Here is a 115,343-nt window from a genome sequence, read left to right on the forward strand (position 1 = left end):
GTATAACAATTGGTATCGCTAATAAAACCACCATAAGGGTGTGGTCAATAAGCAAATGTGGATTTGAAACTAGCGTAATTAAATACCCTCCTATAGCACCGCCAAAATGAGCCGTATGCCCTATGTTGTCATTCTTTGCTCTCATACCATAAATAGAATACAATAAATATAAGATCCCAAAAAGATAGGCAGGCATTGGAATAATAAAAAATATTCCAAGCATCATATCCGGTTGTAATAAAATTGCCGAGTACAAAACTCCCGTAACAGCACCAGATGCGCCTACGGCCCTGTAATTATAATCATTCTTGTGAAAAACTATCGTCAACAAACTACCAAAAACTAAACTACCAAAATAGATTATCAGAAACGATAAACTACCCAAAAAACCTATAACAACAGGTGCAAAAAAATACAGCGTAATCATATTAAAAATTAAATGTCCCATATCAGCGTGAAGAAAACCTGAAGACAGTAATCTAACTTGCTCACCTGAGCGAATGCTTCCCATATGGAATTCATATTTTCTAAAAAAAGTAAAATCATTAAACCCTTTGTAACTAAATAAGATATTGGCAACGATTATTGCAATCAAAATGGTGTTCATAAATATAAAATTTAAATATAATATGATGTAAATCTAACCAATATTTATGGTTATAAAATGAATCATTTGAAAACAAACAAGGGTTCGAATAATAATATTTGATTTATATTTGTCAAAATATTATAAAGTAATGCGTTTTATCATTTACCTGATTGTTTATCCTTTTTTGTGGAGTATTTCTATACTTCCTTTCCCTATTTTGTACCTTTTATCTGATTTCATCTATTTTGTATTGTATTATATTATAGGCTACAGGAAAGAAATCGTTAGAGAAAATCTAGCAGTGGCACTACCTCATCTTTCAGACAACGAACGACTAATTATCGAAAAAAAATCCTTTCGCCATTTGTGTGATATGTTTCTTGAAATGATAAAATCCATGAACATTTCTAAAAAAGAGATGGACAAGCGTTTTGAATTCACTAATCTTGACGTTTATCTGGAATTGGAAGAAAAACACAAAAGCATCGCTTTAATGATGGCCCATTATGCCAGTTATGAATGGAGTATGTCCCTAAACGATAAAATAAAATTTGAAAGTTATGCAATATACAAAAGACTAAACAATCCTTATTTTGATAAACTGGTTCGTAAAATCAGATCTAAATTCAAAGTTAACCTAATTACGACTAAAGAAACGATTCCTTATATTATTGAAAATCACAAAAACAAAAAACTTGGTCTTTATGGCTTTGCCAGCGATCAATCCCCAAAAGTGGACTCGGCATTCCACTGGAATCAATTTATGGGAATTAATGTGCCTATCCATACAGGTGCTGAAATGCTGGCCAAAAGATATGATATGAATATGATATTCTTAAAGGTTAAAAAAGTAAAAAGAGGTTATTACAAAGCCAGCTTCGTAGTGCTTTCTGAAAATACAAATGGGATTCCAAATTATGAAATTACGGATCGATTTTTAAAATTAGTGGAAGAACAAATCCTTGAAGCGCCAGAATATTATCTTTGGACACACAAACGCTGGAAACACAGACGCTAATTCACAAAAACCATATAAGTTTTAATTAACATTTGTTCTCAAAATAATTGATTAATTTTGATACTAACTACCCAATAAAAATGAACTTAAAAATCAATAACAGGTTTAGTACAGAATTACCCGCAGATCCTGACGAAACAAATGTTACCCGTCAAGTAAAAAATGCTTGTTTCTCCTATGTCACTCCCAAGATTCCTTCTAAACCTCAACTAATCCATTTCTCGGAAGAAGTTATTGAATTACTTGGTATTTCAAAAGAAGAAGCGCGATCCACTGAATTCACCAATGTCTTTTCGGGGAAAGAATTACTTCCAGAATCCCGTCCCTATTCAATGAGCTATGCAGGACATCAGTTTGGGAATTGGGCAGGACAACTAGGTGATGGTAGAGCTATTATCCTAGCCGAAATTGAAAATCAGCAACAAGTTTACACTTTGCAACTTAAGGGAGCCGGAATGACACCTTATTCTCGTAGTGCTGACGGATTAGCCGTTTTTCGCTCTTCCATTAGAGAACATTTATGTAGTGAAGCTATGTTTCATTTAGGCGTTCCCACTACTCGATCTCTATCTTTAATTCTTACTGGTGACCAAGTATTGCGTGACGTGATGTATGATGGCCATCCTGATTATGAAAAAGGAGCCGTTGTATGTAGAGTTGCGGAATCCTTTATTCGTTTTGGTAATTTCGAACTTTTCTCCTCCCAAAATGATATAAAAACATTAAAATCAATTACTGATTTCACCATCAAATATTATTTCCCTGAAATCAAAGGAACAACTAAAGACAGTTACATCCAGTTTTTTCAAGAGGTTGCTACTAAAACCCGTGATATGGTTGTTCACTGGCAACGTGTGGGTTTTGTTCACGGCGTAATGAATACTGATAATATGTCCATACTAGGTCTTACTATAGATTATGGACCTTACGGCTGGCTCGAAGATTACAATCCTAATTGGACGCCTAACACTACCGATAGAGAAAACCGAAGGTATCGTTTTGGGAACCAACCCCAAATCGCACTTTGGAATTTGTACCAATTAGCCAATGCTTTGTTTCCTTTAATCGAAGAAGCAACTCCGCTTGAAACTATTTTAAATGATTTCCAATCGCAATACGAAATTGATTATCTAAATATGATGCGTAGCAAATTAGGTTTGTTTACCAATGAAGAAAATGACAATCAGCTTATTCATATTCTAACTGAAAACCTTCAGCTAATCGAAACGGATATGACTATCTTTTTTAGAAAATTAAGTCAAATACAAAAAGAAGATGCTGTTGAAAAAGCAATGGAAATAATTCAGGAATCTTTTTATAAAACAGCGGAAGTAACAGATAAAGTAAAAGATTCATGGTTGTATTGGTTCACCCAATATTTAAGCAGATTACAACAGGAAGAAACAACTGATGAAGCCAGAAAAATAGCTATGGACAGAGTCAATCCAAAATATGTGTTTAGAAATTATATGGCACAATTAGCAATTGAAGCAGCTGAAAAAGAAGATTATACTTTAATAGAAGAATTACATCTTTTATTAAAAAAACCGTATCAGGAACAATTACAATCTGAAAAATGGTTTACCAAAAGACCCGATTGGGCTAGAGAAAAAATAGGAAGTTCTATGTTGTCTTGTAGTTCTTAGAAGACAACATAAAACATTTCAATTATTCGAATTATAAATTATATCGAAAACCAGTTTTTAACTAATACATCTTCAAGTGGCTTTGCCTCTTTGTGTAAAAACTCGTTTGTTTCCTTATTGTATTGGTAATCTAAAGCCCACGTTTTATGGTTTTCAGCCATCGCTTTGATACTGTTGCAAACCAACTCAATTTCGGCAGTAGTGGTTGTAGGGTGAATTGACATTCTAATCCAACCTGGTTTTCTAATCAAGTCTCCAAGTGTTATTTCGTCAATCAATTTATGAGAGGTTTCCTGGTCTACATGCAATAAAAAGTGACCGTAAGTACCCGCACAACTGCAACCACCACGAGTTTGAATTCCAAATTTATCATTTAACATTTTCACGCCAAGATTAAAATGCAAGTCATCTATATAAAACGAAATCACTCCTAAACGATCTTGATGTTGACCCGCTAGAATTTTTATATTGGAGACATCCCCTAATTGAGAGAATATATAATCTACAATTTCGTGTTCTCGTTTCAGGATATTCTCAATCCCCATTTTTTCTTTCAGCTGAATGGCTAGAGCGGTTTTTATCACCTGTAAGAAACCCGGTGTTCCACCATCTTCCCTATCTTCAATATTGTCAATAAACTTATGTTCGCCCCAAGGATTAGTCCAAGAAACGGTTCCTCCTCCAGGATTATCAGGAACTAAGTTTTGATATAGTTTTTTATTAAAAATTAAAACACCAGAAGTTCCAGGTCCTCCTAAGAATTTATGAGGAGAAAAGAAAATCGCGTCCAAATAACTTTCGGCATCTTCGGGATGCATATCCATAGTTACATAAGGCCCTGAACAAGCAAAATCAACGAAACAAAGGCCGTTGTTTTGATGCATTAATTTAGCTACATCGTGATATGGAGTTCTAATCCCAGTAACATTCGAACAAGAAGTAATCGAAGCAATTTTAAAACTTCTTTCTTTATATTCTTCTAATAAAATTTCTAGATTTTCAATACTGAATAAACCTTCATCATCAGAAGGGATAACGACAACATCAGCAATCGTTTCTAACCAGGTAGTCTGATTTGAATGATGCTCCATGTGTGAAATAAAAACAATAGGTTTTTTCTCAGCAGGAATTACGATGAAATCTTTTAAGTTTTCAGGTACTTTCAAACCTAAAATACGTTGGAATTTATTAACAACTCCAGTCATTCCTGATCCATCAGTAATAAGAACATCATCACTATTTGCATTTACATGATGTTTGATGATGTGACGTGCATGATGGTATGCTTTTGTCATTGCAGTTCCTGAAACAGTAGTTTCAGTATGTGTATTGGCAACAAAAGGACCAAACTCATTCATCAATTTTTCCTCAATAGGACGATACAAACGACCACTGGCAGTCCAATCTGTATAGATAATTTGTTTTTGTCCGAAAGGAGATTCAAAATCCTGATCGATTCCAATAATATTCTTGCGAAACTGTTGGAAATATAATTCTAATTGAGTTGGAGCTTCAGTAATAGTCATTTTATTCATAATTTGTATCAAAGATATAGATTTTTGTGAACTATACAATTATTGAAAAGCCACTATCCCCTTGTAACGGTTAAAATATAAGAAATTACAAACAGCCTAGTAAATTAATACCGCTGATCTTTATAAATTAGCCCGATTGTCAGTTCGAGCGCAGTCGAGAACCATTGCCGCATCTCGACTGTACTCGATGTCAATTTCATTAAGTTAAGGATTCGTCAGTTCGAGTTGAGTAATAATTTGCGATAGAAAATTATCACGAGGTATCGAGCACAGTCGAGAACCATTGCCGAATCTCGACTGTGCTCGATGTCAATTTCATTAAGTTAAGGATTCGTCAGTTCGAGTTGAGTAATAATTTGCGATAGAAAATTATCACGAGGTATCGAGAACCCTTTTGTTTTAGAGGCTTCTCGATACAATTTCAGACATTAAAGCTATCGCATTAATGTTTAAAATCACTCGAAGTGACGGGTGAATCAGCATAACTTAATGACATTGCGCTCAATATGACAAAAAGACTTTGGACTAAAATATATTGAAAAATGCTATAACAACCCTACTTAATAAAAACAAATAACCCTTTCAAAGAATTTACTTTGAAAGGGTTACCCATTAATAAACCATTATAAAATCTATAAATCAAATCCAACTGAAAAATGCCAAACACGATTATTAGCTTTATTATTTTCATATAAATCTCCTAAACCCAAGTGATAACGAACACCAAAGCTTATTCCAGAATCCGTTTTAAAACCTCCTCCAAAATTCATTCCCCAATCAAAATTGTTTGGATCTCTTTCTGTTGTACTACTAACAAACCCTTTATATTCTTCCTTATGTGAAATAGCTAATCCTACTTGTGGACCTGCTTCCAAAAAGAAGTTCTTTGAAGGATATGCTTTTAGCATTACCGGTAAATTGATGTAATCTAATTTTTGGGTAAATGTCGCCCCATTTGCATATTTTTCTTCAAACCCTTGTTGAGAATACATTAATTCTGGTTGGATTGAGAAAGATTCGCTTATAAAAGACTCCCCATAAACTCCTACGTGAAATCCATGACGTTGTCCTGTTTCTCCTTCCCCATCATAATTGACAGCGGCTAAATTATATCCTCCTTTGATTCCCGCATGAGATTTAGAAGTTGAATTGTTCTGTGCATTTATTGTTGATAGTACACCAAAAAATAAAGCGAGTGTTAAATAGGTATTTTTCATTTTGTTTGTTTTTAATTATTTATTTCAATTAGTATTCAAATTTTTCTTTCTTACTTTCCTCCGTTTGCTTTTAAATCGGCTAAGCATTGTGCATCTAGTTTTGGGGCTGAACCACCAGAAACCATATTAGAAATTCCGCTTCCTGTTTCTGCTGACCAATACATTAAACAACTTTCCACATTACAATGTTTTGCATGAGATCCATCTTCATGGTTGCTTTGTAGCTTTGCGCCTAAATTGGTGAGGCCAAGTATATGACCAAACTCATGTGTTATCACCGTAGTTTCAACTAAGCTTCTACTTGGCTTTAAAGGACTATCGCTTAAACTTTGAATTGTTTTTTCGTAAATAACAAATGATGTATTTCTATAAGCTGTTCCTAGTACTGATCCTGAACTGGTGTTGCTTGCTGATTCTCCATCTACAAAAAGAACCCAAACCGCAATTTGATTTGAAGTATTGTATTTCGTTCTATTGGCATCTTCAATTGCTATAATTTCTTCATTGGTAAAAGTGGCTTTTCCAGATGATGGTATAGCTCTTTTTAAAATACTTATACCTTGTGATTTATTAACTCTTTCATTAAGAAAGCTGACAAAATTATTAATTGCAGCTGTGCTTGGTTCGTATCCCTGAACATACACTACTTCAACAACCATACTTTTAAAAGTATCATCTGACAATAAATCATAGGACGAACTTCCAGTTGCTTTTTTATTATTAGAAACTAAATTTCCGCCTACAGTAGCTCCATTTGAACTGTCTTCTTGAGAGCAAGACACTATAAACAAACATATTATTGTAAAAGCCGCTATTATTTTTTTCATCTTTTTCTTTTAAAATTCATTATTTTAAATTTAAACAACAGTTATAAAAAGAGATAACTGTTGTTTAAATTTTATAAAATCAATACTTACTTATATTTGTTTCAACACTACTGTTATAGCAGCGTTAGTTGTGCTTTGTAATGAAACTGATGTAGCATTAAAGCTTGTTACTTTCCAAGTGTTATTTAATAAACTGAAAGAAGTATTTCCTGTAAAATTCAGTTTTAAAAACACATCCAGTTGTGAACTAACAGCATACGTTCCATTTACAGTATTGTTTAATGAATTTACAGCTTTAACAGTTAGATTATTTGCAAAATCTACAGTATACCCTTGATAATCTGTTGCTGTTTGTACTCCAGCCGTTAAAAATGAATCAACCTTAAACATACCATTAACAATAATAGTCTCTAATTTTTTCGTGTTTTGAGCTGCTGTATCTATTGTTGCTTTTGTTTTAAGAGAAGCAGTAATAGCAGCTTGAAATTCAGCATCACCAGATACAGTTATTTTTGAACCATCAATAAGTGTCACACTCATAGGATATTTAACTGAAAACAACTCTGCACTACTTACATTAGACATATACGCATATAATTCTTGTTTAGATTTGATAACTACACTTCCAGTTTGTTCTAATTTAATGTTATATGTTAAAATAGTAATTGGAAAAGTAATGCTTACAGATGAAATGGCATCTTGACCAGAAGATTGTGCAGTTGTACAAGCGTTTACAATGGCATTATATTCCGTTTGGTTATTTACACTAACCTCTGTATAGTTACTTGTTTTTACTTTTAAAGGAAATTGTAACACTACAGTATCTTGATCATTATTAAACTGACCTAGAATCGAAATCACCTGAGCATAATCCAATTGACTAAAAAGAGTAACTCTTGTTCCATTTACTATTGCAGTTGCAGGCAATACAATTGATGAACATGAAGCACCATCTAAAAAATCATCAGATGAACCATCATACATCCCAGTACGTTTATAGTTGTTAGCAGTAGTTGAGTTAGCAGCGTTTGTATTTGGGTTTTGACCTTGTACATCGTCTACTTCACTTTGACATGATGTAAATCCTAATATTGACATCAATGCAATTCCGGTAATGATTCTTAACTTTTTCATAATTTATCTTTTTAAATTTTATAGGCGATGTTTTTTAATGCCTTTCTGTTAGTAAGACAACCAACACTTATTTTACCCTACCCTCATTTTAAAATAAATTTTATTTTTTTTTAATTCGAAATCAAATCTCTTTTAAAAAAAAACAAAAATAAATATTTATAGCCATTCCTACATTATACAATTACCCCTTTTTATTATAAAATTCACATTTAAAGAATTAATAAACTTAATAAAAACTATATTCCCTTATACAATTCTAATAGTACTTTTTAAATACACAACTTTATCTTAATCCAAAAAATATTTTACTTTTACAATCTACTAAAAATGAATTTGCATTCAATGAGCGACGAAAAAACGAACCTTTGTGAGGAATCTCACTTCAATCACTTTTACATCAAGAATGTGCAATCGGCCACGAATTTTGCTTATTATAAATGTGGGGATAGAGATGCCGCATTAGATTTAGTACAAGATGCATTTACTAAAATATGGGAAAATTGTTCTCAAATTGATTTTACTAAAGTAAAGACCTATTTACTTACCACAGTAAACAATCTATTTCTAAATACCATAAAACATAAAAAAGTGGTTCTGGCTTTCGCCAAAGAGTCTCCCAATCTGGATATCACCAATCAAAGTCCAGAATATTTATTAGAAGAAGAAGAATTCAAAGAAAAACTGCAAAATGCGATTGCCTCTTTGACAGAAGCGCAGCGCGAAGTTTTTTTAATGAACCGTATTGACGGTAAGAAATACCGCGAAATTGCCGAGTTACTTGATATATCACAAAAAGCAGTCGAAAAAAGAATGTCGGGAGCACTGAAAATATTAAAAGCACAGATCGAAAACATATAATTAATTGATTTGTAGTAGGGTAAATTCAAATTGAGTTGTCTTACTATTATAGAGGTTCAAAAATGAAAAACGAAAAAGAAATACTAAAATGGCTCAATGGGGAACTCTCCAATCAAGAAATTGAAGATTTAAAAAAATCTGAAGGATCAGACACGCTGGAGAAAATCGCTCATTACTCATCACTATTGGAAACACCAAAAGTAGATGCGCAAAAAGCATTAGACCAATTTAAAGCCAGAGACAAATCTAAAAAGGAAACCAAAGTTAGAACGCTAAACTTTAAACCCTATTATAGAATAGCTGCAGCATTAGTAGTACTGTTAACGAGCGCCTATTTCTTGTTTTACAACACCACAACAGAATTTGAAACACAAATTGCCCAAACTAAAACATTCCACCTTCCGGATGATTCTGAAGTATTGTTAAATGCGGCTTCAAAAATAACCTTCAAGGAAAAAGAATGGAAGGACAAACGTAATTTAACCCTAGAAGGTGAAGCCTATTTTCAGGTTAAAAAAGGGCAAACCTTTAGTGTCAGCACTGCTGATGGTGTGGTTCAAGTTCTTGGAACACATTTTAACGTAAAGCAACGCAAAAATTATTTTGAAGTGAGTTGTTTCGAAGGATTGGTTAGCGTAACCCACAATAACGAAACCGTTAAGCTACCACCAGGGAAAACATTTAGATTAATCAATAACACTATTGAAGATGTTCCCGATTTTAATGCTCAAAATCCTTCTTGGATGCAAAAAGAATCGAGCTTTGACCGAATTCCTCTAGATCAAGTTATAGCCGAATTAGAGCGTCAATATGATATTAAAATTAAGATTGAAGGAGTAGATACTTCTAAATTGTTTACTGGAAGTTTCACCCATTCGAATAAAAAAATAGCGCTGGAAGCTATTACTATTCCGCTTAAATTGAGTTACAAACTAGAAGGTAAAACCGTTATATTTTACAACTATGGAGTTCAATAAATGGGTGCTATATTTTTTATTACTCTTAGGAAGTATCAGTTATGCCCAAAAAGCAACTGATAAAATTCCGCTTACAGGAATTATGGCTACCATTGAAAAACAGTTTAATGTAAAGTTTTCCTATGCCGTAGAAGATGTCTCCGGTATTTCAATTGAAAAACCGGCAACTACACTTTCGTTACAACAAACAATTGATTACTTGAACGCTAAAGTGCTACTGAATTTTAAAGCGCTGGACGACCGCTATGTTACTGTTTCAGTACTTAATAAAAGAATTTCTATTGCTGGTGTAATACTGTCAGATGATTCTAAAACACCTTTAAATGGAGCAACAATAACCGCTGATAATCAAGTTGCAATTTCGAATAAAAAAGGAGCTTTTAGCTTATCAAATATTCCCGTAACCGCTATAATTACTATTTCATATATAGGTTATGAGCCAAGAGAATTTAGAGCGAATGAATTGTTTTCGAACCAAACCAAACCCAAAGAAATACTATTAAAACCAAGTAATGAAGAGCTGAACCAAGTTTTAATCAATGTATACTTGACTCCCGGGTTACAAAAATACTTAGACGGAAGCACCGTTTTAAACACTAAGAAATTCGGAATCTTACCCGGATTAATTGAACCAGACGTATTGCAATCTGTTCAGGCATTACCAGGAGTGGAAAGCACTAATGAAAGTATTGCCAATATTAATGTGCGTGGCGGTACAAATGACCAAAATCTAATGATTTGGGATAATATAAAAATGTATCATTCGGGGCATTTCTTCGGACTCATATCAGCCTATAATCCCAATCTTACTAATAAAGTAATCGTTACAAAAAACGGAACCAGTGCAGAATACAGCGATGGAGTTTCCAGTACGATTAATATGTTTACTAACGATGAAGTGAGCAATGCCTTTTCGGGCGGTGCGGGAATTAATCTAATCAATGCCGATGCTTTTTTGGCCATTCCCATAGCTAAAAACTTGGAAATTGACATCTCAGGCAGGCGTTCAATTACGGATATTTCTAATACGCCTACCTTTACCAATTATTACAAACGAAGTTTTCAGGATAGCGAAATCAATGCCGAAAGTAATCAAAACAACACCAATTCTGATTTTTACTTTTATGATTATACCGCTAAAATACTTTTTGATCTTAATGAAAAACATCAGTTTAGAGCAAATCTTATCGGTATCAATAATGCATTAGATTATACCGAATACAATGCGGACAAAAACAATTCAGAAACCAAAGCCAGTACGCTTTCGCAAAAGAATATTGGATACGGAGGAAACTGGAAAGCACAATGGAATTCTAAATTCAGCACTTACCTTATCAGCTATTTTTCGAAATACAATATCGATGCTACAGATTATAGAATAGAAACAGACCAAAGGTTAACGGTTGCTAATGAGGTTCTAGAAACGGGAGTAAAACTAAATACCAACTATAAAGCGACACCAAATTTCAACCTACTCGCAGGATACGAATTTAACGAAACGGGAATGCTCAACCAGACTACCGTAAGTGCTCCATCCTACTCTAGTACTAAGAAAGATGTACTGCACAATCACGGATTATTTGCACAAGGAGAATATAATAAAAACAATACCTATTTAAGAATTGGTGTCCGTTTGAATTATTTTCAAAAGTTTGAAAAATTACTGGTAGAACCTAGAATTAACATCAGACAACAATTATCCAATCAATTTGCGCTAAAACTAGAAGGAGAATTTAAAAACCAAACCGCCACCCAAATTGTCGATTTTGAGGATGATTTTCTAGGTGTCGAAAAAAGGCGTTGGGTATTAGTCAATAATGAAAGTATTCCTATTGCCACAAGTAAGCAAGGCTCTTTTGGTGTAGAATTTAACGCTAACAAACTCAATATTGACCTTACGGGATTTTACAAAATTGTAGATGGCATTACAGCATCCAATCAGGGTTTTTATAATAATTTTCAATATGAAATTGCCCACGGGAGTTATACCGCAAAAGGAATTGAATTTTTGGCTAATAAAACGGCAGGGAAATACAGCACTTGGTTGAGCTATACCTTCAGTATAAACAATTATGAATTTGATAGCTTCACGCCTCCCACATTCCCTAATAATGTGGATATTCGTCATTCCGTTTCTCTAGGTTTTAATTATGATGTTTTCAAGAACTTCAAACTCTCTGTAGGCGGAATTTGGAGAAATGGGCAGCCATATACCGTTCCCCTTGAAGGAAAGGAAACCGTGCAAAATGGCAATACGACTATGGTAAATTACGATTCCCCAAACAGCAAAAACCTGGATGACTTTATGCGCCTAGACGCTTCCTGTAGTTACCAGTTTAATTTTGCAACCGGCATCAAAGGAATCCTTCGTGCAGGTGTTATCAATACTACTAATGAAGACAATGTTATCAATCGCTATTACAAAGTTGACCCTAACAACTCCAGTAAAACGATAAAAGTTGACAACAAATCACTTGGAATGACTCCTAATGTGAGTTTTAGAGTGAATTTTTAGTTAATAGTGAATTCTATAAGAATAGTACTAAATAAAACTGCTGTTAGTTGAATTAATAGCTATATATTTGATGCTAAATACGTTAAATAATAGCGAGAATATACAAGCTACCTGTAAGCGTTCCGTAACACAACACATAGACAAAATTATGCTAACAAGACTTGAAATTTTTATGATAACAAACTCTTACATTGGAGTAAGTGGTGGCTATCTTGGAGACTTTTCATATAGAACACACGAAGAATTTTATCCATATTTCTGCGACATAAATATTCCGCCAACAGCCTATGAAGGAACAACAAGGCAAAAATTTTTAACAATCCTTGAAAATTCAGACTCACCAACACAAGTCAAAATACTTAAAGGCGTACTTAAAAAGTATCCAGTTGACTTTTTTTCAGAAGAAATTAGACAAACGAAACAAAGAATGGCTGATGAAATTGGAGAATTAATTAGACGACTTGAAAGCGGTCAAGCTGTTGCTTCTGAACTATTAATTATTACAAACGAAACTGTTGAAAGAGCAATCCAAGACACAAAGGTTTTACTAGAAACAAATGGTGCGACAAGTAGTGTGGACAGAATTCATACTACTTTACACGGTTATCTAAAAGAAGTTTGTAAACAAGAAGGAATTACTTTGGCAGACGATGAAAACTTAACACAGGTATTTAAAAAATTAAAAGCAAATCATCCAAAATTACAATTAGGAGGACCAAGACAAAATGATATTGACCAAATCATTAGTTCTTTTAGTAATACACTTGACAAACTAAATCCAATTAGAAATAAAGCAAGTTTATCACATCCAAACGAAGAATTATTAGAAGAAGATGAAGCAATGTTTGTTGTGAATTCTGCGCAGACAGTTTTAAACTATCTAAACAGGAAATTTAAAAATTAACAAACGACAATATACGCCAGCAGGTAGCAGCTATTTTGAGCTAGCTGGAATTTAGAGGAATTACCGTTTCGCATCAAGTTTTCGTTAAGCCGAAAACTGAGCGTTTAAGAACTTCCAGCCATCTCAAAGTGGCATAACGTTGGGTGATATTATAAAAAAAACTGAATGAAAAACGACTTTTATTGTTTAGATGTAAAAATTAAAAATAAAGATATTTGTGAAGAAAAACTTCATTCACATTTATACATTTCGAACTCTAGCATTGAAATTAAAATTTACATTGATTCAACTAATGATATTGATAGAAAATTTATGGTTTGGAGTAGTTCAAATCAATTGTCTGATTTTGTAAATGAGCAAATAGAAGCTGAAATATCTCACCACGAAACTGTTTTACAAAAAATTGACTTATCGAATTCTAGAATTAAATCTATTAGATCTAAAGAATATGAAAATGATAAAGAATATTTTACAATTTATTTAGACAAAATATTAGTTTACAAAAAACTTAATTTTAACGAAAATGTAGGAACTGCCAAAGTTTTTTTAAACGAAGATGGTTTTGAATTAGTTAAAAAATTTTATTCGATTTTTACAATTAATGCTAAAGAAGGAAACTTTGGTATTTCTAGAATGAATGGAATGAATTCTTTTTATAAAATCGGTGAAGTAAAATTTAGACCCGAATTTGAATATAATTATTCTGATTCAAAAGATAATAAAGATTTTAAAATTGAAAAAATTCCTATAATAAAATTTATTTTCCCTGAAACCATTGAAGACAAAAAGTTGATTGAACAAATTAGTATTGTTTGCAATATTACATCTTTCTATCTAGGAAATTTAATTGATTATTACAGAATTACAGCATTTAAGCCAAATAGTCTTTTATCAATAACAAAAATAATTAAAGGAGGTTCAGGGTTAAAAGTAAATAGTATAAATTTTTTCTTAAACATAAATGATATAGATAATTTTCTTAAAACAAATTGGTCAAAAAATTACTTAATTAATTCAAAAAAGATTGATAAAGCAATTGAAAATTATATACACTCTAGGTTTGTTGACATAAACTCTCGATTTTTAATGCTTTATAATATTATTGAAATTTTGATGGCTAATAAATCTAATTCAAATGATAAGTTTGAGCTTATTGTTGATGATCTAGAAAAAGACAAAATATATAAAAGAGCATTAACTGAATTAAAAAAAACGATTGCCAAAAAAGATTATATAGATTTTGAAAATAAATGGGACATTTTGCAAAATAAAATAGCTTTTAAACCTATGAAAAGTCCATTAGTCGAGTTTTTAAAAGAAAACAATATTGAAAACAAAGATTTAAAAATTGACATCGATAAAATCAAGGAAATAAGAGATAAAATTACACACGGTAGTGTGAAAAGTTTAAAGTTTAGTAATATCGAAGATGCTAACTATGATTTATACAGAATATCTATAAAATTAATATTAAATCAATTGGGACTTAATACATTTTGGGCAATAAAATAACATCACCCAACAGCCATTTTGATATAGCTGGAGTTTAGTGGAATTATCGTTTTTAATAACGTTTACGTTCAGCCGAAAGTACTCGTTATTCAAACTTTGCAAAACGGCTAGTGATTCCGAAAAGTTGTATCTACTACCTTTTTTAATTATAAAGAGGAGTCAAAATAAAATGAAATAAAGAAGAAGTGAAAAAGGTAGAAAATACAGAAGCAAGCTGGACTTTTTGTCCCGAATGTCAGGGACGCGGCAAAAAAAGTCGGGGGCTCAGCAAGAAAGCCCGTGATCGCTACCTGATGGAAATCGACCAATTCAAAAAATCAAATGGCGAAGGTATTGAACCTGTTCGCCCTAAGGGACACCTCTACTCCTGCTTGAACTGTAACGGATCCGGCTTGATTCCTGCAGCTAGTCCACCTGTTGCGGATAAAGAAAACTACCCACACCTTGCTATTATTGGTGGCGGTATAGGAGGAGTCGCTCTAGCTGTGGCTTGTTTACACCGCGGAATCCCTTTTACCCTTTATGAACGTGATAATAACTTTGATGCTCGATCTCAAGGCTATGGACTTACATTACAACAAGCCAGTAAAGCCATTGAGGGATTTGGTATTTTCTCGTTAAAAGAAGGGGTGATTTCAACAAAACATCTGGTACATACTACGGATGGAAAAGTGATTGGGGAATGGGGAATCAGAAAGTGGATGAAATCAGAGGAGAAATCCTCTCCCAAACGTACCAATATACATATCGCTCGGCAATCTTTGCGTTTAGCGCTGTTGGAGCAACTCGGTGGACACAATGCAGTTCAGTGGGGACACCAGTTAGTTGATTTTGCAGCAACAGAAAGTGAAGGTGTTAACCTGACCTTTGAGGTGAACGGAGAGATTCAAACCGCCAAGGCGGATCTCGTTGTTGGAGCCGATGGTATTCGCAGTACAGTACGGAAGATGCTGATAGGTGAAGAAATTACCCCATTACGTTACCTAGATTGTATTGTGATATTAGGTATTTGTCCTTTGGACGCTCTCAAAGGACTAAAAAGTTCTTTGTTAGACTCGGCCACGGTATTCCAAACTGCCAATGGCATGGAACGAATCTACATTATGCCATATACAGCTGACTCGGTGATGTGGCAATTGAGCTTCCCAATGCCAGAAATTGAGGCTAAAGCGTTAGGTGCTCTTGGGCCTCAAGCGCTCAAGGAAGAAGCCTGTCGTAGAACCCAATGGCACGATCCCATTCCTCAAATAGTAGCGGCGACCCAGGAAGCCCAGATTTCCGGCTATCCCGTCTATGACCGAGAATTACTAAAACCCGAATTGTTGGAAAAAGCAGGTCAAGTGACGCTTATAGGAGATGCGGCTCACCCAATGAGTCCGTTCAAAGGTCAGGGAGCAAATCAAGCGCTGCTGGATGCGCTTATTCTGGCTCGGGGGATATCAATGGGATGTAGACCTTTATCGCAATGGAGAAAAGCTGGACTGAGAGAAAGTGTATTAACGGAGTTTGAATCAGAAATGTTAGATCGCAGTGCTACGAAAGTGAAAGATTCAGCCGAGGCTGCACAGTTCTTACATTCCGATATTGTGCTCCATGAGGGTGATGAGCCAAGAGGCCGTCGTCAAAAGAAAAAAGATAGTTAAAGTCAACCTAAATAGTTAGTTATGTTTTGTACAAGAACAATTTTAAAATTAAAAAACATTGTAAAAATTACATTTTGTTTTACATTTATTCAGTTCTCTTTTGGACAAAATAAAAAAATTACAATCGTTGATAAATCAACTAATTTACCAATAGAAAATGTAAATCTGACTTATTTAGAACTAAACGAAGGTACTTTTACAAATTCGAATGGGATAGCTTCATTAGATTTGAAGAAAAATGATTTAAAAATATCAATGATTGGCTATGAAGAGATTAGCTTAACTTTTGAAAAAGCAAATAAAATTGACACTCTCGTTTTATCTCCAAGTTTTATTCAACTGGAAGAGGTTATACCAAACGAAAATATAATATATACCAATTTTGATAATTGGTTTTTTTATGTTATATTTGGACTATATTATAAAAGTAATCATGGCGCATGCAAAAATTTTGGTAATTAAGGAAACCGAAAAAGAAATAAAAAATCTGCTCAAACAATCTATTCCGTTTATTGGTCAACGTTTGAGAGTTCTGCTGATTTTGAAGCAAAACGAAAAAGTAGGGATTTCTAAACGTGAGGTTGCTAAATTAGCTGTGGTTGACCCTAATAGCGTTCAGAATTGGAGGACATTATACCTTAATTCTGGAATTGAGGGTTTGATGAAGCATCAAAAAACAGGTTTTAAGCCGTCGGCTTTTAATGCTATTGAACACAATATGTTGGAAACAAAACTCAACGACCCTCAAAATGGACTTCAAGGCTATGTTGAGCTTAAAGATTGGATTGAAAAAGAATCAGGGAAGACTTTCAATTACAATACGTTGCTTTATTATTGCATCAGGAATTTTAAATCAAGTGTAAAAGTAGCCCGCAAAAGTCGCCAAAAAGACGAAGATCAGGAATCTCTTTTAAAAGACTTCGGACGAATCTGTCAAGAAATAGCACTAAATACGGTGGGTGATTTTGACTCTGTAAACTTGTATTTTCAAGATGAATCGCGTTTTGGTTTGTTCACTCGAAACGGAAAATCAGTTACTGCTATTAGTGTTAAGCCGATTTGTGCTTTCCAACAAGTTTTTAAATCAACTTGGCTTTCTGGAGCTTTTTCGCCCATAACTGGAGACCATTTTCAATTAATACTCCCACATTGCAACGCTGATAATTTTCAAGTTTTTTTAGATAATTTCTCAAAGGAAAATCCGAAAGAACTCAAAATAATGGTGCTGGATAATGGAAGGTTTCATAAGGCAAAAAAATTAATCATTCCTGAAAATATTGTTTTGGTTTTTCTACCACCATATAGTCCAGAACTTAATCCCGCTGAAAAAATGTGGGCAAAATACAAACGAGAATTTTCTAATAAATTTTATAATTCATTGGAAGATGTAGAAGATTTCATTACTAATGTCGTAAAAGCTACAAGCAAAAAAGAGGTAATGAGTATCTGTGGATATAGCTATGTATTTTTAGATAAAATTTGGGCCATATAATACATGTGTTTGGTATTACTATAAATTCATTTAAATTAAAAGAAGCCATCAATTACGTTTTAGCTAATTATAGTAAATTATATGTTAATGTCCCATTTGAAAAAGAGTGTAATTTTAAAGAAACTGTACTAGTTGATAATAATTTGAAAAGATTAATTTTAACTAAAGTAAATTGGTGGGATATAAGTTATGAAAGAAGAAAAACAGAAGTTAAATTACGTTTAGGTTCAATTGAATGCAATAAAAATCAACCTTTAGATATTTTTGTTGATGTACCAAGGCTTAATGATGCTTTAATAAGCGGGTATATCGAACCTAATTCTATAATAAACACTATTTATTTAAATGTTTTTTTGAAATCATTTTTAAATTTCACAGACGATATGACTAGTTATGTTGAGAAAACAACTGATGAAATAATAGATGTCCATTTTGAATCGGAATGGAAAAAAGTTGGAATATCGTCGTATCAGCATATTGGCACAATAACATTTGATAAAAAATCAAAAGCAATAATAAATATTTCATTTGATACAAATCAAAAAGACAATATTCAAAAGGGTGTAATCAAAGAAAATAATAAGGAATCAATAAGTGAAACGGTGAAAAATTCAATGCAGATTAATTTTTCGAAATCATTAGATAATAAATTATCTCTTAAATCGTATGAAACCGAAGTGAATTTAGATATAACATATGATAATAAAACCTATAAAATCATTTTTGAAAACAAAGTATATGTTTTAAAAGAAACTGCTGTAAAAAAAGTTAACAATGATGGATTAATTGATTTAACCAAACCCGTTTTTCAAAGTATACCCTCAAAAACCATTTCAAATATTAATTCAATTCTATTAACTGAAAAGGAAAAGAAATTTATATTTGAAACCAAATAAAATGAAAATATGATGAAGTCAAATTTGTTTTTTATTGTTCTTATATGTCTCTTTTTTGTGAGCTGCTCTCAAGATGATGAAAACTTATTATCGGTGGGTATTCAGACAAGAGTTACAGGTAAAATTACAGATTCCTATAATTCACCCATTCCAAATGTCAAATTAAAAATTAGCGAATATAAATTAAAGCCAAATAACTCTATTTTTTTTGGAAATTTACCCAATTTTATTCAACACTTAGAATCAAGCCAAACAAATTCAAATGGTGAGTACAATTTTACATTCAAAACTAGTGGGCAAGGAAATTTTTATTCATTAGAAATAGAACCTTCACCAATTTCAGAACAAAAATATTGGAATTGTTGTGTAGGTCTTGTACCTATAAAAAATATCGGTGAAAATTTTATATTTAATACGTATCAACTAGTAAATCTATATCCTTGTGATGTAACATTTAATTTGAATAACATATCCAATTTACCGCTTCAAATAATACACGAAACAACTAGATTTGATAATAACACAGCTGAAATTAACTCAAATTCACAAGTTGTAAAAAGAATTTATCTTATAAAATATAATATGCAAACAATCAAAATATTTAGAACTAAAAATGGAATAACACAAAAAGCGTCATATACATTTCCTGCTTCTAATGTAGAAACTTTGACAACGCAAAATATAACAATTTATGAAACCGATTTTACAAACATATAAAAACTGAAATGTTTAAATTCAAATTATTATGTTACAACAATTAATTGAAAGAAGTAATCAAGAAGAATTTTATCAGAACAGTTGGTTCATTTTAAAAAATGTAAACTTCAAAACCGGAAAATCAAATTTATGTGAAATAAATTTATTTTTGGATGATAGAGATTTTAGAGAAAACACAATAATTAAACAAGAATGGAAAATAATGGCAAGTAATTCATACGAAATAAACAATTTTCGGAATGAAAACTTACTTCCATTCATTAAGCTGGAAATATTAAAAGAACATCCACTACTTTGGAAGTATAAATATTCTACAATACAATGTGAAATTTCAGAATTGCCAATTGATATCAATCCATTTATTGGAGAATTGTATTTTGAATTAGAGAAAATTACTGGAAATTGGATTTCTTTTCAGGATATTATTTTTGGTATTCAAAATTTCCATAAAGGTAATAACAGAGTTAAAATTTCAATTCCGAAACCTTTGAAACAAACTTTTCAAGAAGTAACTGAAAAATTTAAAATGAAGTTTATAGTTATTGAAGAAAATGAAATTTCAGAAACTAGTACAGATGAAATCAAAATTTTATTTTTTGGAAATAAAGATGTTTCTCCAAATACTTATAATTTTAATCAACCCTACGTGATAGCTAAGGAATTTACTGGAATAGCAACTGAAATGGGTTAAACAATAAAACGTCCCACAACAATTCCAAAATTCTTTTTTGGAATTTGATAACATTGGTTTTAATGTGTTTTACTTCACAAGTACCTACCAACTCCCAAAACTTTCTTTTGTATGCACTATTTTTTTGGCTACAGCCAAAATTCCAATCAAGTGATTTGAGCATTTAATTCCTTTATTAAAAGAACTTTTTTTAATAAAGTACCGACTCTTACTGATTAACAATCCTTTAGTCCTATTTTATTTATTTATAAAATTCAGGATGTTAAAAAACACCCACTTATTTACAATTCAACACTTTACGTTTTAAAATATTTGTAATTTTACTTTATTCATTTGCTGAAATTAAAAAAAGAGTTTCCTACAATACTCTAATAAGTCCTATAATCTGTTTTCAAATTAATAATTATCTACTTCATAAAATGAAATATTATTTAATAAAAAGTGGAGACCAGAAACCATTTTAAAAACGGGGCGGTATCGAAAAGCCAAACGAGTAGAAAATAAAACAACTACAAAATGGAAAACAAGGAAAAAGTAATGGTTCAATTTGACTTTCCTGGAATGACAGTAAAGGAATATGATCAAATATGGAATGATCTTCGCGCAGCTGGATATCAAAACCCAAAAGGTTTAATTCATCACGCTGGTGCCCCAACGGATAAAGGAGTGAAAGTAGTAGATGTATGGGAAAATGCGGCTAAGTTCAATGAATTTGGACAAACGCTAATGCCAATTCTTAACAAACATGGTGTCCAAGAACCTAAAGCAGTTATTTTGCCGCTACATTTTGAATATAATGATAAGTCAGTGATAAAATAATCCAAACCAAAAGTGTTTAAAATCCAAACCCTTTCAAAACAAGCATTTGTGAGGGTTTGGATTTTTATATAATTTTCACTGACTTCAGTGGTATATTAAGAATTCATTTGCTGAAAATATTTCGAAAATATATTGACTTTCTATCAGTTGAAATTTAGGTCTAATTAGGCTTTTTCTACTGCTAAAAGTATCAGTAATGAAGTATTTAATATGTCATTTCAAGTAAAACCCATTTATAGAATTCTAAGTACTTTTTTTAAAAAACTACCCAAATTGTAGTTTAATTCCTTTATATTTACAATATAACACCGTATAATGACTAAAATACGTGCTTCATTTTGTTTTAAATTGAATATCCATTCTACGTATTTAGTCCAATATTCATTAAAACCAATATTTATGAAAACAATGACTTGTAAACAACTAGGTGGTGCTTGTGATACAGAATTTCACGCTAACACTTTTGAGGAAATGGCTGAATTAAGCAAAAAACACGCTATGGAAATGATTCAAAATGGTGATGATCCACACAGCAAAGCAATGAGAGAAATGCAAGAACTAATGCACTTTCCAGAAGGAATGAATGCATGGTATGAAAACAAAAGAAAAACTTTCGACTCTGTGCCTACTGATGGCGTTTAATAAAAAATAAAAAACCTTTCAAAATTAAATTTGAAAGGGTTTTATATATTTAGAAAACTGAGGTTTTTAAATACCTGCAATTACTTTTATTTCGTCAATAATTCGAAAAGCTAATTTATCAGCTTGTTCTTGTGTTGCCGCTTCTGTATAGATACGAATAATAGGTTCTGTATTTGATTTTCTTAAATGTACCCATTCATTGGCAAAATCAATTTTCACTCCGTCAATAGTAGTGATATCTTCATTTTTATATTTCTCAGTCATAGCAACAAGAATCGCATCGACATCAATTTGTGGTGTCAACTCAATCTTGTTTTTGCTCATATAGTATTGAGGATATGAAGCTCGCAAAGCAGAAACAGTCATTTTTTTGTTGGCCAAATGCGTTAAAAACAAAGCCACACCCACTAAACTATCACGACCATAATGCGACTCCGGATAAATGATTCCGCCATTTCCTTCACCACCTATGATGGCATTGTTTTTTTTCATCAAGTCAACCACATTCACTTCTCCTACTGCTGATGCTTCATAAGTTCCGTTGTGTTTGTTTGTCACATCACGCAAAGCACGAGAAGAAGACATATTAGAAACCGTATTCCCTGGGGTTTTACTCAATACATAATCAGCACAAGCCACTAATGTATATTCTTCCCCAAACATTTCTCCGTCTTCGCAAATGAAAGCCAAACGATCCACATCAGGATCTACAACAACTCCTAAATCAGCTTTTTCTTTAACAACCAATTCAGAGATATCCGTTAAATGTTCTTTTAAAGGTTCTGGATTATGAGGGAAATGACCGTTAGGTTCACAGTATAATTTTACTACTTCCACTCCCATTAATTCCAATAATTTTGGAATAATAATACCTCCAGACGAATTCACTCCATCAACAACCACTTTAAATTTGGCTGCTTTTACTGCTTCAACATCAACTAAAGGAAGGTTTAACACTTCATCAATATGAATGTCCATATAAGCATCATTCTCCGTAATTTCCCCTAAATTATCCACATCCGAGAAATCGAAAGCTTCTTCTTCAGCAATGACAAGAATTTTTTCTCCTTCAACACCGTTTAAGAATTCCCCTTTTTCATTCAATAGCTTTAAAGCGTTCCATTGTTTTGGGTTGTGAGAAGCGGTAAGGATAATTCCACCATCAGCTTTTTCAAGAGGAACAGCCACTTCTACTGTAGGTGTAGTAGACAACCCTAAATCAATTACATCAATTCCTAAACCTATTAAGGTATTTACAACCAAATTATGAATCATAGGTCCCGAAATACGAGCATCACGTCCTACTACAACTGTTAATTTCTCTTTTCCTGAATAATTTTTCAACCAAGTTCCGTATGCCGATGCAAATTTTACAGCGTCAAGAGGAGTAAGATTATCTCCTACCTTACCTCCTATTGTTCCACGAATTCCTGATATTGATTTTATTAATGTCATTCTAATCTTTTTTAGTATTGAACTATTTATTTTATATTTCCCACAAATATAACAATTGACACTTTAAAAAAGTCATTTAGAATTCATAATTTAGGCGAATGAACTTTCTAGCACACATCTATCTTTCGGGGGACAATGATTTAATCAAAATTGGGAATTTTATGGCCGATGGGATTCACGGAAAGAATTTTGACCATTTTCCATCTGACATCCAAAAAGGTATCGTCTTACACAGAGCAATTGATACCTACACAGATGCTCACCCAACTTTTAGATTAAGTACTAAAAAGTTACATAAAAATTACCATCATTATGCTGGAGTAATAGTTGATATATTCTACGACCATTTTTTAGCAAAAAACTGGAGTGTTTATTCGAATGAAAATCTAGACCTTTACATTCAGCGCTTCTATCAATCACTTGAAATCAACAAGGAATTTCTAACCGATAGAACTAAAGGTTTAATGCCTTATATGCTGGCTCAAAACTGGTTATTAAGCTATCAAACAATCGAAGGAATAAAGCAAATATTGACACAGATGGACGGCAGGACTAAGAATAAATCCAATATGCGCTTTGCTACAAATGAGTTAACTGAATATTACTCGGAATTCGAAGAAGATTTCACCTCTTTTTTCGAAGATTTAAAAGAACACGCTAACAAAATAATAAACGAATTATAAAACCTAATTATTTTATATTATGAAAAAAATAATCATCCTTCTTTCTTTGGCTATTTTAAGCTGTAAATCGAATGAAAAACTAATAAACCCAACTGGTCTTGTCACAAGCAAAGCTATGGTCGTTTCGGCTAGAGAGGAAGCTTCACAAATAGGGTCTGACATTATGAAAAAAGGCGGAAATGCCTTTGACGCTATGGTTGCAACTGAACTGGCACTAGCAGTTTCTTACCCTCAAGCTGGAAATATAGGCGGTGGAGGTTTTATGGTTTTTAGAAAAGCAAATGGCGAAACCGGAACTATCGATTATAGAGAAAAAGCGCCTTTAGCAGCTTCTAAAGATATGTTTCTTGACAAAGAAGGGAATGTAATTAAAGGAAAAAGCACTGCTACGGCGTTAGCCTCAGGAATTCCGGGAACAATTGCAGGAATCTTTGAAGTACATAAAAAATACGGTTCCTTACCAATGTCCGAAATTCTTGCCCCTGTAATCGCATTAGCCGAAAGAGGAGTTGTCATTACGGAACATCAAGCAAAAAGTTTAGATAGTTACAGAGAAACTTTTATTAAAACCAATGGCCCAAACAGTTTATTTTCGAAAGTATATAAAGTAAACGACACTATTAAATATCCAGCATTAGCAGCTACTTTAAAAAGAATTGCATTAAACGGTCGTGATGAATTTTACAGTGGTGAAACAGCACAAAAACTAGTTGCTTTTTTAGGTTCGAAAGAAGGAAATATGTCTCTTGAAGATTTAAAGAAATATGAAGCTAAATGGAGAGCACCCATTACATTTGAATATAAAGATTTAAAAATAACTTCGATGTCTCCTCCTAGTAGCGGTGGTATTTGCTTGAATCAAATAATGGAAATGATTGAACCATACAACATTTCAGAAATGGGACACAACAGTCAAAAAGCCATTCAACTAATTACCGAAGCAGAAAGAAGAGCGTATGCCGACAGGAATTTTTTCTTAGGTGATCCTGATTTTGTAAAACTACCAGTAAAAGAATTACTTGATCCTGAATATCTAAAAAACAGGATGAGTGACTTTTCATTCGATAAAGCCACAAAGTCATCTGATATAGCCGAAGGTAAAATTCAAGGTTATGAAAGTACTGAGACAACCCACTACTCTATTGTGGATGCAGCTGGGAATGCAGTTTCAGCAACTACCACTTTAAATGACAATTATGGATCTAAAATCTATTGTGATGAATTGGGTTTCTTCTTGAATAATCAAATGGATGATTTTAGTGCTAAGCCTGGAGTTCCTAATTTATATGGTCTTACAGGAACTGAAGCGAACAGTATTGCTCCAGGAAAAAGGATGTTGAGTTCTATGACGCCTACAATTGTAGAGAAAAAAGGAAAGTTATTGATGGTTGTAGGTACTCCTGGAGGATCCACTATTATAACCTCAGTATTACAAACGATATTGAATGTTTATGAATTTAATATGAGTATGCAAGAAGCGGTTGATGCTCCTCGTTTTCATCACCAATGGTTACCGGATGTTATTACATTCGAACCAAATTCTTTTACAGCAGATATCTTAAAAAACCTAAAAGAAAAAGGATATAAAATCAGTGAGAAAGACAAAGAAATCATTGGGAAAGTTGATGCTGTTCTTGTTTTACCAAATGGTAAATTAGAAGGTGGTGCTGACAAAAGAGGAGATAATATGGCAGTTGGATTTTAATCCTTTTCACTATGCCTTTTATATCCTCTTTAGAACAAGCCTTTGAAGAAAATTACAATGCTGAAAACGCAATGGCAATGGCTAAATATTTAAAAAATAATTTTGTCTTATATGGTTTAAAAACAGAAGAGCGAAGGCTTATTCTAAAAAAAATATGGAATAAAAATCAAGATGAAGTCACTAATAATGTTAGAGAAATAGCCTTAGAATTATTCGAAAAAAAACATCGGGATTTTCACTATTCAGCCATCGAGATTGTAACAAAAGAGCTCAGAAAAAAATTCCAATTAGAAGATATTGATCTAATAGAGAAAATGATTATTACACATTCTTGGTGGGACAGTGTGGATAGTATTGCAAAAAACATTCTCGGTGTCTATTTAACGACTTTCCCCGATGAAATTGACAACACCATAAATCGTTTTTCTAATTCGAATACTATGTGGCTCAATAGAAGTGCCCTCCTTTTCCAATTAGGATACAAAGAAAAAACAGATTTTAATCTTCTGAAAAGATTATGTGAAAAGCACAAACATTCAAATGAGTTTTTTATTAGAAAAGCAATTGGATGGGCTTTAAGAGATTATGCCAGAACAAATCCTGATGCCGTTTTTGATTATGTAGATAGCACAAACCTGAAGCCTTTAAGCACAAAAGAAGCATTAAAACATAGGGTCATTCTTTAAAATAATAGTAGTTTTGTCATTTCACAAAATAAAATTAAATGTTCAAAAAATATATTTCTAAATTAGAAAGTATAATTGCTTGGTCACAAACAATATTAACAGAAAAACAATTTATATTCTTATCGAGTGTATTAGTTGGAATTTCTTCAGCATTTGCTGTGATTGTTTTAAAGACTTTTGCGCATTGGGTTTTTTCTTTTGCAACTTACATCAACGGAATTGTAAAAATTAGTTATATCAATAGTATTCTGCCTATAATAGGTATTTTACTTACCGTTTTTGTAGTCAAAAAAGTACTGGGAGGAACAATTGAAAAAGGAACTTCACAAATTTTATATGCTGTTGCTAAAAAAGCAAGTATCATTCCTAAAAAACAAATGTATGCCCAGATTATTACCAGTTCCCTGACCGTAGGTTTAGGAGGTTCAGCTGGTTTAGAGAGCCCTATTGTGGTTACCGGAGCTGCTTTTGGATCTAATTATGCACAAAAATACAAACTGAGTTATAAAGACAGAACCCTTCTTATAGGTTGTGGTGTGGCTGCAGGTATTGCCGCTGCCTTTAACGCGCCTATTGCCGGAGTTTTATTTGCCATTGAAGTATTATTGGTTGATGTGAGTATCTCCGCATTTACCCCTATTATGATTGCTGCCGCAACTGGAGCATTAGTATCTGTAATTGCTTTAGACGAAAACATTTTATTGAATTTCAAACAGCAACAAATATTCGATTACCACAAAATTCCTTTTTATGTGCTTCTAGGAATCCTAACCGGATTTATATCTATTTATTACACTCGGAATTTTCAAAGAACGGAGCATTACTTTGCCCGTCTTAAGATTTCCCCTTATAAAAAAGCACTTATTGGATCACTGATTCTAGCGCTTCTTATTTTCATTTCTCCAACATTATTTGGTGAAGGATATGAAAGCATCAAGATATTATCCGAAAAAGATCCAGGACAATTGCTCGATCATACATTATTCAGCAGCTTTAGAAATAACAGCTATGTTCTTCTTGCATTTGTTGGTTTAACTGTGATGTTAAAAGTTTTTGCAACCGGAATTACGCTGGGATCTGGAGGAAATGGTGGTAACTTTGCCCCTTCTCTATTTATGGGATCATACGTGGGTTATTTCTTTTCGAAATCGATTAATCTAACTGGATTAACGGAGTTGCCTATTAGCAATTTTACGATGGTAGGAATGGCAGGAATATTAAGCGGTTTGTTTCACGCTCCTTTAACGGCCATATTCTTAATTGCTGAGATTACAGGTGGATATAGCTTAATGATTCCGCTTATGATTGTCGCTTCTATCAGTTTTGCCATTTCTAAAAGATTTGAAAAACATTCGATGGATGTTAAAGATTTAGCCAAAAAAGGACACGCTTTTACCAGCAATAAAGATTCTAATGTACTTTCCACTTTAGATACAAATTCAATCATTCAAACTGATTATCTAACTCTTTCCCCTGATGAAACTCTAGAGAAATTAGTTGATTTAATTTCGCATTCTAATCAGGTTATTTTTGCTGTAGTGGATAAAGAAAAACACTTATTGGGTATTGTTCATTTCAATAGTATCCGAGAAATAATTTTCAATCCTTACCGTGTAAAATACACTTTGATTAAAGAAATAATGCTGCCAACCATTGATGTTATTTATCCTTTTAACAGTATGGAAACAGTAATGAATAAATTCGAAAAATCTAAAGTTTCCTTTCTTCCAGTTATAAAAGACGAAAAATACTTTGGATTCATCTCTAAGTCCATTGCACTTGAGTCTTATAGGACCAAGCTAAAATCGATGACAATTGAATAAATCTTAATATCGGATAGAGTCCATTTTATAACTATCCGATATTAATGCGTATATTTGTTTCATTATGTGGAACATAGACTTAAAATACAGAACTGAATTTCAATCTACCTTTGAAAGATTGTACAAAAAAAAGAATGATTTGCAAGCCAGCAGACCATTGCCTAACATCGCTTTACATAAAATAAGAGAAAGTTTATCGATAGAATGGACTTATAATTCCAATAGCATTGAAGGGAATACAATGAGTCTTCGAGAAACTCAAATGGTGTTACAGGAGGGAATAACTATAAAAGGAAAATCACTACGAGAGCATTTTGAAACTTACAATCACGACAAAGCCATTGATTACTTATACTCAGTTGTAGATGATAAATACCAACTTAGAAGTATCGATATACTCTCCCTACACGGATTAGTTTTGCGTTCCATAGAAGAAGATTTTGCCGGTCGTATCCGAAATGGTGGTGTTCGAATTTCAGGCACTAATTTTATGCCTCCAAATGCCAATAAAGTTTCAGACTATTTAGATCAACTAATCGATTTTATAAACGCAAACCCTTTACAGCTCAACGATATTGAGCTCGCAACTGTTTTTCACCATAAATTAGCCTGGATACATCCCTTTTTTGATGGAAACGGTCGTACGGTGCGTTTAAGTATGAATTTATTATTGATGCGCTGTGGTTTTCCGCCAGCAATCATTCTAAAAAATGACAGTAAAAAATATTATGAAGCACTCAATCAAGCTAATAATGGCAATTATCAAAAATTAATGTTGTTGATGTGCCAAGCCTTAGAACGAACACTTAACATTTATTTGAATGCAATGCCCGGTAACGACAACGACTATCAAAAAATATCTGATATCGTTAGCGAGCCCAATTCTCCTTACGGTCAGGAATACGTAAGTTTATTGGCCAGAACAGGAAAAATTGATGCTTATAAAGAAGGTCGGAACTGGTACACTACCAAAGAAGCCATCAATGATTATATTTCAACCCGAAAAAGAAAACGCTAATCACCATTAGCGTTTTTTTATGTCCCATTTTAACATAAACTTCCAAATTGTTCTATGGAAAGAATCAATCAAAAGATTAACTTTGCTTTTTGCTCAAAATTATGTTAGATAAAAATAATACCATTGAAGTTCAAGGTGCACGCGTTCACAACCTTAAAAACATAGATATTTCCATTCCAAGAGAAAAACTAGTTGTTATTACTGGGCTTTCGGGTTCTGGAAAATCATCCTTAGCTTTTGATACCATTTATGCCGAAGGGCAAAGACGTTATGTCGAGACTTTCTCTGCTTATGCCAGACAGTTTCTTGGAGGCCTAGAACGTCCTGATGTGGATAAAATTGATGGATTATCGCCTGTTATTGCTATCGAACAAAAAACAACCAGCAAAAGTCCGCGTTCTACCGTGGGAACTATTACGGAGATTTATGATTTCCTGCGTTTGCTTTATGCCCGTGCGGCAGATGCTTACAGTTACAATACAGGTGAAAAAATGGTCAGCTACTCTGATGAGCAAATCAAAGAGTTAATTATACAAGATTTCACCAATAAACGCATCAATATACTCGCGCCAGTAATTAGAGCCAGAAAAGGACATTATGGAGAATTATTCCAGCAAATTGCCAAACAAGGTTTCCTAAAAGTACGTGTCAACGGAGAAATTCTGGATATTACAAGCGGAATGAAATTAGATCGTTACAAAACACACGACATTGAGATAGTTATAGACCGTCTCGAGGTTACTCCCCCTTCGGGGGCTGGGGGGCTTGATAATGATAAACGCTTAAGTGAAAGCATTAATACGGCAATGCATCACGGGGAGAATGTATTGATGGTTTTAGACCAAGATTCTAATGAAATTCGTTATTTCAGCAGGAACTTAATGTGTCCCACTACCGGTATATCGTATCAAAATCCGGAACCGAATTTATTTTCATTCAATTCCCCAAAAGGAGCCTGCGATCATTGTAATGGTCTAGGAACTGTAAACGAAATCAACCCTAAAAAGATTATCCCGAATCCGAAATTATCCATAAAAGCAGGTGGGTTTGCTCCTTTGGGAGAATACAAATCGTCTTGGATTTTTAAGCAGCTGGAAATTATAGGAGAAAAACACGGATTCAAAATTACTGATGCTATCGAAACAATTTCTGAGGAAGCTATAGAAATGATTTTACACGGTGGTAAGGAAAAATTTTCTATAGAATCTAAAACTTTAGGGGTAACTAAGGAATACAAAATTGACTTTGAGGGAATTTCCCATTTTATAAAAAACCAACACGACGAAAGCGGTTCCACGACTATTAAAAGATGGGCAAAGGAATTTATGGACGAGAAAAAATGTCCCGTTTGTGAAGGTTCCCGTCTTAAGAAAGAAGCGATGTTTTTCAAAATCAACGAAAAAAACATCTCCGAATTATGTGATATGGACATTTCTGATGTGACGGCGTGGTTTCATAATTTAGACAGCCATCTATCTGATAAACAAAAACGTATCGCTACTGAGGTGATCAAGGAGATTAAGGACAGGCTGAACTTTTTGATGAATGTAGGTTTGGATTATTTGGCTTTAAGCCGAAGTTCAAAATCACTTTCAGGAGGAGAAGCACAACGCATCCGACTGGCAACTCAAATAGGTTCGCAGTTAGTAGGTGTTTTATATATTCTGGATGAACCAAGCATTGGTTTACACCAAAGAGACAACGAAAAATTAATCCATTCATTAGAACAATTACGTGATCTTGGGAATTCAGTTATTGTGGTAGAGCACGATAAAGATATGATAGAACGCGCTGATTATGTGATTGACATAGGTCCAAAAGCGGGTAAATACGGTGGAGAGATTATCAGTATAGGTACTCCTGCAGAAACTCTTGCCTCAGACACAATTACCGCGCAGTATTTGAACGGAAAAATGAAATTTGAAATCCCTTCAACACGCAGGGAAGGAAATGGAAAATTCCTTAAACTGACTGGAGCAACAGGGAACAACCTGAAAAATGTTTCTATCGAACTGCCATTGGGTAAAATGATATGTGTGACTGGAGTTTCAGGAAGCGGAAAATCGACTTTGATTAATGAAACGCTCTACCCTATCTTGAATGCTTTTTATTTCAATGGAGTAAAGAAACCCAAACCTTATAAAAAGATTGAAGGACTTGAACATATCGATAAAGTAATTGATATTGACCAAAGCCCCATAGGAAGAACTCCGCGTTCTAATCCTGCCACTTACACCGAAGTATTTACAGAAATCAGGGCTTTATTTACAAAAACCTCCGAAAGTATGATTAGGGGCTATAAAGCAGGACGTTTTAGCTTTAATGTAAAAGGCGGACGCTGTGAAACCTGTCAAGGTTCTGGTGTTCGAACGATTGAAATGAACTTTTTACCTGATGTATATGTGGAATGCGAAACCTGTCAAGGGAAGCGTTTCAATAGAGAAACATTGGAAATTAGGTTCAAAGGAAAATCAATTTCGGATGTATTGAATATGACTGTGGATGAAGCAGTTCCTTTCTTTGAAATGATTCCGAAGATTTATCGAAAAGTGAAAACAATCCAAGATGTTGGTTTAGGCTATATTACTCTAGGTCAACAAAGCACAACCCTTTCTGGCGGGGAAGCGCAACGCATTAAATTAGCCGGTGAATTATCCAAGAAAGATACCGGAAATACGATTTATATCTTGGACGAACCTACCACAGGATTGCATTTTGAAGATATTCGAGTATTGATGACAGTAATCAATAAATTAGTCGACAAAGGAAATACGATTTTGATTATCGAACACAATATGGATGTCATAAAACTAGCCGATTACATCATTGACATAGGCCCAGAAGGTGGAAAAGGTGGCGGACAAGTAGTTGCCAAAGGAACTCCTGAAGAAGTTGCAAAAAATAAAAAAAGTTATACTGCGCAATTTTTGAAAAAAGAGTTGATGTAAGGTACAAAGGTTCAAAGAAACAAAGTCAAAACAGCTTAGTTTCTTTGCTGATAATTCAATCCATAAAATCAATTTTATCAAATTAGTTTAAATGTTATTTTCACGAACTGTATTACTGTATAGATTCGTGTAAATTCGTTTTCGAATTTTACCTTTAGTAATTGAGTCAAAAAGTGAAGTAGTACATCAGTTACAGAAAACAGAATCTATCTTTAAAAAAATCTCTTATATTTACAAATCACTTTTAGACTTAAAAGAACAATTATGATTGTAAAGAAAAGAATAGTCATCATTACGCTCATTACAGTAACTCTATTGCTTGTGCCACTAATAGCAATGCAGTTCACAGAGGAAGTAAAATGGACACTGATGGATTTTGTAGTTGCGGGTGTACTTTTATTTGGTACAGGTTTTTTATGCGAAATTGCAATTAGGAAGACTAAAAATGTCAAATATCGTATCGCTATCTGTTTAGCAATTTTAATAGTGTTACTGTTAATTTGGGCTGAACTTGCAGTGGGTATCTTTGGGACACCATTCAGCGGATCATAGACAACCAACTATGAATTATAAAAGCATCTGAATAACAATAACCTTTTAAGAAATAATAACAATGGAAGATCAAAAAATAAGTGTGCCAAAATGGTATTGGGCAGCAGCAATATTTTTTTTATTGTGGAATTTAATGGGAGTTGGCTCCTTTTTTCAATTCACCTTTATAACTGATGAAGCCTTGCAAGCCTTACCTGCTGCTGAACGATCGCTTTACACTAGTTATCCGCTTTGGACAAAAATAGCCTTTGCAATTGCCGTATTTGGAGGTGTAATGGGTACTTTTGGTTTGATTCTAAAGAAAAAATGGGCTAAATCAGCATTTATTATTTCTCTTTGCGCCATTATTCCACAAATGACTTTTGATCTTTTTTTTACAAAATCAAGAGAAGTTTATGGTCCTGGAACGGAGATAATGCCAATATTAATAATTGTAATAGGTGTTTTTCTAGTTTGGTTTTCCGGATTTGGAATTAAGAAAAACTGGTTGAAATAGATATGTTTTTTGGTATTTGGTTCGAACGTTCTATTGAAACTTAAAAATTCAAATAAAACTTATTTTGTTTTAAACATTTGGACACAATTAAATAAAGTAAAACATTAGATAGTTTCTTCTATTTATAAAAAAAAAATTAAAATAAAAAAAGCTATACTGCCTCGTTTTTTGAAAAAAGAGTTACTTTAGTATTCTAGAGTCATAGCCCAGATTACTTCACTTCCCTATTATTTCAATAGAAATTCCGTGAATTAAAAATATAATGACATTTCAAGCCTTTATGGGCGTGGATATAGCGAAAAAGTGGATTTAGATCCAAAAAAGAATAGTTATAAAAATTAGAAAAAAAATGAGATTAGAAGATTTTGACAATGACGAGGATAAAATAATTCAGGATAAACTGAAACGTAAAACCTGGAACGAGATAAGAACCAATGACAGTTGGGCTATATTTAAAATTATGGCCGAATTTGTGAATGGATACGAAACTATGGGACGTATTGGACCCTGCGTATCTATTTTTGGATCGGCTAGAACAAAGCCAGATGACAAATATTATTTACTTGCTGAAAGTATAGCATTCAAAATCAGTAAAGCGGGTTATGGTGTGATTACAGGCGGTGGACCAGGAATTATGGAAGCCGGAAATAAGGGAGCTCATCTAGGTGGAGGAACTTCTGTAGGTTTGAATATTGTGTTGCCATTCGAACAACATTATAATCCATATATAGACGGAGACAAGAATTTAAATTTTGATTATTTCTTTGTTCGAAAAGTAATGTTTGTAAAATACTCTCAAGGTTTCGTTGTGATGCCAGGAGGTTTTGGAACAATGGACGAATTGTTTGAAGCGATTACTTTGATACAGACCAAAAAAATTGCAAAATTCCCTATTATCCTTATTGGAACAAGTTTTTGGTCTGGATTAATGGACTGGGTAAAAACAGTTTTAATTGAAAAAGAACATACTGTAAGTCCTGAGGATATGAATTTAATCAAGATTGTAGATACCGAAGACGAAGTGGTAGCAGTTTTGGATAATTTCTATAAGAAATACAACTTGAAACCTAATTTTTAAAAATTAAGGATTTTATATAATGTTTTAAATGCTGGAGTGTAGGTTGTAAAACCCCTATACTCCTTTTTTTTATTAAAAAAAATCATTCTAAATGTTATTCAAAATAACGTATATTGGGCAATAATTACATTTATACTAAATAGATTGAAAGCATTCTTTAAAATTACGTTTTGCTTATTTGTTTTAATTACTCCAGTAAAGAATTTTGCTCAACATCATTCCCAAATGTTTGTTGAAGTAAATACCGAATCCAAGTCACTTAATATCAAACAAATACTTACTTTTTCTAACGATTCAGAAGATGTATTGACCTCTTTCATTTTAAATGATTGGAATAATGCTTTTTCGAATGTAAATACACCTTTAGCTAAACGTTTTTCGGATGAATTTTATCGTGGATTTCATTTAGCAAATGACGAAGAACGAGGCAGTACAAACAATTTAACAATAATTGACCCTAACAATCTATTCCTTTCCTGGGAAAGATTAAAAAACAATCCCGATTTAATTATTGTCAAGCTAAGAGAAAAATTAGCTCCTCATAAAAAAATAGTTTTACAACTTAGTTATACCGTAAAGATTCCAAGTGATAAATTCACAAAATATGGTTATGATGAGTTAGGTGGTTTTAATCTAAACAACTGGTTTCTTACTCCTGCTAGATACGAAAACTTTGAATTTACAAATTACAGTAATGTTAATTTAGACGATATCGCAAATGGACTTTCTAATTACGATGTTGACATTAAAACGACTAAAGGATTTGTAGTAACCTCTGATTTAGATACTGTAGAAACTGTTTCCGATGAAAACAATACAATTTATAAATTGTCTGGAAAAAACAGAAACAATTTTAATCTTTTTATAGAACCTAAACTTACCTTTTACAACTACAAAAACAGTACTCTTGAGGTACTCTCTAATTTAAAAGAGAAAAAAGTCAGTTCCATACAACAAGCCATTATTGTTGACCGTATCATTAATTATACTTCTAATTCCATAGGTGATTATCCTTATAAAAAAATCATAGTCTCACAAACTGATTATGATCGAAATCCGTTTTATGGATTAAATCAACTTCCTTCCTTTATAAGTCCGTTTTCGGATGAATTTGTATTCGAAATAAAATTTCTAAAAACGTATTTAAATGCTTTTCTTAAAAACAGTATTCAGTTAGACAAAAGAAAAGACGGTTGGATTTATGACGGGATTCAAGTTTATGTAATGATGAAATATATTGATGAATACCATCCTAATGAAAAAATGTTAGGAAATGCTTCAACATTTAAATTATTAAAAAGCTTCAATTTGACAAATTTAGATTTCAATGAGCAATACAGTTATTTTTATATGCTGATGGCTCGAAAAAATCTAGATCAACCCCTTGGAGATCCAAAAAATTCCCTAATTAAATTTAACGAACAAATAGCCAGTAAATATAGAGCTGGACTGAGTCTTCGGTTTTTAGATGATTTTCTTGAAAATAATTCTGTAACTACAAGTATCCATCAATTTTACGCAAATAATAAAGAAAAACAAGCCAGCAGTAAAGATTTTGAATCGACTATAAAATCGAATACAACTAAAAACATCAACTGGTTTTTTAACACCGTAATTAATACACGTGAAATCATTGATTATAAATTTTCTGATGTTTCTAAAACTAACGACAGTATTTACTTTTCCATAAAAAACAAAACCGGGGTAATTGTTCCTGTTCCAGTTTATGGAATTAAACATGGCGAAATAGTATTTAAAAAATGGATCGAGCCAAAATCAAATGATAGTATTTTTAAATTCGAAAGAAAAAATGCCGATAAAATCGTTTTGAATTTTAAAAATGAGGTTCCTGAATATAATTTAAGAAACAATTGGAAATCCCTAAAAAGTTTTTTCCCGAATAATCGTCCCTTAAAATTTGTTTTTATGAAGGATTTAGAAGATCCTTATTACAATCAAGTATTGTACGTACCAACACTTACCTACAATTTTTATGACGGTTTATCGCCAGGTTTGCGTTTACACAATAAAACGATTTTAGACAAACCTTTTACATTTGATGTAAATCCAGCCTATTCAACTAAAGCAAATACGGTATCTGGATCCGCTTCATTTGCTGTAAATCAAAACTACAGAAACAGTGCTTTATATAACGTAAGGTATTCCCTTTCGGGCTCTTATTTCCATTATGCGCCTGATGCAACTTATTTAAGAATAAACCCTACGGTACAGCTACGAATAAGAGAAGATGACTTTAGAGACAATCATAAACAGTTGATTCTTTTTAGACAAATTTTAGTCAATAGAGAAAAAAGCAACATTGTGATTAATAATACGGCTGAAAACTATTCCGTTTTTAATGCTAAATACATTAACAATAAAACGGAAGTTACTAATCACTTTAATTTAATCAACGATTTACAATTATCAGGGAAATTTGGAAAAATAAGTGCTGAATTAGCATACCGTAAACTGTTTGAAAATAACCGCCAAATTAACCTTCGATTGTATGCTGGAAGTTTTCTTTACAATACATCTAATACTGATTATTTTAGTTTTGCTTTGGACAGACCCACAGACTATCTTTTTGACTATAATTATTATGGAAGATCAGAAGATAGTGGTTTTTACAGCCAACAATTAATAATGGCTGAAGGTGGATTTAAATCAAAATTAGATAACCAATTTGCAAACCAATGGATTAGCACTTTTAATGCAGGCTATACCATTTGGAATTTTGTTGAGGTCTATGGTGATGTTGGATTTATGAAAAACCGAACGCAAAACATTAAATTTGTTTACGATAATGGTATTAAATTGAATTTAGTACCAGACTATTTTGAAGTGTATTTTCCCGTTTATTCGAATAATGGTTGGGAAATTTCGCAAAATAAATACAAAGAGAAAGTACGATTTGTATTTACCTTATCCCCTAGCGTAATTATCAATTTATTTAAAAGAAAATGGCTTTAATTTAATGGAATTAAATACTTCTACTGAATTATATTTATTTTTTTCGCTATTTTAATGATTTTAATGCAAAAATAGACAAATTTACTAGGCTTTAATTGTTAATAATTAAATTATATTTTTATTACTGTATTATGAAAATAGCTAGTTTTTAAGTAAATTTGCAACACTAAGTTATACTTTTCAATTATGATAAAAGAAAAAAACAATACTACTTTGACTTTAGATGATTTCAAGACCGAAGTTTTAAATGACTATAAAATTGCCATAACAAGCAGAGAATGTAGCCTTTTAGGACGTAGGGAAGTATTGACTGGAAAGGCAAAATTCGGGATATTTGGTGACGGAAAAGAAGTCCCACAATTAGCTATGGCAAAAGCCTTCAAAAATGGAGATTTTCGTTCTGGTTACTATCGCGATCAAACTTTCATGATGGCAATAGGTGAATTGACTATACAGCAATTTTTTGCTGGTCTTTATGGTCATACCGATATAAAACACGATCCCATGTCTGCCGGAAGACAAATGGGTGGGCATTTTGCAACACATAGTTTAAACGAAGACGGTTCTTGGAAGAACTTGACAAAACAAAAAAATTCAAGTGCTGATATTTCTCCAACAGCAGGGCAAATGCCGCGTCTACTAGGACTGGCACAAGCTTCTAAAATATACCGACACGTTAAAGGAATTACTATCAAAGATAATTTTTCCGTAAATGGTAATGAAATTGCATGGGGAACAATAGGTAATGCAAGCTCCTCAGAAGGTTTGTTTTTTGAAACTATAAATGCAGCCGGAGTACTTCAAGTACCAATGGTTATCAGTGTTTGGGATGATGAATATGGTATTTCCGTTCACGCAAGACACCAAACAACCAAAGAAAACATTTCGGAAATTCTAAAAGGTTTTCAACGTGATGAAGACAATAAAGGGTACGAAATTCTAAGAGTTAAAGGTTGGGATTATTCTGATTTGATTGCAACTTATGAAAAAGCGGCAATTATTGCACGTGAGCAACACGTTCCTGTATTAATTCACGTCAACCAATTAACACAGCCACAAGGACACTCTACTTCAGGTTCTCATGAAAGATACAAAGACGCTGATCGTTTAGCTTGGGAAAAAGACTTTGATTGCGTCAGACAGATGAAATTATGGATGATCGCAATTAATATTGCGTCAGAAGAAGAGATTAACGCTATAGATCAAAATGCAAAAAAAGAAGTTTTAGAAGGTAAAAAAGCAGCTTGGAACGCATTTATAGAACCAGTTGTTGAAGATCAAAAAGAACTTGTTTCTTTATTGGAAAAAACAGCTTTAAGCAGTAACCATAAAGAGTCTATTCAAAATATAGTCTCGGATTTAAAAAGCATAAAAACTCCTTTAAGAAAAGAGTTACTTATCGCAGCACGTAAAACTTTACGTATTGTTATTAGTGAAAACGGGAAAAATGAATTATCAAACTGGATTACTAATTACATAAACTTAAACCAACCAAGGTTTAGCAGTAATTTACATTCTACTACTGATAAAAATGTGTATTCAGTAAATAAAGTAGATCCGCAGTATGCTGAAAACGCAAAAATAGACACAGATGGCCGAATGATTATCCGTGATAATTTTGACGCTATATTTACAAAATACCCTGAAGTATTAATTTTTGGGGAAGATTCTGGAAACATTGGTGATGTTAACCAAGGTCTAGAAGGAATGCAAGAGAAATACGGGGAACTTCGCGTTGCCGATGTTGGAATTCGTGAAGCCACTATCCTGGGTCAAGGTATTGGTATGGCTTTAAGAGGCTTACGCCCTATCGCAGAGATACAATATTTAGATTATTTATTGTATGCCATCCAGATTATGAGTGATGACTTAGCAACTCTACAATACAGAACAGTAGGAAAGCAAAAAGCGCCGCTTATTATACGTACCAGAGGGCATAGATTAGAAGGGATTTGGCATTCTGGATCTCCTATGGGAATGATCATAAATGCAATTAGAGGTATCCATGTTTTAGTCCCAAGAAATATGGTTCAGGCCGCTGGATTTTACAATTCATTATTAGAATGTGACGAACCCGCTTTGGTTATCGAATGTTTGAATGGATACCGATTAAAAGAAAAAGCACCAATGAATTATGGTGAATTCAAAACACCTATTGGAGTTATTGAAACATTAAAAGAAGGGAATGACATAACACTTGTTTCTTACGGATCTACATTAAGATTAGTGGAACAAGCTGCAAAAGAACTTCTTGATTTTGGTATCGATTGTGAAATCATTGATTTACAATCATTACTTCCGTTTGACATCAACCAAGATATCGTTAAAAGTATTGCTAAAACAAACCGTCTTTTGGTTATCGATGAAGATTTACCAGGAGGAGCTTCGGCTTATATTTTACAACAAATTGTGGAGCAACAAGATGCTTACACTCATTTAGACAGTAAACCCCAAACCTTGACCGCAAAAGCTCACAGACCGGCTTACGGAACGGATGGTGATTATTTCTCTAAACCTTCAGCTGAGGATATATTCGAAAAAGTATATGCTATGATGAATGAGGTAAATCCTGCGAAGTTTCCAAATTTGTATTAGAAATAATTTCAAATAAATATAAATCCCAAGCTTATAGTTTGGGATTTTTTTTATATTAATAAAAATAGTATCTTGTGAATCACTTAATTAGTTAAAATTAAAACAAAATGAAGAAAACAACACTGTTCATAGGAATGCTTTCAATGATTGCTTTTATTTCCTGTAAAAATAAAGAAGAAACTCCTCAACCTACCGAAACAACTATTGAAGTAAATGAACCAGCAATTGAAGAGAGTAAAGATAGTACTTCAATAAGTATCGGAACCGATGGTGTAAATATTAGTACAAAAAAAGGAGCAAATGAAACTAATGTAAAAATTGGTGGAGATGATGCAAAAGTTGAAATTAAGAAATAATTTCAACTTTCTTAATTAAAAATTATAAAGCCAACATCTAATTTAATGTTGGCTTTATATTATTATAGATTTAATAAAAAAAAAAAACGTCTAATGACTACTTTAGAAATACTATTAAAAAACACACAAGACGTTAAAGTAATAGACGCTTCGATTGATTACAAAAACTACACTCCTTTAGATTTATCATCTTCTAATACTGATTTATCGAAGTTAGATCTTGGAAATGCGATCGCATTTGAAGATTATATTGAAAATCACTTGTCTTTAAACCATGCTAAAGTAGCTTATGGAGGATATATAGAAGAACGCAATCTGTATAAGAGAAGTGCTAATTTTAATGATGCAAATGTTGATGAACGCAATATCCATATTGGTTTGGATTTATGGATAAAAGCTGGAACACCAGTTTTAGCAGCATTGGACGGAAAAGTACATAGTTTTAATAATAATTCGGATATAGGCGATTACGGTCCAACTATCATTTTGGAACACAACATTAATGAACATACTTTTTACACCTTATACGGCCATTTATCATTAGAAAGCATCGAGAATATCAAAATTGGAGATTCTTATAAAAAAGGGCAGCTTCTGGCTACTTTAGGAGACGCTAGCGTTAATGGTGACTATTCACCACATCTTCATTTTCAAATTATAAAAAACATAGGTGAGAAATCTGGTGATTATCCGGGAGTTTGCAGTAAAAAAGAGCTGGATTATTATTTAGATAATTGCCCCGACCCTAATTTTTTAGTAAAAATAGAATAAACAACAACCCATTGTCCATAAAAAAGCAATGGGTTTTTTATTAGTTTCAATCGGCCTTATTTTAAATTTATTTTAAGTAAATTTACATAGAATTCCACTTACCTACAATTCACTTACCAACTGTATATCAAAAAGTTGCAAGAATTCAAAATCCCCATTTTTTTTTAATCAAACTAAATCCATTCCAAGTTTTAGGGTGGCCAATTAGTTATAAATAAAAAAACTATGCAATCACTTAACGTCACTCAAAAATTAATCAAAAGTCATCTATTGGAAGGCGAAATGATTCCAGGAACAGAAATAGGATTAAAAATTGACCAAGCCTTGCTTCAAGATGCTACAGGGACTTTGGTCCAACTGGAACTAGAAGCTATGGGGCTTAAAAAGGCCAAAACAGAAGTTGCCGTACAATATGTGGACCACAACCTTTTACAAACCGATTTTAAAAATGCCGATGATCATTTGTTCTTGTTTTCGGCTGCCCAAAAATACGGACTTTGGTATAGTCGCCCAGGAAATGGAGTAAGCCACCCGGTTCATATGGAACGTTTTGGGGTACCCGGGAAAACGCTTATAGGGTCGGACAGCCATTCTTGTGCCGCCGGTTCACTAGGAATGCTAGCCATTGGAACGGGAGGACTAGATGTCGCTGCTGCTATTGCTGGCCAGCCTTATTTTGTAAAAATGCCAAAAGTAATGGGTGTAAAACTCATTGGCAAATTACCTGATTGGGTAAGTGCCAAGGATGTGATACTTGAAATGCTTCGCAGACATAGTGTTAAAGGTGGCGTTGGGAAAATTATTGAGTACTACGGTGAAGGATTAAAGCATCTAAACGCGATGGATCGTCACGTCATAGCCAATATGGGAGCCGAATTAGGCGCGACAACTACCGTGTTCCCTAGCGATGAAGAAACTAAACGCTTCTTGATTTCACAAAATCGAGAAGCCGATTGGATTGAAATAATTGCTGATAAAGACAGTACTTACGACGAATATGAAGAAATTATTTTAGATCAATTGGTGCCTTTGATTGCACTACCTACCAGTCCTGGTAATGTGGTTCCAGTGAGTGAAGTGGCAGGAAAATCAATTAGTCAAGTCGTTATTGGGTCTTCAGCAAATCCCGGATTGAGAGATTTTTGGATTGCAGGAGCTATTGTGAAAGACAAAACCATAAATAGCAATGTCTCGTTTGATGTCAATCCCACTTCCAGACAAATCATTCAAAATATGCTCAAGAACTATACTTTTGCAAATCTAATCACAGCTGGAGCCCGTTTCCACCAGTCGGGATGTATGGGATGCATTGGTATGGGACAAGCTCCTGCTACGGGAACCATAAGTTTAAGAACGATGCCGCGGAATTTTCCAGGAAGGTCAGGAACGGAAGACGACCAGATCTATTTATGCAGCCCTGAAACTGCCGCTGCTTCTGCCCTAACAGGAAAAATTACTGACCCACGGTCATTGGAAGAAATTTACGGAATGAAATACCCTAAGTATGAACATCCTGTACTGGAGATTATAAATACAGATATGCTGGTCGCTCCTTTAAAAGACGGATCAGATATTGAACTCATAAAAGGCCCAAACATAAAATCGATTCCTGAAATCTCACCTCTAAAACAGGATTATCAAGTTTCCGTTTTATTAAAGATGGGAAGCAATGTTTCAACAGATGAAATTCTAAAAGCAGGCGCTGAGGTATTGCCTTTGCGAAGCAATCTGCCTGAAATCAGTAAATATTCTTTTAGTGCTATTGATGATACCTATTATGAAAGAGCATTAAAATCTAAAAAAGAGAATGGAGGACATATTGTCGTTGCTAAAGAAAATTACGCCCAGGGATCCAGTCGAGAACACGCAGCATTAGCTCCAAAATACTTGGGTCAAATAGCTGTAATCGCCCAAAGTTATGCCCGAATAGGCTGGCAGAATCTTGTGAATTTCGGAATTGTTCCTTTAGAATTTATTAGTATTTCTGATTACGATAAAATTGAACAAGGAGACATCGTAACTTTTAAAAATTTAAGAGAGGATGTTATCAATCGAAAAAATATAAAGCTATTGGTAAAAAAAATAAATGGAAAAAATATTGAGTTTGATACCAAACACAGTCTTAGTGACCGCCAAATTAATATTCTTATAAAAGGAGGTATTATTAATGATTTTAAAGATGGAATGTAATTTTGTTTTGCTCAAATAAACCAAAAACCATAAAATGACTTTAATTCCCACGAAAACCAGCTGATTTTATTTAATTATAAAATAATTAACATTTTAAACAAAGAAAACATACTAAAACATATCATATCAGCGTTTTAATTACCCGCAATTCCTTAACATACAATCCTAAAACACGATAAAATGAATAAAATAAGTACTATTATTTCAATTTTTATTCTTGGATTTATGTTGAATTCTTGTAATAACGATGATACAAATGAAGGTTATCCATATGCAATACGAATGACTGATGCACCAGCGCTATATGATGCTGTCTTTGTAGATATAAAAGACATTGAAATTATTGGAGACGGGAAAAGAGTGTATTTGAATGTAAATAAAGGGATTTATAATCTTCTTGATCTTTCTAACGGAAAAAGTACCTTAATTGCAATAGACACATTAGATATAGCTGTAGTTGAACAAATAAGGCTAATTCTTGGGCCTAACAACTCCGTTTTAATAAAAAACACTAAATATCCTCTAAGCACACCTATTGACCAACAATCTGGTTTAAAACTTCAAGTAAATCAAAAGCTACAGCAAGGGTTATTAAATAATGTATTGTTGGATTTTGACGCAAATAAATCAATTGTAACTACTGGAAATGGTGAATTTATATTAAAGCCTGTTATTCGAACAATTGAACCCAAAATAAGTGGTGTTATAAAAGGAAAAATCTCACCTTTAGGTACTCAATCTATAATAGAAGTCAAAGTAAATGGGAATTCTTACTCTACTATAGTAAACGCTCAAGGGAATTTTTTAATTATGGGTCTTCCAGAAGGTAGTTATGAAGTTAGTTTTACACCAAGAATGGATTTTAAGCAGACAATTCTAAACAATATTATAGTTACAAAAGGAAAAACAACTGATATAGGAACAACTAGTTTATGATATTGGTATGTAATCAGTAAGAAATATCTGTTTTTCGAAAAAATTTTGAATACTACATAATAGTTAGAGAGAATTACTTATTTTTACTATTAAAATTTTTATTCAATGACAACTAACGAAAACACTATTAAAAAATTCTATACTGCTTTTGCCAATTTGGAAGCCAATAAAATGGAAGAATGTTACTCCCCAGAAATTAAATTCCGAGATCCAGTATTTGGTTTACTTCAAGGTAATGACGTTTTTGATATGTGGAAAATGTTAGTAAAAAACAGTAATGGCAACTTGAAAATTGAAATTGAAGATATCAAAGCTTATGAATACATCGGGTCAGCTAAATGGACTGCAACCTATTATTTCAGTAAAACCAATAGGAAAGTCACAAACGTAATTCAAGCAAATTTTCATTTTAAGGATGGATTAATTATAAAGCATACCGATCATTTTGATCTTTGGAAATGGACAAGACAAGCATTTGGGTTGTCAGGATTATTATTTGGTTGGACTGGTTTTATGCAGCAAAAAATACAGGATAAAGCATTACTTTCTCTTAAAAAGTATCAAGATTCTAAATTATGATAACTGAAACTTTAAAAAAACTTTTTAACCGGGATCTTATTCAATTAAAATTGGAGATAGAATCCTATCAAAATGAAAGCTTAATTTGGCATTACGAAAAACAAATATCAAATTCAGCAGGTAATTTATGTTTACATCTTGTAGGTAATTTAAATACGTTTATTGGTGCTGTATATGGTAAAACTGGTTATGTTAGAAACCGTGAACTCGAATTCAGTTTAAAAAACCTTCCTAAATCAGAATTGACCAGTAAAATTGAAGATGTCATAATTGTAGTTAACAATGCTTTGAATACTATTTCGGAAGAAGAAATGCAAAAAGAATATCCCCTTACCGTTTTTGAATCCAAAACTTCTACTGAGTTTATGTTGATCCATCTTACCACTCACCTAGCCTATCATCTTGGTCAAATAAATTATCACAGACGTTTATTGGATATAAAATAATTTCAACAATACTTTTATCAACTCCCAATAAATAACATCCGAATAAATTAAAATTCCATCTCTTTTAAACGCTCATTTATTAATGAAAAGGAATAGGCTGTCTTATTTGGCTATTTACCACAAATGATTATCTTGCGACTCCATTTAGAGACATAAAAACTGACCTAAACAAAAAATAATGAAAAAAGTATTACATAAAAAATTAAATGAATTACAAGCAACTGCTATATGTGGAAATGATATTAGTTCATCCTGTCTATATGTATCTGCACTTACAATTATGTATGCTGGCCAGTACGCTTGGATTTCTCTTCTATTAGTTGCAGTGGTACTGTTTTTATTTCGAAAAATATATGGTGAGGTTGTTGGAGCTATTCCGCTTAACGGTGGTGCTTATAACGTATTATTAAATACTTCATCTAAAAGAATGGCATCTCTTGCAGCAACATTAACAGTGTTGTCTTATATGGCCACAGCAGTAATCTCTGCTTCAGAAGGAATGCACTATTTACATGGTATTGCCCCAGCAATTAACATAACCATAGCTACAGTAGTTGTTTTACTTGCTTTTACAGGACTGGCTATTTTAGGAATTGGAGAATCAGCTATTGTTGCTGTTGTAATTTTTATAATTCATTTAACAACATTAAGTGTTTTAGTATTAGCTTCCTCTTGGTTTATTTTTACTAACGGATTAGAAACATTCAATATCAACTGGAGTCTTCCTGTGACTTCTGGCGGAATTATAAATGCATTATTCTTAGGTTTTTCCGCAGCGATGTTAGGAATTTCAGGTTTTGAGAGTTCTGCTAACTTCGTTGAAGAACAAGAAAATGGTGTTTTCCCAAAAACACTACGTAATATGTGGGCCATTGTTAGTTTTTTTAACCCTGTTATTGCTTTATTATTAATTTGTATCATTCCGCTTACTGAAGTTGGAGAACATCAAGAATCACTATTAGCTTATTTAGGACATACAACTGGAGGTTCTTGGTTAGCTTACCTAATTTCTATCGATGCCGTATTAGTATTATGTGGTGCTGTATTAACTTCATTTGTTGGGGTGTCTGGATTATTAAATCGTATGACATTAGACCGTATTTTACCTAACTATTTCTTGAAACAAAACAAGCGTGGGTCTAATTATAGAATTATCATTAGTTTCCTTATATTATGTGTATCTGTTTTATTCGTTACAGCTGGTAATCTAATTGCATTAGCTGGAGTTTACACTTTCTCATTCCTAGCCGTAATGGGGTTATTTGGAATTGGAAATCTATTATTAAAATTCAAACGTAAAAAATTACCAAGGCCTGAAAAAGCTAGAGGAATAGCAGTCGTTTTTGCAGTTTCACTTATCGTTGCAGCCTTTATAGGAAACATTCAATTGAATGTGGACTCATTCTACACCTTTATTAAATACTTAGTTCCGTCTTTACTTTTTATAGCAATTATGCTTAATAGATCATTTCTTATAAAAGTATTGATTGATGCTTTAGAATACTTTTACAAACCTTTACGAAGAATGGTGATTTTTAGCAATCGTTATTTATTGAAAATGAATTTAAAAATCAATTCACAAGAGCTTGTTTTTTTCACTAAAGGAGATGATGTTGCCATTATTAATAAAGTAATGCAATATGTTCAAAATAATGAAACCACTAAGAAATTAAAAATAGTAAACGTAAAACGTGAAGACGAAAACAATGAACTGTTAATAATTGATCTTAAAGTATTAGATCGTGCTTATCCAGAAATTGACATTGAATTTATTGAATTAGAAGGTGTTTTTGGACCTGAAATCATTAATGAATTATCTGAGAAATGGAATATCCCAAAAAACTTTATGTTCATAGGATCTCCTGGTAATCGCTTCTCCTATAGAGTTTCGGAACTAGGTGGTGTCCGATTAATTATGTAACTTTATTTCTTTGCTTTTTTTAAGTATAAAACTAGTTGATATAAAAACTATATATGAAAGAATTATTAAACTATACTTTTTTTCAAGATGGTGACTTTAATATTAAAGTAATTAGCATTTTAAAGCTAATTATCTTTCTTATTGGGACAGGTCTTCTTTTGAAAATCATAAAAAAAACAATTTATAAAATTGATAAAATTGATGCTGCAAAAAAACACTCTATCTATAACTTAGTTAGGTATTTAGTTATTGTAATTTCAATTATCATAGGCTTACAACTATTTGGTTTTAATTTATCAGTACTTGTAGCCGGTTCTGCTGCATTATTAGTTGGTATTGGTTTAGGTCTACAAAATCTTTTTAGTGATTTTGTTTCTGGAATTATACTTTTGGTAGATTCTTCTGTTAAGGTAAATGATGTTATTGAAGCTGATGGACTTATTTGTATTGTAAAAGAAATCAACCTAAGAACAACAACGGTTTTAACTCGTGAGGATAAATACATTATTCTTCCTAATTCTAGCCTAACAACACATCAATTAATAAACTGGACACACAATGACCTTTCTTCAAGGTTTGAGGTTAACGTAGGCGTGGATTATTCATCGGATGTAAACCAAGTGATGCAAGTATTGAAAGAAGCCGTTGACAAGCAAAACGGAGTTCTTAAAGAACCAAATCCTTTTATTCGTTTTACTGACTTTGGTGATTCGTCATTGAATTTCTCAGTTATTTTCTGGTCTGAAGATGTCTTTAGAGTCGAAAATATAAAAAGCGAAATGAGGATTAAAATATTTCAATTGTTCAAAGAAAACAATATTACGATACCATTTCCACAAAGAGTAGTTCACCTTAACAAGTAGAAAAATGGAAGAGCAAATTCAAGAATACCTATACAATCCAACCGTTGGTAAAATTGTTACTTTTCTTGTTGGAGTTGCCATAATTTGGATGGTTATACAAGCTGTTCAAAAAAAACTGTTTTCAAAAATCAAAGACAGTGACAATCGGTATAAGGCCAAAAAGGTCAGCACCTTTGTTGGTTATTTGATTACTGTTATTTTTTTAACAGTTATTTTTAGTGATAAACTAGGAGGTTTTACTGTTGCTTTAGGTGTTGCTGGTGCAGGAATTGCATTTGCTTTACAAGAAGTTATTGCTTCTTTTGCAGGTTGGTTAGCAATTATGTTTGGAGGGTTTTACAATACTGGAGATCGCGTACAATTAGGCGGAATAAAAGGAGATGTAATGGATATTGGGGTTTTAAGGACAACAATTATGGAAACAGGACAATGGGTTGACGGAGATTTATACAATGGAAGAATTGTATTGATTGCTAATAGCTATGTTTTTAAAGAGCCTGTTTTTAATTATTCTGGTGATTTTCCTTTTTTATGGGACGAAATAAAAATCCCAATCCAATATGGTAGTAACTACGATAAAGCCAAAGAAATAATATTGAATGCAGGTATTGAAGTTGCAGGTGATTTAACCGTAAGGTCAAAAGAAAAATGGAAAATCCTTCAAAACAAATACAGACTAGAAGACGCACAAACCGAACCAATGGTTTCCCTAGTTGCCAATGATAATTGGGCCGAATATACACTTCGTTATGTGGTAGGTTATAAAAAAAGAAGGCTAACAAAAACGGCATTATTCTCAAAAATTTTAACGGAAATTGAAACAACAAATGGAGAAGTCAAAATGGCTTCGGCAACATTTCACTTGGTTCAAGCACCTGATTTTAACATTAACATCAATAAACAATAATGGATTTATTTCATCTTTTTTCAATACTGATCGTATTATCGGCAGGATTTGCCTACATCAATTTCAGAATATTAAAACTACCCAATGCCATTGGCTTAATGCTGGTGTCATTAATTTTTTCCTTTTTTATTCTACTGGCAGGTTATTACTTCCCTTCCTTTAAAGAAAACATCGCCTTAAAAATGGACAGCATCAACTTCAGCGAGTTACTTCTTGAGGGAATGTTAAGCTTTATGCTTTTTGCAGGAGCGATTCATATTAAATTCCATGATTTAAACAAAGAAAAACTAAGCATACTACTCTTTTCTACATTTAGTGTCCTTATAAGTACATTTATTATAGGTTTTGCCACTTTTTACCTATTGAATTTTATGGGTATTCAAGTAGAACTTATTCACGCAATGTTATTTGGTGCTTTAATATCTCCAACCGATCCAATTGCCGTTTTAAGCATCTTGAAAAGTGCTGGAGTATCTAAATCATTAGAAACTAAAATCGCAGGAGAATCACTATTTAATGACGGTGTGGCCGTAGTTGTATTCATTACTATCTTAAAATTAGCCAAACCAGGTGCCAATTTAAATATTGGAAGTATTCTAATGTTGTTTGGACAAGAAGCAATAGGAGGTTTAGTTTTAGGTATTATATTGGGCTACATAGGATATAAACTGATTGCTAGTATCGATAATTACCAAGTTGAGGTCTTAATTACTCTAGCTGTTGTTATGGGTGGTTATACATTGGCTCATTATACTCACGTTTCTGGACCATTAGCGATGGTTGCTGCAGGTCTTATAACAGGGAACCACGGAAAAACCCTTGGAATGTCTGATATAACAGCCGAATATGTAGATAAATTCTGGGAACTGATAGACGAAATCTTAAATGCCCTCCTATTTGTATTAATCGGATTGGAATTATTAATTATTCAAACCAATCAAAAAATACTTTTTGCAGCAATTATCATACTCTTTATAACTCTTATTACTAGATACATTTCGGTTTACATTCCGTCGATAGCAGTACGATTAAAAGAGAAAATTACACAAAAAACGATTTTGATTTTAACTTGGGGTGGTCTTAGAGGCGGAATTTCTATTGCACTTGCATTATCCATTAATCCCGAATACAACAAAGATATCTGGGTTACCATTACCTACGTAATTGTTTGCTTTTCTATTTTAGTTCAAGGAATGACAATAGGGAAATTTGCTAAAAAAATGCAATAACAAGAAGAAATCAAACGATAAAATTAGAATCAGAATTACTAAAAAACGGTTTAACAAAACACCTCTTCGTGTTTGTCAAACCGTTTTTATTTGGTCGAAATCAAAGTCCCAAACGGTTTCTTTTTCATACCACAATTGTCCTTGAGAAACCACTAATGGACAGTCAAAATTATTAGTATAAAGAGCACCAGTTCCAAGTCCTTGCGGCATTAAATTTTGTTGCAAAAAGGTCCACTGAGCAATGGCACTCAAGCCAATATTACTTTCCAAAGCAGAGGTAATCCACCATCCTATTTTGTGCTTTTCAGCAAGATCAATCCACTCTTTCGTCCCTTTAAAACCGCCTATAAAACTTGGTTTTAAAATGATGTATTGAGGCATTATTTTCAGTAATAAATTCTCTTTTTCTTCGAATAAAAACACTCCAATCAGCTCTTCGTCCAAAGCAATAGGCAAAGGAGTGATTTTACACAGTTCTGACATCCTGTCAGTATTGTTTTTTTGAATAGGTTGCTCGATACTATGTAGCTTGAATTCAGATAGTTGTGTCATTTTATATAAAGCTTCATTGGAATAGAAAGCGCCATTAGCATCAACCCTTATTTCGACTTGTTCCTCAGTGAAATGTTGTCTAATAAAGGCTAGTAATTGCAATTCTTTATCGAAATCAATAGCGCCAATCTTGAGTTTTATACAATTAAAGCCTTGCGCTAATTTCTCCTCGATTTGTTGCTTCATAAAAGCGGCCTCACCCATCCAGACGAGTCCGTTAATTTGGATTGATTTCTCCCCTTCTGTAAACTCCGAAGGAAACAATAAAAAAGGGTTCTCACTTACCAATGATTGGAAAGCCATTTCGACTCCAAACTGTATCGAAGGGAACTCAATTAAGCCTTCCCAAAGTTGGTCTACACCAAGATGAATATTCTCGCAAGTCCATCGCAATTTCGCTTCATAATCCGGACGATCATCAATACTCAAACCACGAAGAATTCCGCACTCGCCTATTCCTTTTTTACCGTCTTTTTCAAGTACGATAAACCAAGTTTCTTTTTGAGTCATTACACCTCTAGAAGTTCCGGAAGGACGTTTAAAATCAAGAATGTATTTGTGGTAGGTTGCTTTCATTTTTGGCGTCACATTAAAAATTTTTCAACATATAAGTCATAAAAGAAAATTTAAGTTCTGTAGTTTATGATAGGCTATGGCAATTTCGGATAACATTAAAGTTTTAAGAACAAATAAGTCTTTTTTTTACCATATAAGACATATAAGAAAATATAAGTTTTATAGTTTATGATAGATTATTCTCTAAAGATTATGCTTTATAAATATTAGAATCAAATCTAAAATAATCGGTTAAACCTGGATTAACAACTATTAATTGAGGGAGTAATTACTTTTTATTTAGCAAATCAATATACTGATCTCTTAAATACTTATTATAATCTTGAATAAGTATTTCACCACTTTTTAAGTAAAAATATACTGAATCGCTACCTTTTTTTTTGAATACAGTATCTCCAATAGCAATCTTATAATATATTTCGTTACTTACTCTTTCTTCATAATAATCATCAAAGCCAATAAATCTTCCTGCTCTAGGAAAATCGCCTTCTTCTCTCTTTTTAATCACTATCCCATTGAATTCTTTATTACTACTTTCTAAATATTTTTTTTTATTGTACTCTAATGAATTTGACTGATAATACCCTATTACAAAAACTATAATTACAATAGGAATAATTACTAAAAGTAAATTTTTCCTGATTTCAGAATCCTGCTTTTCTAACTCCTTTTCAGTGTTCATACTAAATTTTATAAAATAAATAATTCAAGTTGTATAGTCTGTAAGAAAATTTCAAGACTAACTTCAAATAAAAACTTATATGACTTATATGTTAAAAACTAAGCTAACTACTTCCCTAACAACTTCAAGACTCGGTCAAAATCTCCCGAAGGCAAGCCAGCTTTTTGAAAAATGGCAAAATCTTGTTTGATCTTTTGAGTCCAACTCAGGCTGTCATTGACATTTTGGGATTGGTATTCCTTATATATCAATTTAGCGTTTCTGAATTCATCATTCATTAAATAGGCGTGCGCCAAATTCAATTTTATTAATAACTCCGTATCGTCCAGCTTCTCGCCATCTTTTAGGAATTTAATTGCCTTGCCATACTGTTTAGTTAAGATATAATTATAACCAATGGCATTATAATCGAAAATATTTACCTTTCCTTCATTGATAATTCTTGTATATTGAGTGATAGCACTGCCGTAATCACCCTTTTTTGTAAAATTTGACGCTAGTGTACGATAATCCTCTAAAACACCTTTAGAAACGCCTGTTTCGTCAATACAGCTGTTTCCAAAATCCTTATATGCTTTTGTTTGTTCCATAACAAGCAGTTTTTGGAATTCTTGAAACTTATATTGCTTTTGGATTTTTTCTTCCAGGCAAATGCAAAAATCATCTGAGTTAGCCAGTTTTCTTGCTAGTGCTGATGTTTTACATTGATTGATAATAAATTTTCTGTTTTCAACCGTCCATCCTCTACTTAGTTTTGTATCAACCCACGGCACCACTTCAATAACAATTTTTTGCTTCATAATCCAATTGGTACTTTCGAATCCAAACCATAGATTTGAAGTATTTGACTGCAAACAAGTTGATTTATCTAAGGAAAGTCTTTTGGCATCCTTGCTCACCGGCGTGTTTTGTACCACACAGGCTTTATCACTATTTCCATTTTCTTTATAAGCAGTCGCTAATTCATTAGAAGAAAAAACAGCATAGCGACTTTTATCAGAACCTGAGATTTTTGACAATAAAAAAACCGCCCCAGCTGATCCTTGGGTTATTCCTGTAGGATCCGGAATAGCTTTTAACACTGAAACCAGGCTACCTGCCATTTGTTGATTCTCATCTAGAAGTGTGATTCTATAAATTAACTCGGTTGTACCAATAGGGAAATCATCCGTTTTAACAATGATTCGGTCCCTTGCTGAAACAATAATTTCTTTGGTAGTCGCTCTTTCTTTATCCCAATATCCGTCTTTTTGAGAAAAAGCCGACTGATAAAAAAAGCTAATAAATAGCAGAAAATATATTCTCTTCATAAATTTAATTTCTTAATAACCTAAATCCCTTAGCCCAGATGGACGTGGAAATCCTTTAGTGCCGGTTTTCGGCATTAAAGATTGTAACAAACAGCTGACCCGAGCGAAGCGAACTGACGTAGTAAATAGCTTCAAAAAACTATAATTCTATGGAATCCCCTATTTCTAATAACATTAAGTCTTTTCCTTTGTCGAAAAACTTTTGAATTGCTTGCTTATGATCGATTTCGATATAACCGAAAGTATCGTAATGATACCCTAAAATCTTATCGCAATCCACAAAATCAGAAGCTATTATAGCGTCCTCAACATCCATCGTGAAATTATCCCCAATAGGTAAAATTGCCAAATCAAGTTTTGTTCGCAACGGAATCAACTTCATATCCATAGTCAAAGCAGTATCGCCTGCGATATAGATATTTTTATGCTCGCCTTCAATGACAAAACCACCCGGATTCCCTCCGTAAGCCCCATCAGGAAACGAACTGGAATGCACTGCGTTTACAAATTTCACTTTCCCGAAGTCAAAATTCCAGCTTCCACCGTGATTCATAGGGTGGACTTGAAATCCTTTGGCCCCATAATGACCCGCTATTTCAGCGTTAGAAACAATTATCGCGCCAGTTCTATGTGCAATTGCTTCCACATCTAGAATATGATCTCCGTGGGCGTGTGTCAATAAAATATAATCGGCTTTTAGGGCATTGATATCAATGTGTTCAGCCAATGAATTAGCAGAAATAAATGGATCAATTATCAAATGCTTTCCGCCTACTTTAATCCCAAGACAAGCGTGTCCGTAAAATGTAATTTTCATAATTTTTTATTTTATCTACCTCCTAAAAAAACATTTACAATTATATCCGAGAAAAAGAAAATCATTCCTAAAGCAAGAAGTACAGAAAGTGCAAACGTACTTAAGGCTAATTTTTTCAATTCAGGATCTAATGCCTTAGCATCTTTGTTTTTGAAAACTCTAATTAGGTGGTTTGTTAATGGAATGTATGCCAATAAAAAGATGTACTGGTCAATTTTAAAACTATTTAATGACGCAAAGACTAACACTAATGCCATTGCAAAAGTGATTAAAAAGTAATGGTATAATTTTGCCTTTTTTCCGCCAATTTGCACAACTAGTGTGTTCTTCCCAACTTTCTTGTCGGATTCTTCATCACGCATATTGTTCAAATTCAGAACTCCTACGCTTAGAAAACCAATCGCCATTGCCGGTAAAAAAAGTTCTAAATCCAATTGTTTTGAATATAAAAAATTTACGCCCAATGTACTTACCAATCCGAAAAACACAAATACAAATACATCGCCAAAACCACGGTAACCATAAGCTTTACTTCCTATCGTGTATCGTATGGCTGAAATTATAGCAAGTATTCCCAGTACTAAATAAAACAAGGAGTAATATAAATTAGTATCCGTAAAAGCCACATATATCAGCATTAATGAAGATAACAAAGTCAAAAAGGATGTAATTATTATAGCGCGTTTCATTGCTGCAGGTGAAATTACACCGCTTTGAATGGCGCGCTTAGGCCCAACTCTGTCCTCATTATCGGTTCCTTTCACACCATCGCCGTAATCATTGGCGAAATTAGACAAGATTTGTAACCCTAAAGTTGTAAGCATTGCAAAACCAAAAATCTTCCAGTTAAAAACATCTGTTGGTGTAAGTTCAATATTAGTAGGATTTGCCAAGGCATACATACTTCCTACTATAATCCCGGAAACAGACAAGGGTAATGTTCTTAATCGTGCGGCTTCAATCCAATGTTTCATATTCTTTTTTTAAAATGTTTAATTTGTTTTAATCTCTTTTTCTACATCCAATTACTATCGGATGTTTCTATTTCGTACAACCAAAGGTTGACATATTCTTTTATTTTCGAATAATTCCCAAGCTGAAAAGCAATATTTCCACCGGCAGTATGCAGGGTTATCGAACCAATATCAGCCGTTTTATGCCAAAAAAGCTGTGATGTTGTTATCGCCTGAATTTTACCAGGCTCAATAATTTCATTTTTAATGTCCCAGGCACCGCTTTGCTTTATGATAAAATCATCATTAACGTACAGTCGATTATTTCTAAAAATAAAAAATTGTATCAATCCAACGAAAACAATATACACAAAAACACCTAAACCAAGACTAATTCCCTGTAATTCAATATAACTCCTAAAGAGAAACACTAAAAACAAAGGTAAGCCTATTGTTAGAAAAACCGAAAAACCAAGTTTCCGAAAATTAGGTTCCATTACAACTCCTTTTTCAGGTAATTTACGAAAGAGTAATTTCAAGATCTCATCGCGTTCCTGCTCATTACAACCGGGTATTTCTATTACCGATTTTTGTTCTTCCGCAGATCCACTAGTTGCTTGCTTAATTTTCAGCTCTAAAATATTCATCTTTTTCTGGAAATAATTTCTAGAAACAGACGTGATTTGGACTTTTTCAGGCTTAATAATCGTGTTCTTCGTGTTTAGCAACCCAAAAGAAAGCAATAACGATCCCTTTTGTCTGGTAATTTTATAATCGAAATAACGAAAAACCACTCTTACAATATTCACCATTAAAACAAGGGCTAGTAAAAATAAGGCAATGACTATAATTGTCTGTATTATAATATTCTGATCAACATAATCTTCAAAATTCTCATCTGGAATCAAGTCTTTTCCAGTGATTTTATTAAAATAATCCGAAACGGTAATGACAAAAATCAAAAGTAACGAGATGCTTTTTAGATAATTAGAAGTAATTCCAATTTTCAGCAAACTCAAGAAACTAATTTTAATAACATCAAAGGACTCTGTAGCTTCGTCTACAACTCCATAATCTGCATCTTCAGTGTCTGATTCTAAAGTTGAAGTTTTTATTCTTTTTTCATTTTCTAACAATCGAGATTTTAATTCCAGTGCCAGTTCGTGAGAAATAGCCTTGATAGCACCTTCTTTTTTATTGCTTCCAGCAGTATCAACAGCCAATTCATATACTCCAACTAATTTTTGAAGGAAAGACTGATTGATATTTACTTGTTGGATTTTATTAAGCTGAATAGTGGTTATCGTTTTATTAAAAACACCTTCTGATATAACAAATTCTTCATTTTCATTATCCAATAAAAAGGTGAAATTCAGGTATTGCAGGAAGGATACAATTCCAATAATTACAAAAGTAGCAAAGATCCCCAGAAAGAAATACAACTTATTAACCTCATCAAATTTAAAAAGCCAGACCACCATAACGGGCCATAATGCTTTTGCATATTGCTGAAGAGTGTAAAAAAACAACACTAAAACCCCAATAACAGACTGCCTTTGGGGCTGACTAAAATCAGTACTCATTATAATTGTTTTTGAATTTTACCCATTAATAACTGCTTAATATTCTCGGCTTGTTCTTTTTGTATTCCAGGAATATTTATATCACTCGAGCTCCCTCCGGCTGTAAATATTTCTATAGTCGCCAATTTAAAAAAACGAGAAACCATTCCTTCGTGTAAGGCTACGTGCTGTACTCTATTATACGGAATTACAATAGTATTTGTTGCAATTATTCCATATCTAAAAAGCACATCATGGTTTCTAAAAGCATACCCTTTATTCTTGAAAGATAGAAAGGACATTACTATTAAAAAAATAGTAAAAAGAGGAGATGCAATACCGATAATCAACCATATTTTATTCGAAAATAATTCAGGTTTATTATAAAAAAATCCTCCAATAGCAACTATAACAACTCCAATAAAAATAGCCAGATTGACACACACAACTCCTAAGTATTTAGAATGCAATTTTGAAAACTGCACTTCTTCAAATTTAGGAAGCTGTGTTACATCAATCGTTTCGTTTATAAAATTCTCCATTAGAAATATATGTGGTTTGATCTATTAAAATTACTCGAAATACTCACTATTACGGATGTCATTTCTCCTTCGTCTATATTGACGAATTTCAATTTGGCTCACAATTATAACTGAACACTGAGCACTGAATACTAAAAACTAATTCCTAAATTATGGTAACCATTTTTTTTCAAAATTAGGCTTACGCTTTTCTAGAAAAGCATTACGTCCTTCTTTTGCTTCTTCAGTCATATAAGCTAATCTAGTGGCTTCACCGGCAAAAACCTGTTGACCTACCATACCGTCATCTGTAAGATTCATGGCGAATTTCAACATTTTTATAGCCATAGGTGATTTTCCTAATATTTCCTGAGCCCATTCGTAAGCAGTATCTTCAAGCTCGGCATGGGGAATCACGGCATTTACCATTCCCATATCCATAGCCTCTTGAGCTGAATAATTACGACCTAAAAAGAAAATTTCACGTGCTTTTTTCTGACCCACCATTTTTGCCAAATATGCTGAACCGTAACCACCGTCAAAGCTAGTCACATCGGCATCAGTTTGTTTGAAGATAGCATGTTCTTTACTCGCTAAAGACATATCACAAACAACGTGTAAACTATGTCCTCCACCAACAGCCCATCCTGGAATTACAGCAATAACAACCTTTGGCATAAAACGTATTAAACGTTGTACTTCCAATATATTTAAACGATGTTGACCGTCTTCACCCACATAACCTTGATGGCCACGAGCATTTTGATCACCACCACTACAAAAAGAATACACTCCATCTTTAGAAGAAGGACCTTCAGCAGAAAGTAAAACAACTCCTATCGAAGTATCTTCTTGTGCATCATAAAATGCATTGTATAATTCGGCAGTAGTTTTAGGACGGAAAGCATTACGCACATCAGGTCTATTGAATGCGATTCTTGCTACACCATTACATTTTTTATAGGTTATATCTTCATATTCTTTTGCTGTTATCCAATCCATCTGAGTCTGTTTTTTAAATTATTTGATGTAAAAATAAATCATTTTTTACATTTTCTACTATTCTATCAAAGAGAAGCGTAGGTAATCCTTCTCTGAACAAATAACCTATTGTGTTAAAAAACGGTAAAAAAACCAACATTTAACAGTCCAAAACTATAATAATACTTAATTTAGTCACTGTTAGTCAAATACATAGATTACTTTTTGAATTTGATTCAACATTCTAAAGTTCACTGATTTATTAACCTAAAAAAAGAATATAATTGAGTAAAATTGAAAAATTCGTCTCTTATTATTTTGTGGTTTTAAATAATAAATACAAAATAAGTGAGAAAAAGAGAGTGCTATTTACTGGAATAGTAAAAAGACTAATAGTAACACCTACGGTTAATACGTAAGATTTGAGAATCCATATTACTGCAAAAGTATAAAATACAAAGTAGTTGAATTTTGGAAAAACTATCTTTATAAAATAAAAAGAAACCAAACGGTTTTTATTATAATTCTAGTCTAGATTTCAAGTAGATTTTTGCACTGAATTATTATTTTAGCTTTGTCTATCGATCATTCGAAACAAGCTAAAAAAGAGAAAGACTAATCATCACGATTAGTCTTTCTTTTTTTATTTATTCCTTAACGAGGTAAATTCCATCTTCTTTTATCTCAATCAGCTTGTCTTTATACAATGCCCCAATTGCCTTCTTGAAAGTTTTCTTACTCATCTTCAAAACTGTTTTTATGTCTTCAGGATGGCTTTTATCATTCAACCTTAAAAAACCACGACTTGCACGTAGTTCGTCAAGAATGATATCAGCATTTGGCTCAATGCTTTCATAGCCTTGAATTTGCAATGCAACATCAATTTTATTATCAGGACGTATCGTTTTAATATATCCACGCAAACGATCACCGGTACGAATTGCATCATCATAAACCTCATCCTTATACAACAAACCTTTATGACGCTCATTGATGATAACGTTAATCCCTAACTCGGTAATATGAGAAACAATCAACTCTACTTCTTCTCCTTTTTCGACTGTAAGCTCGTCATTTTTAAGGAATTGGTTGGTTTTACTGGAAGCAACCAAACGATTGGTTTTTTCATCCATATAAAGGTAAACCAAGTAACGTTTTCCTTTTTCCATAGGACGTGCTTGCTCCTTGAAAGGTACCAGAATGTCTTTTTCCATTCCCCAATCCATAAATGCACCTACTTGATTCGTGTAATTTACACGTAGAAGTGCAAATTCGTTCAATAATATATAAGGCTCCAAAGTTGTAGCAACAGGTCTTTCTTCGTGATCCAAATAAACGAAAACAATAAGCTCCTCGCCTATTTCAAATTCATTTGGAACATATTTATTGGGTAAAAGTATATCGTGAATTCCTTCAGGGTCCTGTTCAGGGTTCCCTAAAAACAAACCAACTTTGGTATCACGTAATATGGTAAGCGTATTGTATTTTCCTATTTCAATCATTTTATTCTATTTTCTAAGCCGCAAAGGTACGAAGTTTGAAAATAGCATAACGAAAAATGATTTTATAAAAGAATATTCCTTTTAAACAATGTGAAATTTATTTACCTAATAGAATGTTAACCCACTAGAAAACAATTAAAACTAATCGAGTTACTTACTTAAAAACCAATATTAAATCTAATAAACTCAATCTTTATTATAGTTTTTAATGACTGTGAATACTTTAGAATAGCATTAACAAGATGAAATATTTGCGTTTTAAACAATAACACACCCCTAACCCTCTCAAGAGGGGAATTTGTCCCCGTTAATATTTAACCTTTAGTTGTTTGTTAAATAAATAAGTCGAAAAATTAATTTCTATTAAATATTATTTAATCCTTAAATTTGGAAAAAACTATAACCATATGAAACCAAATCTTTTAAATATCTTCTTTACTTTTCTCTTTTTTACACATATTGTTTCCGCACAAAACATTTCAAAAGATCCAGAAATAAAAAAAATGCTTACTGAGGTTAAAGCGGAAAGCCTTGAAGCAACGGTTAAAAAGCTAGTGTCTTTTGGTACTCGACATACTTTAAGTGATACTAAAAGCAAAACTCGAGGAATAGGTGCCGCGCAAACTTGGGTAAAATCTGAATTTGATAGATATGCATTAGAATCTAATGGTCGATTAACCTCAAAAATTGATTATTTCACTATCAAAGCCGATGGGAGAAGAATTGCGGTTGACAGTCAATTAGGAAACGTTATGGCGACTCTTAAAGGAACTGACCCTACAGATGACAGAGTTCTTATCATAAGCGGACATTTAGACTCTAGAGTAACTGATGTTATGGATTCTAAATCAGATGCACCAGGTGCAAATGACGATGGTTCAGGAGTAGCTGCTATGATGGAACTGGCAAAGATTATGAGTAAAAGAGAATTTCCTTTTACATTGATTTTTGTTGCTGTAACCGGAGAAGAACAAGGTTTATATGGCGCTAGACATTTGGCTGAATTAGCCAAAAAAGAAAATTGGAATATCATAGCAATGATAAACAATGATATGATAGGAAACAGTTTGTCAAGTGGTACGCAAATTAGAGACAATACACAAGTTAGAGTTTTTAGCGAAACTATACCTTATCTAGAAACCGAAGACGAAGGTAAAATGCGTAAATCCACTAATAGAGATAATGATAGCCCGTCGAGACAACTTGCACGATATATTAAAACAACTACAAATGACTATGTAGATCAACTTGATATTAATTTAGTATATCGAAATGATCGTTTTTTACGTGGTGGCGACCATACTCCTTTTAGCCAAAATGGATTTACTGCTATCCGTTTTTGTGAAATGAATGAAAACTACGATCATCAACATCAAGATTTAAGAACTGAAAACAATATTAAATTTGGAGATCTTCCGGAATTTATGGATTTTGAATACCTTAGAAAAATCACTTGTTCAAATCTAGCCACTTTTAGTAATTTAGCTTGGTCACCTAAGGCCCCTTTAAATGTTGGGATTGAAGTCAAAGAACTTACTAACTCTTCCACTTTAGTATGGAAAGCACCATCAGGAAAAAAGGTATTTGGTTATAAAATTTTAATCAGAGAAACAGCTTCACCACATTGGGGAAAAAGCGTATTTGTAACTGGTGAAAAGGCTGAAATACCTTATTCAAAAGACAATTTTTTCTTTGCAGTACAATCTATAGATGAATTAGGTCATTCTAGTTTACCTATTTTCCCTGTTCCCTTAAGATAATATTTATCCACAAAAAAAGCGCCCAAAAGGCGCTTTTCAATATCTTTAATCATTGTTTAGTTGTAAACACTTTCTTTCTTGAAGTGAACAGCTAATAAATAATAAATTACCGCTCTATATTTATTTTTGTTAGAACGCCCGTATTTTTCCATTACTGCATCAATACCTGCATCTAAATTTGCTCCGTCAACTAGTCCTAGCTTCTTGATAAGAAAATTATTCTTCACAGTATCTAATTCTGATTGCTGACTTCCTGCTACAGTAGAGGAATCCGCATTATATATGGAAGGACCACAACCAATAGTTACTTTTGTCAATAAATCCATATTTGGAGTTACGCTGCATTTTTCTTTTAAATCTGCCGCATACTTTACAATTAATTCGTCTCTCTTGCTCATAAATAAAATTTAATAGTTGATTACTAATTCGTTATACTCTCAAATTTAAACAAATATTTATTATTCTAAGCCTGATTCTCAAAAAATTTATAAAAAACATCTTATAAATATTACTTTTTATTTATTCGAAAAAGAATTTAAAAACACAAATGCAAAAAAATCCAAAACCTCTTTTCCCTAAATATTATTTATACTAACTCCTTAAAATACTGCAATAAAACACCATTGTTTTCAAGTGTTGGCGTGAAAATCTCTAAAATACAAGGACTGTTATTCTCAGAATATAAATCAGTCAAACTTTTATCCAAACTCAATTCGTCAGAAGCTGTAAAGTACTTAAATCGATACATTTTGGCTAATTGTTCTGCAGTTAGACAATGTGATGTTTCAAAAAACGTATTAAAGACTTCGGTTTCTTGATGTCCTGGTAAAATTCTAAAAATACCTCCACCTCCATTATTTATCAAAATAATCTTGAAGTTCTTGGGAATATACTCATTCCATAATGCATTACTGTCGTATAGAAAGCTAATATCTCCTGTAATGAGAACAGCTGGCCTTTTAGTATTTATTGCTGCTCCTATAGCTGTTGAAGTGCTGCCGTCAATTCCGCTAGTACCTCTATTACAGAACACCTCAATCGCAGGATCTATATTAAATAATTGTGCATACCTAATGGTAGAGCTGTTGCTTAAATGCAACATACATTCTTTAGGCAGTGAAGGAATCACTTTTTCAAAAACTTTAAAGTCCGAAAAAGGAATTTGAGTCAGGTATTCAAGGTGTTTAGCTTTACGTAGCGTTACTGTCTCCTGAATATTAGCATTATAAGTACTTTCTATTTCTTTGGCTCCAGCCAATAATTCATTAAAAAAAGCATTTGGTTTAAGTTCAATATGATTAGTCAAACAACAAAAAGTGTCATACGCACGTAAAGGATCTATATGCCAATGAAACTTTGGCTGATAATCTCTCAAAAAAGCTTTTATCCTTTTGGAAACTATCATTCCCCCGAAGGTTATCAGTATTTCAGGTTTAAAATCTTCAAAATCACTCTTTGTGAAAGGGGTAATAATCGTGTCAATATTATTCAGAAAACTAGGGTGATGCAAATTAGAAGTCACTTCAGTCATCACAACAACCGAATCATCTTTGGCTAATGAATCAATTACTTGTGTGTCAATTTCATCACAATCATTGACTCCCACTAAGATTAATTTCTTTTTGGCAATATTCCATAATTTTGAAAAAGCTGCAATATCTACTGAGGAAATGTTATCATTATCAGATGAAAGTTCAGTTATAGTTACTTCAACATCAAGTTCCGAAGTGGTTTGATATAATGGTTCTTCAAAAGGGGCGTTGATATGAACTGGTCCTTTTTTGGCGAAAGCCGTATTAATTGCTTCATTTATTTTCAAGTCATTTTCTAATGAAGCTTTTTCGTTTAAATTGGCATTATATAAAGAATGATTGGCAAATACATTTTCTTGTCGAATGGTTTGGCCGTCGCCAATATCTATTTTGTCCAATGGTCTATCAGCAGAAATCACAACTAAAGGAATCTGGCTGTAAAAAGCTTCGGCAACTGCAGGATAATAATTCAATAAAGCCGATCCTGATGTACAAATTACCGCCACAGGTTTCTTGATTTGCTGGGCAATACCCAAAGCAAAAAATGCAGCACAACGCTCATCAGCAATACTGTAACATTTAAATTCGGGATTATTGACAAAGCCGATAGTCAAAGGGGCGTTTCTTGAACCTGGAGATATCACTATGTTTTTTATTCCTTTGGCCAAACAAATTTGGATTATGCTTTGCGCTAAAGGTATTTTGGGGTAGATCATTGTATAAAATTTCTGTGTTACAAATATACTAAGTTGAAAAGTAAAAACTACATCATTCCTACATTTGGCTCTTTTTTCTTCTTTCCTCTTGTCACTTGTTTTTTCCGTAATCCTGTTTTAATAAAATTAAGCATCTTTGTACTTATAATAACCCAATAATAAAGCCTAATTCACAGAAAGAGAATATATTTGTGTTTCTTTTTTTCGAAAAAATAAATTTAGACTAACATTAAAAATTAAAATATGCGTTTCCTATTTCTCTTACTGATATTCATCTTTACTCAAAATGGAATTGCACAAACCAATTTAAAATTTGAAGAAAGTGATTACCAATCTGTTCTAAAACAATCGAAAGCAGAACAGAAACCTATTTTCATTATGTTATATGCTAATTGGTGCCCGCATTGTACTAAAATGAAAAAAGAAGTATTCACAAATCCTTTGGTTATTGACTTACTCAATAAAAACTACATCTGTACTTGGCAAGATGTTGAAAAAAGCGAAGGAATTATGTTGAAAAACAAGTTCAACACTAAATCCTTACCTGCCTTTTTATTCTTGGATTCAAACGAAACAGTTTTGTATAGTTTAAAAGGAGAATATAATCTAACCAATTTTATTTTGGAAATAAAAAATGCTTTAGATCCTAAGAAAGGATTGCCCTATTTAGAAAAAGAATTTTTATTGGATCCTAGCAATGCCAATAAATGTTTAGAATTTATGACTACATTGAAAAAAGGAAAAGAAAGGGAGGAATTGTCAAAAACGGCACATCAATATCTGGCTACTCAAACAGAAGATCAATTAATTAGTGAGATCAATTGGAGAGTTATTTCTAATGGTGTTACGGATATTAAATCAAGAGAATTTCAATTTGTTTTGCAGCATCAAAAAGAATTTGAAGCCATCACATCTCCGATACGTGTCGAACGAAAAATCACCAATATTGTTACTGAATTACTCAAACCATATACTGAAAATCTAGATACAATAAGCTATAATAAACAACGCCAAATAGCTAAAACGATTCAAATACAAAAAATTGATTCCTTAATTTTTTCTTATGATATGTTGATAGCTGAAAGAACTGAAAATTGGTCTGCTTATAAAAATGCGACAATCGAATCAGTTGAAAAGTATATTTGGGATAACCCAACACTTTTAAAGGCAGTAGCACAGAATTATTTGAAACACATTATTGCTCCTAATAGCTTGAAAGAAGCCGTGAAATGGGCTAAAAGATCATTAGAATTGAAAGATACTTATGACGGAAACATTCTAATTTCTAAACTTTATCTAAAAATCAACGATAAAAATTCAGCAATAAAATATGCACGAAAGTCAAAAGACATTTGTGTCAGTATGAATTGGGATTTAAAAGAGATAAATCAATTATTTATTGAACTAGGTATAAAATAAAAGCTAATTTTACAAAACAAATTAAATTTTATGGAAACTAAAATAAGACCAGCCGTTTTTTCTGATTTGGATACCATATTAGAAATCACCAATCACCAGATTCTTCACAGCACCTCTATCTATGATTATGAACCACGAGATTTTGAAGCTCAAAAATTATGGTTTGCTGATAAACAAAAACTAAACTTACCCGTAATTGTAGCTGAATATGAAAATGCACCAATTGGTTTTGCCACATTTGGATCATTTCGGCATAAAGAAGCGTATCGCTTTACAGTAGAACATTCAGTATATGTTGCCGAAGAATTTAAAGGTATTGGAGCTGGTAAATTACTATTGACTGAACTTATAAAAATAGCTAAAGAAACTGGCTATCACACTATGATAGGCGTTATTGATTCAGAAAATGAAGGGAGTATTTCTTTCCACCAAAAACAAGGTTTTGAAGTAGTAGGAACAATAAAAGAATCAGGGTATAAGTTTGATCGTTGGTTGAATTCTGTATTTGTACAATTGCTTTTAAAATAAGATTTCTAGCTTATCCATTTATAAATAAAAACCCGAATTCTCCTAATTAAAATTAGTGGAATTCGGGTTTTATAAATTTCATATAAGAAAATAAAAAATTGTAATCAAACTATGCCTTAATCCAGTTTATAACTTCTGGGTCTGTTGGTAAAGTTTTAGGTGCAATTACTTTATCTAATTCTCCCTTTTCATTAATAAGGTATTTTTGAAAATTCCATTTTACCTCTGAATCTTCTACCCCATTTTTGCTTTTTTGAGTTAAAAACTGATATATCTCACACATATCATCACCTTTCACAGATACTTTATCCATCATAGGAAAGGATACTCCATAATTTTGTTGACAAAAAGTAGCAATTTCTTCATTAGTTCCAGGTTCTTGCGATGCAAAATTATTAGCTGGAAAACCAACAATTACAAATCCTTTATCCTTGTATTCTTTATATATTGCTTCTAGGTCTTTGTATTGTGGAGTTAGTCCGCATTTTGAAGCTGTATTAACAATCATTACTTTTTTACCTTTCAAGGATGCAAAATCAAAAGTATCCCCTGATAAATCTTCTACCTTAAACTGGTAGATATTTTGTTTTGCCATAACCATTTCAGTTTTGTTTTTATCTGCTTTTTTGTTTTGAGCTTCATTCTTGCAACTAAAAAGAAATAGCGCTGCACAAGCTAGAAATAATAGGTTTTTCATATTTAAATTTTTTATAAAATTAAACAAATTGGTATAACAATACTCCGTATTAACTTTTAATTAATAATGAACAAGTGTTAAAAAATAACCTAGCGCCAAACAAAAACGCTAGGTTTTCCAACAAAACAAACAAATTCTATTATTAAAATGAATATGTAATTTTTCCTTTCATAAAAAAAGGTGTCCCAGGGGTAAAATGAATTTCTTCTACACTATTTGGTTCATTTTGCAATCTTGATTCGGTAGCAAACTGGGTTTCATTCCATTTAGTGTTCAATATATTTTCCATTGAAATCCCAAAATTGACACTCTTATAAGTGTAATTTATATTGAAATCAGCGATAGCATATCCCTTTGCAACTATGGAATTATCTTCGTTAGCTGGACGATTTTTTAAATATCGGTAACGTAACCCTCCTGATATTCCTTTCCAATTTTGAAAACTCAATCCTCCAGTAGACGTAAAATCAGGAGCAAGTGGAATATAATTTTGACCATTGGGCTCGTCTATGCTTCTTGCATAAGTATAATTAGCATCCGCATCAAAATACAAATAATCATTTAACTGATAGCGCAATCCAAAATCGATTCCCATACGTTTTGATTTGCCGCTGGGCTCTATAATTCCAGCATCTCCCACGTAAACAAATTCTTGCTCTAAATACAAATACCATAAAGCGGAATTCACAATTAATTTTGGAAATGGTTTCCAAATCGTACCAATATCAGTACCAATTGCAGTAGGTAGAATTTGTTTTCCATTATTTTGAACCACAACTCTAGTGTCATTAGAATGAAAACCCATCCCTGATTTTATAAAAAATTGTAAATCATTATTTTGGGCGTAGATAAAATTCAACTTTGGTGAAACTTTCACTTCCATTTCTGATTGTGTTTTATAACTTAAAGCCAATTTATCTTGGTAATTGAATTTAAAATAATCGAAACGAACAGCAGGATTAATCAATAATTTACCCCATTTTATTTCAGAATTTAAATATGTAAAACCATTGAACTCATCAATATCGCCCAATTTAATTCTCTCCAGTGTAGTATTTCTGTTTAAAGTATGGGAAAGCTCTGTATCCTTAGTTGCATCAGCACGAAAACCACTTCCTAATTGAAACAATACATCCCAATCACTATTTTTTATTTTCTTGTTTAACTCTACGTTCATTCCATAAATAGTTCTATTCTCTTTTTGTCTAATTTGGTCTCCATTAATAGGATCTTCTAAGAAAAAAGTAAAAATAGAATACAATTCAAATTCATACTTAGAGTAAAAAATATTCGTTTTCAAAAAAGTATTCTCGTCTATAGGTTTACTTAAAGTAGCATTTAAATTCGTTCTCGAAGTATTTCCACCTTCCGTATCATCAACGGAGCCAAATCTAGAAATAGTTCCATTATCCACCAATCGTTGTGGTATTTGACCAGAAGCATCCCACTTACTGGAAAAACGAGAGACAGAAATAGAAAATTTACTATTATCGTCTAATATTGCTGAATATTTACCTAAAAGATTAACCCTGTTAAAATTTTGAGGAGAATCAAATGGACCGTTAGTTAGAATATATTCTGTAGCTATATAAGCACTTTGTTTTTTTTGTTTACCCAATAAGTCAAATAAACCTACCGTTCTTACCGTATTGAATTGTCCAGCTTCAACACTGATACTACTCTTATTTAATTTTTCTTTAGTTTGGAAGGCTACGTATCCTGCTGTCGCAAAATCCCCTTTGTCAGCATAATACGTGCCTTTTCCAAAATCTATTTTTTCTACTGTTTCGGGAATTACAAAATGTAAATCGGCATAACCTTGACCATGAGCGTGAGAAACCATATTCACTGGCATTCCATCTACTGAAATGGCAATATCAGTACCGTGATCTATATCAAAACCTCTCAAAAATATTTGTTCCGCTTTACCTCCACCAGCATGTTGCCCTATGAATAATCCTGGCACTTTTCTAAGAATTTCTTGGGAAGAATTCACTGGAGTAGTTTGCAAATCAATTTTTGAAATGACATTCATCGCTGAAAGTTTTTGCTGAATTACAATTTCATTCAATCTAAAAATATCATCTTCCAATACGATTCTAATTTCAGACATAGCAATAGTATAATTTATTTTTTTATACCCTAGAGCATTTGTTTTTATAACATCTCCTAAAATCGTTTTATCAATGCTAAACATCCCTAATTCATTAGTATGAGAATGACTATCCGATTTTGTATTTACCAAATAAGCGTTCTCAATAGCGTTCCCAAATTCATCTACAACCATACCTTTTTGGACTTGACTGTACGATACTAATCCAATAATGGACAGTAGAATTGTTAAAAAATATCTCATGTGAATTTTATAATTGATTTACCTTTTTCTCGAAATTTGGTCCCAATTCATAGATACTGGAAAGTAATTCTTTCTTTATAGGTTCTACTTTTTCCATCTCGTTATTCGCTTTATAAATCATAGCCAAATGATATTGTACTTTTGGTTCGAAAGATTTTCCTATCACATGCGCTTTGGCAATTTCTAACGCTTTTTTATGCTGTCCAACATTTAAATAAGACCAAGCCAATAAATCATATGAATCTGGAGTAGGCCTATGATCCACTTCAATTTTAGCAATTTCAAGGGCTTTTGCAGCATTTTCTTTTTCATCTGCATAAATCAATGTGTTGTATTTATTATACATCGCACCATAATTATTTTCTTTTAGCATCAAGAAATAAGCCTTTTCATTTTTGGCAGCCTCTTTATCATTACCTTCAAATTGTGCGATTTGAGATTTCAATAAAAAGAAATCTGGGGTATTATGTGTAACTTCAATAGCTTCGACAATTCTCTTTGCTTCTTTCGTATTTCTTTCATAAGAAAATACTATCCAAGCAATTCCTTTTAATGCATAGGAATAATTGGGATCTAATTTTAATGTTTTTAAGTAATTGTCATAAGAATCTTGTACTCTTCCTGCATGACCATAGAAATCTCCAAGATTAGAGTACGACCATATTTTCAATACTTTATTATCTTCTTTTTCAGCAATGTCTCTTGCTTTTTCCATAAAACCTATGGCTGTTTCTAAATCCCCTATATGATCATTCCATTTAGCTAATCGAATTAGATAATCATAATCTTTCATATCTTTTAATGCCTTTAAGTTCTTTTCTGCTGCCGAAAAATCTCCTAATTCCATTTCAACGTCAAATAATAATTTTTGAGTTTCATTTTTCCCCTCACCTATCACAAGTGCTTTATTAGCCAAAATAAGTGCTTCTTTAAAACGGTGTTGCGCTATGAAGTTCCTTCCTAATGAACAAAGCGTAGCAACTTTTGAATAATTGTTTTCTTCATTAGACTGTGTTAACAATTCTTCTGTTTTATATAAATAATCAATATTTCCAGTATATTCAAAAAGTGTTGCATATTTAGAAGCAATAATCCCTAAATAACTTGATTGATTAGGAGCCATATCATATTTTGTTTGCCAAAAAATAATCTCTTCATTGGCAAAATCCAACGATTTATTCCCTTTAACATTTATATATTGATCGTAATCTGATGCGTTTGTTATCTGTTTTGTTTTCGTTTCGCAACCGAAAATAAATACAATAGTAAAAACCAGTAACGGAATTATTTTATACTGTTTCATAATCTAGTTTTTTGTTTGTTTGTTTGTTTGTTTGTTTGTTTGTTTGTTTGTTTGTTTGTTTGTTTGTTTGTTTGTTTGTTAAAAAAAACAGAGTGCTTTTAAAATAGGCACCCTGTTTTTTTTAATTATTTATTACCAAGCTGCTGCTAAGTATGGGAAACCAGTTGTGAATGCTTTGTCATTTGCGTTTACATTATCAGAAGTAAGCCCTGGATTTGAACCTCCAGTGGGTCCCCCAAAGATTAATAGCAATTCTACATCAATAACATCATCAGCCAAAGCTCTTCCGGTAAGCACGTTTGCTCCGTCAAAAAATGTTGTCTTCCCTGAAGTTTTTACATTCAAAACATCTGTTGCTAACAATCCAGTGAATTGTAAAGCTGTTTGTCCTAATGCATTTGTAGTAAAGCCAGAATTTAAAGCTAATAATCTAGATTGAAAAACACCTTGGTATTTAGCTCCCATTGCTGATGGAATAGTAGCATTAAAATCGTCCTTAGGTTGTCCTGAAGCAATAAAAACAGTATTAATTGCTGGTCTGGCCATTTGATCTTGTTGTACGTAAGTTCCTGAAAAATCAGCACTTGCCATTGGATTATTGTCGTCGTCGTTATTACAACTTACTGAAGCTACTGCACAAACTAGTGACACAGCTATAATTTTAAATTTGTTTGATTTACTCATTGTGTTTTTATTTATTTTTTTTCGGAATTCGTGAATTTGTCGTTTCATAATATCTGTTTTTTAATACTAAATAATAATTATTGTTTTTTCTTTGTTTCAGACCATACATTTAAAGTAGATGCTGTACCTAATTTAGCTTTAGGAACTTCAACCACCACAGCAAGAACATTTGTTCCAGCAAAAGTATCTGTCCCTGGATTATTAAATCCTGCAGCTGTGCCGCCTAATATTTTTTGGAATTGTCCTAAGTCAAAGAAAAATGGATCGTCTCTTGGACCTGCGAAAAACTTCATTCCGTTTTCTGTAGCAATTGTTGGTGCTACTCCGTATTTAGAAATTGCTACACTTCCAGAAGCTTCACTAATCTTAATAGTACTTGAAGTTCCTTTTGATGCTGGAGCATAAGGTCCAAAGAAATACATCTTATCTCCTTTTCTTATTGCTTGGATAACTAAGTCTTCAACATTATCCCCAGTATTATCAATGTTAATTTCAATCATTACATTTTCATTAAAGGAAGCCGCTCCTGTTGCACCAGGACTTAATAAGCCTTGAGTGTTTACCGCAAACACTAAATTATTAGTGTCTTGTCCTTGAAAAGCATACATATCAGTAATGTCTGCTGCATTACCAGTTACCGATGGAGCATCTACGTGATCCGCTGCTACTAAAATCAAACCCGAAACCGCCACTAGCGATAGGCCTAAAATCATTTTTGTTTTTTTCATTTTGTTATAATTTAAAAGGTTATAAAAGCATTTACGGGAATGTTTACGATTTGGTTTTAAAAAATTGCTGAAAAAATAAAAATAATTTTCAAACACTTGTTTTTCAAGCACTTAACACGTAATAAAAAACAGTTTTATTTTTAATTTTTATTTATATAACTGGGATATTCAATAAATAAATTTAAATATGAATAAGTTTGTATAAGTTTGTAATTGCAAAAAATACACATTATGACTCAAGAAGAACTATTAGTGTTGATATACAAAAAAGACGAAAGAGCCTTTACACATCTCTATGATATGTATTCCAAAAGTTTGTTTTCTGTTATTAATGTTCTGGTAAGAAATAGAGAAGAAGCTGAAGATGTACTTCAAGACGTTTTTGTGAAAATCTGGAAAAACATTGATTCTTATAACGAAAGCAAAGGCAGGTTTTATACTTGGATTCTAAATATTGCCAGAAATACTTCAATAGATAAATTAAGATCCAAAAATTTTAATAATAGCCAAAAAAACCTTTCTTCGGATAATTTCGTAAATCTATTAGAAGACAGTAACAAACTAGTAAATAAAATGGATACCATTGGTATTCAGGAATTTGTAAAAAGATTGAAACCAAAATGTATTCAGATAATAGATCTATTGTTTTTTAAAGGGTATACCCAACAAGAAGCTTCGGAAGAGTTGGATATTCCTTTGGGAACTGTTAAAACTCACAATAGAAATTGTATTAATGATTTAAGAACTTATTTGAAAGTATAATGGAAAATAAAGAATATATAGACTCTGGTATATTAGAACTTTACGTTTATGGTTTACTTAGTGAAACCGAAAGCGAAGAAGTGGCCACTATGGCAAAAAACAGTACTGAAATTAATGATGAAATCATTGCAATTGAAAAATCAATTATAGCATTATCTTCTAGCTTCTCCCCATTTCATTCAGTGGCTAATTATGAAAAAATCAAGGCTAAACTAGAATTAAAACACGCTAAAGTGATTGAAATGAAACCTACTGGAAATTGGTCACAGTATATTGGCTGGGCAGCAGCTGTACTCCTAATGATAGGAATAGGTTACCAATACAAACAATTGAATCTAACAAGCAATCAAATAACAAATACAGAAAATGAAAAGATTAAAATAGAGAAAGAACTTCAAATTTTAGAACTTCAAAATAAAGCTATTGAAACTAGTTTAGCGGTGGTTAGAGATGTTAAAAATACGGTAGTTTCACTTGGTGGTCAAGCTGTTGCTCCAGGGTCATCTGCAAAAATATATTGGAATAAAGAAACCAAAGTAGTTTATGTTGATGCAGCTGGATTACCTGAGCCTCCGGAAGGAATGGTGTATCAAGTTTGGGCATTAAAACTAAATCCTTTATCTCCTACAAGTATTGGTTTACTTGATGATTTTGATGAAAATAATCAACGTTTTTTTGCTGTAAACAGTACTGGAGATGCTGAAGCTTTTGGAATTACACTTGAACCTGCCGGAGGAAGTTTAACTCCTACTATGGAGCAATTGTATACTTTAGGAAAAGTATAGTTTCTACTAAAATTATAAATCTTTATTCATTTCAAAACCAGACTTTCATTCGGAAGTCTGGTTTTTTTATCCTATCAACATTTCTTTTATTAAATAATATATAGGTTCTAAAAAGGTTTTAAATAAATAATTGTTCAAATGGAAATCATAATAATCGGATTGAGAAATAGAAAAAATATATTTTAATAAAACAAATACTATAATAAAAAATACCATAAGAAAGAATTGTCTTCTTTTCTATCAAATTTTGTGTATTTCATCGATTATTTTGTTTCTAATAACGTGAAAGTGAGTAGGTTTGGCAAAAATATAAATCATTGATTTTATTTTTATAAAGACGCTAAACCAAAACCATTTTAACATTAAACCATCTTTTTTGAAAACACATTTTCTTAGTGCATTTGCACTTATTTCACTATTATTATCTTTGAATTCTTGCTCAACTGACACAAATAAAGAATCTGAAACTTCTTTAAATTCCAATTTAGTTGCTAAATCTGAAATATCAAAACCCTTTTCATATAGTTTAGCTGAATTAGAAACTTTAAAATTAATAAATGATTATAGAGTTAGTATTGGATTAAATCAATTGGAAAAAACTTCACATATTTCATTTAAATCTGAAGAACATAACGATTATATGATCACTAATACTGTTTTTAATCATAATGATTTTAATTCCCGCTCAGAAAACATAAAACTAGTTCTAGGAGCTAAAACTGTAGGTGAAAATATAGCGTTTAACTTTAAAACTCCAAAAGATGTTTTATCAGGTTGGTTGAACAGTCCTACTCACAAAGCAAACATTGAGGGTAATTTTACACATTTTGGAATTTCCATAAAAACTGATCCCGCAACTGGAAGTAAATATTATACTAATATTTTTGCCAAAATATAATTTATGTTGGTTCTTGAAAAACACGAAGTGGTTGAACTCCGTAAAAACTAAGATTGTGAAAACAGACTTAATATTATTTTCAGACGTTAATACCCTTTAATTAAGTAATAACATTATTTCTTATTGAAAACCATAACGGTATAAAGTGTCATATATTTGCACTTTTATAAATTTCATGGACCATACTTTACTTTCATCCCCTTTACAGGGATTTACCGACTTTCGTTTTAGAAATGCCCAAAACAAATATTTTGGCGGTATAGATACTTTTTATTCTCCCTACATTCGGTTAAACGGGAAGTTGGTTATTAAGCCCTCTTATCAACGTGATATTCTACCTGAAAACAATATTGGTTTAGAAGTAATACCACAAATAATTACAAACGACGCAGATGAGTTTCTATTTGTGGCCAAATATGTTCAAGAGCTTGGTTATAAAGAATTAAACTGGAACTTAGGATGCCCTTATCCAATGGTAACAAAATGCGGAATGGGATCTGGTCTTATTAGCAACACTGAAAAAATCAATCAAATACTGGACAAAGTACATTCTGAGTCGGATATAATTGTTTCTATGAAAATGCGTTTGGGTTATGAAAACTGTGAGGAAATCCTAAAAACCTTACCCATCATAGAGTCCTACCCAGTTAAGAATGTTGCTATACATGCACGTATTGGTAAGCAATTGTATAAAGGAGGAGTGAATTTAGATGCGTTTCAAGAATGTGTAGAAAACACAAAACTTAAACTGTATTACAATGGAGACATTACAACAGTAACCAAGTTTAATGAAATGCAGGAACGTTTTCCTACCATCGACCATTGGATGATAGGCAGAGGTTTAATTGCTGATCCTTTTTTACCCAGTATGATTAAAAACAATACTTCTGAATATCCCTCAAATAAAATGGAATTATTCAGTGCTTTTCATGAAACCTTATATGAAGGGTATAGTGAGTCGCTATCTGGGTCTACTCACATACTTTTGAAAATGCACCATTTATGGGAATACTTTTCTGCTATATTTTCCAATCCACACAAAGTGGCAAAAAATATAAAAAAGGCAAAAAGTATTAGGAATTATGAGGCAACCGTAAAAGAAATTATTAAAGCGGGGTAATAGAAAATATTTACATAAAAAAGGTTCAACAGTAAAGTTGAACCTTTTCTATTAAATAAGTATTATCGAACCCAATACCAAATAATACCTGGATTAGGCAACACCCATTAACTCACGCATTACAATTAGAATACTATGGCATTCTCTCTTCAATACTACCGTCATTATTGGTGCACGTTTCAAATTTTGCGTTAAGAGTAACATCGGTTTGAGTGTTTTTTTAATTCATATAAGAATAATCACCGTTAGCAGTCCATATACCACCAAAATCATTTCTTGTATTTGAGTCAATCATATATTGAAAAATACTAGTGCTAAAAACACCAATTATAAATTAGTTTATTTTTAATAAGTATTAAAACATCAATGATCATAAATTTTAAAGACCATATTTTATTTTCACTGCATTAAAATTTTGTAGAATTTCATCGGCAGTAAGTACTCTTTTATAAATTAATACTTGAGCAATGTTTCCGCTATAAAAATGAGCAGAGCCAGCTCTAGAAGACAAATACAGTTTATGACTCGTGAAATTTCCGTTGTTGTCACTATTAAGTCCAGGGACGTTTACCTTATTTGGAGCGTTACCATCAATATAAATTAAAGATTGATCGTTAGCACCTAAACTTCTATCCATAGTTGTTGATAAAAGATGCCAATTATTATCATTTATAGCAGCAACTGAATTGTATACATTATAATTTTGATTATGATCTGTAATTTGCATTTTATTGCTTGTTGAAAGAATGCCAAACGCATTATTACTATTCCAATCAACGCTATGTTCTAAAACCATTGCTGTAGCAGTAGATGCCGTTTTTAAAATGAGTTGAATGGTAAGTTTATCAGTACTAGAAAGGTCTAAATTGGTATCTGTTACAACATAATCATTTGTACCGTCAAAAATTAAAAATCCGTTGTTTGAACTACTATAACTAACACCGTTTTTTAGGGTTCCATTATTACCATTACCACTTAAATCATTCCAAGCAGTGCCAGAACCTGAATAACTAGTTATATTACTGGCATCTAAATGAAGGAATATTCCAGGAGCTAAATCGGAACTATTAATTTGTTTAGATTCACCATTTTTATTAATTCCAAAATTAGTATTTATGGCACCATTTTTATTTACAAAAGTTGGGTTTGTTCCGGTTATCTGACCGTTTTTTGTTACCACACTAACACTGGTAATAGTCAGAATGGCTGAAATGATCTGGTTGTCATAATCTTCATCATAAGCTTGACTTGCTGTAATGGTGCTAACACCAGAACCTACATAGTTTACTGTTGTACCGCTAATTGTTGCTACCGAGGGATTACTGCTTGTATAAATAATTGCCCCTGTACTGTTTGTTGTAGGAGCAGTTAGGTTAAATGGGCTTTCAAAACTTGTTTTTACAATTGAATTAAAATTACTTAATGTAGCTGGCGCAACATCTGTTACAGTAATTGTTAAGTTTTGTGTACTAATATTTCCAGTAGCATCCGTGGCCTTAACATCTAATACATAAATATTACTGCTATTTATGCTGTTTGGTGTTTCAAAATCTGGTGCTGATATAAAGGAAACAATTCCTGAACTATTGATAGAAAATTTATTCCAATCGCCGCTAGTTCCTAAACTCCATGTGACTGCTTCGTTGGCTGTAAAAGTAAAAACAGGAGTCTTGTTTTCAGGCAAAGATATACTACTTGTAGAACCGGTTGAAGAACTAGGTCCTGTAATTATTGCTGGAGTTAAATCATATAAATTAGCCGTGTTGTTAGATTGAACAACAGTAGCTTCGTTTCCTGCAAAATCGAATATAGAAGCTACTACAGGACTAATGGTGATGGTTTCTGTTCCGTTTGCAGGGACAGAAAATCCAATACCCAGTGTGAATGTAATGTTGTCTGTAGTACTAAGACTGATAGGTGTTGTTGATGATAATGTTGCTACACCGCCCGTTAAAGAAAAAGCAAAACTACTCACTGTAAGATTACCAGTTCCAAAGGCTGTATTATAAACTCGCTTACTGAAAGTAACACTAAACGTGCTGTTGTTCGACGCAAGAGCTCTAGTAGTAATAATTGGGGCCGTCAAGTCACTTTCCATGTCACCATCGGTAATCGTCCAGCCTTTCGTGTCTGTAAGGTACGCACGAGCCGCAACTATATTGGGTTCGTTTGAATATTTACTTGTACCAAAGTGAATGGTTAGACTAGAAGGGATTGATGTTTCTCCTGGATCTAAGCTTGACCATCCAAGAAGCAAGGCATCATAGTTATTACGAGATAGTTTCCCTCCTGAAAGAAAATTTCCAGCCAATGTTGCTGATGAAATATCCCAACTGCCAATATTTTGATTGAATTTAGTGGCATTTTGAAACATAGTCGATATATTATTTACCCTTTTCATATTCCAGTTTCCAATATTTTGATTAAAGGCAGTGGCCCCATTAAACATACTAGACATATTAACCGTTTTTGCAAGGTCTGACGTGAAATTCCAGTTGCTTATGTTACCGTTAAAAGCCGTATTCCCTTCAAACATCCTACTTGGATTTACTAAATTAGAAACATCCCAAAAGTTTAAATTTTGATTAAAATTATTGGCAAGATAAAACATCAAAACGGTGGTTGTTACCTTAGACACATCCCAACTATTGATATCCTGATTGAACAAAATTGCCTGTCGGAACATTTCCTGCATATTTGTTACACTCCCTGTTTTTGTACCCCAACCATTCAGGGGTTGATTGAAAACTGATGCGTATGCAAACATGTTAGCCATGTTTGTTACCTTAATAACATTCCACCCACTTATATTTTGATTGAATTTTGTATTAGATAGAAACATACTTGCCATAGTAGTAACATTGCCTACATTCCAAATACCAATATTTTGGTTAAAAGAATTGGCAGATTGAAACATATTGGCCATGGTGGTAACATTGCTAACATTCCAACCACTTATATCTTGGTTAAAATTAGAGGCTGCGTTAAACATACTTGACATAGTAGTCACATTAGAAACATTCCAAACTCCAATATTTTGGTTAAAGTTTGTAGCATTTTGAAACATTCCTAACATATTGGTAACATTGGAAACATTCCAGTTTGTTATATTACCGTTAAAAGCATTTGCTGAAAAAAACATAAATTGCATATTAACGACACTTGATACATTCCAAGAACTTAAATCTTGGTTAAAATTTGTAGCTCCGTAAAACATCGCAAACATTGTAGTCACTTTGGATACATCCCAACTACTCAAATCTTGATTGAATAATGCAGCACCTCTGAACATCTCATGCATAGTAGTTACCTTACTTGTCTTACTACCCCAAGCGTTAAGAGGTTGATTATAAGTAGGACTGTACGCAAACATAAAAGACATATTTGTCACATTAGAAACGTCCCACCCACTGATATCCTGATTGAACGCATTTATAGATTTGAACATATCCTTCATGTTAGTCACTCTTTCTACATTCCAACTTGAAATGTAGAAAGAGTGACTAACATGACCAAAACATGCCTTCAAAAGTGATTGATTTAGTTACATCTGTTGTAAAAACCCAATTATTCATTGACCCTCCAGGGTTTGTCAAATTGGTACATCCATAAAACATGCTAAAAAAACTAGTGACCAAAGAAAGATCAGGAACATCGGTAGCCGTTATACTTAATGCACTTGCTCCACTAAAAGCCCTGTCCATAGATGTCCATTTGGCACCTCCCCATTGACTTATGGTCATTAAATTTGCCTTGTTTGCAAAACTGTTAAGGAAAATTCTCGGAAAACCGTTTGCAGTATTAGGTGTTATCGTTACTGTATAGGTTCCTGCTGTAGCATATGTACGGCTGATGGTGCCAGGCGAGCCTGTTTTGGTTTCAGAAAATCCGTCACCCCAGTCAATAGTAAAGTCATATCCACTCCCTGTTAATGGAATTTGCACTATTTTACTAGCATCCGTTTGCCATGTTGTAATAAATGGGTTTACAGGCTGAGCATACGCTGAACCACTATTTAAAGCCAGTAGCAATACTAGGATTGTATTAATTCCTAACAATCGTATAATTTTTAGTGCTTTCTTTTTCATCCTTTTTTAATTTTGAGTCAGGGTTTACATAATTTATATGAGTTATGTAAACCTTGCTAATACTGCTTATAAATTGACTTCATTTACTATTAATAATAGTAATCCAATTGAATTCTATCTCCTATTGTCAGGTTATATGAACCATTATTAGCAGCATTATAACTAACGGCTAAACCACTTACTGAATAGGCTGTATTACTGATTCGTATACCGTTTATATACATTTTAACTTTACTATTGGCAGATGGTGTATTTGCTAAAGTAAATACTGTTTGGCTATTGGTAGTTGCCAAGGCTTCATAAGCCACTTCTGTAATACTAACGGATAACCAGCTTGCCGTTCCGCTACCATTTGTAGTTAACACCTGGCCATTCGTACCATCTGTATTTGGATAGGTTATTGCTCCTGCAACCAACTTACCACTTGTGTTTACAGAAACGACACTAGTATTACCCAGCTGAACCGTATTGGATCCTTTACCAATGGCAGAACTACCAATCACAATTTCATTAGCCCCGTTATCAGCCTTTGGTCTTGTATTGGCCCCAATTAGCACTGAATTATTAATAATGGTATTGTATGTCGCTCCATCTTGAATATATCTTCCAGCAAATGCACCCAATACAGCATTATTTGATCCTGCAGTATTTCTGTCTATTGCAGCAACTCCTATTGCCGTGTTTGATTGACCATTCACATTTTGCTCAAGGGATTGTACTCCTAATCCAGTGTTATACCCACCAATTGTATTTGAGATCAAAGAACTTTGTCCGACAGCTGTATTTCCACCTCCGGTAGTGTTTAAAAATAAACTATAGATTCCCACACCAGTATTATTACTTCCTTGAGTATTATACTTCATCGAAAAACCTCCTATAGCCGTATTGTTATTACCCGTTGTGTTTGAGTTCATAGCTTCAGATCCAATTCCAGTGTTATAAGAACCAGTCGTATTATTCTGTAAACTGGTATATCCTGTTGCGGTATTATCATAACCGTTATTTGTTAGCAGTGTTACACTTCCAATTGCCGTGTTTCTTGACCCCCCTGTATTGTCTCTCAAAGCCTGACTTCCCAAAGATGTATTATGAAAACCATTTGTGATACTTTTCATAGTCTCTATACCCACTGCTGTATTATAAACAGCACCGCTTAATACTCCTGTAGTTTTATGACCGATTAACAAACTTCCCGTAAACTCAGCTCCCTGGTTTTTAGCATCTGTTAGATCATTTAAGGAAGAAACGGTTGAGCCCGGTGCCCAGCTCGCAATTCCACTACCATCGGTTGTTAAAACTTGTCCGTTTGTACCATTCGTGTTAGGATAAGTGACTGCACCTGTGGTTAATTGACCTGTAGTTGTTACAGATGTTATACTAGAGTTACCTAATTGTATTTTATTACTTGCATCTACTATTGCACCATTTCCAATAGCAGTGGAATTATTTAGACTATTTGATGAGACATCTGCGTAATATCCTAATGCTGTATTAGAATTACCAGCTGTAATCGTTTGTAAAGCATTCCTCCCAATAGCTACATTATTACTTCCAGTAGTATTATTACTTAATGAACCGTATCCATTAGCCGTATTATTATTACCAATTGTATTATACATTAAAGAATGACCCCCGTAAGAAGTATTATGACTACCCGTTGTATTTGCTCTTAAAGAATACACCCCTTTAGCAGTATTGAAAATACCAGTTGTATTTTCTCTTAATGCTTCATATCCAACTGCAGAATTTCCATATGCAGTAGAATTTTTATATAAAGCAAAAGAACCAATTGCTATGTTTACTGAACCAGTTGTATTTAAAGCAAGACTCTCTTGACCAATTGCTAAATTAGAACTAACTGTCCCCGCACCGTTTCCAATACGAATGGAATTAACAAAAATATCCGAGTTAAACCATTTTCTTCCATCAATAGCTTGATTAGTAGTTAAATCCACAAAACTTTGAGTAGCAGAACCTGTTCCACCGTTAGCAATGGCAACAATCCCTGTCACATTTTCAGCATTTCCGCTACTAGTTAAATAAGTATTGGAGTCAATACTTCCGTCTGCTTTTAAAAACTGTGAAGATGTTCCTCCAGATTTAATAAACGAAAATGCAGTAACCGAACTCGTAAAACGCCCATCACCTTCAACGTCTAATTGATATGAAGGAGTATAATTGGCACCTATTCCAAATCTACCTTCCCCATCAATTGTTAATCTCCCACAACAGCCTCCTTGAACCAATGATAATCCAGTGCCATTTATTCCAAATTCCCAAATACTACTTCCTGCTAAAGTTAAAGAAGAAACTCTAAAATTAGAAGAAAAATCCCCATATGTTCCCTTCAATGTCCCAGTCAATGTCCCGCCTGTCAATGGTAAAAAATTGGCGCCTGAGGTTGAAATTGCAGTTGTTACATATTCAGTTGTAGCAATTTGAGTCGAAGAAGTTGAAGAGCTTGCTGTAGGTGCAATTGGGATTCCAGTAAATATTGGTGAAACTATATTTGCTTTTAAATCTAAATCAGTACTAGTAGCAAAACTACTCAAATCTTGGTCTCCGGTATTGGTACCTGATATTGCTGCTAACTTCGTTTTTTCTGTTGTAGAATAATCCTCGGTTGATAATCCCTTGCCTGTTACTTTGTCTACTTTTATATCCAAAGCCGTTTGTGTCGCTGTCGAAACTGGTTTATTAGCATCTGTAGTATTATCTACATTAGATAATCCAACCATTGTTTTGTCAATTCCTGAAACTGTTCCAGTAAAAGTTGGCGAAGCTAAGTTAGCTTTTAAATCTAATGACGTTTGTGTAGCTGTTGAAACTGGTTTATTAACATCCGTAGTATTATCTACATTAGATAACCCAACCATCGTTCCCGTTATTCCTGATACTGTTCCAGTAAACGTAGGTGAAGCAACATTCGCTTTTAGTGCTAAGTTAGTATTGGTAGCAAAACTACTCAAATCTTGGTCTCCGGTATTGGTACCTGTTATTGCTGCTAACTTAGTTTTTTCTGTTGTAGAATAATCCTCGGTTGATAATCCTTTGCCAGTTACTTTGTCGACTTTTATATCCAAAGCCGTTTGTGTCGCTGTTGAAACTGGTTTATTAGCATCTGTAGTATTATCTACATTTGTTAATCCAACCATTGTTTTGTCAATTCCTGAAACTGTTCCAGTAAAAGTTGGCGAAGCAATATTCGCTTTTAACGCTAAGTTAGTATTGGTAGCAAAACTACTCAAATCTTGGTCTCCGGTATTGGTACCTGTTATTGCTGTTAACTTAGTTTTTTCTGCTGTCGAATAATCCTCGGTTGATAATCCTTTGCCAGTTACTTTGTCGACTTTTATATCCAAAGCCGTTTGTGTCGCTGTCGAAACTGGTTTATTAGCATCTGTAGTATTATCTACATTTGTTAATCCAACCATTGTTTTGTCAATTCCTGAAACTGTTCCAGTAAAAGTTGGCGAAGCAATATTCGCTTTTAACGCTAAGTTAGTATTGGTAGCAAAATCACTCAAATCTTGGTCTCCGGTATTGGTACCTGTTATTGCTGTTAACTTAGTTTTTTCTGCTGTCGAATAATCCTCGGTTGATAATCCTTTGCCAGTTACTTTGTCGACTTTTATATCCAAAGCCGTTTGTGTCGCTGTCGAAACTGGTTTATTAGCATCTGTAGTATTATCTACATTTGTTAATCCAACCATTGTTTTGTCAATTCCTGAAACTGTTCCAGTAAAAGTTGGCGAAGCAATATTCGCTTTTAACGCTAAGTTAGTATTAGTAGCAAAATCACTTAAATCTTGATCTCCGGTATTGGTACCTGTTATTGCTGTTAACTTAGTTTTCTCCAATGTTGAAAAATCCTCAGTTGACAACCTTTTGCCTGTTTCTTTATCCACTTTCAAATCTAAAGCTGCTTTTGACGCAATAGAAACCGGCTTATTAACATCGGAAATGTTATCTACATTTCCTATACCCAGATTAATTTTTGCACCCGAAATGTTAATCGCATTTGTACCTCCATTTTCTATGGGTACAATACCTGTAACATTCTCGGCATTTAAAGCTGAAAAAGCAAAAGGAACATAATTGAAAGGCTCATTACTAATCTCCGTAAAGTTCGAACAATCACCATTTGTATTTATTCCTACAACCAAACTTTTATTTGAGGTATTCCAAACTACGGATTTAAAAGAATCAGCATAACCACTAGTTTGTGTACCAAAACCAATTATTAAATTAACCATCCCAAATTGATCGGTTTTAGTTTGAACTGTTTCCTGATATTCAACATTTGAAAATTCATCAATGAATTTGAATACCAAACAAATATTTTTTTTAACTAAAGGGCCATTGGAATTAGTTACACTAGAGTATTGACTTCCCTGTGTATTCATAATTACTGCTTGATAAGTAATTCCATTGGTTTGCGCAACATTTTTAGTTGCTGCAAAAAGTAGTAATAAGATAATTATTTTTTTCATAATGAAACGAATTAGTATTGAATATGAACTTTTATTAATAATTGATAGATATAAAATATTGTTTTTTAACAAAGTAGTATTAGTGCACTAGATTAAATCTATCTCACACATCGTTAAAACAATTTAGCAGAAAGTGACTATTCTAGATTGACAGCTAAAGTCAAGTTGAGAATTAAGTTTATTAAAAATATACTTAGGGGGATTTTCAGAAAAACAAACATCTATTTCTTGATAAAAAAGAATGTAACGTTGTATAATAAAAGTAAATAAAGAGTAGTTTTTTATCATAGTTTTATAATTTGAGTATAGTAAGTGAATGTATCTGAATTTAAGCTAACTAAATATTGTGATGTCGGTAAATTTGATAAATCAACACTGAGTACTGTATCAATTGCATTTTTCTTTCCTTCAAAAACTAAACGTCCGCTAACATCATAAACATAGATCATTATTGGTTCAGTAATAGGTTTAGAAAAATGAAAGTTAATAGTATTTGTAAATGGATTGGGGTACGTTTTAGTAGAAATAAAATCTACAACATTAGAAGAAATATAGTCATTCCAAACGCTTTGCTGAAATCCTTGGTTAATAAAATATTTATTGCTTTTCGAATTCCCAATTATACTTTGCTGACCTATTGTTTGCCTTACAACTACCCCATTAGACAGCACCTTTGTATCTCCTTGTGAAGACAACATCTGATGATGCAAAACTTGACCATAGAAAGTAGCAGAAAAAAATAACAACAAATATTTCATGTGACTCATATTTAATTAATATTAAAATATTCTAATAAGCAAAAGTTAATTTATTAAAAAATTCAATAAACATCGAGTAAATACAAAAAAATTCGTTTAAACACGTTTTTTTATAATATTAGCAGCTAAATTCTTATTTAATAATTCATAAATAAAACAGTAATTCCTACAAAACAAAAAAGGCTCAACCGTTGAGGTTGAGCCTTTTACATATTTTATAAATAATTTATTTTTTATAATACTTTCTATATTTAGGATACGTTATCGCTCCTATAAAAGATATTGTTCCTAGAGAATACCAAATCCAGTCTAAAGAATGAGCTTCACCACTTGCATAAGAGTGTAAACCAACTAAGTGAAAGTTTACTCCATAATAGGTAAATAAAATCGAAATAAAAGCGAACATACTCATCAAGTTAAAAGTCCACTTCCCTCTTAAAGAAGGAACAAAACGTGCATGAATCACAAATGCATAAACCATAATACTGATTAAAGCCCAAGTTTCTTTTGGGTCCCAACCCCAATAACGTCCCCAACTTTCATTGGCCCATTGCCCTCCTAAAAAGTTCCCTATAGACAACATAATCAATCCAACGGTTAAAGCCATCTCATTGATGTAAGTTATCTCTTTTAGATTTAAATCCATTGTAGCTTTGTTCTTGTCATTAGTGAAAAAGATTAATAACAAGGAAACAAATCCTAATATCATACCCAATGCAAATGGTCCATAACTAGCCACAATAATAGCAACGTGAATCATTAACCAATAAGAATTCAATACCGGCTGTAAATTAGCAATTTCAGGATCAATCCAGTTTTGGTATGCTGCCCAAAGAATCATAGCTGTTACAAATGCGGAAGAAGCCACAGTCAGTTTAGATTTAATATCGAATGCTAAACCAAAAAACATAGTCGCCCAGGAAATATAAATAATAGATTCATAGGCATTACTCCATGGCGCATGTCCTGAAATATACCATCGAGCAATAAGCCCTACTGTATGCAAAACAAATAATAATCCTATTATAACATGCATTGTATTAACGGCTATAGCTAATGCTTTTCGCTCTTTGAAAATTCTTAATATTGTAAAAGTCAACATTAGAATAGAAGCAAAAATATACCAATACGGAAGTTTTTGAAAAACATCATATTTATTATACAACACCTCAGCAGTTATCTTTTCTTCACTTGGTCTTACTTTACTTCCAAACTTTTTCTGAAAACCATTAATGCTTCCTAATAATTCATCGGCATTAGTATAATCATTAGTTTGAGAAGCATTGTTTAAAGTCCCAAAATATAGAGGTAAAATGCTTTTAGTATAAGTAGAATCCATTCCTTTCAAACCTGAATGTTCTAACTCTAGGTAAGAAATCCATTTGTTGTTTGGGTCATTAGGAATTGGGAAAATCTTTAAGATACTACCACTTAAAGCCGCTTCCATTAAGTTTACTTTCTTATCAGTTTCAATAAAACCCTTCTCAAAGTTATTAGGATTCGCTGCTTTATAAGCATCGTCTAAATAAGGTGACAATTTATAATTTCCTTTTTCATCAAAAAAGGCGATAAAAGGAGCGTATTCAGCCTTCGAATCTATTCCGATAATTTTGCGAATGCTGTCATTTTCTTTTTTGATGTAAATCAAAGGTACTTCTATCCAGTATTTAGCATATTGAGACATCGATAAAAATACCTGATCTGAATTCATTCCTTTAAAAGTATTGCTGTGGCTTACTTTACGCAACAATTCAGATGAGAATGTATTTATTGGCTTCATACGTCCGCCAGCATCCTGAACAACCAGTCTACCAAATTTAGCCGCATGTGCTTCCTTAACTTTAAATTTATTCAATAAAGAATCCAGTTGTTTCTCCGTAGGTGCAATTCTAATATGCGAACTACTTTCCTTGTGATCTGCATGCCCACCGTCTTTATCATGTGCGTGATCATGAGTTTGAGAAAAACCTTGAAAACTTAATAACAATACTAAAATTGTCAATAGTTTCGCTTTTTTAGTTTTTACCACTTCCAATTTTCTTTTTATATCAGCAAAACGAGAATGCTTAGTAAACAATATGGCTGTCATAGCGAAAAACAACATGAAATATCCGAAATAAGTTATCCATGTACCCCAAAAATCGTGATTAACAGATAACACAGTTCCTTTTTCATCTGGATCAAATGAAGACTGGAAGAAACGGTATCCATCGTGGTCCAAAACGTTATTCATATATATTCGGGCGTCAAAAGGTTTAATAGGGTCTTGAACCGTAACCTGGCTTTCAAAAGAAGAGTAGCTTTTTTCAGTTCCAGGATATTTTGAAGCAATGAAATCGTTCAATTTTATTTTAAAAGGCAAAACATAAGCCTTACTACCGTAGAAAAAAGTATATTCTATTTTACCAATTTTTACTGTTTGTGGCTCTCCCGTTCTACCTTTAGAACCTAAAACGGTTACTTCTTTTTCCTGACCTTCGGCTTTAACTTTAACAACTAAAGCGTCTTCGTTGTTTTTAGCTTTAAAATCATTTTTTGATTCATAAGCAATAACTCCTTTTACAGCAGGATCTGGAAATACAAATCGCATTTCTCCAATACTGTAAAGCGAACGCATCATTAAAGGTTGTACATTATCCTTAGTAACCTCTCCTTGAAATTTATCTGCCATTCGCATAAAATTTCCTTCAAATGGAGTTTGAATTGTATAAGCATTTCCTGTCGTTGTAATATTTATGGCTCCTTCAGTTGGGATATTTAGAGCAAATAAAGTGTTGTGGATATTCTGAACTTCCCCTTCCTTAAGAAAATGTTCCTCACGCCCTCCGTCTCCTGCTTCAACCAGTTTTAAATATAGAATACCATTATTATCCGCCTTAACTGTTTCTTTGGCGCCCATAATGAAATTTTCATAGCTCACTTCAAATTTAGTATCGGCAAATTGGTCAGAAATAGAAAAATTATTATTGGTAACAGGGGAAAGCAAAACTTTTTTCTCAAAAACCCTACGTTTCATTTCACCCTTATATTCTCCATCCACAAAGATTGTCAAAAAGGTTTTATCCGAATAAAATTGATTTTCGGCAGCTCCTTCACGAATAGGCATCATCCCTTCGAAACTAATGTATCGTGTTACAAATGCACCCAAAAGAATAAAAACAAAAGCCAAATGGAGTAATAATGTAGCCCATTTTTCTTTTTTGAATAATTGGTATCGTTTTATATTCCCAATAAAATTGATCATAAAAAATACCATTATCACTTCAAACCACCAAGAGTTATAAACCAGAATTCGTGCTGTATCAGTGTTATACTTGCTCTCTATAAAAGTTCCTGCTCCCATTGCAATTGCAAAAGTCAGAAAAAGAACAGCCATTAATCGTGTGGAAAACAAAATTGAAAATATATTTTTATTCATTTGTAAGGAATTACGTTTTATAAAAGTGCGACAAAAGTACTTAAAATTGTTGACTTGTATATTCGCTTTTTTGTTAATTTAACACAAAAAATAAGCTTTCCTTACCTTCTAAAACCATATAAAACTATTTGCGGCATTGAATCGAAATCATTCCTGTATAAAGCTATAAAGACAACGCTTTTTTTTTTAATTTTGTCGAATGATTAAAGTAACAATAATAGGCTCAGGAAATGTAGCCCAACACTTGATTAGAGCTTTCAGTAATATTGAAAATCTGAATTCAACTATTGTATTGACCCAGGTTTTTTCTAGAAACAAAGATATACTTGGTAATGTTCTAGATTCAAGCAAAATAACGGATGATTTAAATACATTAGAAGAAGCTGATTTGTACATTCTAGCAGTTTCTGACGATGCTATTTCCGAAGTATCTACCCAACTCCCCTTTACTAATAGACTTGTAGTTCATACTTCTGGTACAGTTGCTTTAGAAGCTTTGGATAACAAAAACAGGAAAGGCGTTTTTTACCCTTTACAAACTTTTACAAAAAACAAAGCAGTCGATTTTAAAACAATTCCAATTTGCTTAGAAACAAAATTGGAGAATGATTATGCAATTATCGTAGAAGTGGCTAAATCTATTTCGGATGCTGTATTTGAAATACGTACTGAACAAAGAAAGGCATTGCATGTTGCAGCCGTTTTCGTTAATAATTTTACTAATCATTTATACAAAATAGGCGAAGAAATTTGTAACGAACATCAAGTACCTTTTGAGATTCTAAAACCTTTAATAGTAGAAACAGCTCAAAAAATAATGGTACTTTCGCCTGAAAAGGCACAAACAGGGCCTGCAAAACGAAATGACACCAAAACAATTGAAGCGCATCAGGCGTTTTTGTCAAATGAAAATCAATCCACTATTTATAAAATACTAACACAATCAATACAACATAATGGCAAAAAGTTATAAAGAAATAATGAACGACATCACCACTTTTATATTTGATGTTGACGGCGTGCTTACAGACAGTTCCGTATTTGTTACTACTGAAGGAGAAATTCTTAGAACTATGAATATTCGTGACGGTTATGCTATGAAAGCAGCCGTGGAAAGCGGTTATAACGTATGTATTATTTCAGGAGGAAGCAATGAAGGTGTACGTGTTCGTTTGAGAAATCTTGGAATAACTGATATTCATTTAGGGACACCTAATAAGGTTGATACTTTTGATGAATATACTGATTTGTATAATATAAAACCAGAACAAGTGTTATATATGGGAGATGATATTCCTGATTATCATGTTATGAAATTAGTGGGCTTACCTACTTGTCCACAAGACGCAAGTCCTGAAATTAAAGCCATTTCAACTTATATTTCTCACGTAAAAGGAGGAAAAGGAGCTGCTCGCGATGTAATCGAACAAGTGATGAAAGTACAAGGAAAATGGATGGCACATTTTGACGGAAAACTTGATTAAGTTAAGGGTTTAAAAGTTTAAAGTTTAAGGTTATATATTCTCAATATCTAACCCATAACTCATAATTCATAACTAATGTCACCCTGAGCGTAGTCGAAGGGCATAACTCATAACTTACAACCCATAAATGATTTTTTTAAAACTCATTCGTTACCAAAACCTGCTGATGCTTGCTTTTATGCAATTGCTGTTTAGATATGGTTTTTTGAAAATGCAAAATATTAATTTAGCACTCTCTGACTGGCAATATAGTTTATTAGTTTTAAGCACTGTTTTACTGGCAGCAGCCGGTTATGTAATAAATAATATTTTTGACCAGGGAACAGATACAGAGAACAAACCAAATAATGTAATAGTAGGCAAAAAAATATCTGAAACAACCGCATACAATATTTACGCAGTATTAAACATTAGCGGTGTCGCAATTGGTTTTTATTTATCGAATGCAATATCAAAACCAGGTTTTGCCTCCCTTTTCATATTGATTGCAGCTTCCTTATACTTATATGCTACCAGCTTGAAACAAATTATGATTGTTGGGAATGTTATTGTAGCTTTATTACTTGCTTTCAGCGTGATTATAATTGGTTTTTTTGATATATATCCAGCCATTAATGAAGAGAATCAAAGGCAAATGGCTAATTTGTTTTCGATTCTTTTTGATTATGCCCTATTTGCTTTTATGATTAATTTTATTCGGGAAATCGTAAAAGATTTAGAAGATATAAAAGGAGACTTAAGTCAGGAAATGAAAACGTTACCCATCGTTTTAGGAGTGTCAAAAACTACAAAACTAGTTTTTGCTTTGGGATTGATTCCAATATTTTCCATATTGATATACATCAACAAATATTTTATTTCCAATGATTTATTAATCATCACATTTTACGCTTTTCTATTTGTCGTAGCACCCTTAATTTATTTTTGTATAAAAATATGGACTGCTAAAACAAAAGAAGATTTTCACACATTGAGTTTACTTCTAAAATGGGTACTCCTTTTCGGAATTATCTCAGTGCTTATTCTTACCTTAAATATAAAACACAATGCTTAAAAATAAATTAAAACAATACAAACTTATCTTGGCTTCAGGATCACCAAGAAGACAACAATTCTTTAAGGATCTAGACTTGGATTTTGAAATTCGACTAAAAGAAATCGAGGAAATTTTCCCCTCAGAATTAAAAGGAGCAGAAATCACGAACTATCTGGCTATATTGAAAGCAAGTGCTTTTGAAGGGGAATTGCAAGACAATGAAATCCTTGTCACTAGTGACACTATAGTTTGGTTTAATGATAAAGCATTGGGTAAACCAAAAGATGAACAAAATGCTTTTGAAATATTAAAATCATTATCGAATGCTACTCACGATGTAATCACATCCGTTTGTTTTAAAACCAATACAAAAACAGACCTTTTATGTGAAACGACCAAAGTTACTTTTAACGAATTAAGTGATGAAGCCATCTTATATTACATTGAAAACTACAAACCATTTGATAAAGCGGGAGCTTATGGTATTCAAGAATGGATAGGTTTTATAGGTGTTGCTAAAATTGAAGGCTCTTATGCAAATGTTATGGGGATGCCTGTGGATAAAGTATACGAATATTTGAGTAAATTAGCTTAAAACTAAAAGACATGAACTTTTTAGAAAATTTTACAAAAGAGGTAATAGGAACTGGAATACTACTGTTTTTAGTTATTTCATTGAGAATTATTGTTTCAAAATTAGTAAGACGATTTGCAAAATCAACTCATATCATTGAGCACCGTACAAATCTGGTTGTAAAATACATCCATTTATTAATTACAATTCTAGCTTTAATTTCTTTAATAATCATCTGGGGAGTACAGACTAAAGATATTTTTATCACTGTTTCTTCAATTTCCACAGTAGTAGGTGTAGCGATGTTTGCCCAATGGTCCATACTGAGTAACATTACTTCTGGGATTATCCTGTTTTTTTCTTTTCCCTTTAAAATTGGGGATGTCATCCGTATTCATGACAAAGATTTCCCTATTGAAGCAGAAATTGAAGATATACGAGCTTTCCATGTTTCATTAATAACAAAGGATGGAGAAACGATTATTTACCCTAATAATCTTCTTTTCCAAAAAGGGATTTCTATCCTGAAAATTCATTTTGATGATAAAGAATTTATTGACTAGTGTTTTTTAATTAAAAATTAAATGTCGTATTATTATATTCTAAATTGAAAGTTTTAAAACCGTAATTATATAAAAAATAACAAAAAAAACATAACATATAACTGTTCAAAAAACATCATATTTGCTTGTTAAAACATTAAATAATTTTAGAGATTTAAAACTTATCTTTTAATTACTATTACAATATGGGCAATACAATAAAATATCCTTTTTATATCAGGCTTTCTTTTACTTTGATAAGTTTAATTAGTATTACTTATATTTTCCATTTAGGTAAAAATGTACTGATACCTATTCTAATGGCATTTCTAATTGCTGTTTTATTATTACCAATCAACAACTTTTTTAATACAAAATTGCGTTTTCCAAATGCTTTGGCTGTTACAATAACTGTTCTCCTTTTTGTATTATTAATAATGGGGATTCTTGCATTTATATCCTATGAAATAAGTGATATTGCTTCAGATTTTGTAAAAATCAGAAAAAACATTAATATGTTCATCACTGATATTCATAGATATATTAGAACAAACTTTAAAATTAGTATTTGGGAGCAAAGAAAATATATTGAGGATGTGGCTCAGGACTCCGTAAAGAAAGGAAAAGAAACAATTGGGACTACTTTAATCTCAGTAACAGACACTATTTTAAACATTACGTTAATACCTATATATACTTTTCTAATTCTTTTATACAAAACACATTTCATAGTCTTTTTATCAAAACTATTCAGAAAAGAATATCATCCGAAATTGCAAGAAATTTTAGCTCAAATCAAGGTATCAGTACAAAGTTATATTTCTGGTTTGATTATAGAAATGATCGCCGTTTCAGTTTTAACAAGCATAGGTCTTTATTTAATAGGTGTTCAATACGCTATTTTATTAGGTATCATAACAGGGATACTAAATTTGATTCCCTATTTAGGTATTTTACTTGCCGGTATTTTAACCATTTTATCCTCATTGACTGGTACTCCAGATATATCAATAATCCTTGGAGTAATTGGAGTTAATTTCGTTGTACAAGTGATAGACAATAATGTACTTGTACCTATGATTATAAATACAAAAGTCAAAATAAACGCTTTTGTTTCCATAATTGGAATTATCATTGGTGGAGGTATTGCTGGGACTGCAGGAATGTTTTTAGCAATTCCTATATTAGCGATTCTAAAAATTATTTTTGATAGAATAGATTCTTTAGAACCTTGGGGTTATTTAATGAGTGATAATTTACCCAAAAATTACATTTGGAATGCAAAAGAGAAACCAAACCAAATTATAGAATCCACTACTGAGAATTTACAAAACGATATAGAAAACAATACAACTTAAGTATTCTTTCGAATAAAAACCGCCTTTTCATTCCTTTTTGTTTTAACTTTATATAACTAATACACAGGTTCCTATCATAATAAAAATGACCTATAAATGGTTCTTGCTCCTACTCTATTATTTTTTTAAATATTGAGCAGCAAAAAAAATCATTATTAATTTGAATCTTTAAACCCAAAAAATAAGTTCAAACAAGCCAAACCTATTGACAAATCACAAGTTTAGTTTTTAAAATAAATTTTAAAAAAATGCTTATTAATCATAAACATATTCTGTTTATATTATTTCTCTGCTACTTTCAGGTTTCTTTTTCCCAAAATAACAAAAAGAAAAAAGACACTTCTGATATTAATAGAGAAAATCAACTTATAATACAAAAAAGTAACTTTCCCAAGTTTATAAAAAAACATAAAGTTGAGTCAAATGATACTTTAAAACAAAAAAAAACTACTTTAAATTATATTGATTTTGAAGGTAAAATTATTCGTAATATTTTCATTACCACACTTGATCCCTTTGGTTATTCGGATCTAGATACCATAATGAAACCAAAAGGATGGATTCAAAAAACGGGAAACAGAATCCATATTAAAACCAAGAAACTTGCAATTAGAAACTTATTACTCCTAAAAAAACATACCCCTTTTGATTCCATAGTAGTTAAGGAATCCGAACGCTTGTTACGAACTCAAAATTATGTTAATCAAGCCAATATAACCCAACAACTCATTAGCCCTGAGTCTGACTCGGTCGATGTTTTTGTTCGGGTTTTAGATTCCTGGAGTACCGTTCCACAAGGTTCTTTTATAAGTTCAGAATCTTTTGTAGAATTAAAAGAGTATAACTTTTTGGGGCTTGGACATCGTTTCGATAATAAGTATACCAACAGCGCAGATGAAAAAAAGAAAGGATATGAAACATCCTATACCATTCCAAATATTAAAAACACTTACATAGGCACAAAATTAAGTTACCACAAAGAAGTGGCGGAATCTTATGGTAAAAGTATTGCCGTTGAGCGTCCGTTTTTCTCCCCTTTAACCAAATGGGCTGGCGGAATTTATTTAGACCAACAATTTCTTAAAGACACCCTTCAGGGACCTGATTTACAATATGCACAGCAAAATATAAAATTTGAAACCCAGGATTATTGGATGGGAAAATCATTCCGAATTTTTAAGGAAAACACGATAAAAGACAGAACAACAAATCTAATTTTAACCGGTCGATATCTTAATATAAATTATTTAGAAAGTCCTCTTTTAGATTATGATACCATCCGTTTTTATTCGAAAGAACACTTCATTCTAACCGGAATAGGTATTAACAGTCGTAAATTCGTAAAAGACCGTTTTATATTCAAGAACGGAATTATTGAGGATGTTCCTATAGGAAGAATTTATGGTGTAACTGTAGGATATCAATATAAAAACAATAACTGGAAGCCTTATCTGGGATTCCAATTTTCCTATGGATCCTATAATAAATGGGGATTTTTGAGTACTAATATTGAATTTGGAAGCTTTTTTGATAACTCAAAAACCGAACAAACTGCTTTTTCAATTTCAGCAAATTATTTTACAAATCTAATAAAAGTGGGTAGTTGGAAATTGAGACAGTTTGTAAAGCCACAAATAATTATTGGACTAAACCGATTAAATACTCCCGGAGATCGACTTACACTGATTGATGTTTTTGGTAGTCAAGATTTTAACAGTACACTAAATGGAACAAAAAAAATAGCCCTTACTTTACAAACACAGGCTTATTCACCATGGAGTTTATGGGGGTTTCGTTTAAATCCATATTTCAATTATTCGATTGCGATGTTATCCGGCATACAAAATTCCATTAAGAATAAACCGTATTCTAAAATTGGTATTGGACTAATAATTAACAACGATTACTTAGTATTCAGTTCTTTTCAGCTATCTATCGCTTATTATCCAAGTACTCCATCTAATGGAGATAATGTATTTAGAATTAATTCATTTGAAACTTCAGATTATGGATTACATGGATTTGAATTGGCTAAACCTCGTACCCTTTCCTATAAATAAACTTAATCTACTGATAATCAAATTATTTTACAGTATTTTTCTTAATTTTTTATTATCTTTATACTAGTTACGACATTAATTTAAAACCAATTAAAGATGAAAAAACTATCCTTTTATTTAATGATAATGATGTTGTCATTAAGTTTCCTTCCTTCCACAGCTCTAGCAGCTGAAAAAACAAATCCAAAAGAAGTTCCTGCTGAAGTTCAAAAAATGCTTGACCGTCTAGAAGAGATTAAAGAAATTGATAAATCTTCATTAACCAGAGTTGAAAAAAAAGAACTTCGTAAAGAAGTAAAAGAGATTAAAACTAATTTAAGATCGTCAGGAAATGGATTGTATCTTTCTATAGGAGCTATAATTATCATTATCCTTTTATTGATTCTTTTAGTATAATTCTTTATACAAATAATTAAAAAGCTGTCTGAAATAATATTTAGACAGCTTTTTTTTATAGACCAATCTATATATTTAAACACTAATCTTGGCACAGTTGTTGGCTTTAACTCTAAAGTACTGACTATGTTACTACTTACATAACAAGTTAAAAAAGAGAAAGATGAAAACATTAAAATTAATTGCTTTAGGAATAGTCCTGTTTGTGACTGGTTCCATTCACGCACAAGTTTCAGTAAGTGTAAATATAGGCTCTCCTCCATTATGGGGTCCTGCTGGTTATGCTGAAGTAGACTATTATTACCTCCCAGATGTTCAGTCCTATTATGACATACGAGCCTCCCAATTTATTTATTTTGGAAATGGTAGATGGATTAGATCAAGATACTTGCCTAGACAGTATCGAAACTATGATTTATACAGTGGTTATAAAGTTGTGCTGACTGACTATCGTGGAAATAGCCCATATATTCATTATAAAAATCATAAAACCAAATATTATAAAGGGTATAAAGGGAAACCACAAAGAACAATTGGTAACAAACATGACAACCGCAATAATAGCAACAATAAAAAAGGAAATGAAAACAAGGGGAAAGGAAATAAAAAACATTAATTTTTATTTCGATCAAACTAAAAAAGAAACGCAAACTGCGTTTCTTTTTTTTTGAATAAACCCCAATAGAATAGCAATAAACGCATCGTGGCACAGTTGTTGGTTTTAGCACAGAAGTATTGTTTGAAACAATATTTATATAACCCACAATAAATAATAAAGATGAAAAAATTAAAATTAATCGCCATTGGAATAATACTACTCGTATCGAGTTCGATTCAGTCACAAGTCTCCGTAAATGTAAATATAGGCACACCTCCTTTATGGGGACCCGTAGGTTATGCTGAAGTAGATTATTATTACCTACCAGATATAGAAGCCTATTATGATATTAGAGCAACGCAATTTATTTATTTTGGTAATGGAAGATGGATCAGATCCAGAAATTTACCAAGACAATATAGAAATTACAATTTGCACAATGGGTATAAAGTAGTTTTAAATGATTACCACGGACATAGACCGTATTCCCATTTTAAAAATCATAAATCTAAATACTACAAAGGATACAAAGGAAACCATCAAAGAACCTATGGTAATAGAAATGGTAATTACAGACAACATGATAATTACAGGCATAATGACAAACACGGAAAACAAAATCATTATAAAAACAATAAACGATATGAAAACCGTGATCATAAAAACCATAAAGGGAATAGAAAAGATAGAGATTAATCTAACTTGATTTCTAAAAAACATTCAAGATGAAGAGAGGGAGCTAAATTTAGCTCCCTCTTTTTGCGTTTATTCAATTTATCATTTTTATAAAAGAAATAAAAAACATCTTCAAAATTGATTTTATTACTACATTTGAACTCATTGCAAATTAAATTTAAAAAAAATGCAAAAACAGTATTACTACATATTTCTTTTTCTCTTTTTTTCTTTTCAAATACTACAAGCACAACAGCCTAAAAAACCGAATTCAGTAGAAATATACAACCAAATCCAGAAGCTTAATTTTCTGGGATCTGTACTTTATATTGCTGCGCACCCTGATGATGAGAATACGCGGCTGATTTCGTATTTATCGAATGAAAAAAATGCTCGAACAGCTTATTTATCTCTAACTCGCGGTGATGGTGGGCAAAATTTAATAGGACCACAATTAAGAGAATTATTAGGAGTAATTAGAACACAAGAACTTATTGAAGCCCGAAAAATTGACGGTGGAGAACAGCTATTTTCTCGTGCCAATGATTTTGGATATTCTAAAAATCCGGCAGAAACATTACAAATTTGGGATAAAGAAAAGGTTTTGTCCGATATCGTTTGGGCAATCAGAAAATTTCAACCAGATGTAATCATAAATCGTTTTGATCATCGCTCTCCGGGAACTACTCACGGACATCATACTGCCTCGGCAATGTTGAGTGTGGAAAGTTTTGATTTAGCTAATAATCCAACTGTTTATCCTGAACAACTAAAACTTGTAAAAACTTGGCAACCCAAACGCCAATTTTTCAATACTTCTTGGTGGTTTTATGGAGGGAAAGAAAAATTTGATGCTGCTGACAAGACAAATTTAGTTTCATTACAAACAGGCGTATATTATTCTTCAACTGGAAAATCAAATCAGGAAATTGCAGCATTGAGTAGAAGTCGTCATCAGTCACAAGGTTTTGGAAGTACAGGAAGTCGTGGTGAAGAAACTGAATATTTAGAATTCATCAATGGAGAACGATTAATAGACAAAACAAATCTTTTTGAGGGGATAGATACAAGTTGGAACCGAGTAAAAGGCGGAAAATCTATTGGAGAATTATTAACAGTTATAGCGTCTCAATTTGATTTCTCTAATCCATCTGCCAGTATTCCTGCTTTGGCGAAAGCCTACACTATGATACAATCATTAGAAGACAATAATTGGAAAACATTAAAATCTGATGAAATAAAAAATACAATTGCCGCTTGTTCCGGACTCTATCTCGAAGCTGTTTCAAAAGACCAGGAAGTTACACAGGGAAGCCTTGTCAAACTAAAAATTGAGGCAATTAATCGAAGTGCTACCCCAATGCAATTGATGAGTATGACGACTTTGCCTGAAAATAAAAAAACAGTTGTAAAGACGGAGCTTAAAAAAAATATTTTAAATAATATAAACCTTGAATTGCAATTAGATTCTAACATCGCTTACACCCAACCCTACTATTTAAAAGAAAAAGGAGATGAAGGAATGTATACGGTTAATGATCAAAAAAACATTGGAAAACCTGATATTATCCGAGAAGTAAAAGTGGTTTTCAATATTTTAATTGATGGAGTTGAAATTCCTTTTGAACGCACTGTGGTCTATAAATTTAATGATCATGTAAAAGGGGAAATTTATAATTATCTTGATATTGTTCCTGAAGTAACCACTACAATTATTGATAAAATATCCCTTTTTAACAATGGAAAAGAAAAATACATTGCAGTAAATATTAAAGCTGGTAAAGATAACATTAAGGGAAATTTACAGCTTGAACTACCTGAAGACTGGAAAGTATTTCCAAAACAAATTCCGTTTGAAATAGAAAAAAACAAGGCAGAAAAAACTGTGTATTTTGAAGTTATCGCTCCTAAATATCCTTCTGAAGTTACCGCTAAAAGTATAGCTATAATTGATGGTAAAAGATATGATAGAGAACAAACCGTAATTAATTACGATCACATCACAAAGCAGCAGGTACTAAAACCAGCCGAAGCTAAATTCATCAAACTGGATTTAAAAACTAACGGTCAAAAAATAGGTTATATTATGGGTGCAGGTGATGAAGTCCCTGAAAGCTTAACTCGAATGGGCTATAGTGTAACCTTACTGAATGCGGAGGATATTACACCAGAAAAACTAGAATCATTAGATGTAGTAATTACTGGAATTCGTGCCTATAATACTGTTCAGGAATTAGCTAACAAACAAGCTATTCTATTTGATTTTGTAAAAGAAGGAAAAACTATGATGGTGCAATACAATACTCTAGATGAGAATGTACCCGCCAATATAGCTCCTTATCCTTTAAAAATTTCTAGAGATAGAGTAACTGAAGAAAATGCCGAAATGCGGTTTTTAGCTCCAAATCATCCCGTTTTAAATTACCCTAATAAAATCACGACAAAAGATTTTGAAGGATGGAAACAAGAACAAGGGTTGTACTATCCAAACGAATTTGACAAGGCTTTCACTCCTATTTTATCTTCAAACGATAAAGGGGAAGACCCTACAAATGGCGCTTTGTTAATTGCTCGCTATGGTAAAGGACATTACATCTATACAGGTTTAAGTTTTTTTAGAGAATTACCAGAGGGCGTTTCAGGAGCATATCGATTGTTATCAAATATAATCTCCTTAAAATCTGATGTAAATCTTCCACCTCAAAAGATAAAACAATAATAAATACGAATATGAAGGAACCAAAAAATAAAAACTGGAAAAAAAGCTATAGTTGGGTGCTAATAGCCAATGCGATATACATATCCATCTTTTACCTAATAATGAAATTATACTCTTAAAAACATGCAACTATTCGATTGGATTGTACTTATTGGAACCTTATTATTTATTGTAATATACGGATCTTGGAAAACTAAAGGAAGTAAAAATGTAGAAGATTTTATTCTTGGAGGAAACGAAACACCATGGTATACAGTGGGACTTTCTGTTATGGCTACTCAAGCCAGTGCGATAACCTTTTTATCAACTCCCGGTCAGGCCTATCATGACGGAATGGGGTTTGTACAATTCTACTTTGGTTTACCCATTGCTATGGTTGTAATTTGTTTAACATTTATACCTATTTATCATAAATTCAAAGTTTACACCGCTTATGAATATCTCGAGCAACGATTTGATGTAAAAACACGTTCGCTTGCTGCTATCCTTTTCTTATTTCAAAGAGGATTAGGGACAGGATTAACCATATATGCGCCAGCGATAATATTATCGGCGATATTAGGTTGGAATCTTACTTACATGAATATTGTTATTGGGGCTTTAGTAATAATCTACACTTTTTCAGGTGGTACAAAAGCGGTGAATGTTACCCAAAAACAACAGACGTTTGTAATTATGTCTGGTATGTTCATTACATTCTTTCTTATTTTACACTTTTTACCAAATGATATGACTTTCAGCAATGCGATTCATATTGCTGGTGCAAATGATAAGATGGACATTCTAAATTTCTCAACAGATCCAGAGGAAAAATATACTTTTTGGAGTGGAATCACTGGTGGTTTCTTCTTGGCGCTAGCCTATTTTGGGACAGACCAATCACAAGTAGGTCGTTATTTATCAGGAAAATCTGTGCGTGAAAGTCAGATGGGATTAATAATGAACGGACTTTTAAAAGTGCCAATGCAATTCTTTATTTTATTGACTGGGGTAATGGTTTTTGTTTTTTTTCAATTCAATCCTGTTCCATTAAATTTTAATCCAAACAATAAAATAACAATTGAAAAATCCGAATACAAAGAGGAATACCACGTATTGGAAAAAAAATTAGAAACGCTTTCCGAGGATAAAAAAGTGGTTAATCTATTGTATATCGACCAACTAAATCAGGATTATGATAATCCTATATTGAGAAAAGAATTAGTTGCCATTTCAGCAAAAGAAAAAGATTTACGAGACCGAGCAAAAGAAATTATTCTTAAAGCCGACAGTTCCAGTGAAACTAATGATAAAGATTATGTCTTTTTTCATTTTATTCTAAATTACCTGCCTAAAGGACTTATTGGCTTGTTGCTTGCCGTAATTATGTCTGCAGCGATGTCTTCAACCGCTTCAGGATTAAACGCTCTGGCATCAACAACGGCTATAGATATTTACAAAAGAAATTTAAAGACGGTAAAATCAGAAAAACATTATCTGAATGCTACAAAATTCTTTACCTTGTTTTGGGGTATAGTGGCTATTCTTTTTGCCTGTATCGGAACCTTGTTTGAAAATTTGATTCAGTTGGTCAACATTATAGGCTCTATCTTCTATGGAACCGTATTGGGGATCTTCCTTGTAGGTTTTTATATAAAATATGTAAAAGCCAAAGCTATTTTTTCAAGTGCGGTTATTAGCCAAATCACCATTTTTATTATATACTACTTTGCTATTTACATTCACCCAAGCGGAGAAGAAAAATTGGGTTATTTATGGCTTAACTTTATAGGAGCTATGCTTACAATTGTCCTTTCTTCGTTTATGCAATGGACCATCTTTAGAAAAGAAAAATAAATAATATAAGCATAAAAAAAACCGTCTTGTTTAACAACAAGACGGTTTTTCTATATATACGAATACTGTAAATTAGTTTTTAGACCATTCAGATATGCTGTCTTTATTCATTTTTACGTAATCCTCGTTTTTAGCTATTTCAGCAGCAGCAAGTGAAATCTTAGCTGTTTCGATTGCTCCTTTTTTATCTCCTTGTTTTGCTTGAATCAAAGATTTTAAACGGTTATACCAAAAAGGTTTTTCTTTGCTTAATTCTAAAGCTTTATCAACATACATTCTAGCAGTTGTAATATCACCATTTGACTGGTATAAATATTGAGCCGAAGAAAAGTAATCTCCTGCAGATGGACCTGCCAAGGCTTTTTCTATACTTGCAAGAGTGTTTTTTTGTGTTGGAACTTCAAATTTTAAAGCAACATAAGAATTCTCCCAGTACATTTCCAAGAATGCAAAATTATTATCTAATCCACTAATCCCTATAGTAAACGTTTCAGCAAGTTTAGATAAAGACTCTTCTTTTACTTTAGCTCTTAAAGCTACATTAGCTTCATTCCATTCCGCTGGATTTCCCCAATTGTCTGTCGTTTTATAAAAGATAATTTCCCAACTCTGAATATTTGGAATAGTATATAAAGCGTATTTCCCTTTTTTTAATGTTTTCCCATCGATTATAACATCATCGCTAAAAGATACAGTAGTGTTTTCGTTTGCACCCGATCTCCAAACTTTTCCAAAAGGAACCAAGTTTCCAAATACGGCTCTACCTCTAGCAGAAGGACGAGAATAAACTACTTCAACATCTGTCAAACCAACAATTTGGTTTAAAGTACTCTTAGGACTACCCTGAGGTGTTTTTACTTGGGCTTCAATTGTAAATTGTACAATAATGATCGCTAATACAATAAGTATTTTTTTCATAATTTTTTATTTAGTTTTTCCAAATTTACAAATTCAAACAATTGGAAATGTTAATTTTTTCTTAATATAAAACGCATTTTAAACTTATATTTTCCTTAAAACAGATAAAAAAATCCCGACTTCCGAAGTGTCTGGATCGGATGAAAAGGTTTACCATTTAAGAAATATAAGAACCTAAAAGTTATGAGAATCAAGAGTTCGAATGTGCCGTTAGGCACTAAGTATTGGTAGAAAACATCAATTGAAACGAATTTAGCGTGCCGTAGGTACGCAACTCCTATCATTTTGTTGCGTACCTACGGCACGTTAATAAATTTTGAAACTAATTACTACCGATAATAAGTGCCTAGCGGCACAAATTAAAGACTTTCAACCCTTGATTAGCATAAGGTATTGTTTTATACATCCTGCTTAAGTGACCTTATATTTCTTATATGGTTAAAATTAAATGCTGTTTATTATAGAATATAGCCCTATAATATTAGAGTTTAGAAACTTTGTCAAAATTAAGTTCGTTAAAATGATTAACGACAACATCCGCTTCTGATAAATCTTGCAACTTTGAATGCACGCTATTATAACCCACACAATAGATTCCTGCTGCCTTTGCCGCTTTCACACCATTAGTGCTGTCTTCAATCACAATACAACTTTCCTTTGGAGCAATTGATAAGGAAGCTGCGTGTTCAAAAATGGCTGGGTGTGGTTTAGATTTAGGAAAATCTTCTCCACTTACTATATGAGTAAAATATTGGTGTAAACCAAAACGTTTGAAAACGCGTTCTATTGTTACTTTTGAAGCCGAAGAAGCCAGTATCATCTGAACATTATTATGATGCAAATCCTTGATTAAATTTTCAACTCCTTCCAGTAATTCCAGATCTTCCTTATAATCGAAAGCATCATTAAAAATGGCTCTTTTTCTTTGAATTAAATCCTCAACTTCGTGATCTAAATTAAACATCTCCTTCACTCTTTGAAATACATTCCGAGTTGAGTTTCCCGTAAAGGAAGTAAACATTTGTTCGGTTATTACGATATCCAACTCGTCAAAATGTTGAAAATAGGCAAAACGGTGTACTGGTTCCGTATCTACTATTACCCCGTCCATATCGAAAATTACTGTCTGTTTCATTTTATTGTTTAATTTCTAGTCTCAAGGACTATAGTTTATTGTTATTGAAATTCTTATTCTGAATTCTTATTCTTTCTTTAATAGGTATCTGATCACGGTTTCCGCAGCGTACAATCCAAATAATCCTGGCATATAACTGTTTGTACCGTAAAATGATTTTTTATAATTCGAACCATCAGTCATTTTTAAACTGCTATCATCCTGAATCTCTGAAGAAAAAACAACTTTCAACTTATCGATTTTATGTTCCTTCAATCTTCTTCTGATTGTTTTTGCAAAGTAACAATTCACTGTATTGTTGATATCAGCAACTTTAACTTTAGAAGCTTCCATTTTTCCACCGGCACCCATACTCGAAATGATTTTGACTCTTTTCCTTTTGGCAGCAATAATCAAATTCAATTTTGGTGTAACACTGTCGATACAGTCCAGCACATAATCAAATTCTTCAGAAACCACTTCAAAAGCACGCTCTGGAGAAAGAAATTCTTGGATACGAGTCAGTTTCAATTCCGGATTGATATCCATTAATCGATCTCCTACAACGGCAACTTTGGGTTGGCCTACTGTCGAATGTAAAGCAGGTAATTGTCTGTTTATATTTGTAATATCTACCGTGTCTCCGTCAACGATGGTCATTGTTCCTACTCCCGCTCTGGCTAAAAATTCAGCTGCAAAAGAACCAACTCCTCCCAAACCAACAACCAATACATTAGCATTTTGCAATTTTTGTAAACCCTCGGCTTTAAATAAAAGCTCCGCTCTCTCTGTCCATTCTGCCATTTTATTTTGTTTAAAATTTAATGTTCTACTTATTCCAACATTAGTTAATCATTATTCAATTTTCAAAACTATTATTTTTTGAAAACGTCTTCGTAATTCCTGTTTATTTGTTTTTGCAATCTTTCAATACTCCAATGTTTATACATTGCCGCCAATGTGTACACATCTTTTATTGTTTCTTCGATAGTATCAGTTTCCAAGAAAAAACGATTATCGGGAATGCTTTTAAAAACGGTTTCTAAATCTGGATTCCGCAGTAAATATTTTCCAAAAGAAAGATAAAATCCATTATCTATCAATTGTTGGGCTTGCTGTAAGCTTTTCGAATAGCCGTGAATAATCATTGGAACTGAAATATTCATTTGCTTTTTAATGGCTATCACTTCCTGAAAAGCAGCCACACAATGAATAACCACAGGTTTATTGTATTGCTGGGCTAATGCCAATTGTTTTTCAAAAACCTGCTGTTGCAACTCCATTGGGATTTCAATACGTTTGTCTAAACCGCACTCCCCAACAGCCATGCAGTTATCCTCTTTTAATTTACTTTCGATAATAAGCAAATCAGATTCTAAACGCTCTTTTACTATGTGCCAAGGATGGATTCCAATGGAATAAAACGGAATGGCAGCATCAAATTCCTGAGGATATTGATTGACTAATTCTAATACGTCTTCCCTATTCGTATGTTGATGTGTATGACAATTAAAGAATTGCATTAGTCATGAAATTTTTTAACACCAGCTTTAATATCGATATTTAAATCGTTTTCCATTGGCACTTTAGGACAAGAATATCTATGGCTATAGGCGCAATAAGGATTGTATGATGTATTAAAATCGATCGCAATGGTATTTCCTTCTGGGATTTTTAAATCAATGTATTTCCCTCCAATGTAACTTTCCTTTCCTGAAGATAAATCGAAAAAAGGCAAAAATAAATCCGACTCATATTCTTTTCTCTTTGATAAGTCAATACTTCTATACACGTTTAGTTTAGACGCTATCCCATCAATTTCAAAATAAACTTCCCCGTATTTAATATACATAGGTTTTCTATCCGTCGAAGTTGGCATTTCAAATGGTTTCTCTTTATCAGTTCTTACAAATTTAGCGACCACAAAATACTTTTCATTAATTGGATAGAAATCTAACGTTTTGAATGTTGCCAAATCTTCCGGAGTTAAAGGACTCGTTTTTACATCCGCATATTCCGAGTTTAAATGATTCTGGTATTTTTCAGCAGCAAGGGCATCAAATTTTTCTTGGCTTAAGCCAAAAAAGGAAACAAGAAGAAGTATTATATTAAAAATGGTTTTCATACTGATAGGTTTCTGCAAAAATAGTTTAAAAGTTACAAAGGCACAAAGCCTGGAAGTTACAAAGTTTTCTACCTTTGCAAAATAGAACCCATTTATAATGCTCAAAACCGCTTTTCAACGCTATATTAATAATTTCAAAGGATTTTCGAGAGAGATTTGGATTCTTACACTCATCACGTTTATCAACAGAGCGGGAACGATGGTATTGCCTTTTTTGTCCAAATATTTAAAGGAGGATTTGCAATTTACTTATGGCGAAGTGGGTTGGATTATGGTGGCATTTGGTTCTGGATCTATGTTAGGCTCCTGGTTAGGCGGAAAACTATCTGACAAAATAGGTTTTTATAAGGTAATGGTTTTTAGTTTGTTCAGCAGTGGGGTTTTCTTTTTCATCCTTCAATACATCACTTCTTTTTGGGGTTTATGCTTCGGAATGTTTAGCATTATGACACTTGCCGATATGTTTCGACCAGCGATGTTTGTTTCCCTTGGTGCATATGCCAAACCGGAAAACAGAACCCGATCGCTAACATTAGTAAGACTAGCGGTAAATCTTGGTTTTGCTGCCGGCCCAGCCTTGGGAGGATTAATTATTATGGGTGTGGGTTACAAAGGATTGTTTTGGGTTGACGGTACCTCTTGTATAATCGCCATATTAATTTTTGCTTTATTGGTTAAGGAAAAGAAAAAAGCTTCGCATCAAGATCCACATATTAGTATACTAGAAGTAGCATCCGTATTTAAAGACAAAATATTTTGGATTTTCTTGTTTGTGAGTTTTGTCACGGCAATGATTTTCTTCCAGCTATTTACAGCTTTACCTTTATATCATCACGAAATGTTTGGCTTGACTGAATTTCAAACGGGTTTATTAATGACCCTAAACGGTTTGTTAATATTCGCTTTGGAAATGCCCATTGTTAGTTATTTTGAACGCAAAAAAGTGCAAAAACTAAAAATCATTCTTTGGGGTTCCCTATTAATGGCTGCCAGTTTTTATTCTTTACTGATCAATGTATGGGCAGGGATTTTGGTTATTAGTATGATAATAATATCGATTGGTGAAATTTTCGCCTTTCCTTTTTCGAATACTTTTGCCATGGGAAGAGCTCCAAAAGGACACGAAGGACGCTATATGGCTTTATACACAATGAGTTTTAGTTTGGCGCACATTGTGAGTTCAAAAATGGGAATGGAAGTCATTGGTTATTTTGGGTATCAAACTAACTGGTTTGTGATGGGAAGCTTTGGAGTCGCGGCCGCAGGCTGTTGTATCTGGTTACAAAAGTTATTGAAACTGGAAAGTAAACCGGTATAAACTCCCCTATTATTCTATATTCCCATTACTTTTTCTTTTCTAAAACATTTCAAAAAAAAGAATTTTTATACTTCCAAAAAGGTTTAAACTATAAAAATAGTTTAAAAACTACAGTTTTAGTTGTGTAACTATAAATATAGTTGTAAGTTTGGTTTGCGTTAAGGATTAAGGCGATATCCTCAAAGTCCCGACATTTAGGGACTATGAGATAAAGCCGAAAGCCTGACCCGTAGGGAAACGCCCAAATAAATAGCAAACTATGCAAAAGTTAACCAACAAAGAAGAAGAAATCATGCACATTTTATGGAAGCTAAAAAAAGCTTTTGTAAAAGAAGTTATGGCGGAAATCACTGAAGACCAACCGCACTACAACACTTTATCAACCATTATTAGGAATCTGGAAGAAAAGGGATATGTTTCCTATAATGCGTATGGAAAAACGCATCAATACTTCCCTATTGTGAGTATTGAAGACTATAGAAAACGGTTTATGAATACGGCAATTGACAATTATTTCAACAGTTCGTATAAAAATATGGTTTCCTTTTTTGCCAAGGAGGAAAAGATATCTGCGGAGGAATTACGGGAAATTTTAGCAATGATTGAAAAAAAGGAATAGTTATGGAGACGCTATTTATATACCTCGTTAAATCCAGTGGATTGCTGGCTTTGTTTTTTATAAGCTACTTTTTTATGTTGAGAAAAGAAACCTTTTTCACCAGTAACCGTTGGTTTCTATTGGTTGGATTATTCACTTCGGTGATTTTACCTTTGATTGTTTACACCAAAGTGATTTGGGTAGAACCGGTGGTTTCAACTATGGATTGGTCAACAATTCCTGTTACTCATTATGTGGAGGAAAAAACATTTGTAGATTATTTACCCCTTATTTTGGTATTGGTTTATGGTCTTGGGATTCTAGTTTTACTGGCTAAGTTTCTGTATGATTTTTATAGCTTAAAAAAGCTATTAAAGGGAAAATTAATTCAACGTCAAGCTGATTTTAAGCTTGTTGACACCAAAGAAAATCTAGCTCCTTTTTCGTTTTTTAATACAATTGTATACAATTCAACTTTATATAGTCCAGCCGAGTTAGAAAATATTTTAGAGCATGAAAAAATTCATAGCGAGCAAAATCATACCGTTGATGTGCTTATTTCTAGAGTGTTTTGTATACTTTTTTGGTTCAATCCAATTATTTGGTTACATAAAAAAGCCATCCTCCAAAATTTGGAATTTATAGCTGATAGCGAAGCCACCAAAAATACAACAGACAAGAAAGCCTACCAAATTACGCTTTTAAAAATAACAACACAAGAGAATTGTGTTGCCATTACCAATCATTTTTATCAATCATTAATCAAAAAACGAATCGTTATGTTAAACAAAAATCAGTCGAAAAAAAGGAATTATTGGAAGTATACATTGGTAGTTCCAGCATTAGTGGTATTTATAATGTTATTTCAAATCGAGGTAGTTGCGCAGGAAAAAACAGGTACTATAAACAGCCAAGAAAGTAAACCATATGATGCATTTAAGGTAGAACTTCACGTTACTTCAAGTTCGACAGAGAAAGAATTAAATAATGAAAAAGATTTTTTTAAAAACGAATACAATATCGATATGTATTTTTCGAAAATTAAAATCAATAAAAAAAATGAAATTACAGGAATTAAAGTAGAATTAAAAGATGAAAAAGGGGCGAAAAAAGAGTATTACATTTCAGGTGATAAAGCTATTAAACCCTTTACCATCTTTGCCGAAAAGAAAAATGACAATAAACTAAACTTTGGTTTTAGTACAGTTACAGATGAGAAATCAGTAAGCAATTCAAACCTTGAGGATTCTAATTTAGATATAAAAAAAGAATCTAATTTTTGGAGAGTAAATAATTTCAGAAAAAACGGTCGTGATTATTTAATGATTATTAACGGTGTTAAACAAAGTGATAATAACAGCACTAAAATACCTCTTGAAGAGGAAATTATATCATTCAACATTTTAGACCCAGAAGAAGCTATTGTAAAATATGGTTCAGAAGGAAAAAATGGAGTTGTGGAAATAGTTACGGGAAAGCCTAACAATAAAACAAATGACAAATCTATGATTCCTGTTAAAAAACAAAATACTGGTCAAACTAATGAAAGTAAAGTTTGGATAAATAATCAAATAAGTGAAGTCCCAGATGACAACAAAGTGATGCTTTTTGGGCAGAACCACAATGCTACCCAATTAAACTTAGAAAAAACAGACCCAACCAATCTTAATGGTAATAAAGTTTCAAAAACCACAAACACAATTAAAATTGTAAAAAGAGAAATAATTGGAGTTCCTGAAGGCGAAGCTTATTTTATCGATGGAAAAAAAGTAAATAAAGAAGAAATCGAGAAAATTGATCCAACCTTGATTGAGCGAATGGATGTAAATAAATCTACTGCAGGTCGTGACATAATTAAAATCACTACTAAAAAAGAAGCCGAAGATCAGATCGAGACCAAAAAAAATGATGGTTGGGCAATAGGATTTGGGGTATCAGACTCAAACGACAATATCAAAAGGATTCAACAAGATAAAAATGTAGATTACAAGAAAGCTGTCATCATAATTAATGGAAAGATAAGTGATGTAAAAACTCTTGATAAATTAGACCCAAATGAAATAGTTAATGTTGGTGTTAGTAAAGTAACAAATTTTCCAAAAGAATTAAAAGAAAGAGCGTTACAAAAATATGGAGAAAAAGCTTTTAACGGTATAATTGAAATTACAACAAAATAATTTTTATTCTCCAAATCATATCATTAAAGACGGTCTCTAATCAAGACCGTCTTTTTTTTATATCTTTGTCAAAAATAACAACCTTATGTTCAAAATTTTAGCCCAAATCAACAAGATCATCTTTCCTAGTTTTACTAAAAAACGATTGGATTTGGCCAAAGCCAAAAAATGGCAAATGGCAATCATTGGTTACAGATATTATGTAACTACAAGAGCTATTGATTAATACGTCACTGCTGCAAAAATTTCATTTTCCCCTAATTTCTGTCTTCCGTTCAAAAAACTGAGTTCTATCAGGAAATTGCACTGAACGATTATTCCGCCTAATCTTTCCACTAACTCACAAACTGCTTTAGCTGTGCCTCCTGTGGCTAAAACGTCATCATGAATAAGTACACGATCGCCTTTTTGAATCGCATCAGTATGAATTTCTAAAGTATCCGACCCATATTCTAAATCATACGATGCCGAAATGGTATCATATGGTAGTTTATTTGGCTTTCTGACAGGAACAAAACCCACATTTAATTCTTGTGCCAAAAGCATCCCAAACAAAAAGCCTCGACTTTCCGCTCCTACCACCTTATCAATTTGTCGATCTTGTAGTGTCGAAACTAATATTTTAAGACATTCCTTGCTTGCTTTGGCGTCAATTAACAAAGGAGTAATGTCTTTATACAAAATTCCTTCTTTTGGAAAACCTTGAATATCACGGATGTAATTATCTATCTTCATTTTTTTTTAATTTTATTAATATTTATACTTGCGTAACTCTAAATTATGTCTATCTTTGCACCCGCAATGGCCTTGTGGCGCAACTGAATAGCGCACTTGATTACGGCTCAAGAGGTTACTGGTTTGAATCCAGTCAAGGTCACAAAACCCCAACTTATGTTGGGGTTTTTTTATGGGCTATAGTGAAATCTAGACTAATATAGTCAAAAAATCGAATACATTCCTAATACACCGTTTACATCTTATCTAATACATTGCTGAGTATTTCTACAATTTATGAATTCAAACTACTTACTTTAAATAGGACAAAAAAACAGAAGTCAAGACCACGATATCAGTTGTCGAAATATTCAATTTTTAATAGACCTACCATTATATTCCAATACTAAAGAAAACGAAGGATTATGAAAATTAATTTAACCACGCCATAGTTTGTCGTAATGACTATTTACTTTTGTAGAAATAAAAAAAAACAGCTGTAATATCAACCGAGTTCTACAAAAATTACAATCTAGAAATTACCATCATTTCATTAGAATAAAAACATAAGTATTTTGAGGCTGAAAAAGAAAAACTAATCCATTTTGGGAAAAATGGATCAAGAAACAACAATGAGGAAAGCCGTAAAATTAACCGGATCACTTTGTTTATTTTTGATTCCTGATCTTTTATTAAAAATCAAATTACTCCAAATATGAAAAAGATAACTATTGAATTAACTGACGAACAGCATTCGAAAATGATGAATCATTTACAAAAAGGAACAACGTTAAATATCAATAACGAAACTTTTTCAGGTTACGGGTTGAACCTAAAATGTGTCGAAGGAGGAATTTCTTCCTGGCTTGAAGTCGAAATGAATGGAACAATAGATTTAGGTGAAGTGAATTGGGAAATAGAATCAACAATTTAAAAATGGAACAGCTTATCCCACAATATAGATAACCATATCTTTACCAAAATTCACGAAAGTGATGTCCATAGGCTGGACCTAGTGGGTTCTATGGAAGAATATTAAAAATCCCATTTAGAAGGAGTTGAAAACAACTCACACAATATTGAAATTTAAAAAACAACTATGAACATCTTATACCTACACGGTCTCGAAAGCAAATTAAGCGAACCAAAAAGAGTCATTCTTGAAGCCTATGGCAACGTGATTGCTCCGGACATAGATTATAAATCAAATCCCAATATGATTCAGAATTTATATGATGAATATCACAATCAGGATATCAATGTCATAATAGGAAGCAGTATGGGGGGCTTTGCGGCATATCACCTGGCGAACAGTCTAGGCCTTTGTGCATTACTTTACAATCCGGCACTGCCCTATCGCAGTAATATCGAACAAATTATTCCTGCAACCCTTCCTGTAAACAATGCTTCATTTATGCGAATTGTTTTAGGTGCCCAGGATGTAGTTATCAAAGCAAAAGACAACTTAAACTATTTGGCACAATATAGTAATTCAACAACTGATTACGACATTCGTATAAAAAGAGAACTAGCGCATCAAATTCCCGTAGAAATTTTCGAACAAGAAACAAAAACCTTTTTTGAGGTCCTCAGCTATTGAGTTATGTTTAATAGGAATACCTAAAATTTGTTATATTAATAACATTCCTCTTTTAAACTCATTCTAAAATAAATGGTTGTATGAAGTACCTATTTCTATTAATTCTTTTGCCCATAATGGCAATTCATTCCCAAACAAAAATACGTCTGGGTGATGGAACTTATTCTTCGAATAAAGTGTTATACACCATAGATGGAGTAAAAGTACGATTGGGTAACGGAACCTATTCATCTAACACTGTTTTGTACACTTTTGATGGGAATAAAGTGAGACAAGGAGATGGAGTCTATTCCTCCAATAAAGTGTTGCTGACAATTGACGGTAATAAAATCAGGCAAGGGGACGGCACTTATTCTTCCAATAAAGTGCTCTACACTATCGATGGTAACAAAATCCGACAAGGGGACGGAATCTATTCCTCCAATAAAGTCCTGTATACCATTGACGGAATCAAAATCCGGCAAGGTGATGGAACTTACTCTTCAAATAAAGTGCTTTATACCATTGATGGCGGTTTGTCAATTAAAAGAATAGCGGCACTATTACATTTGGTTTTATAAAAGTATTTTACAGCAACTATCTACCTATTCCTTAAACCATTTTAAAACGTTAATTTAAGGTTTGGTTTTCATATAAATCACGAAACAAATGTTCATTATTTCCCAATTTCTAGTTTCCTTAGCTTCCGCAGTCGAGCGTCAAATGTTTGAAGAAGTCGTATAAACAAAAACTGTTTGATCCGCGGCGGCGGAGAGTTTGTTGGATTTCATAATTGAGATAATAGCGGGTCGGCGTACGGTCCAGGGCTAGCCTTTATTGGTTCTTTTTTGGGCAATGCAAAAAAGAACAAATAGTAATTAGAATATAATATTTATAAATTACAAAAAAAATAGTTTCTGCAATTTCCTAATATTAGTTACATATAGGTCTTAAACCATTATTCTCTATGCCTAAACTCAAAATCAATTTTCACGGCGAAAGTTGGACCCTAAAAAAGTTCGAGTGCAATGACGATGACTTAAAAGAATGCTTGAAAGTGGCTGCCAAAATGAAACTACCGTTAGCAAAAGCATTATTAGACCCGTTTTTCTATTACTACCTTAAAATACCCGCTATTGCATCTACTGAACACCTTCCAGGCACAAAATGGTCTGGTTTATTGGACTCCCCTAGAAACCAAATAGAGATTTGGTATGACGGTAAAAAAATCAAAAAACTACACATCGCCAACATAGATCAAGATTTGTTGCTTTTTCCTCTATACAACAAGAATAAAATTAATATTCAAGAAGAATACAGCCCCGGCATTTATGTGGAACAGCAAGCAATAGGTTTTGTGGGCAGCTACCAACTAAATATAGAAAACTTCAATTTGGAAGAGTTGCAGTTCTATTTGATCCAATTTAATGACAAAATGTTATTGCAACAACCCACCTACTCCAATCAAAAACTCCTATTTAGAAATAAGGAAACCTTGCTGATTTACCAGAATGGTTTTGAGATATAATTTTAAGTATTGAAATTCAATCCTTAGATATTTCTTCTAATATCACAAATTTATTTTTTTTAAAATAATTACTTCCAGTCATCTTAAATTCCAAATGATACTTTGGGATTTTAAGATGCGAAATCGAGTCGTTTTAATAAATTAGAAATCGCATTTATTTTTATTTAAATCAATTTATTGATGCTATTAAAACCTAAATTAAAAGAGAAGTATGAAAAATATTCTTTTTTTTTTAATTTCAAAAAAACCATAGATCTTCATTAACAGTATACACTAATGCACAATGTAAACACTTGTTTATCAAGCGTTCTACAATTACATCCTCCTCCTGTTTTTAAATCAAAGATGTACTCCTTAATATATAAATAAAAATTATTATTCCTAAAATGTGGAAAACCGTAAAGAACAGATTTTTATTAAACATAGTTTTGCTAAATAGATATTAAAAAAATAATATTAATAATCAATAATCATATTTTAGACAAATAATTAACATTCACAATGACTAATTACTAATTCATTTAGGAAAAATTGTTAATAAAAAACCAAGTACTGAAGCTGCGTTGCAGTAGGAAGTTTTAAAATTGTATTACAATGGATATACGAATTATAAAAAAATTGCATGAATTTTTAATGATGGAACGTACGGGGAATCCTAAAGATCTTGCTAATAAACTAGGTGTCTCTGAACGAACTGTTTATAATTATATTTCTTATATGAAAAAGGAAATGAATGCTCCGATTATGTTTGATAATCAAAAGGGGAATTATTGGTATAATAGAGTTTGCGAGTTGAATTTTAAAGGATAAAAAAATGTATAGAAAAGAATACTATTTAGTTTTTTTAATTGTGTTGATATCGTCATGTAATTTTAATGCTAAAAAAGCATACATATCAAAATTGGATACTTTTATAATTGAGACAAATCATAATTATAAAAATTTCACAAAAAAGGATTGGAATGAAGTAGACAGCTTATACAATAATTTACAAGCTGATTACAAGGAAATTAGACCAGAGTTGTCTGATGAGGAATCAACACGAATAAATAAATTACTTGGTAAATACCAAGCAATTCGATTAAAATCCGAAGTAAATAATATAAAATCAGATTTAAACGATATGATGCAACAAGCAAATTCTTTTATTAAAGAAATGGCATCAGATACAACATTAACAAAATAAATTATAATAAATATGAAACAGCATTATTTTATAACTATTGGAATAATATCGACACTTTTATTTTTAGGATGCACGGGATGTAATAAAAAAAACGATGATCCATTCAGCGCTATGAATTTTGATAGTTATGATACAGGTCTCAATAAAAGAGTCGAAGCCTATCAGGACGCAACATTTCCAAATCTTGCCAATACAAAAACAGGGAATCCATCTCTGTATATTGATTTTTCCAATGGAATTTTTCAAGCTTTTAAAAACAATCCTACAAATAGTAATTTACTAAAAGCAGTTTATGGAAACTTGTCAGGAGATTTAGATGTTTTTATGTTAAATAATGATGTAATTAAGCCTTTAGAAAATTCTAATCCCGATTTAGTAGGTAAAATGGTTGTGGATCAAAATTCTTATCATGGTGTTTATGCACCAATAAAAGAAGCAGTTTCAAAAATTGTAAGCAAAAACAATGATGCTTTGCTGGTAACTGATTTTGAAGAGTATTATCCGGCTTCTTCAGGTAGGTCCGAAATTCTTGATATTCCTTATTTAAAAGAATCTTTTATCATATGGCTTTCTAAAGGAAACACAATACGTTTTTATGTTTCAAACTATAAAGAAAACGGAATCGATAAGCACTTGTATTTTACAGTTTTTAATTGTGGTAATTCTTCGAAATCAGGAATGATTTCAAAAGTTGAAAATTCGCTTGGTTCTTTACCGCATTTTGATCTGTCAAATAAATCTTTTAAACTAAATCAAGAATATGGTGCGGAAAAGACTGGCGGCATTTTCTATGACAGTTCTGGTAAAGATGAAAAAGGAAAAAATCTTTTAGACTTGAATAGAGATACCTATGTAAACGGTTTACAAAACAACAATAACTTCGAGTTTTATCAATTTGGCTTAGACTGGGCAACAATCAATGAATTAAAAGAAGTGTATCAAGAACAAAATCAATTTAAAGATTTTTTTAGAAAATTATTTATTGATTTAAGCGATGAAGATGCATATTCCATTGCAGATTTGGAAGTTAAAGTTTATGATGTTTCAAAAGATTTTGAACATTTTGCAAAATGCAAAGAAGTGTTAAAACACAAACCAAAATTAGAAAAAGGTAGTAATGGCGAAGATAAATTTAAAGACGGTCAAATCGATAATATTGCTCTTTCATGTTATGACACTAAAGGAAAAGTGATAGAAGATTGGGTCTATAAAAGTAACCCAAATTTAATACTTGCTGAGGTGTTTTCTTTAAACAAGGAATTATTTGTAAATACCAAAAAATCAAATAAGAAAAAAGTAGAATTAGGGGTTTCTTTCGACTCAAATTTTAATTTAAAAAACATATCTAATCCTACAGGTTTAATTAGAGTTGACTTAGTTATCAATAATGCAAACCCTAATATTTCAAATTCTAAACTTGATATGTTTAAATGGTCATCTATAACCTCAAAAGGTAATCAAAATT

99 protein-coding genes and 1 tRNA gene (2 of these 100 cut by a window edge) are annotated in these 115,343 nt (G+C 32.6%); 67 read left to right on the top strand and 33 right to left on the bottom strand.

Annotated elements, in window-relative coordinates:
- Positions 1-607 carry the 5' portion of a rhomboid family intramembrane serine protease gene (locus FLAK523_RS12335; RefSeq protein WP_248903849.1) on the bottom strand. 32 nt of this gene lie to the left of the window's left edge, so only the first 607 of its 639 coding nucleotides appear in the window; the start codon lies at positions 605-607; its stop codon lies beyond the left edge, outside the window.
- A 130-nt stretch (positions 608-737) separates the two neighbouring features.
- On the opposite strand from FLAK523_RS12335, the gene FLAK523_RS12340 reads away from it, so the two are divergent.
- Both FLAK523_RS12340 and FLAK523_RS12345 read left to right on the top strand, forming a co-directional pair.
- A complete protein-coding gene (locus tag FLAK523_RS12340; protein ID WP_248903850.1) occupies positions 738-1,607 on the top strand; it encodes a lysophospholipid acyltransferase family protein in 870 nt (289 codons plus the stop codon).
- 80 nt (positions 1,608-1,687) lie between these two features.
- Positions 1,688-3,253, top strand: a complete 1,566-nt coding sequence (locus FLAK523_RS12345; protein ID WP_248903851.1) for a YdiU family protein — start codon at positions 1,688-1,690, stop codon at positions 3,251-3,253.
- Between the two features lie 38 nt (positions 3,254-3,291).
- Here the strand turns inward: FLAK523_RS12345 and FLAK523_RS12350 are convergent, their stop codons facing one another.
- The 4 genes from FLAK523_RS12350 to FLAK523_RS12365 all read right to left on the bottom strand — a co-directional run bounded on the left by FLAK523_RS12350 (position 3,292) and on the right by FLAK523_RS12365 (position 7,966).
- Positions 3,292-4,779: an aminotransferase class V-fold PLP-dependent enzyme gene (locus tag FLAK523_RS12350; protein ID WP_248908095.1), complete on the bottom strand. Its 1,488-nt coding sequence runs from the start codon at positions 4,777-4,779 to the stop codon at positions 3,292-3,294.
- 641 nt (positions 4,780-5,420) lie between these two features.
- Positions 5,421-6,005: a porin family protein gene (locus FLAK523_RS12355; RefSeq protein ID WP_248903853.1), complete on the bottom strand. Its 585-nt coding sequence runs from the start codon at positions 6,003-6,005 to the stop codon at positions 5,421-5,423.
- Between the two features lie 50 nt (positions 6,006-6,055).
- Entirely contained in the window at positions 6,056-6,832 is a 777-nt protein-coding gene (locus FLAK523_RS12360) for a membrane metalloprotease (protein WP_248903855.1), read from the bottom strand.
- 90 nt (positions 6,833-6,922) lie between these two features.
- Positions 6,923-7,966 carry a hypothetical protein gene (locus FLAK523_RS12365; protein WP_248903857.1) on the bottom strand — a complete coding sequence of 348 codons (1,044 nt, stop codon included), beginning with the start codon at positions 7,964-7,966 and terminating at the stop codon, positions 6,923-6,925.
- A 342-nt stretch (positions 7,967-8,308) separates the two neighbouring features.
- On the opposite strand from FLAK523_RS12365, the gene FLAK523_RS12370 reads away from it, so the two are divergent.
- From FLAK523_RS12370 to FLAK523_RS12430, 13 genes are all read left to right on the top strand, one after another.
- Positions 8,309-8,824 (top strand): RNA polymerase sigma factor, encoded by a 516-nt coding sequence (locus FLAK523_RS12370; RefSeq protein WP_248908096.1) that lies wholly within the window; start codon positions 8,309-8,311, stop codon positions 8,822-8,824.
- A gap of 62 nt (positions 8,825-8,886) precedes the next feature.
- Positions 8,887-9,801, top strand: a complete 915-nt coding sequence (locus tag FLAK523_RS12375; protein ID WP_248903859.1) for a FecR family protein — start codon at positions 8,887-8,889, stop codon at positions 9,799-9,801.
- On the top strand, positions 9,788-12,316 hold the full coding sequence (locus FLAK523_RS12380) for a carboxypeptidase-like regulatory domain-containing protein (RefSeq protein WP_248903861.1): 2,529 nt from the start codon (positions 9,788-9,790) through the stop codon (positions 12,314-12,316). The genes FLAK523_RS12375 and FLAK523_RS12380 overlap by 14 nt, the downstream gene beginning before the upstream one ends.
- Positions 12,317-12,488: 172 nt before the next feature.
- Positions 12,489-13,220, top strand: coding sequence for an abortive infection family protein (locus tag FLAK523_RS12385; RefSeq protein ID WP_248903863.1), 732 nt, complete (start codon positions 12,489-12,491; stop codon positions 13,218-13,220).
- Positions 13,221-13,385: 165 nt separating this feature from the next.
- Positions 13,386-14,732, top strand: a complete 1,347-nt coding sequence (locus FLAK523_RS12390) for a hypothetical protein (RefSeq protein WP_248903865.1) — start codon at positions 13,386-13,388, stop codon at positions 14,730-14,732.
- 185 nt (positions 14,733-14,917) lie between these two features.
- A complete protein-coding gene (locus tag FLAK523_RS12395) occupies positions 14,918-16,375 on the top strand; it encodes an NAD(P)/FAD-dependent oxidoreductase (protein WP_248903867.1) in 1,458 nt (485 codons plus the stop codon).
- A gap of 21 nt (positions 16,376-16,396) precedes the next feature.
- The gene (locus FLAK523_RS12400; protein ID WP_248903869.1) at positions 16,397-16,837 is read left to right on the top strand and encodes a carboxypeptidase-like regulatory domain-containing protein; all 441 of its coding nucleotides are present in this window, start codon (positions 16,397-16,399) and stop codon (positions 16,835-16,837) included.
- Positions 16,809-17,867, top strand: coding sequence for an IS630 family transposase (locus FLAK523_RS12405; protein ID WP_248903870.1), 1,059 nt, complete (start codon positions 16,809-16,811; stop codon positions 17,865-17,867). Before FLAK523_RS12400 ends, FLAK523_RS12405 begins: the two co-directional genes overlap by 29 nt.
- A gap of 5 nt (positions 17,868-17,872) precedes the next feature.
- Positions 17,873-18,763, top strand: coding sequence for a hypothetical protein (locus FLAK523_RS12410; protein WP_248903873.1), 891 nt, complete (start codon positions 17,873-17,875; stop codon positions 18,761-18,763).
- 9 nt (positions 18,764-18,772) lie between these two features.
- A complete protein-coding gene (locus FLAK523_RS12415) occupies positions 18,773-19,480 on the top strand; it encodes a carboxypeptidase-like regulatory domain-containing protein (RefSeq protein WP_248903875.1) in 708 nt (235 codons plus the stop codon).
- A gap of 28 nt (positions 19,481-19,508) precedes the next feature.
- Entirely contained in the window at positions 19,509-20,171 is a 663-nt protein-coding gene (locus FLAK523_RS12420; protein WP_248903878.1) for a hypothetical protein, read from the top strand.
- 516 nt (positions 20,172-20,687) lie between these two features.
- Positions 20,688-20,990 carry a hypothetical protein gene (locus FLAK523_RS12425; protein ID WP_248903881.1) on the top strand — a complete coding sequence of 101 codons (303 nt, stop codon included), beginning with the start codon at positions 20,688-20,690 and terminating at the stop codon, positions 20,988-20,990.
- A gap of 399 nt (positions 20,991-21,389) precedes the next feature.
- A complete protein-coding gene (locus FLAK523_RS12430; protein WP_248903883.1) occupies positions 21,390-21,632 on the top strand; it encodes a DUF1059 domain-containing protein in 243 nt (80 codons plus the stop codon).
- 66 nt (positions 21,633-21,698) lie between these two features.
- Here FLAK523_RS12430 and glmM read toward each other — a convergent pair whose 3' ends face one another.
- Entirely contained in the window at positions 21,699-23,087 is a 1,389-nt protein-coding gene (gene glmM / locus FLAK523_RS12435; RefSeq protein ID WP_248903885.1) for a phosphoglucosamine mutase, read from the bottom strand.
- 98 nt (positions 23,088-23,185) lie between these two features.
- Between glmM and FLAK523_RS12440 the strand changes: the two genes are divergently transcribed.
- The 21 genes from FLAK523_RS12440 (at position 23,186) to FLAK523_RS12540 (ending at position 49,842) form a co-directional block, all read left to right on the top strand.
- Complete coding sequence (locus FLAK523_RS12440) at positions 23,186-23,770, top strand: ACP phosphodiesterase (protein WP_248903888.1); 585 nt, start codon at positions 23,186-23,188, stop codon at positions 23,768-23,770.
- 19 nt (positions 23,771-23,789) lie between these two features.
- The gene (gene ggt, locus FLAK523_RS12445) at positions 23,790-25,475 is read left to right on the top strand and encodes a gamma-glutamyltransferase (RefSeq protein WP_248903890.1); all 1,686 of its coding nucleotides are present in this window, start codon (positions 23,790-23,792) and stop codon (positions 25,473-25,475) included.
- A gap of 11 nt (positions 25,476-25,486) precedes the next feature.
- The gene (locus FLAK523_RS12450) at positions 25,487-26,161 is read left to right on the top strand and encodes a DNA alkylation repair protein (RefSeq protein ID WP_248903892.1); all 675 of its coding nucleotides are present in this window, start codon (positions 25,487-25,489) and stop codon (positions 26,159-26,161) included.
- Positions 26,162-26,199: 38 nt separating this feature from the next.
- The gene (locus tag FLAK523_RS12455; RefSeq protein ID WP_248903894.1) at positions 26,200-27,984 is read left to right on the top strand and encodes a chloride channel protein; all 1,785 of its coding nucleotides are present in this window, start codon (positions 26,200-26,202) and stop codon (positions 27,982-27,984) included.
- Positions 27,985-28,048: 64 nt separating this feature from the next.
- On the top strand, positions 28,049-29,002 hold the full coding sequence (locus FLAK523_RS12460) for a Fic family protein (protein WP_248903903.1): 954 nt from the start codon (positions 28,049-28,051) through the stop codon (positions 29,000-29,002).
- Positions 29,003-29,103: 101 nt separating this feature from the next.
- Positions 29,104-31,950, top strand: coding sequence for an excinuclease ABC subunit UvrA (gene uvrA / locus FLAK523_RS12465; protein WP_248903905.1), 2,847 nt, complete (start codon positions 29,104-29,106; stop codon positions 31,948-31,950).
- 264 nt (positions 31,951-32,214) lie between these two features.
- Positions 32,215-32,502 (top strand): hypothetical protein, encoded by a 288-nt coding sequence (locus FLAK523_RS12470; RefSeq protein WP_248903907.1) that lies wholly within the window; start codon positions 32,215-32,217, stop codon positions 32,500-32,502.
- 61 nt (positions 32,503-32,563) lie between these two features.
- The gene (locus FLAK523_RS12475; protein WP_248903909.1) at positions 32,564-32,998 is read left to right on the top strand and encodes a hypothetical protein; all 435 of its coding nucleotides are present in this window, start codon (positions 32,564-32,566) and stop codon (positions 32,996-32,998) included.
- Positions 32,999-33,347: 349 nt separating this feature from the next.
- Positions 33,348-34,076, top strand: coding sequence for a TIGR00730 family Rossman fold protein (locus FLAK523_RS12480; protein WP_248903912.1), 729 nt, complete (start codon positions 33,348-33,350; stop codon positions 34,074-34,076).
- 225 nt (positions 34,077-34,301) lie between these two features.
- Complete coding sequence (locus FLAK523_RS12485; protein ID WP_248903914.1) at positions 34,302-37,049, top strand: aminopeptidase; 2,748 nt, start codon at positions 34,302-34,304, stop codon at positions 37,047-37,049.
- Between the two features lie 186 nt (positions 37,050-37,235).
- Entirely contained in the window at positions 37,236-39,644 is a 2,409-nt protein-coding gene (locus FLAK523_RS12490; RefSeq protein ID WP_248903917.1) for a thiamine pyrophosphate-dependent enzyme, read from the top strand.
- A gap of 107 nt (positions 39,645-39,751) precedes the next feature.
- Positions 39,752-40,000, top strand: coding sequence for a hypothetical protein (locus tag FLAK523_RS12495; RefSeq protein ID WP_248903919.1), 249 nt, complete (start codon positions 39,752-39,754; stop codon positions 39,998-40,000).
- A gap of 93 nt (positions 40,001-40,093) precedes the next feature.
- On the top strand, positions 40,094-40,771 hold the full coding sequence (locus tag FLAK523_RS12500; protein ID WP_248903921.1) for a peptidoglycan DD-metalloendopeptidase family protein: 678 nt from the start codon (positions 40,094-40,096) through the stop codon (positions 40,769-40,771).
- A 225-nt stretch (positions 40,772-40,996) separates the two neighbouring features.
- Positions 40,997-42,961, top strand: a complete 1,965-nt coding sequence (locus FLAK523_RS12505) for an aconitate hydratase (RefSeq protein ID WP_248903923.1) — start codon at positions 40,997-40,999, stop codon at positions 42,959-42,961.
- Between the two features lie 180 nt (positions 42,962-43,141).
- Positions 43,142-43,897: a DUF4382 domain-containing protein gene (locus FLAK523_RS12510; RefSeq protein ID WP_248903925.1), complete on the top strand. Its 756-nt coding sequence runs from the start codon at positions 43,142-43,144 to the stop codon at positions 43,895-43,897.
- A gap of 105 nt (positions 43,898-44,002) precedes the next feature.
- Positions 44,003-44,476: a nuclear transport factor 2 family protein gene (locus tag FLAK523_RS12515; RefSeq protein WP_248903927.1), complete on the top strand. Its 474-nt coding sequence runs from the start codon at positions 44,003-44,005 to the stop codon at positions 44,474-44,476.
- Complete coding sequence (locus tag FLAK523_RS12520) at positions 44,473-44,922, top strand: DinB family protein (RefSeq protein WP_248903929.1); 450 nt, start codon at positions 44,473-44,475, stop codon at positions 44,920-44,922. The genes FLAK523_RS12515 and FLAK523_RS12520 overlap by 4 nt, the downstream gene beginning before the upstream one ends.
- Before the next feature lie 178 nt (positions 44,923-45,100).
- Entirely contained in the window at positions 45,101-46,843 is a 1,743-nt protein-coding gene (locus FLAK523_RS12525) for an APC family permease (protein ID WP_248903940.1), read from the top strand.
- A 53-nt stretch (positions 46,844-46,896) separates the two neighbouring features.
- On the top strand, positions 46,897-47,706 hold the full coding sequence (locus FLAK523_RS12530; RefSeq protein WP_248903943.1) for a mechanosensitive ion channel family protein: 810 nt from the start codon (positions 46,897-46,899) through the stop codon (positions 47,704-47,706).
- 4 nt (positions 47,707-47,710) lie between these two features.
- A complete protein-coding gene (locus FLAK523_RS12535; RefSeq protein WP_248903945.1) occupies positions 47,711-48,613 on the top strand; it encodes a mechanosensitive ion channel family protein in 903 nt (300 codons plus the stop codon).
- Entirely contained in the window at positions 48,613-49,842 is a 1,230-nt protein-coding gene (locus FLAK523_RS12540) for a sodium:proton antiporter (protein ID WP_248903947.1), read from the top strand. Before FLAK523_RS12535 ends, FLAK523_RS12540 begins: the two co-directional genes overlap by 1 nt.
- A gap of 75 nt (positions 49,843-49,917) precedes the next feature.
- On the opposite strand, the gene FLAK523_RS12545 is transcribed toward FLAK523_RS12540, so the two are convergent.
- From FLAK523_RS12545 to FLAK523_RS12585, 9 genes are all read right to left on the bottom strand, one after another.
- Positions 49,918-50,970 (bottom strand): o-succinylbenzoate synthase, encoded by a 1,053-nt coding sequence (locus FLAK523_RS12545; protein ID WP_248903949.1) that lies wholly within the window; start codon positions 50,968-50,970, stop codon positions 49,918-49,920.
- A gap of 268 nt (positions 50,971-51,238) precedes the next feature.
- Positions 51,239-51,652, bottom strand: coding sequence for a hypothetical protein (locus FLAK523_RS12550; protein WP_248903951.1), 414 nt, complete (start codon positions 51,650-51,652; stop codon positions 51,239-51,241).
- 107 nt (positions 51,653-51,759) lie between these two features.
- On the bottom strand, positions 51,760-52,962 hold the full coding sequence (locus tag FLAK523_RS12555) for a M48 family metallopeptidase (protein ID WP_248903953.1): 1,203 nt from the start codon (positions 52,960-52,962) through the stop codon (positions 51,760-51,762).
- A 139-nt stretch (positions 52,963-53,101) separates the two neighbouring features.
- Positions 53,102-53,779 carry a metal-dependent hydrolase gene (locus FLAK523_RS12560; protein WP_248903955.1) on the bottom strand — a complete coding sequence of 226 codons (678 nt, stop codon included), beginning with the start codon at positions 53,777-53,779 and terminating at the stop codon, positions 53,102-53,104.
- Between the two features lie 11 nt (positions 53,780-53,790).
- Positions 53,791-54,753, bottom strand: coding sequence for a 1,4-dihydroxy-2-naphthoate octaprenyltransferase (gene menA, locus FLAK523_RS12565; protein WP_248903956.1), 963 nt, complete (start codon positions 54,751-54,753; stop codon positions 53,791-53,793).
- A 41-nt stretch (positions 54,754-54,794) separates the two neighbouring features.
- Positions 54,795-56,315 (bottom strand): PH domain-containing protein, encoded by a 1,521-nt coding sequence (locus tag FLAK523_RS12570; RefSeq protein WP_248903958.1) that lies wholly within the window; start codon positions 56,313-56,315, stop codon positions 54,795-54,797.
- Positions 56,315-56,836, bottom strand: coding sequence for a PH domain-containing protein (locus FLAK523_RS12575; RefSeq protein WP_248903960.1), 522 nt, complete (start codon positions 56,834-56,836; stop codon positions 56,315-56,317). The genes FLAK523_RS12570 and FLAK523_RS12575 overlap by 1 nt, the downstream gene beginning before the upstream one ends.
- 150 nt (positions 56,837-56,986) lie before the next feature.
- A complete protein-coding gene (locus tag FLAK523_RS12580) occupies positions 56,987-57,817 on the bottom strand; it encodes a 1,4-dihydroxy-2-naphthoyl-CoA synthase (protein ID WP_248903961.1) in 831 nt (276 codons plus the stop codon).
- Between the two features lie 626 nt (positions 57,818-58,443).
- Positions 58,444-59,298, bottom strand: coding sequence for a S1 RNA-binding domain-containing protein (locus tag FLAK523_RS12585; protein ID WP_248903963.1), 855 nt, complete (start codon positions 59,296-59,298; stop codon positions 58,444-58,446).
- Positions 59,299-59,705: 407 nt separating this feature from the next.
- Between FLAK523_RS12585 and FLAK523_RS12590 the strand changes: the two genes are divergently transcribed.
- Entirely contained in the window at positions 59,706-61,058 is a 1,353-nt protein-coding gene (locus FLAK523_RS12590) for a M20/M25/M40 family metallo-hydrolase (protein WP_248903965.1), read from the top strand.
- A 56-nt stretch (positions 61,059-61,114) separates the two neighbouring features.
- Here the strand turns inward: FLAK523_RS12590 and FLAK523_RS12595 are convergent, their stop codons facing one another.
- Both FLAK523_RS12595 and menD read right to left on the bottom strand, forming a co-directional pair.
- Positions 61,115-61,456, bottom strand: a complete 342-nt coding sequence (locus FLAK523_RS12595; protein WP_248903968.1) for a DUF2853 family protein — start codon at positions 61,454-61,456, stop codon at positions 61,115-61,117.
- Between the two features lie 188 nt (positions 61,457-61,644).
- Positions 61,645-63,306: a 2-succinyl-5-enolpyruvyl-6-hydroxy-3-cyclohexene-1-carboxylic-acid synthase gene (gene menD, locus FLAK523_RS12600; protein WP_248903971.1), complete on the bottom strand. Its 1,662-nt coding sequence runs from the start codon at positions 63,304-63,306 to the stop codon at positions 61,645-61,647.
- 243 nt (positions 63,307-63,549) lie between these two features.
- On the opposite strand from menD, the gene FLAK523_RS12605 reads away from it, so the two are divergent.
- Together FLAK523_RS12605 and FLAK523_RS12610 are read left to right on the top strand one after the other, a co-directional pair.
- Positions 63,550-64,725 (top strand): thioredoxin family protein, encoded by a 1,176-nt coding sequence (locus FLAK523_RS12605; RefSeq protein WP_248903973.1) that lies wholly within the window; start codon positions 63,550-63,552, stop codon positions 64,723-64,725.
- A gap of 30 nt (positions 64,726-64,755) precedes the next feature.
- Positions 64,756-65,253, top strand: a complete 498-nt coding sequence (locus FLAK523_RS12610) for a GNAT family N-acetyltransferase (RefSeq protein ID WP_248903975.1) — start codon at positions 64,756-64,758, stop codon at positions 65,251-65,253.
- Between the two features lie 109 nt (positions 65,254-65,362).
- On the opposite strand, the gene FLAK523_RS12615 is transcribed toward FLAK523_RS12610, so the two are convergent.
- From FLAK523_RS12615 to FLAK523_RS12635, 5 genes are all read right to left on the bottom strand, one after another.
- Positions 65,363-65,950 carry a glutathione peroxidase gene (locus FLAK523_RS12615; protein WP_248903976.1) on the bottom strand — a complete coding sequence of 196 codons (588 nt, stop codon included), beginning with the start codon at positions 65,948-65,950 and terminating at the stop codon, positions 65,363-65,365.
- 142 nt (positions 65,951-66,092) lie between these two features.
- A complete protein-coding gene (locus FLAK523_RS12620; protein WP_248903978.1) occupies positions 66,093-68,306 on the bottom strand; it encodes a TonB-dependent receptor in 2,214 nt (737 codons plus the stop codon).
- Positions 68,307-68,313: 7 nt separating this feature from the next.
- Complete coding sequence (locus tag FLAK523_RS12625; RefSeq protein WP_248903981.1) at positions 68,314-69,609, bottom strand: hypothetical protein; 1,296 nt, start codon at positions 69,607-69,609, stop codon at positions 68,314-68,316.
- 132 nt (positions 69,610-69,741) lie between these two features.
- Positions 69,742-70,341, bottom strand: coding sequence for a DUF4331 family protein (locus tag FLAK523_RS12630; RefSeq protein ID WP_248903983.1), 600 nt, complete (start codon positions 70,339-70,341; stop codon positions 69,742-69,744).
- Positions 70,342-70,370: 29 nt separating this feature from the next.
- Positions 70,371-71,021 (bottom strand): DUF4331 family protein, encoded by a 651-nt coding sequence (locus FLAK523_RS12635; RefSeq protein ID WP_248903984.1) that lies wholly within the window; start codon positions 71,019-71,021, stop codon positions 70,371-70,373.
- 231 nt (positions 71,022-71,252) lie between these two features.
- On the opposite strand from FLAK523_RS12635, the gene FLAK523_RS12640 reads away from it, so the two are divergent.
- The 4 genes from FLAK523_RS12640 to FLAK523_RS12655 all read left to right on the top strand — a co-directional run bounded on the left by FLAK523_RS12640 (position 71,253) and on the right by FLAK523_RS12655 (position 74,586).
- Positions 71,253-71,783 (top strand): RNA polymerase sigma factor, encoded by a 531-nt coding sequence (locus tag FLAK523_RS12640; protein ID WP_248903986.1) that lies wholly within the window; start codon positions 71,253-71,255, stop codon positions 71,781-71,783.
- Complete coding sequence (locus tag FLAK523_RS12645; RefSeq protein ID WP_248903988.1) at positions 71,783-72,568, top strand: anti-sigma factor; 786 nt, start codon at positions 71,783-71,785, stop codon at positions 72,566-72,568. Before FLAK523_RS12640 ends, FLAK523_RS12645 begins: the two co-directional genes overlap by 1 nt.
- 376 nt (positions 72,569-72,944) lie before the next feature.
- A complete protein-coding gene (locus FLAK523_RS12650; protein WP_248903990.1) occupies positions 72,945-73,466 on the top strand; it encodes a CAP domain-containing protein in 522 nt (173 codons plus the stop codon).
- Positions 73,467-73,641: 175 nt separating this feature from the next.
- On the top strand, positions 73,642-74,586 hold the full coding sequence (locus FLAK523_RS12655; protein ID WP_248903992.1) for a tRNA-dihydrouridine synthase: 945 nt from the start codon (positions 73,642-73,644) through the stop codon (positions 74,584-74,586).
- A gap of 379 nt (positions 74,587-74,965) precedes the next feature.
- Here the strand turns inward: FLAK523_RS12655 and FLAK523_RS12660 are convergent, their stop codons facing one another.
- The 5 genes from FLAK523_RS12660 to ccsA all read right to left on the bottom strand — a co-directional run bounded on the left by FLAK523_RS12660 (position 74,966) and on the right by ccsA (position 87,343).
- Positions 74,966-78,034, bottom strand: coding sequence for a BspA family leucine-rich repeat surface protein (locus tag FLAK523_RS12660; RefSeq protein ID WP_248903995.1), 3,069 nt, complete (start codon positions 78,032-78,034; stop codon positions 74,966-74,968).
- A 55-nt stretch (positions 78,035-78,089) separates the two neighbouring features.
- Positions 78,090-78,674, bottom strand: coding sequence for a hypothetical protein (locus tag FLAK523_RS12665; RefSeq protein WP_248903997.1), 585 nt, complete (start codon positions 78,672-78,674; stop codon positions 78,090-78,092).
- 89 nt (positions 78,675-78,763) lie between these two features.
- On the bottom strand, positions 78,764-83,167 hold the full coding sequence (locus tag FLAK523_RS12670; protein ID WP_248904000.1) for a hypothetical protein: 4,404 nt from the start codon (positions 83,165-83,167) through the stop codon (positions 78,764-78,766).
- 284 nt (positions 83,168-83,451) lie between these two features.
- Positions 83,452-83,925 (bottom strand): T9SS type A sorting domain-containing protein, encoded by a 474-nt coding sequence (locus FLAK523_RS12675; RefSeq protein WP_248904002.1) that lies wholly within the window; start codon positions 83,923-83,925, stop codon positions 83,452-83,454.
- Positions 83,926-84,151: 226 nt separating this feature from the next.
- A complete protein-coding gene (ccsA, locus tag FLAK523_RS12680) occupies positions 84,152-87,343 on the bottom strand; it encodes a cytochrome c biogenesis protein CcsA (RefSeq protein WP_248904011.1) in 3,192 nt (1,063 codons plus the stop codon).
- A 199-nt stretch (positions 87,344-87,542) separates the two neighbouring features.
- On the opposite strand from ccsA, the gene FLAK523_RS12685 reads away from it, so the two are divergent.
- From FLAK523_RS12685 to FLAK523_RS12740, 12 genes are all read left to right on the top strand, one after another.
- The gene (locus FLAK523_RS12685; protein WP_248904013.1) at positions 87,543-88,316 is read left to right on the top strand and encodes a Rossmann-like and DUF2520 domain-containing protein; all 774 of its coding nucleotides are present in this window, start codon (positions 87,543-87,545) and stop codon (positions 88,314-88,316) included.
- Entirely contained in the window at positions 88,300-88,827 is a 528-nt protein-coding gene (locus FLAK523_RS12690; protein WP_248904015.1) for an HAD family hydrolase, read from the top strand. Before FLAK523_RS12685 ends, FLAK523_RS12690 begins: the two co-directional genes overlap by 17 nt.
- A 127-nt stretch (positions 88,828-88,954) precedes the next feature.
- Positions 88,955-89,881, top strand: coding sequence for a geranylgeranylglycerol-phosphate geranylgeranyltransferase (locus FLAK523_RS12695; RefSeq protein WP_248904017.1), 927 nt, complete (start codon positions 88,955-88,957; stop codon positions 89,879-89,881).
- Positions 89,874-90,458, top strand: a complete 585-nt coding sequence (locus FLAK523_RS12700) for a Maf-like protein (protein ID WP_248904019.1) — start codon at positions 89,874-89,876, stop codon at positions 90,456-90,458. Before FLAK523_RS12695 ends, FLAK523_RS12700 begins: the two co-directional genes overlap by 8 nt.
- An 11-nt stretch (positions 90,459-90,469) precedes the next feature.
- On the top strand, positions 90,470-91,000 hold the full coding sequence (locus FLAK523_RS12705) for a mechanosensitive ion channel family protein (RefSeq protein ID WP_248904035.1): 531 nt from the start codon (positions 90,470-90,472) through the stop codon (positions 90,998-91,000).
- A 185-nt stretch (positions 91,001-91,185) separates the two neighbouring features.
- On the top strand, positions 91,186-92,337 hold the full coding sequence (locus FLAK523_RS12710) for an AI-2E family transporter (RefSeq protein WP_248904037.1): 1,152 nt from the start codon (positions 91,186-91,188) through the stop codon (positions 92,335-92,337).
- A gap of 248 nt (positions 92,338-92,585) precedes the next feature.
- The gene (locus FLAK523_RS12715; RefSeq protein WP_248904039.1) at positions 92,586-94,397 is read left to right on the top strand and encodes a hypothetical protein; all 1,812 of its coding nucleotides are present in this window, start codon (positions 92,586-92,588) and stop codon (positions 94,395-94,397) included.
- A gap of 96 nt (positions 94,398-94,493) precedes the next feature.
- A complete protein-coding gene (locus FLAK523_RS12720; RefSeq protein WP_248904041.1) occupies positions 94,494-94,793 on the top strand; it encodes a hypothetical protein in 300 nt (99 codons plus the stop codon).
- 163 nt (positions 94,794-94,956) lie between these two features.
- A complete protein-coding gene (locus FLAK523_RS12725; protein WP_248904042.1) occupies positions 94,957-95,409 on the top strand; it encodes a hypothetical protein in 453 nt (150 codons plus the stop codon).
- Positions 95,410-95,571: 162 nt separating this feature from the next.
- Positions 95,572-96,087, top strand: a complete 516-nt coding sequence (locus FLAK523_RS12730; RefSeq protein WP_248904044.1) for a hypothetical protein — start codon at positions 95,572-95,574, stop codon at positions 96,085-96,087.
- A gap of 166 nt (positions 96,088-96,253) precedes the next feature.
- Entirely contained in the window at positions 96,254-98,785 is a 2,532-nt protein-coding gene (locus FLAK523_RS12735; RefSeq protein WP_248904046.1) for a PIG-L family deacetylase, read from the top strand.
- A 123-nt stretch (positions 98,786-98,908) separates the two neighbouring features.
- Positions 98,909-100,621, top strand: coding sequence for a sodium:solute symporter (locus FLAK523_RS12740; RefSeq protein WP_248904048.1), 1,713 nt, complete (start codon positions 98,909-98,911; stop codon positions 100,619-100,621).
- 72 nt (positions 100,622-100,693) lie between these two features.
- Here the strand turns inward: FLAK523_RS12740 and FLAK523_RS12745 are convergent, their stop codons facing one another.
- From FLAK523_RS12745 to FLAK523_RS12765, 5 genes are all read right to left on the bottom strand, one after another.
- The gene (locus tag FLAK523_RS12745) at positions 100,694-101,539 is read right to left on the bottom strand and encodes a DUF2911 domain-containing protein (RefSeq protein WP_248904050.1); all 846 of its coding nucleotides are present in this window, start codon (positions 101,537-101,539) and stop codon (positions 100,694-100,696) included.
- A 481-nt stretch (positions 101,540-102,020) separates the two neighbouring features.
- Complete coding sequence (locus FLAK523_RS12750; RefSeq protein WP_248904052.1) at positions 102,021-102,674, bottom strand: HAD family phosphatase; 654 nt, start codon at positions 102,672-102,674, stop codon at positions 102,021-102,023.
- Between the two features lie 66 nt (positions 102,675-102,740).
- Positions 102,741-103,457, bottom strand: coding sequence for a ThiF family adenylyltransferase (locus tag FLAK523_RS12755; RefSeq protein ID WP_248904054.1), 717 nt, complete (start codon positions 103,455-103,457; stop codon positions 102,741-102,743).
- 71 nt (positions 103,458-103,528) lie between these two features.
- The gene (locus FLAK523_RS12760; protein WP_248904057.1) at positions 103,529-104,176 is read right to left on the bottom strand and encodes a TatD family hydrolase; all 648 of its coding nucleotides are present in this window, start codon (positions 104,174-104,176) and stop codon (positions 103,529-103,531) included.
- The gene (locus tag FLAK523_RS12765) at positions 104,176-104,778 is read right to left on the bottom strand and encodes a DUF1684 domain-containing protein (protein ID WP_248904059.1); all 603 of its coding nucleotides are present in this window, start codon (positions 104,776-104,778) and stop codon (positions 104,176-104,178) included. Before FLAK523_RS12765 ends, FLAK523_RS12760 begins: the two co-directional genes overlap by 1 nt.
- Before the next feature lie 97 nt (positions 104,779-104,875).
- Between FLAK523_RS12765 and FLAK523_RS12770 the strand changes: the two genes are divergently transcribed.
- From FLAK523_RS12770 to FLAK523_RS12785, 4 genes are all read left to right on the top strand, one after another.
- Positions 104,876-106,096: an MFS transporter gene (locus FLAK523_RS12770; RefSeq protein WP_248904060.1), complete on the top strand. Its 1,221-nt coding sequence runs from the start codon at positions 104,876-104,878 to the stop codon at positions 106,094-106,096.
- Positions 106,097-106,355: 259 nt separating this feature from the next.
- Positions 106,356-106,715, top strand: coding sequence for a BlaI/MecI/CopY family transcriptional regulator (locus FLAK523_RS12775; protein WP_248904062.1), 360 nt, complete (start codon positions 106,356-106,358; stop codon positions 106,713-106,715).
- A gap of 2 nt (positions 106,716-106,717) precedes the next feature.
- Complete coding sequence (locus tag FLAK523_RS12780; protein WP_248904064.1) at positions 106,718-108,871, top strand: M56 family metallopeptidase; 2,154 nt, start codon at positions 106,718-106,720, stop codon at positions 108,869-108,871.
- An 85-nt stretch (positions 108,872-108,956) separates the two neighbouring features.
- Entirely contained in the window at positions 108,957-109,097 is a 141-nt protein-coding gene (locus FLAK523_RS12785; RefSeq protein ID WP_248904066.1) for an SsrA-binding protein, read from the top strand.
- Here FLAK523_RS12785 and FLAK523_RS12790 read toward each other — a convergent pair.
- The gene (locus FLAK523_RS12790; protein ID WP_248904068.1) at positions 109,094-109,606 is read right to left on the bottom strand and encodes an adenine phosphoribosyltransferase; all 513 of its coding nucleotides are present in this window, start codon (positions 109,604-109,606) and stop codon (positions 109,094-109,096) included. The genes FLAK523_RS12785 and FLAK523_RS12790 overlap by 4 nt on opposite strands.
- Before the next feature lie 68 nt (positions 109,607-109,674).
- On the opposite strand from FLAK523_RS12790, the gene FLAK523_RS12795 reads away from it, so the two are divergent.
- From FLAK523_RS12795 to FLAK523_RS12830, 8 genes are all read left to right on the top strand, one after another.
- Positions 109,675-109,748, top strand: a tRNA-Arg gene (locus FLAK523_RS12795).
- A 552-nt stretch (positions 109,749-110,300) separates the two neighbouring features.
- Entirely contained in the window at positions 110,301-110,519 is a 219-nt protein-coding gene (locus FLAK523_RS12800; RefSeq protein ID WP_248904070.1) for a hypothetical protein, read from the top strand.
- Between the two features lie 165 nt (positions 110,520-110,684).
- Positions 110,685-111,185: a YqiA/YcfP family alpha/beta fold hydrolase gene (locus tag FLAK523_RS12805; protein ID WP_248904072.1), complete on the top strand. Its 501-nt coding sequence runs from the start codon at positions 110,685-110,687 to the stop codon at positions 111,183-111,185.
- 80 nt (positions 111,186-111,265) lie between these two features.
- Positions 111,266-111,745, top strand: coding sequence for a hypothetical protein (locus FLAK523_RS12810; RefSeq protein WP_248904074.1), 480 nt, complete (start codon positions 111,266-111,268; stop codon positions 111,743-111,745).
- A 386-nt stretch (positions 111,746-112,131) separates the two neighbouring features.
- Positions 112,132-112,692: a hypothetical protein gene (locus FLAK523_RS12815; RefSeq protein ID WP_248904076.1), complete on the top strand. Its 561-nt coding sequence runs from the start codon at positions 112,132-112,134 to the stop codon at positions 112,690-112,692.
- A 594-nt stretch (positions 112,693-113,286) separates the two neighbouring features.
- Positions 113,287-113,502: a helix-turn-helix domain-containing protein gene (locus FLAK523_RS12820; RefSeq protein ID WP_248904079.1), complete on the top strand. Its 216-nt coding sequence runs from the start codon at positions 113,287-113,289 to the stop codon at positions 113,500-113,502.
- 4 nt (positions 113,503-113,506) lie between these two features.
- Complete coding sequence (locus FLAK523_RS12825; protein ID WP_248904081.1) at positions 113,507-113,878, top strand: DUF6565 domain-containing protein; 372 nt, start codon at positions 113,507-113,509, stop codon at positions 113,876-113,878.
- 12 nt (positions 113,879-113,890) lie between these two features.
- Positions 113,891-115,343 carry the 5' portion of a hypothetical protein gene (locus FLAK523_RS12830; RefSeq protein WP_248904083.1) on the top strand. 95 nt of this gene lie beyond the right edge of the window, so only the first 1,453 of its 1,548 coding nucleotides appear in the window; the start codon lies at positions 113,891-113,893; its stop codon lies off the right edge, out of view.

Origin of the sequence: Flavobacterium sp. K5-23 (assembly GCF_023278045.1) — a bacterium.
GTDB lineage: Bacteria > Bacteroidota > Bacteroidia > Flavobacteriales > Flavobacteriaceae > Flavobacterium.

Coding starts and splice junctions, on each gene's coding strand:
- FLAK523_RS12340 (WP_248903850.1), top strand. CDS start 738: ATGCGTTTTATCATTTACCTGATTGTTTATCCTTTTTTGTGGAGTATT.
- FLAK523_RS12345 (WP_248903851.1), top strand. CDS start 1,688: ATGAACTTAAAAATCAATAACAGGTTTAGTACAGAATTACCCGCAGAT.
- FLAK523_RS12350 (WP_248908095.1), bottom strand. CDS start 4,779: ATGACTATTACTGAAGCTCCAACTCAATTAGAATTATATTTCCAACAG.
- FLAK523_RS12355 (WP_248903853.1), bottom strand. CDS start 6,005: ATGAAAAATACCTATTTAACACTCGCTTTATTTTTTGGTGTACTATCA.
- FLAK523_RS12360 (WP_248903855.1), bottom strand. CDS start 6,832: ATGAAAAAAATAATAGCGGCTTTTACAATAATATGTTTGTTTATAGTG.
- FLAK523_RS12365 (WP_248903857.1), bottom strand. CDS start 7,966: ATGAAAAAGTTAAGAATCATTACCGGAATTGCATTGATGTCAATATTA.
- FLAK523_RS12370 (WP_248908096.1), top strand. CDS start 8,309: ATGAGCGACGAAAAAACGAACCTTTGTGAGGAATCTCACTTCAATCAC.
- FLAK523_RS12375 (WP_248903859.1), top strand. CDS start 8,887: ATGAAAAACGAAAAAGAAATACTAAAATGGCTCAATGGGGAACTCTCC.
- FLAK523_RS12380 (WP_248903861.1), top strand. CDS start 9,788: ATGGAGTTCAATAAATGGGTGCTATATTTTTTATTACTCTTAGGAAGT.
- FLAK523_RS12385 (WP_248903863.1), top strand. CDS start 12,489: ATGATAACAAACTCTTACATTGGAGTAAGTGGTGGCTATCTTGGAGAC.
- FLAK523_RS12390 (WP_248903865.1), top strand. CDS start 13,386: ATGAAAAACGACTTTTATTGTTTAGATGTAAAAATTAAAAATAAAGAT.
- FLAK523_RS12400 (WP_248903869.1), top strand. CDS start 16,397: ATGTTTTGTACAAGAACAATTTTAAAATTAAAAAACATTGTAAAAATT.
- FLAK523_RS12405 (WP_248903870.1), top strand. CDS start 16,809: ATGGCGCATGCAAAAATTTTGGTAATTAAGGAAACCGAAAAAGAAATA.
- FLAK523_RS12415 (WP_248903875.1), top strand. CDS start 18,773: ATGATGAAGTCAAATTTGTTTTTTATTGTTCTTATATGTCTCTTTTTT.
- FLAK523_RS12420 (WP_248903878.1), top strand. CDS start 19,509: ATGTTACAACAATTAATTGAAAGAAGTAATCAAGAAGAATTTTATCAG.
- FLAK523_RS12425 (WP_248903881.1), top strand. CDS start 20,688: ATGGAAAACAAGGAAAAAGTAATGGTTCAATTTGACTTTCCTGGAATG.
- FLAK523_RS12430 (WP_248903883.1), top strand. CDS start 21,390: ATGAAAACAATGACTTGTAAACAACTAGGTGGTGCTTGTGATACAGAA.
- glmM (WP_248903885.1), bottom strand. CDS start 23,087: ATGACATTAATAAAATCAATATCAGGAATTCGTGGAACAATAGGAGGT.
- FLAK523_RS12440 (WP_248903888.1), top strand. CDS start 23,186: ATGAACTTTCTAGCACACATCTATCTTTCGGGGGACAATGATTTAATC.
- ggt (WP_248903890.1), top strand. CDS start 23,790: ATGAAAAAAATAATCATCCTTCTTTCTTTGGCTATTTTAAGCTGTAAA.
- FLAK523_RS12450 (WP_248903892.1), top strand. CDS start 25,487: ATGCCTTTTATATCCTCTTTAGAACAAGCCTTTGAAGAAAATTACAAT.
- FLAK523_RS12455 (WP_248903894.1), top strand. CDS start 26,200: ATGTTCAAAAAATATATTTCTAAATTAGAAAGTATAATTGCTTGGTCA.
- FLAK523_RS12460 (WP_248903903.1), top strand. CDS start 28,049: ATGTGGAACATAGACTTAAAATACAGAACTGAATTTCAATCTACCTTT.
- uvrA (WP_248903905.1), top strand. CDS start 29,104: ATGTTAGATAAAAATAATACCATTGAAGTTCAAGGTGCACGCGTTCAC.
- FLAK523_RS12470 (WP_248903907.1), top strand. CDS start 32,215: ATGATTGTAAAGAAAAGAATAGTCATCATTACGCTCATTACAGTAACT.
- FLAK523_RS12475 (WP_248903909.1), top strand. CDS start 32,564: ATGGAAGATCAAAAAATAAGTGTGCCAAAATGGTATTGGGCAGCAGCA.
- FLAK523_RS12480 (WP_248903912.1), top strand. CDS start 33,348: ATGAGATTAGAAGATTTTGACAATGACGAGGATAAAATAATTCAGGAT.
- FLAK523_RS12485 (WP_248903914.1), top strand. CDS start 34,302: ATGTTTGTTGAAGTAAATACCGAATCCAAGTCACTTAATATCAAACAA.
- FLAK523_RS12490 (WP_248903917.1), top strand. CDS start 37,236: ATGATAAAAGAAAAAAACAATACTACTTTGACTTTAGATGATTTCAAG.
- FLAK523_RS12495 (WP_248903919.1), top strand. CDS start 39,752: ATGAAGAAAACAACACTGTTCATAGGAATGCTTTCAATGATTGCTTTT.
- FLAK523_RS12500 (WP_248903921.1), top strand. CDS start 40,094: ATGACTACTTTAGAAATACTATTAAAAAACACACAAGACGTTAAAGTA.
- FLAK523_RS12505 (WP_248903923.1), top strand. CDS start 40,997: ATGCAATCACTTAACGTCACTCAAAAATTAATCAAAAGTCATCTATTG.
- FLAK523_RS12510 (WP_248903925.1), top strand. CDS start 43,142: ATGAATAAAATAAGTACTATTATTTCAATTTTTATTCTTGGATTTATG.
- FLAK523_RS12515 (WP_248903927.1), top strand. CDS start 44,003: ATGACAACTAACGAAAACACTATTAAAAAATTCTATACTGCTTTTGCC.
- FLAK523_RS12520 (WP_248903929.1), top strand. CDS start 44,473: ATGATAACTGAAACTTTAAAAAAACTTTTTAACCGGGATCTTATTCAA.
- FLAK523_RS12525 (WP_248903940.1), top strand. CDS start 45,101: ATGAAAAAAGTATTACATAAAAAATTAAATGAATTACAAGCAACTGCT.
- FLAK523_RS12530 (WP_248903943.1), top strand. CDS start 46,897: ATGAAAGAATTATTAAACTATACTTTTTTTCAAGATGGTGACTTTAAT.
- FLAK523_RS12535 (WP_248903945.1), top strand. CDS start 47,711: ATGGAAGAGCAAATTCAAGAATACCTATACAATCCAACCGTTGGTAAA.
- FLAK523_RS12540 (WP_248903947.1), top strand. CDS start 48,613: ATGGATTTATTTCATCTTTTTTCAATACTGATCGTATTATCGGCAGGA.
- FLAK523_RS12545 (WP_248903949.1), bottom strand. CDS start 50,970: ATGAAAGCAACCTACCACAAATACATTCTTGATTTTAAACGTCCTTCC.
- FLAK523_RS12550 (WP_248903951.1), bottom strand. CDS start 51,652: ATGAACACTGAAAAGGAGTTAGAAAAGCAGGATTCTGAAATCAGGAAA.
- FLAK523_RS12555 (WP_248903953.1), bottom strand. CDS start 52,962: ATGAAGAGAATATATTTTCTGCTATTTATTAGCTTTTTTTATCAGTCG.
- FLAK523_RS12560 (WP_248903955.1), bottom strand. CDS start 53,779: ATGAAAATTACATTTTACGGACACGCTTGTCTTGGGATTAAAGTAGGC.
- menA (WP_248903956.1), bottom strand. CDS start 54,753: ATGAAACATTGGATTGAAGCCGCACGATTAAGAACATTACCCTTGTCT.
- FLAK523_RS12570 (WP_248903958.1), bottom strand. CDS start 56,315: ATGAGTACTGATTTTAGTCAGCCCCAAAGGCAGTCTGTTATTGGGGTT.
- FLAK523_RS12575 (WP_248903960.1), bottom strand. CDS start 56,836: ATGGAGAATTTTATAAACGAAACGATTGATGTAACACAGCTTCCTAAA.
- FLAK523_RS12580 (WP_248903961.1), bottom strand. CDS start 57,817: ATGGATTGGATAACAGCAAAAGAATATGAAGATATAACCTATAAAAAA.
- FLAK523_RS12585 (WP_248903963.1), bottom strand. CDS start 59,298: ATGATTGAAATAGGAAAATACAATACGCTTACCATATTACGTGATACC.
- FLAK523_RS12590 (WP_248903965.1), top strand. CDS start 59,706: ATGAAACCAAATCTTTTAAATATCTTCTTTACTTTTCTCTTTTTTACA.
- FLAK523_RS12595 (WP_248903968.1), bottom strand. CDS start 61,456: ATGAGCAAGAGAGACGAATTAATTGTAAAGTATGCGGCAGATTTAAAA.
- menD (WP_248903971.1), bottom strand. CDS start 63,306: ATGATCTACCCCAAAATACCTTTAGCGCAAAGCATAATCCAAATTTGT.
- FLAK523_RS12605 (WP_248903973.1), top strand. CDS start 63,550: ATGCGTTTCCTATTTCTCTTACTGATATTCATCTTTACTCAAAATGGA.
- FLAK523_RS12610 (WP_248903975.1), top strand. CDS start 64,756: ATGGAAACTAAAATAAGACCAGCCGTTTTTTCTGATTTGGATACCATA.
- FLAK523_RS12615 (WP_248903976.1), bottom strand. CDS start 65,950: ATGAAAAACCTATTATTTCTAGCTTGTGCAGCGCTATTTCTTTTTAGT.
- FLAK523_RS12620 (WP_248903978.1), bottom strand. CDS start 68,306: ATGAGATATTTTTTAACAATTCTACTGTCCATTATTGGATTAGTATCG.
- FLAK523_RS12625 (WP_248903981.1), bottom strand. CDS start 69,609: ATGAAACAGTATAAAATAATTCCGTTACTGGTTTTTACTATTGTATTT.
- FLAK523_RS12630 (WP_248903983.1), bottom strand. CDS start 70,341: ATGAAACGACAAATTCACGAATTCCGAAAAAAAATAAATAAAAACACA.
- FLAK523_RS12635 (WP_248903984.1), bottom strand. CDS start 71,021: ATGAAAAAAACAAAAATGATTTTAGGCCTATCGCTAGTGGCGGTTTCG.
- FLAK523_RS12640 (WP_248903986.1), top strand. CDS start 71,253: ATGACTCAAGAAGAACTATTAGTGTTGATATACAAAAAAGACGAAAGA.
- FLAK523_RS12645 (WP_248903988.1), top strand. CDS start 71,783: ATGGAAAATAAAGAATATATAGACTCTGGTATATTAGAACTTTACGTT.
- FLAK523_RS12655 (WP_248903992.1), top strand. CDS start 73,642: ATGGACCATACTTTACTTTCATCCCCTTTACAGGGATTTACCGACTTT.
- FLAK523_RS12660 (WP_248903995.1), bottom strand. CDS start 78,034: ATGTTCAAATCTATAAATGCGTTCAATCAGGATATCAGTGGGTGGGAC.
- FLAK523_RS12665 (WP_248903997.1), bottom strand. CDS start 78,674: ATGAAAAAGAAAGCACTAAAAATTATACGATTGTTAGGAATTAATACA.
- FLAK523_RS12670 (WP_248904000.1), bottom strand. CDS start 83,167: ATGAAAAAAATAATTATCTTATTACTACTTTTTGCAGCAACTAAAAAT.
- FLAK523_RS12675 (WP_248904002.1), bottom strand. CDS start 83,925: ATGAAATATTTGTTGTTATTTTTTTCTGCTACTTTCTATGGTCAAGTT.
- ccsA (WP_248904011.1), bottom strand. CDS start 87,343: ATGAATAAAAATATATTTTCAATTTTGTTTTCCACACGATTAATGGCT.
- FLAK523_RS12685 (WP_248904013.1), top strand. CDS start 87,543: ATGATTAAAGTAACAATAATAGGCTCAGGAAATGTAGCCCAACACTTG.
- FLAK523_RS12690 (WP_248904015.1), top strand. CDS start 88,300: ATGGCAAAAAGTTATAAAGAAATAATGAACGACATCACCACTTTTATA.
- FLAK523_RS12695 (WP_248904017.1), top strand. CDS start 88,955: ATGATTTTTTTAAAACTCATTCGTTACCAAAACCTGCTGATGCTTGCT.
- FLAK523_RS12700 (WP_248904019.1), top strand. CDS start 89,874: ATGCTTAAAAATAAATTAAAACAATACAAACTTATCTTGGCTTCAGGA.
- FLAK523_RS12705 (WP_248904035.1), top strand. CDS start 90,470: ATGAACTTTTTAGAAAATTTTACAAAAGAGGTAATAGGAACTGGAATA.
- FLAK523_RS12710 (WP_248904037.1), top strand. CDS start 91,186: ATGGGCAATACAATAAAATATCCTTTTTATATCAGGCTTTCTTTTACT.
- FLAK523_RS12715 (WP_248904039.1), top strand. CDS start 92,586: ATGCTTATTAATCATAAACATATTCTGTTTATATTATTTCTCTGCTAC.
- FLAK523_RS12720 (WP_248904041.1), top strand. CDS start 94,494: ATGAAAAAACTATCCTTTTATTTAATGATAATGATGTTGTCATTAAGT.
- FLAK523_RS12725 (WP_248904042.1), top strand. CDS start 94,957: ATGAAAACATTAAAATTAATTGCTTTAGGAATAGTCCTGTTTGTGACT.
- FLAK523_RS12730 (WP_248904044.1), top strand. CDS start 95,572: ATGAAAAAATTAAAATTAATCGCCATTGGAATAATACTACTCGTATCG.
- FLAK523_RS12735 (WP_248904046.1), top strand. CDS start 96,254: ATGCAAAAACAGTATTACTACATATTTCTTTTTCTCTTTTTTTCTTTT.
- FLAK523_RS12740 (WP_248904048.1), top strand. CDS start 98,909: ATGCAACTATTCGATTGGATTGTACTTATTGGAACCTTATTATTTATT.
- FLAK523_RS12745 (WP_248904050.1), bottom strand. CDS start 101,539: ATGAAAAAAATACTTATTGTATTAGCGATCATTATTGTACAATTTACA.
- FLAK523_RS12750 (WP_248904052.1), bottom strand. CDS start 102,674: ATGAAACAGACAGTAATTTTCGATATGGACGGGGTAATAGTAGATACG.
- FLAK523_RS12755 (WP_248904054.1), bottom strand. CDS start 103,457: ATGGCAGAATGGACAGAGAGAGCGGAGCTTTTATTTAAAGCCGAGGGT.
- FLAK523_RS12760 (WP_248904057.1), bottom strand. CDS start 104,176: ATGCAATTCTTTAATTGTCATACACATCAACATACGAATAGGGAAGAC.
- FLAK523_RS12765 (WP_248904059.1), bottom strand. CDS start 104,778: ATGAAAACCATTTTTAATATAATACTTCTTCTTGTTTCCTTTTTTGGC.
- FLAK523_RS12770 (WP_248904060.1), top strand. CDS start 104,876: ATGCTCAAAACCGCTTTTCAACGCTATATTAATAATTTCAAAGGATTT.
- FLAK523_RS12775 (WP_248904062.1), top strand. CDS start 106,356: ATGCAAAAGTTAACCAACAAAGAAGAAGAAATCATGCACATTTTATGG.
- FLAK523_RS12780 (WP_248904064.1), top strand. CDS start 106,718: ATGGAGACGCTATTTATATACCTCGTTAAATCCAGTGGATTGCTGGCT.
- FLAK523_RS12785 (WP_248904066.1), top strand. CDS start 108,957: ATGTTCAAAATTTTAGCCCAAATCAACAAGATCATCTTTCCTAGTTTT.
- FLAK523_RS12790 (WP_248904068.1), bottom strand. CDS start 109,606: ATGAAGATAGATAATTACATCCGTGATATTCAAGGTTTTCCAAAAGAA.
- FLAK523_RS12800 (WP_248904070.1), top strand. CDS start 110,301: ATGAAAAAGATAACTATTGAATTAACTGACGAACAGCATTCGAAAATG.
- FLAK523_RS12805 (WP_248904072.1), top strand. CDS start 110,685: ATGAACATCTTATACCTACACGGTCTCGAAAGCAAATTAAGCGAACCA.
- FLAK523_RS12810 (WP_248904074.1), top strand. CDS start 111,266: ATGAAGTACCTATTTCTATTAATTCTTTTGCCCATAATGGCAATTCAT.
- FLAK523_RS12815 (WP_248904076.1), top strand. CDS start 112,132: ATGCCTAAACTCAAAATCAATTTTCACGGCGAAAGTTGGACCCTAAAA.
- FLAK523_RS12820 (WP_248904079.1), top strand. CDS start 113,287: ATGGATATACGAATTATAAAAAAATTGCATGAATTTTTAATGATGGAA.
- FLAK523_RS12825 (WP_248904081.1), top strand. CDS start 113,507: ATGTATAGAAAAGAATACTATTTAGTTTTTTTAATTGTGTTGATATCG.